The organism is Pseudobacteroides cellulosolvens ATCC 35603 = DSM 2933 (genome assembly GCF_001262605.1).
In the GTDB taxonomy this organism is placed as follows: Bacteria; Bacillota; Clostridia; order Acetivibrionales; family DSM-2933; genus Pseudobacteroides; species Pseudobacteroides cellulosolvens.
Window position 1 is genome coordinate 1,326,299 of the sequence record NZ_LGTC01000001.1, and the last position, 81,202, is coordinate 1,407,500.

The window sequence follows — 81,202 nt, forward strand, 5'->3', positions numbered from 1 at the left end:
GAAATGGATTGGGTGCTTAAAATGCAGTATCCCGACAACAGCGGCAAAGTAAGCCATAAGCTTACTACAAAGGCTTTTGGCGGCTTTATACCACCAGAACAGGAAAACACAGAAAGATTCTTTACACCTTGGGGCAGTGCAGCAACAGCTGATTTTGTAGCTATGGCAGCTCAGACATCAAGGATATTCAAACCTTATGATTCAGCTTATGCAGAAAAATGCCTGCAGGCCGCTAAAAAAAGTTATGATTTCCTGAAGGCAAATCCATCAAATGTTGCTGCTGATTTAAACGGATATTCAACAGGCGGATACGGCACAACAGATGACGATGACAGGCTGTGGGCGGCTGTTGAAATGTGGGATACAACAGGTGACAGCACATACCTTACAGATTTTGAAAACAGGGCAAAAAATCAAACCAAAAAGGTTGATTTTGACTTTGACTGGAGTAATATTAAGAACCTTGCAATGTATAAATACCTGTTGTCAGAAAGAACCGGAAAAGACCAGGCTTTATACAATACTATAAAAAATGCACTTATAACACAGGCAAACACTGCAGTGTCAACCAGAAATTCACATGGTTACGGCAGACCCCTCGGAACAGAATACTACTGGGGATGCAACGGTTCTGTTGCAAGACAGACAATGCTCCTTCAGGTTGCAAACATATTATCACCTAACAAAGACTATGTGAATACTGCATTAGATGCTATAGGACACTTGTTTGGAAGAAATCAGTATGGCCGTTCCTATGTGACAGGAATGGGTGTAAATCCTCCAATGAACCCACATGACAGAAGGTCAGGCGGAGACAATATCAAGGATCCTTGGCCAGGTTGCCTTGTCGGCGGAAGACATGTTGACAGACAATGGACTGATGATCAGGAAGATTATTACACAAATGAAATTGCGATAAACTGGAGTACAGCTCTGATTTATGCACTTGCAGGTTTTACAAAATAATAACTCATGTTATTGAAAAAGGCTGTTGGATATTTTCCAGCAGCCTTTTTAAGTGTTTAAGTTAATCAATATATATGTCGGAAAACTCAATTGCTACTGATTGAGTTATTCTGTTATTGGTTTGATTTTGTATAACAGGTATACTTTCTGTTTTATTAATAGTTTTTGCATGAAGCGATAATGTAAATGTACTTCCCTGATTAATTTCACTCTCTACGGATACATTCCCCCCCATTGCACTTATTAGGGATTTTACAAGAGATAACCCAATACCAGTACCTTCAGCCTGCCTCGTTAATGAACTGTCAACCTGACCAAAACGCTCAAATATTATGTCCCTTTTATTCTCCGGTATGCCAACCCCCTCATCCTTTACTATTACAAATACTTTATTATCCTTACAAGTTACAAAGACATAAATCGATTTGCCTTTTGGTGTAAATTTTATAGCGTTTGATAATAGATTTAGTAGTATTCTTTCGTACTTTTCATCATCTATTGCAATTTCTTTAAACTCTATATCGGAACTAAATTGAAGATTTATTTCTTTTTGATTTGCAAAAACCTTAACTGATTGAGTAATGGCTTCAGTTAAAAATACAATATCTATGTTTTTATTATAAATTTTTATGTGTCCTGCGTTATATTTTGTTATATCAAGGAGATTATTCACAAGTCTAATCTGCCTTAATGAGTTTAATCGGATTCTTTGAATATGTTTTTTTATATTATCCGACATTTCTTTGCTGTAAAGTTCGTTTATAGCCTGAACTGCAGCATGAATAACACTAAGGGGCGTTTTAAATTCGTGTGTTATGGTTGTTAGAAATTCGTCTTTCATTTCTATCACATTTCGAAGAATTTCATTCTTTTCACGTTCAGCCTTTAGAAGCTTGGAGTTTTGACTCTTTAATGTATCTTCATATTCAATAATTTGAGTAATATCATGGTGTGATACCACTGCTGAAATTAAATTATTCTCACCATCAAAAACAGGAACTGCATTAACCTCTATAATAACATTCCTATCAGGATACTTAATTGTGAGTCTTTCATTACTTATTCTTTCACCTCTGATAACTCGTCTTGTCGGTAAGTTTTCTACCGGTATAGGATTATTATCCATGTCAAAACAATTTAAACCAGTATGAACATTTTCAATTTTAGTATTTGTATTAATATGGGGATAACGTTTTCGAGCTTCTGCATTTGCTAATATAACACTGCCAGCCTTGTCAAAAATAACAATGGCATCATTCATGTTTTCTATTGTTGCTTCAACAAGTTCTTTTTGCTTTATAATTTCTAGTTCCTTATTGACCAAATCGGTAATGTTGCGGCAGCATAATATGGACATTACAAAATTCCCGTTTTTATCAAAAATTGGCGTAGCATAGGAATCTATATAAATTTCTAAATCTGATATTTTTGTAATATATTTGAAATTGCTGATTTTTTCTCCCTTGGATACACGCTTATGCGGCATTTCATCTAAAGGTATCGGGTTATGATCCATATCCAAATACTGAATTACACCAAAGTTATATTCAAGATTTCCCTTTTCAATAGGCATGAAAAGGAACTTTTTTGCTATATAATCAGCTACAGGATTAGTGGCAATAATGTTACCGTCTTTATCTGAAACTATTAAAGAATCAGGAATTGTTTCAAAAACAGTCTCTAATTGATCCTTTTTTTCCTTTATTTCCTGTTCATGTTTATATTTTTCAGTTATATCACGAAAACAAAATATTGCTGATATTATTTGTCCATCGGCATTATAAATAGGGCTTCCATTAAAGTTGAAGTAAAAAGTATACTCAGGCCTTTCAACTCTAACCACAACATTTTGAATTTCTTCACCGCTTAATATTTTTGAGCTGGGTATGCCATCTTTTGTAATTTCTATTCCAGTTTGATCATAGTATATATAATCCAATACTAAATTACCATGGGCATCTATAATCCCTATTTGATTAGCTATTTTTACTGCATGATCGTTGTAATATTCGTAAGTACCATCTTTATTAACTATAAATAAAGCATCATTCATATTTTCAGTGATTAACCTTAACTGTTCTTCTTTATGCTTTAACAATTTATTTTGCTCTTCAATATGTATTCTGTTTAAAACCCTATCTGTCATATTAATAGAGTTGATGATAATATATTTGACTTTTCCATCCTCCTTCATTGGTACTGCGGAAAAATCCCAATAGGTATTACCTCTTTCACTATTAAAATGTGCAAATTCTTTGATATATAAAGCCTCACCGGAATTCATCATATCTTTCCAAATTTGTTCCATAGGACTACCGGTAAAGTCCTTGAGAAAATCACCAACACTTTTTCCGATACAACCTTCCTTATTATTGTATGGTTCTTTGATAAATTCGAAAAATGTTTTATTGGCTCTTAGTAGAGTCAAATCATCAGCAGAATAAATAGCAACTCCTGATTTATGCAGATATTCAATGTAGGAGAATTTTTCTTCAATTCGAGAATGTGGTTTTTCAATGAAAGTGATTAATTCTTTATTATTTTTCGTTGCTTTAGCTATTTCTACCTCTCTCGGATCGATACTCTTTGTAAATATAAAAAGACTCTTAGGAGTATTATTTATTGAATCAACATCTATATTCGCCTTTAAAAGATTTTTGAAAACTTGTTCAATATTCTTATTTATTATCTCCATACTGCAATATCCAGATAACTGAAGAAACGAATCACTTACATCTATAGCCTCATTCCCACATATCATAATGTAAGGTATTTCATTTAAATTATCTGTATCAAAACTACCGCTCACATTTAAGCCCCCAATACATAAAAATTAGCAAATATATAATTTTAAAGCAATATTGTGGTAATAAGTAGTATTTTACTTTAATTTAGATAAAAAATCCATAATTTTATGACAATTAAAAAAAGGAGCCTTAAATTAAGCCCCTTTCAATTGAATCATTTGATCTGATATCCTCATATATTTTTGTATCAAAATTAATTTATTATTTTGTTACCAAGATATAACTTCACCCTCTAACGACCAGGTCTGAATGTCTGTAATTTTCACCTTTACCAGCTTTCCAACCAGCTCTTTACTACCTTTAAAGTTAACAATTTTATTTGTACGTGTTCTTCCGGTGTAGTTCCAGATGCTGTTTTTACTTAAACCTTCAACAAGTATTTCTTCTGTTGTTCCTAAAAGTGTGTCATTTATTTCCTTGCTGATTTTGTTCTGTACACCTAAAAGTCTTTCAAATCGCGATTTTTTAACTTTCTCACTTACCTGATCTTCACTTTTTGCCGCAGGAGTCCCTGTTCTTCTTGAATAAAGAAAAGTATATGCAAAATCGAAGCGTACTTTTCTTAAAACATCCAGAGTTTCCTCAAAATCCTCTTCCGTTTCACCGGGATAACCTACTATAATATCTGTGGTCAGTGATATACCGGGTATTTTTTCTTTTATCCTGCCAATTAAATTCAAATAATCTTCCTTGGTGTATTTTCTGTTCATTTCACTAAGAATCCTGGTACTACCTGCCTGAATGGGAAGATGGAGATGCTCACACACCTTTTTAGAATCCCTCATTGCAAGGATAATATCCTCTGTGAGATCTTTCGGATGGGAAGTCATGAACCTTATACGCTCTATCCCCTCTACCTTGTTTATCTCACTAAGAAGCTCTGCAAAGCTTACATTACCGGCAAAATCCTTCCCGTAAGAATTCACATTCTGTCCTAATAGTGTTACTTCCATAAAATTATTTTGTCCAAGTTCTGCTATTTCATCCACAATATCTTCAATACTCCTGCTGCGTTCCCTTCCTCGTACATATGGAACAATACAGTATGAGCAGAAGTTATTGCAGCCATACATAACAGTTACCCAAGCCTTTATTGAATCTTTACGTTCAATTGGCAATCCCTCGACAATTGAACCTGCCGATTCATCTACATCTATCACTGCCGACCTTGTATTCACGGCCTTATTTAAAAGCTCTGGAAACCTATATAGATTATGGGTCCCAAATACTATATCAACATGACGGTATTTTTTCTTTATATGCTCAACTACATGGCCCTGCTGCATCATACATCCGCATATGGCAATTATCTTTTCCTGATTGTCCATTTTTTGCTTTTTAAGTGCACCTAAATGTCCATAAACCTTTTCTTCTGCATTCTCTCTAACACAACATGTATTAAAGATAATAACATCACTTTCTTCACTGTTTTTTCCTTCACCGTAGCCCATTTCCGAAAGCATACCCCAAAGCCTTTCAGAGTCGTTTTCATTCATTTGGCAACCAAAAGATTGTAAAAATGCCAGCTTTTTTCTTCCTGTTTGCATTTCACATTGAGCATTGGCCTCTTTAATTGAATTCATATATTGGTATTGCTTGGCTATTTCCTCTTCAGAAACATGTATTTCCTTTTTGTTTTCAGGGCCTTTATTCATTTTATTCCTCCATACTATGAACAAAATCTCTTATACAAGATTGTAGTCTTATTAAATTATTATCACCATATTATAGATGTTTTGCAATAACAAAAATGTAAAATGATTATTGAAAACATATAGCACAAAAATAGCAGGTTAAAACACCTACTATTTATTGTAATATTTAAAGTGATAAATCCTTTTTATATATAGTCACTTATTATATAATTCAATTTTTTAAATAATTATACTGTTTGCTAAATTAACACATTACTGTGAAGAGCCATATTCTTATAAACACCAAGCATCGCTGCACCGATTATTACAGCAGCACTTCCGGTTTGTGCAAGAGTAATCCCTGTCTGGCGAACTTGTTGGCAATATACCTTACTGTTTACCATCTCCTTTAAGGGTTTTAGGAAGTACTCCCCTTCTTTTGCAATCTGCCCGGCTATTACAATGACTTCAGGCTGCAGAATATTAACAATATTCACTAAACCTTCGGAAAGATAGAATAAGTATTTGTTTATAACTTCCTTGGCAGTGATGTCACCTTTTCTGGCAGCTTCAAATATTATGTTTTCAGTTAACTTGCCGTAATCATTCTCTACCAGCTTATTAATAAGGGACTCCGGACATTTTGCTGCCGCTTCAGAAGCTTGATTCATAAGTGCAGTTGCAGATGCATACGATTCCCAGCAACCATTTCTTCCGCAGGTACATTTTAACCCATCAAAACTAACTACCATGTGCCCCAGCTCGGCACCTGCATAGTTAAACCCGCTGTATACCTTATTGCTTATTATTATTCCCCCACCTATTCCTGTTCCAATTCTAACAGTAACTGAAAAGTCTATATCCTCAGCAGCCCCAGCAACACTTTCCGCCAGTGCAGCACAATTGGCATCGTTCTCTATATAGACAGGAAGATTTATATATTTTTCCAATTCAGCCCTTATAGGTGTATTATGGAAATTTAAAGTGTAGTTTCGCACAATAATTCCGTTTTTTGCATCTGGTGTACCGGGGCAGCCAACACCAATGTATTTAACACTTCTTATATCTATATCTTCTTTATCCAAAACTTCAGTAATTAACTTTGCAATATCTTCTACAATTTCTGTATACGGTCTTTCCTTTAATGTAGGAACTGATTCTTTTCTTATCAGTTTGCCGTATTTATCTACAACGCCTACTAAAATATTTTTTACCCCAAGTTCAACACCAACAAAATATTTCATTTTACAATCCTCCTATTAGGCATGATTAAAATATAACTTAGTGTTTTAATCATTCCTTTACATAAAACCTAATACTAAACGATTTATATATTATTGTTTTCTATATATTATTGTTTTCTATATATTATTTTTTTCTTATGATATAATACTAGTTTTCTATTAATATTACAACTACTAAATAAGTCATTACTTATGCTATTATATGGTAATTGTACATTACATATCCATCAAAATGGATTTAATATCTATGTTAACCTATATATTTGCATAAATCAACATATAATTTTAGAATATTTCAAAATAACTTAACATTTTATATTTTTATATCATCAATATCACTAAAATATTATTTTCTACAATATTAATTTTATATCTTTTCATGACGCTGCAATTATTGTAAAATGATAATTATAGGTCAAAAATATTATAAGGCTTAAATTATATATAGATATAAATTATAACGGGGGTATAAACATGAACAGGATTTTAAGATCTTCCTGCATTATTGCATTATCAACATTATTTTTAACTTCATGTAGCGGCAACAACAATGGTAATTCTCCAACACCTACTAAAAGCTCAACTCAAATAACAATGCCGCAATTATCTCCAACTCCATCGTCCAGTACTTCTCCAGACACTTCTCCAAGTGCATCTGCTGCTGCATCTCCAACATCATCTGCACCAAGAAGTGCAACACCTGGAAGTATAAATAAATTTACCGATCTATTTACAATCGAACATATTCTGGACATTAGAAAGGCGTCGGACAAAACTTTCTATAACACATCACAGTTACTTTTATACAGTATTGCCGATCTTTTATCAAAAGCTGACATCATTGATAATAATAATCCTCAAGACAGAGCAATTGCATCTAAATTTGATAAAAAGAAATATGACTATGTACTTCAATTTGATGGTGCAAAAGCCTTATATTTATCCGTGAAGGATGGTATTGTTTATTTTGACGGGGAAAATGAACTTTATAAGCTCTGGGCCGACAGCACAAATCTTTGGGAGAATATAACTTTCGATAGTACTAAAAAACTTGCCAACATTAAGGAAAAAGGCCTTGAAATCCAGCAGAAAAACTTCGACAGCGATATAAACGGTGACGGCAAAAAGGAAAAGGTAAGTCTGATATACAAAGGCGGTAAGGGTTTTGAATTTAAGGGTGACATTATATTAAGGGTGGAAAACAGTGATATGACTGTTTTAAGCCAAACCCAATGGCAGGTAAATCCAAAACGTACAATCAGCCAAACTCCAACTGTATACTTTATGCCTCAAAAAGGCAGCAATAATAAAATCATTATTGTGACACTAACCTGGCTCGCCGGTTCAACAGAAGCATCAGGAGACGTTTTTGCTTATTCATACAGCAATGGAAAGCTTTCCGACCTTGATTTGAAGGCACCGGAAACAATATTCAAATACAATAGCGGAAATACTATCAATATAGAGTTTCCACAAATAAAATCAAGCCAAACAGTAAAATTTGATAAGACTGGGTATGAGAGATTAATAGAAAAAGGCAAAACTTTAAAAGATTTTTTCAGTGATCCAAATTCCTTTATGAATAATCCGCTTTACTTTAAACTTGAAGATTTTGACGGTGATGGAACAAAAGAGCTGTGCAGTATGTCAACCCTTATGTTCGAGTCTTTAGGCAGAATGAGCATGGGTCTCCAATATACCTATTATAAAGGTGCTGATAACAAGCTTTCGCCTGTAAAAGTAATTGTTGCACCGCCTTATATAGACGATGACAAGGATGTTCGTATCGAAAGGTATGTTATGGGTCTTATGTTTGACTATGTCCATCTTACATTAGTTAACGATGAAATTAAGGATTCATGGTATAAGCCATCCAATGCATTTAAGAAGAACGAAATTGCTGCATGTATCAACAAAATGATAAGTGAAGGTAAGCTCTATAAAAAGGGCAATATTGTTTACGTAAAGACTAACTAATTTATTAAATATAAAGTGTCTAGAACTAATGAGAGTATAGCTATCACCAGAGCCAAAACAAAATTTAAAACTCAATCAATACTTAAAGCTTATATTAATATAAAAACCACAAAAAAGCCAATCTGTAAAATTGGCTTTTTTACTGACTTTAAATCTATTACCACAAATATTAAAAAATATATTGCAAATAATAAACTTGATTCTATATGCTTTAATAATATTGCAGCAAAAACTTATATATACAGATAGGAGATATGAATAACGAAATTAAATTAGATGCAATTATTGGGATCAATTTACTAACTGGTATTAAGGAGAGGGAATTATGAAGGTATTGGTAACCGGTGCATCAGGCAATGTAGGGAGTTATGTGGCAAAGGAATTGATGATAATGGGAGAGCATGTAGCCGCAGCAGGTACAGATATTCAGAAGCTCAAGAAGCTGTTTGGTGATGAAGTAGAAACGGTATACTTTGACTTTACAGATACGTCTACTTTTGATAAGGCTCTCCAAAATGTAGATAGAGTATTTCTTATGAGACCTCCACATCTTGGAAAACCAGAAGATTTATACCCTTTCGTTGATGCAATGAAAGTCCATAATATCAAACTCGTTTCATTTTTATCATTGATGGGAGTTGAGAACAACACAATACCTCCTCATCATAAAATTGAGAAATACATAGAAAAGGTTGGTATTCCTTATGCCCATGTTCGCCCAGGATTCTTTATGCAGAATTTATCTGGGATTCATTCTGTTGAAATCCGAGAAAAAAATCAAATATTTATTCCAGCAGGCAAAAGCAAAACCAGCTTTATTGATGCTGCTGATATTGGGCTTGCAACAGCAGTTTTACTTCACAATCCTCAAAATTTCAAAAACACTGCACACACGATAACAGGTCCAGAGGCATTAGACTATTATCAAGTAGCAGAAATTTTAAGTAAAGTAACTGGGAGAGAAATTATATATGCCAAACCAGGTTTTTTTAAATATAGAAGTTATTACATTAATATAAGAGGACTTGACAAGACATATGTCAACGTCACAGTGGCTCTTTACTTTATGACAAGAATGGGGACAGCAAAAGAGGTTACAAATGTTTTTTACAAGTTGACTGGCAAAAAGCCCGCACCTTAGAAGATTTTGCAAAGGATAATTTGAAATGCTTTGTTTAGTCCTCGAGACCATAGAAGGGAATCATTATCCTATATCACCACTTTAATAATATATATTTGATACTGATATAATTATTTCACCAAAATCAACCATGGTACTAAATATTGCTGCTTTGTTGAATTTTTTTAAATCCCACACTTTCAAGTCCTCCTCAAATATTGTTTTGCTTTGTAAAAGCATTTCTCGTTTAACACCTTTTAAAAGCGGATATGATGGTGTATACCACCTGTCATTGTCAAAAAAGGCAATATTAGCAGCTGAAGTATCTGTTAACCTATCGTCATCTTTCACTATCAAAATGTCATCACAATTTTCACGCAGTGTAAAAAGGCTATTGATATCTTTTCTGTTTTCATACTTATAACTATAGTCTATACTGGCATAAACCAGCTTTAAGAACTTAACCGGTCTGATAGCATAAGGAACAAACTCTATATTGTGTATATCCTGGCTATAGACTATTCTGCATTTAAATAGGCCTGATTTATCAAATCTGTGTATTTTAAGATAGTCCATTAAATCAATATGTTCTTTTATCTTAAATAGTGCTTCTCTTGTATTATTAAATCTTTTATTATGTAAATCCAAATTATAAAACTTACCGTCTTTTAACTTTATTGTTTCAACCAACCGGAACATAAATCTTGTTATTCAACTCCCTGTATTCAGATTCCACATCGCTATATATGGTAATGCCTCCACCGCTTTTGTAGTAATATTCTCCATCCATATTTTCAATAAACCTTATCATAACACCGCTATCCAGCCTATATCCGTCAAAGTATCCGCAAATCCCGCAATAATAACCTCTGTCATACTTTTCAGCATGTTTAATTATCTCTACCGTCTTTTTCTTTGGGGCACCTGTTATTGAACCGGCCGGAAGCAATTTCACTATAATATCTCCAAGCCTTTCATTATAATCCTCACTAAGCTTACCAACAATTTTAGAGCTAACCTGCAATAGGTTTCTTTGGTTGGAAATAATTCTATCGATATAGCGATATTTCTCAACATAAACATTACTTGCAACCATATTAAGGTCATTTCTAATCAAATCTACAATTGTTGCATGTTCGGCAGCCTCTTTTTCATTAGCTAATATTATTTCTTCTGCGTTTTTTATTGAAGCATCAATGGTCCCCTTCATTGGATAGGAAGAAATTAATCCTTTATCTATACGAACAAAAATTTCAGGCGAAAAAACAACAAATTCATCTTGGTACCATAATTTATATTTTGCAACACTGCAATAGAATATTTCCTTCAATGAAGCACCTAGCTCTACCCTTATTGGAAAAGTAAGATTTGCCAAATAAGAATTTCCAGAATATTGATTTTGATGTATGTATTTAAAAGCCTCTTCATATTTATTAAAATCCAGGGTATAAGATTTTATACAGATGCTTTTATTAAATGTATTATCCTTGTAATTACAATTTGTATAGCCATTAAAGTTGTATAACATTTGAGAACTATCTATGTCACTTACTTTTTCAATAAATGGCTTTGATAAGTTGAAATCAACCAAAAATACAAATGGGATATTATTTTTTCCAAAGTAATTGGCTTTTAATATCCAGTTTTCCATCCCACTACATTTCATGCTTTTATCCTTTCAAAGCAATTAAAACTTTACATAATTATCTGTAATTTCGTTAAAATGTTCAGCAATTTTACAATTTCAATCATATTGAAACATCTTTTTACAATAAAAATCTTTTGGGTTTCTCAGGCATAAATAAAGGCTACAGGAATTTAATCCAGCAGCCAGTTAAAGCATGATTGAAATAACTGATTATATTTATATTATATCATTGGGATAAATTTAACAACTAAAATTGAGGAAGATTATCCAGATTATCTTTTTCCGTTCCGTTTGGATTTGACCTGATATATTCCCTGCCGCTCTTCGAAACGCCAACATTAACTCCCTCAATTAAATTGTCTTTTGCCATCATAATTGCTTCATTTATTGAATAAACATTTCCGTTTTCCATCATTACATCAGTTATGTCGCCTGAATGGTCTTTTTTAACTTTAACAATTTTTGTCTGGTCACTCATAATATGATACCTCTTACTTTCTGTTTTTATTAAAAGTCATTAATCTATTAACACTTTAATTGTACAACTATGATAACCATTACTCTTAAATTTATTCCTTTATTAACTTGATTTAAATACACTCTTTTCAAATACTTTCAAATATATAAATGACATAGTTATGCAACCAAAAATGCATCCGTTTATAAATGTTACAACAGCTATACCTCTATTTGTAAAACTTAAATCAATAAATGAAAATAGCATACCAATAAGTACAAAAGTCACACCTGCCAAGAAAATTGCTAAAAGATAAACAAACTTGCTAATTGTCGATATACTGCTAACTCTTGCCTCTTTATCTCTCAAATGGATCATATAAATGATAATTGCGATACCAAATATAACTGTACTTCCATGCTGTAGAATTTTATAAACGGGGAGCGAATAGCCGAATATATGTATATTAGAAGATAGTACAGGTAACATCTCAACAAACCGGCCTGATTCATGGGTGAATGCATCCAAAAACACATGGGATATCATACCTATAAGTGAGGAATAGATGAAGATCAGTACTGCTTTAAATGAATTAATTTTCCATTCCTTTTGAGCCATGTAATAAAACCACCTGTCAAAAGGTGACGGCATGCTCAATATAAGCGGCTTCTTAATAAATTTGTGAAATAGAATCGCTGTCAAAAAACATATAGGCAGGTTTAACAGCAAAAATCCCAGAACACTATGTCCAATTACGGCACTTGGTTTAAATTTTAAAAAATATTCAAAATCCGGTGCCATACTCCCTAGCACTAAACCCGTTAGGTTAAAATACTTTTTCCATTTTCCCTTTAATGGTATGAAAACTGCCGGATGTACAAAAGTAAACGGCATGTAGCCCCTCCTGTCATTTTTATATGTATTGCTCTTTACTTCTTCATATATACATATAATATAGCAAATCCCTTGAAATGAAAAGAGTTCATCAGTAATTGCATGTCTATATATAATAGTGTAGAATAAAAATGTAAAATTAGTAATAATTAAAAGTGATAATAATAACTAGAATTATTCTAGTTGGAGGATTACATAATGCGTAATAATTTTATAAAAAAAACAATTTTCTATTTCACCATCATAGGAGTTTTATGTATATTTGGTGCTTTTGCAAGTATTTTAGTAATTATAAGATCAAGCTGGAAAAACTTACACCTGGAGAATATGAATTTTTATTAAAAACCAGTGGTGATTACCGTCCTCAAATATTTCTAAGGAGATTTAAATTCACTATTCCAGATACTTCAATCAATTCGCCTGAGAGTGACAATATTAAAATTGACCTCGATGTATATAAAAGAGGAAAGGAATATGATGATATAAAAAGAGAAATTGTGGACAATAGTGATAAAACCGTCATATGTGTCCCATTGGTATTTAAGGATAACGAAGTTTATAATAAGCAGGATCAGGAATTAAGCATATTCGTCTATGATGAAGAAGGCAATGAGGTATCAAAAATCACCGATTTTGAATCTACTGAATTTACCAATATTCCAAGTTCCGATGAAAAACTGAAGCAAAATACTTACAAATATTTAAGGATGAACTATGCAAGTTTAGTACTTCCCTTAAATAAGCTTTATCATATAAAAGCTGTATATAAGGCTAACGGAAAAGAATACATAAAGGATGTTAAATACCACAATATTGATGTTTTAAGCCTCAAAGAGGAAATAGGTACAAATACAGAGTATATTTGCGTGTTAAATAAAACCTATTCCGTTAAAAAATATACATATGACATTAAAGTAAATATCAATAAAAACGATTCATGTGATACATACGAATTGTACAGACAACCTTTTAATGGAAGCCCTGTTAATCGAGACCCTTTTGATGAAAAAAGTCCGCTAATTATGAAATCTCCTGACTTTATATATGGTATAAACGAGTTCATATCCGATCTGAATAGAGGAGAGAATTGTTATTATGTAGTTTTAGGCAAAAAAGGTGATAAATATGTATCCAGATCAAAAGTATTTCAAGTAGATAAAAAAATAAAAATTCTAAGAGATCATTCTTATATAAATACTGATACTGATCCTGTTATTGTCAATGATAGAGTCTTAATACCCATCAGGGTAGTTACAGAGTCTTTAGGCGGTGTTGTAAATTGGAATAATAAAACAAAGACTGTAAGCATTCAGATAAAAAGCAATGATGGAAGCAAAGCTTTGAATAAGATCGAGTTTAAAATCGGAAGTAAAGTTTCTAAAGTAAATGGGGTACAAAAGTCTATGGATGTCTCCCCTGCTATTATAAATAATCGTACATATATTCCTTTAAGGTTTTTAACAGAAAATATAAAATTACACATTAATTGGGACGAATATACTAAAACGGTTGAGCTCTTCTAGAGTCTCAACCGTTTTAATACTAATCTTATGATTATTTTATAAAAGTTATTTGCAAGAAAAAATTTACACACTACTTCTTATAGACCCTTATATTATAATAAAGATTTTTTAAATGTTTCAAACTCTCTTTGAATTTGCGTAGAATATTTTATAGCTTCCTTGAGATCTCCTCTCCTTGCAAACAGCTCTATCCTAAAAGCTGTACTTTTGAGGTCATCAGCATCTATCCTATTAAATAGATTTTTTAATTTATTTGCATGATTTTCGATAGCTGATAAGTCATTACTAATAATTACATCCTCGAATTCTTCAATCTTCTTTTCTATTTGTTCTAACAAAACATCATTGCAAGCTGCAGCCGGCTCATTATTTTTTGTTTTTATCAACTTTCCATCATCTGAAATTCTTACTTCAATTTCCGTTTCAATATTCTTATCTCTCTGGTCCATAACTTTATCTATAGTAACATACATCTCTTCCATTACTATTGGCTTGGATATATATTCATCCATACCTAATGCCAAAAATTTTTCTCGATCTCCATGTAGTGCATAAGCTGTCAGTGCAATAATAGGTATATTTCGTTGGTTTCCCGCTTCAATTTCCAATTGTCTTATGTGCTTTGTTGCTTCAACGCCATCCATCTCAGGCATTTGTATATCCATCAGTATTAAATCATATCGGCTTTCCTTATAAGCTTTCAGAGCCTCCAACCCATTGCAGGCAATATCTACTGTATAGCCTTTTTCATTTAACATATTGGACAATACGAACCTATTGACCTCATCATCTTCAACTATTAATATATTAAGTTTTTTTGCACATCTTTTTTCATCACTGCTTATTATTGGCTTTTCATATGGTTTACTGCCTACTCTAAATGGTAATGTAAAATAGAATGTACTGCCCTTTCCAGCTTCACTTTCTACCCATATTTTCCCTGACATCATTTCTACAAGCTGCCTGGATATTACAAGTCCTAACCCGGTTCCGCCATATCTGCGTGTATATGAACTGTCTACCTGACTGAAACTCTTAAATAATCGTTCCATACCTTCAGGTGAAATACCTATCCCTGTATCGGTGACAGAGAATTGCAGTTCAATATAATCATCTGAAATTGATTTTTTCCTAACTTCTATGGAAACATCCCCATTATCGGTGAATTTTATTGCATTGCTTATTAAATTATTGAGTACCTGTTGAAGTCTGTTAGGGTCCCCAACCAGGTATGGCGGAATATTGGAAGAAAAGGCATATAACAGCTCAAGACCTTTTTCATTTGCTCTGACTGAATGAGCTTTTGTTATTTCATCAAGTAAGTTTTTAATATCGAAATCAATCTTTTCAATTGTAAGTTTACCCGCTTCCATCTTTGAAAAATCAAGTATATCATTTATGATCCGTAAAAGTGACATTGCACATCCCTTTGCAGTGATTAGATTTTCTTTCTGGCTTTTATTAAGCTCTGTAAGCATCGTTAATTCCAACATTCCCATAATTCCATTTATGGGTGTACGTATTTCATGGCTCATGTTTGCTAAAAATTCACTTTTTGTCTTATTGGCAGTCTCGGCAATTTCCCTTTCATACTCAGCTTCTTCTTTTGCTTTCTTTAATTGTAATTTTGCACGTTTCTCATCGGTAATATCAGTGATAATACATGCGAAATAACCATTTTCAGGACTGTAAGTTGCCACTGTGAGCCATTTGCTGCATAGGTTAGAAAAGTATTCCGTCTCAATTCTTCCCTTTTGTGTCAAAGCAATTTCACCCCAACAGGCTATCCGATCCAAGTAGAAACGCATAAATTCAGGGAAAATTTCTGAAAGTCTCTTTCCAACCAATTCTTCTTTACTCTTTCCCATGATTGCTTCGTAAGCTTTATTGACTTCAATAAACTCAAAATCATCTGCCTTTCCATTGGGTTGAAATATTGGTTTACAATATATAAAACCGCTGTCCATATTCATAAATAGCGAATGGTATCTTTTTTCACTTTCAATAATAAGAGATTCTGCCTTTTTCCTCTCTGTAATATCCCGTGCAACAGACAATAAAACCTTTTCTCCATCAAGTTCAAAGGAGTGAATACTAACCTCTACAGGTATCTCCACGCCGTCTTTTGAGACATGCATACTTTCAACAGTTATATGGGATTGGTTCTGTATAACTTTTAAGTAATCCTGTGCCAAATTTTGATAATTCTGTGCAATTATATCTAATGCATTCATGCATAAAAGCTCTTCTCTCGTATATCCTAAACTCTTACATGCCGCGTCATTTACCTCAATAAAGCGGATGTTTTTATCCGAATCACCATTGAATGCTTGCAGAAAAACTGTGTCTGCAGCACTATTAAACAGATGCTTGTATTTTTCCTCACTTTTGCGTAATGCTTCTTCTACTTTCTTACGTTCTGAAATATTTCTTATGATGCTTACAACTATCTTTTTTTCGTCGATATCCATCCCTTGGGAACTTACCTCAACAGGGAATATACTTCCATCCTTGCAGCGATGTTCTGTTTCAAATGATATTCCACGGGTACTTGCTTCTTCAAATTGACTTTCAAAGAATTCAGAGTTTACTCTAAGATCACTTATATTCATGGAACACAGTTCATCTAATGTATATCCGTAGCTTTTAATTGCAGCTTGATTAGCATTTATTATATTCCCGTTCTTATCAATAAACAGTATTATTTCACCAGATATTTTAGATAGTAGTTCGTATAGATTTCTACCCATCTCAGCAATTTTTCTGTCTTGAATATCAATACCCATTCCGATATATCCTTCAAATTCATTATTATGATTATAGAATGGTCGATTATAAGAATGTGCCCATCTATATTCCCCACTGCTGGAAATATATCTAAATTCCATATCAAAGACTTTATTTTCAGCAAAAGCAGCTTTTTGAATTTTCAAATTACGTTCTCTATCATCAGGATGTATGAAGTTCAACCATCCATACCCTCTTCCCTCTTCCGGCCTACCCAATATCTTTGTCCATTTGTTGTCTATATATGTTATATTGCCTTCTTTATCTGTTTTCCATAATATAATTGGGAAATCCTCAAATATTCGAAAATAGAACTTACTCATATCTGCCAGAGTTTCCTCATATTCTTTCCTTTCTGTAATATCTTGAATAACGCCAATATAGCCCTGGTAGTTTCCATCAAGGTCATAAAACGGCTTTCCTGTATCCATAACCCACCGATATATACCATCATGCCTTTTTAGCCTATACTCAATTTGATATGGAATTCTATTCTCAACGCAAATATCATAATTTTCCTTACAACGTTCTACATCATCATGGTGTATATGCCTTTCCAACCTACCTTTAAGAGCCTCTTTATATGGTTCTCCCGTAAATTGGCACCATGCCTTGTTGACATATTCACATTCCTTATTTGCTTCATCCCTCCACAACAAGGCAGGAAACCCATCAAGAATGCTATTAAGATAGTCATTGGATTTAAGCAGCTTTTCCTCATTCTTTTTTTGTTCGGTGATATCTTCAACAACAAGCAATATACAAGCCTCTTCATCTATTTCAATAGGCACAAAGTCAAGTTTAAACCAAAAAATTTCTCCCGTTGTATTCACTATGAATTTATGGTTTAATGCAATAATAGATTCTCCTGATTCAAATACCTTTTCCGAATTAATTCTCACTGCACAGCTAGAACATTCCGGTCCATTTCCACAGCCATATTCCAGGCTATTTGGACAACCAACGCCGTCCCCGAACGTTTTACCTTCCACACCGCTTTCTTTTCCAAGTCTTTTAAGATATGCTTTATTTATCTGTTTAATGGTAAGTTGTTTATCAAGAATAACCTTACCAACAGGTGTGGATTCAAAAATTGTTTTGAAGTTGTTCCTCTCCACACGAAGTTTTTCTTCCATGCGTTTGATCTGAGTAATTTCACGAAAAACAACTATCACTCCAACAGTTCCATCATCACTAATAATGGGAGAGCAACTTGCAGAAACATAATTTAAATTTCCATTAACTGTACGAATAGCTGACTGATTTTGAAGCCCGATTGTAGCACCTTTTTTTAAAACCGTATCTATAGGACTTTCCATGGGTTCGTTTGTAGCAGCATTTATAAGGCGAAATACTTCACAGAATCCCATTCCGCAAGCTTCATGATATACCCACCCTGTCAACTTTTCAGCAGAGGGGTTCATATAAGTAATTTTCCCATGAAGATCTGTAGTTATGACGCCGTCTCCTATAGAAAAAAGTGCATCTGCCATTTGAGAGCAATTTGTATTTTGAGGTTTAAATTCCATAATGATCACCGATCTATTCCTTTCTATATACTGACGGCATAACATATTTGAATTTTGTAGTCTCTCTTTTAAGGGATTCGGAATGTCCGATAAAGAGGTAACCTCCATATTCCATTTGGTCATAGAACTTATTTATAAGTCTGGTTTTGGTATCATTATCAAAATATATCATTACATTCCTGCAAAAAATGGTATGGAACTTCTTCCTAAATGGAAATACTTCATCCATTAGATTAAATTTTCTATATATAACTTCATTCTTGATCTTATCGACCATGATAGATTTTTCACTGTCAAGTTTTTTAAAATAGTTAAGCTTCCAATGGGTAGGCAACGGAGAAATCCGTTCATTGTCATATACTCCCTTTTTAGCTATATTTAATACTTTTTCAGATATATCGGTGGCTAATACTTTAGTATCCCACAGCACCTTATCCGTACCGAAAAATTCATCCATTATCATAGCTAGTGTATAGGATTCTTCACCGGAAGAACTTGCTGCACACCATATTCTAAGATCCTTATCCCGAACTGTATTGCAAAGATAAGGAAGGACTTTGTCCCTAAAATAATAAAAATGGTCAGGCTCTCTCATAAAAAAAGTATGGTTGGTTGTAATCTTATCTAAAAGTGTGACTACTGCCTCTCCTGCCTTATTATCAACTATATATTTGTAGTATTGAGTGAAATTATGAAAGCCTGCTTGCTGGAGGACGTTTTGCAGTCTTCCGTTTACAAGAGCCATTTTCTCTTCTTTCAGGTTAATGCCATAATTAGATTTAATATAATTAGATAATTGTTTGAATTCTTGTTCTGTAATTGAAACCATACACTCTACACCCTGCCTTTATAGTAGTATAGGTAAGGTCTGGAGGTATTAATTTCCTCCAGACCCTGTATATTTGTTGCCTAATACTTTCCAAACTCTTTATCGCTCAGTGCGATTTTCTTTGTATTTCCAGGTATTTGGGAATTGGAATCTGGAGTTTGATTTATTTTCTTTGTGCCATTCATTTGCTCAAGTATATTTAAGACATTTGGACTTATTTCCTGCATCCCATTGTAGGAATGGACACCTCTATTATATGACCTTCTCAGTTTAAACCTTGAAACTTGTTCTTTTAATAGTTCTGCCTGACTTGAGAGTTCTTCACTGGCTGCTGCACTTTCTTCGGAAGTTGCAGAGTTGGTTTGTATTACTGAAGATACCTGCATAATACCTTGGTTGACTTGTGCAATAGCGGAAGCCTGTTCATTAGATGCAATGGCAATACTTCCCACAAGATTTGCAACCTTTGCCACATCCTCAACAATCTTATTTAGAGCTTCTGCTGTCTGATTTGCAATCTTAGTACCATCTTCAACTTTTTTAATTGATCCTTCAATCATATCAGTTGTCTCTTTTGCTGCATCAGCAGATCTTGCTGCAAGGTTTCTTACTTCCTCCGCTACAACTGCAAACCCTTTACCGTGCTGCCCTGCTCTTGCTGCTTCTACTGCAGCATTTAACGCAAGAATATTTGTCTGGAATGCAATTTCATCTATAACTTTGATAATTTTAGATATATTGCTTGAAGAGATATTTATTTCATCCATGGATTTTAACATATCCTTCATTTGACCATTTCCATGAACCGCATTGCTCTTTGCAGTCTCTGCAAGGGAATTGGCTTGATTTGCACTGTCTGCATTTTGCCTTGTTTGTGATGAGATTTCTTCAAGAGAAGCAGTTAACTCTTCAACAGAACTAGCCTGCTCAGTAGCACCTTGCGAAAGGGCCATACTGGAATCAGATACTTGTTTTGAACCTGAAGCAACCTGTTCAGCAGCAATGCTTATATTTGACATAACATCATTTAAGTTATCGGACATTTTCTTAAATGCAGTGGCAAGTGTTCCTATCTCATCCTTTGTATTTTCTTCAATCTCAACCTCAAGATTTCCATCAGCAATTCTCTCAGCAGCAAATACAAGCTTCTTTACAGGATTACTAATTATTCGGGAAATAAAAATACCTAATGCAAATGCCATTATCATAGCTACGACAATAACCGCTACCATCATCATAACTGTAGAATCAGTAGTTTTTCCATATTCGTTGGACCTTTCAAGTCCTCCTGATTTCTTCAACTCAAAAAGTTCGTCAACATACTTATTTGCTTCAAGTGCAGGAGCTGTACCTTCTCCATAGAAGAGAGCAATAGCTTGATCATTTTGGTTGTTAAGCGACATACTAATGGCTTTATCACGTACATCTTTATATTTTTTCATACTTTCCATTAAGGAATTGTATGCCTTTTTTCCCTCCTCAGTCTGAAGACTCTTATGAAACACGGCAAGTGAATCTTCCATATTCTTGTCTAAATCTTTAAGTTTATTTGCATATGTTTCTTTATCTTCCGTTTCTTTACTTAAAAAAACATCACGGGCAACTGCACGGGTATTTTGAAAATCTATGCTTGCCTGCCCTATATCACCGATTGCTATCCCAAAATTGGTATAAAGATCGGTATAGTTTTTATCTACTCCCTTAATGTTAATAATACCTATTACACCAACAACACCTGCTAATATAGCGATAAGAATAAAAGCAGCTATCAATTTCACGCTGATTTTTAAATTATAGAACCATTTCATTTTCCATTCCTCCCTAATTATTGGATATTGTTAAAGACTTTTGCGTTATCGTTACTAAGCAGCTTATTACTGTCGATTGGGATTCTACTGTTTCATTCATATCTTAATAAGTCCACCAATATCAAGGATTAAGCTGATGCTGCCGTCTCCAAGTAGTGTGCACCCGGCAAGGCCTTGTATCTTTCGGGTATTTTTTATGTAATTGGGAAGTGTCTTTACAACTACCTGCTGTTGCCCTAATAGTGCATCAGCAAATATGCAAATAGTTCTTTCATCCTGTTCAACCATAATAATGATTCCTTCAGTGAGATTTGTTATATCGGTTTTAATGTCATATTGTTGGTGCAAACGTAAGATTGGATAGCACTTTCCGCGAACCATGATCAATTCATTTCCATCAGGTTCTTTAATAAGATCAGATTCTTTAGGTCTAAAGGATTCTTTAATCGTTGTTATGGGAATGGTGTAACATGAACTTCCTACTTTAACATTCATACCGTCAATAATAGCTAACGTTAGCGGAAGTTTAAGGGTAATAGTTGAACCTATACCTTCTGTACTATCAATTAAGACTGTTCCACCTACCAATTCGATATTTCTTTTAACAACATCCATCCCAACCCCCCTGCCGCTGAACTCCGTTATTGTGTCCTTTGTTGAGAAACCTGGAAGTAATATAAGACTGTAAATCTCCCTATCTGTCATTTCCTGTTCAGATTTTATTAAAAGATCATTTTCTCTGGCACGCTTAAGAATCTTTTCTTTGTTTAGTCCTTTTCCATCATCCTTTATTATAATAAGAACATCACTTCCTGCATTCTTCGCTTCCAGTATAATCTTCCCTGTTTTAGGCTTTCCTCCTGCCTCTCTGTCTTTGGGATCTTCAATACCATGATCTACAGCATTGCGTACAAGATGCATGAGAGGGTCTGAAATATGCTCGATAATGTTTTTATCGACCTCTGTCTCCTCTCCGATTAGCTCCAAGTGTACTTCCTTTCCCAGCTTTTTGCTCATATCCCTTACAATACGGTTCATTTTCTGAAAGGTCATAGAAAGAGGTACCATTCTAACAGACATTATAATGTCCTGTAATTCCAATGTGATTTTATGGAGGTGATGGGAAGCTTTTCGAAAGTTTTTGAAATTGAAACCCTTGAGATCGGGATTTTGCGTAACCATAGCCTCTGCAATTACCATCTCACCGATGAGGTCCATAAGCTTGTCCAGCTTTGTAACATTTACGCTTATAATACTCTGATTTATAGATGTACCTACATCCTTTTCCTGAGGTTCCTTACTGGCTTGAGCCTGAGTTTGAGGTACTTTTATTGGACTTACCTCAACAACGATTTGACTTTTACTACCGAATTGTTCAAATTTCTCATCATTTTCTAATTGAATAAGTTCCAAGTCTTTTAGAAATATAGTTTGTTTTAAAGACTCATTTATTTCATCATATGACTTGCTGGTTTTTATAAAAATCTTAAAACCTTTTTCTCTTATAATTTCAATGCTTTCGTCACTATCAATAATGTTTTCTGGAATATAATATATCTCTTTAACTAATTCCTTGAGATTGTGTATTACAGAAAATGCCCTGATATTCTCCATTTCACAACCATTTTCAAAATATATTGTGGCTTCAAAGAAATTATTGTCTTGAATGGCTTGTGAATTATCCTTTTTAATATAATATCGCGGCTGATTAGTTGAAACAGGTTTATTAATCTCAACTTCTGAAGGATTTTCTTCTTTTAACCGAACAAGAAACCCCTTGATATTTGCTATAAGAATTGATGAGTCTCCGTCAACATTGCATTTATCTTTAATCTTCTGAAGCTCAGCCTTAATAAAATCTACACTTTCCAATACAAAATCTGAGAGAATTGAGCAATCAATATTCTGTGGTTTTAGTTCTCGAAGGAAATAAAAAAGATCTTCAATAGAGTGTGCTAAGTTTGAAATGTTGTCAAAAAGCATCATAGCCGAAGAACCTTTTATTGTATGCATGATTCGGAATATCTCATTGATTGCTTCCTGGGTGTAAAAGCTTGCCTTTTCATTATCTAAAATCAACATCTCAAGCTGCTCAATGTTTTGTGTAGTCTCAAATATGTACATATCAAGCATAGGTTCATTGGAATATTGACCCGACAATCCAACACCTTCTTTCATATATCAGCATATTAAGTATTTATAAGTCCTAACTTTTGCATAACCTCAATGAACTTTTCCGTATCGATAGGCTTTGCAGCATATGCCTCACAACCTATCTCAAAGGATTGCTTCACTAAGGATGTTTCTTGAAGTGCTGTAGTCATTACTACCTTGACACGCTTATCAGGCGTTAAACCTTTAGAAGTCTCATAATCCCGAATAGCTTTGAGCACCTTTACCCCATCCACCTTTGGCATCATTATATCCAGACAGATAAAGTCATATGGCGAATTGTCATTAACCGCCAACAAGTAAGCGTCCAAAGCCTCTAAGCCATCAACTGTTATATCGACTGTACCATATTGTGAAAGAAATTTTGATAAGAACTGCCTGCTTGCAAAATCATCCTCAACCACTAAGATCTTCATGATTTTTCCCTCCAACCTTATTTATATTAGTTCGTTGGACTTAAACCTTAAAGGCTTCTAATACCATTTCTAGTGTAGAAAGAATCTGTTTTCTTAAAGAAAAATTGTATCCCTGCATACGCCAATTTAAACAGCTTTCTCTTTGTAAGCCCATAATTACAGTTGCTAGATTTTGGCTATTTATATCAGGATTGATTTGTCCATTTTTTTGAGCTTGTGAGATCATCTCCGTTATAAAATTAATTCGAGTGAAAAAAATACTTTGAATCTTTTCCGAAAGATATGGATCACATCTTACAATATCATAAGATTGTGTTATTGCTGTAATAGCTGGATAATTTTCATAATAAGCAGCATATGTGTCAATAAAGTTTGTTATTGCCTTAATAGGATCGATTTTTTTTACTTGGATAGAAAGTATAATGTCAGAATCATATTGTGAGAAATGTTCTAGTACAGCAAGAAGTAAACCACCCTTTGATTTGAAATGTCTAAAGATAGCAGGCTCAGAAATACCTACTCTTTTGGCAACTTCCCTGGTAGAAAGTCCTTGTAGTCCAAATTCGTCAATTACATCAACAGTTGCCAGTATAATACTCAATTTTCTGTCCAGTAACTGATTATCCATTTGTTACCACCAACGTTAATTATCATTAACTAACACATTTTAATTGTATATAAAAATTTTCATTGTGTCAAACGCCGTATTATTATGTCGAAGCATGTCGTTTGCAATTAATACGTTGTTTAATTAATTTTTCTCCATATTCCTTGGTTTTATGTTTGTAATCAGTTTATTAATTTTGAAAAGGAGTATAAAAAGGTTGTTAATGCCTTTTTATACTCCTCATCGATTATTAATTCAGTATAACAATAGTTAAAAGTAATTAATCTTTGATACTACCTTGTAACGCCGGTAAAAGCAGGATAATTACTTGTAGTCATATTAAAGTGCTTTGCAAGTATAATTACATCGCTCATGTTTATAGAGTTGTCTTTATTGAGATCACAAGAAGCTATATATTTTGAATCTGTAGAAACAGCGTTGAATCCTTTTGCCAGTGCTATGACATCCGACATGTTTATCGATCCATCCTGAACCCCGTTTACTGCAATATCTCCAGCCCATATTTCCAAAGGAGAATTAATGCTTCCTATTTTGTCTCCAGCATTTATACCGTTAATTACTCTGGTAAGATAACCGTCCTTTGATACTTTTAATGGTTCTGCCACAATGGTCAGTGGAACATCATTTAATGTAAATGCACCATTTTGATCGGTAACAGCCGACAATGAACCAAACTCAACTTTAAATCCAGCCTTAACTGGTGATGAAGTAGTAGTTGAATCAAAATCAGGCCTAACATATCCTGATATAGTTTTCCCATTTGGCGTTGGCGTGGGAGTTGGTGTTGGCGTACCGACCGATTGGCCATACACCAGCACTTCCCAGATAGAATATCCCCATTCGGAGTTTACTTTCTGACTGCATTCCACCTTTACATAACGGGCACTATATGTCTTATCAAGCTTTATTTCGTCTAGTCCACCCTTACCGTTATATTGCTGGTATGCTGTTGTCCAGCTTGAACCATCGGCAGAGGTAAGTATTTTATATTGCGTAGCATATGCATCTTCCCAATATATAACAACTCTGTTTATATCACTAACTGATCCTAAATCAACCTTTATGTATTCAGTATCATACTTACCTGATACCGAAGCCCATCTTGTATCACCATTGCCATCAACAGCATTTTTAGCAGTAAATTCACTATCTTGATTGGTTGAAGACTCAATAGTCTTATTTAATGCCATGTTTCCAGCTGGGTAAGGTGTTGGTGTAGGCGGCGGCGGAACATCTTCCTGCATGAATTTAGGTCTTACCGCAATATTTTTTATACTGTGGGGGTTTGTAATACAAACCTCCTTTCCCCAACCCTGAAGGGTTGCAAATGTACTATCGGTTGTCATGTCAAGAAAAGTCTGAGGATTATTGCCGGGTCCCCATTCCCAGGGTAGATACCCTACCTCGTTTAAGTGGCACTGCTCTAATATTGTTTTATATGGAATTGCTCCCTGTGCAGTCTCATCCCATTGATGCCCGAACTCTCCTACAACTAAAGGCAGATTCATATCAACAGATTGCTTTATTTCGTCCTTTACTTTTTGATCGCTGTATCCCCATGATAAAGGCCACCACATATGTACTGAAAATAGAAGATTTTGATCCGGGTCATTTTCTATAAGATACGGGCCGTTTGCCTGCAGCGAATCAATTCCCTGTCCATAGCTTGGAGCATCGATCATAAGGGGAACATGTATTCCTGCGGTTCTCATCCTGCTTACCGCCAGTTTATAGCCTGCCCTGTAATCAGCATCTGAAACAGTTTGTCCACATTCGTTTGCTATGTTTACTATTAAATATTCCTGATGTTTTTTAAGCACCTCTAATATATCAGGTCTTACCCAATAATCAACAACTGTCTGAAGCTTGGACCACTCCCCGGTTGCATCATGGCATTCAATAATAGGAATCATGTGGTTAAGACGGCAGTTATAAATTGCTTTATCCAGTTTTTCAGGTGTGCCGCTTATGCCCCACACAATTCTAACACTATTCGCACCAGTTTTGGCAATTTCCTCATAAGACGGAACTCCATCGACATCCATCCATATGATCATCTTATTTACACCGTACAATATCGTTTTCTCTCCATTTTTGTCATAAAGGAAACGACCTTTGACCTTAAATCCCGGATACTGTTCATCTGCAGCAAATGAACTCGGGAAGCTGTAAAAAACAGCTGTCATCAAGAGTGTAATGATTAAGATTAATGAAACTTTTTTCATACAATTCCTCCTTGTAAAAAATGTTAATGAATGTAAAATTATTAATAATAGAGAACTTAATTATCCCCTTATTATAATAATTCGTATGTTTTTTTAAATTTATGTGGGTTAGTTTAACGTTTAGCTTGATTATATAATATTTTTGATATGTTGGTAAATATTTTTCTTTCTTCTGTAACCACACATAAAATAAAATAATAGAATATAATAGTTATTTTTCTTTTATGGAGCACTATGATGATTATCAATAAACTACGTTGTGTCAAAAGTTCATTACAAACAATACTAGTGACAAATGACAGATATAGCGATAAATCAGCCACTCTTGAAACCTTTGAGAAAACAGGAGACGTTTGGGAGAGGGTTTTTCCGCCAATGAATGCTGTGCTTGGAAAGAACGGTTTTACTTGCAACAAGATAGAAGGTGATGGAAAATCTCCAATAGGAGTTTATAAATTGCAAACATGTTTTGGAAAATACCCTAATCCCAGCACCTTACTTCCATATAGACAAACAACTGAGAATGATACTTGGGTTGATGATGTTGATTCCCTCTACTACAACACCTGGCAGGTTAATCCCGCTTACGGAAGGTGGAGTTCAGGAGAAGTATTAAGACCTGAAGACGGAGTTTACTATGATTATTCAATTGTTATAAACTATAACACAGCAGACAGGATTCCAGGTAGAGGGAGTGCTATATTCCTGCATATATGGGAAGGCCCTGATGTGCCAACCTTTGGATGTATAGCAGTTGAATATGACAACTTGCTGAAAATTATTCGTTGGTTAAATCCCTCCAGTAACCCAATAATAATTCAAGGTCCTATGAATGAAGTGTTAAGATGGTGATTCAGGCTTTAAATTTGATTTACTGCTAAGATAATTACCGTTTGTTGTAAACCTATAATTCTTATGATACAATCATTGTAAAGTCTGTATCACAACATTAAAGATCTGTTGTTTATACTTGATCCTTATGCCAAAGGAAGTGAATCATGTTATCTGCATTGCAATCATATTTGCCTGAAGCATTAAAATGCATGGCTTTAACTGTTATTATTGAATTATTATTAGCTTTAGCTTTTAAAATACGAAGTTTCAAGCTTATTGTGATAGTAAATATTTCTACTCAGATACTTTTACATATTGTATTACTTACAACTTTTTACACAACACTATACAGATATTCTGATATAATCTTCAAATGTACCGAAGTAGCAATACTTTTTATTGAGTTCTTAATATATTCGTTATTTATAAAAGATAGAAAAAAACTTTTTATATTTCTTTATACATTCACTGCAAACCTGACAACATTTTTGATTGGCTTGTTTATATAGATACCGAACTGTAAAGTTATATATCAGTTCGCCTGGAATAGCCCTTTTTCAGCGATTCTGCTCTCTTTATATAACTAATTTTACAGTTCGGTATCTATAATCTAAATGCACAAAAAATGCCTAAAAATCATCTTTCACAAGTTTTTCTATAGTGTTTACATCGTGCAAATCCAATGATCTTAGTGCCGGCCCTTCTATTACACCGCCTTCATAGGAAAACCTTGAGCCGTGGCATGGGCAATCCCAGGACTTTTCAGCAGGATTCCAGCTTAATTCGCAACCCATATGTGTACACGTTGTATCTACTACATGTAATGTGCCTTGTTCATCTCTATAAGCTCCGGCTTTTTGACCGTTTGCTTCAATTATCTTTCCTTCACCAGGTCTAATGATAATCAGAGTTATGTGTAGAGGCCATCCAGAATGATTGGGGCGGCTTTTTAAAATCTTTCTGTTCATCTATATTCATAATATTTCTCCTATAAAGCATCATAAAAAGAATACATATATATTATGCATATATAGAGTTTTTTATCCGTCCTCATCTCCTTTTAAAAGCACCCAACACATAGAATATCAACAACACAGCCTTAGGAGCTTAATTATCAAACTCTACTTGTATAATGGAAGTTCAACATTTATAGTAAGCTCATTCCCATTTAAGTTGGCACTTACCTTCCCTTCCATTTGCTCACACAGGAGCTTTATTATATGCAGGCCAAGGCCTGTACTTTTACTCCTTGCCTTATCCCCCGTATAGAAACGCTCAAAAATGCGTGCTGCATCAATGACAGCCGCATTCTTAACGGGATTTTTGAATGATATGACTGCATTTTCAGAAGCAGTAATAGCAACGTAGACATCACCAGCAGAATAAGCCACACAATTACGTATCAGATTTCGAACTATACGCACCGTCATACCTTGGTCCGCCATTGCAAATACCGTTGGTGCCTCATGAAGCTTTACTTCTATACAGTGCTCCTCAAAAGAAGATACTGACTCAGCAAGGCACTCTGTAACAAGATTTGTAATATTAATAGGTTCAGTATTAGCTTTGGGGTCTGCATTTATAAGATATGAGTACTCAAAAAATTGTTCAATTAAGTTCCCTAACTCCTCCGTATGCTTCCTGGCAACTTGTAGCTTTTTCTTCTGTTCTTTAGTCAGTTCACTGGTTTGAAGAAGCTGTTGATAGCCTTTGACGGCAGTAAGAGGGGTACGCAAATCATGTGATATATTTGCAATTAGCTCCTTAAACCGCTTTTCCTCACGAACGCTTTCAAGACGGAGGGTTTCCTCCGCCTTTAAGCACTTGTTGATATTTGAAGTTAATTTATTTAGCTCACCATTAATAAGTTGCAGACTTACAGGCTGTTTTGTATCCAATGTAAGCCTTTTTAAAAGCTGCCTGTTAATGTTTCGTATTTGCCTTTGGAGTATGACAATATATAAGACAAGCAGAAAGACTGCAGCAATTAGAATACCAGTTGTCCCTCCCACCTTTTCACAACCTTCCGTTATTTAATTTCGGATTTTCTAAACACACTCCATGTAACAGTCAACATTGCAATTATAAATACCATACTAACTAAGATTGCTTTAATGATATCTTCAGTTGCTGTATTAGTTGTCAAAAGGGTATAATCTCCTAAATATGGAGTACATGAAAAAATAATTTTTAACATCTCTATTCTTGCCAGCTGCGGGCAAAAAATTGTTAGGCCATAATAAACGGCAACCACAACAACCGACTTCTTAAATAAAAAGGCCATCGGAACACACAAGCTTAATTGTGCAATGTATACGATGAATAGGGTCAGCATAACAGTAAGTAATTTAAAAGCTTCCTGCATATTAAAGGATATACCGGACTCCTGAGTTACTATATTCAAAAATCCCAGTCCGATAGAGCCAATGCTAAACTTTAAACCTGTGTTTAGAGCAATAAATGTTATGATAGCATATGGAAGTAAAATGAATACTATGGCACAAAAAGCTGCAATAGCTTTGCTTACAACAATGGAAATCCTGCTGCATCCACTTGCTACAGCATCATGAATTATTTTATTATCAAAATCACCACAGATAGTAATACTTATGATAACAGCACCAAGAATACTTATAATGTTAATATCCGAGAACATGAAACCGATTCCGCTCATTCCAGGATCAATCTTCCCTTGAGAAATAAGATATGCTATTACTGCCATTGCTACAGCACATGATAATGTAATTCCAAATAAAACTTTTACAATAGATGATTTGAACATCTTATATAAATCAGCATAGATTAAATTATACATTGCGGTCACCTCCAATAACGGAAATAAAGTAGTTTTCGAGGGTATCTCCCTGAATACAGTAGTTTGTTATCACAATACCATTATCAAAGATAGTCCTTGCTACCAATTCCTTGTCATCTAAATAATCGTATAGTTTAACCGTTTTATCCGGCATAACCTTATAGTTGCTTGTACCTAGCTGCATTTCCAAAACACTTACCAACTTCTCCGGCTGATCACATCCTATTAGAATATGATGTTTGCAGTTTTCTTCAAGCTCTGTTTGGTTGATGGTTTTTTTAATTATTCCATGATGGATAATTATATAATTGGTAGCAACTTGATAAAGCTCCGGCAGATTGTGGCTGGATATAAGAATTGTCATATTTCTTTCTTCGCAAAGCTTATTTAACAAATTCCTTATCTCCACTACACCTAAAGGATCAAGACCATTGATAGGTTCGTCCAGAATAAGCAGTTCGGGATCTCCAAGTAAAGCTATGGCTATGCCTAATCGCTGTTTCATACCTAAAGAAAAGTTCTTGGCTTTCTTTTTTCCTGTATCTTTAAGTCCTACCAGCTCCAGCAGTTCGTTTTCTATCGATGTCCTTGGAATCCCCCTTATTACTCTGTGATATGTAAGGTTTTCCAGTGCAGTCATGTAGGGAATCAAGCTGGGGTACTCAATCATACATCCCAACCTTTTTCTTTCAGCCTGCAAGTCCCTTTCACCACATTTACCAAAAAGTTCAATGTCTCCCTTTGTGGGGAAAACAAGTCCTGCAGCAATACGCATAAATGTAGATTTTCCTGCACCGTTTTGTCCAATTAAGCCATATATTTTACCAGCCTCAAGACTTACCGACACATCCTGTAAAACATTTGTACTATTATAGGTTTTTGTCAGGTTACTGGTTTTCAAAACATAATCTTTCATTTTCTCACCTGCCCTTTCTTTATGAAAAGTGTAAAAGTTAATGACTTTTCATATAATTAAGTATAAAACCTAAAGGTTTAGAAAAGGTTAAGCTGCAAAATAAAATGTAAAGATTTCGATAAGATTATTCTTTATAAAGTCTATAACCAAGCCCCCATACTGTTTCTATATACTCATTGTCCGGGTTGGCTATTTTTAGTTTACTTCTTAAATTGCTCATGTGGGTCTTTACAGCATTGTCATCACCTAGATATGCATCCTGCCATATGATTTCATAAAGATTAGCTTTGGTAAATACCTTGTTTCTATTTTTGATGAGCTGTTCAATGATCAGATATTCTTTAGCTGTCAATTCAAGCTCTATGTTATTGACAGTTATGTGTTTTGAATTAATGTCAACTACCATATCCTTATATTTATACACCTTTTCCTCCAGCTTTTTAAAACGCCTAAGGCATGTCTGTACCCTTGCAACTGCTTCTCCCAAATCAAATGGTTTTGTTATATAATCATCAGCACCCATTTTCAAAAGCTCTATTTTTGTGCCTGTAATATCCTTAGCAGAAATAATTATAACAGGAACATCGGAAAATTTACGCACTTCTTTTAATATTTCATCCCCGCTTTTATAGGGCAGCATAATATCAAGGAGAATCAGATCATATTCCCCTTCACTTATTTCTTTAAGGCCATCTATGCCTGTATATACTGAACAAACCTGATATCCCTCTTCATTCAACACCTCTGCAAGCATTTTATTTACATCTTTGTTATCTTCAACGATCAGTATTTTATACATTATTATTCATCACTCACCAATCATCCGAAACATTTCAAATTTGCCCATAAATCCTTTATATATGGCCAATACTATAATTAATTATACTATATCATAATTCTGTATCATACAATAATAACCTTTTAGATTTCACATTTTTACCCTTTTCTTAACTACCCTAATTGTACTGAAAACGTGAAGTTATTCTTTCTTCGGTTTGTTTTTAGTGTTGAGCTTTTTCCTTACTAATGCAACGACCAGAAGCACTGCAGGCAAAATAAACCCGAAAGTAATGGCAGCAGAAGACCTTACCACCATGTCCCAGTTGACCTGATAAGGAACATCCTTATACACAATTCCTGAATAAACAGCCACTCTAGCTCTAGCTACTGCTTCCAAACCATATAGAAGAGCAATTGCCAAGACAGCTATAAATAAAATATTTATATGATACTTTGTAATTTCGGTCATATACACTGTTGTAAAAAAATCACCAAAATACCATATAACATCGGTACCTGCCAATAATTCTACCATAATTAAGCTAATAGACACAAAGCCTCCCAGCCATTTGCCAAGCAGCTGCTGCGCAAACTCTAAGAATCTCAACGCCTGTCATCACCGGGTTATCTCCGTCAGAAATAATCTTGTTGACAAGTTCAAAAATTTTAGTGGTTTTTGTTGGCGACCATACTTTCTCAGAAGTTTCAAGAGCATTGTATACTTCCATTTGCGATACTGTTTCTGTTTCCAAAGGCGTTATGACTTTCAAAATATTATGTGCTGTTGTTCCTTTTGCTATAAGAAAATAAAAGTCAGTACGGTATTCGTGTTCGCGGACAAAAAAGTCCAACATGTCTTTAATACCTTCTTTTGCGATTTCTTCACCAAAAATAACAGTTCTCACGTGCGAATGGTACATTTTTCTAGGAGAATGTTCTGTAATCTTCCTTATTATCTGAAACAAGTCTTTTCCGCTTTCTGTGTATAACACAATAGACGCCTCATTGGGAGCCTTTGCTGAAATTGCTTTTGGATTCATTACTTGATAAGTAACTAAATAGCCTTCTTCCGACTTATCAATTCCTACGGAAACGGCTATTCCAATATCAGTTAATTCTTCCGATAAACATCCGCCTAGAAACATGTTTGCCAGTATAATAAGTACTAATAATAACTTTTTCATTATATATCACCTGAATTCCGGATTTTCTTTTTCTTTTTTCGTTACTATATTATCCGCATCCACCCTTGGCGTGTTTAACCCACTGATTACTTTCGGCCTCGTTTTATTAAGCCACAAAGGATACCTGATAATGGTGTCTTTTGTGGCGTATTTTGCTTTTGGTTCAATGGGTGTCATATAGGGAATCCCGATTGATTTCAATTTGCACAAATGAAGAATTAATGCAATAAGTCCCATAAAAACACCATACAATCCAAATATCCCTGCTAACACCATTAGAACAAAACTTATTATCCTTGCAGCGTTAGCCAATGAGTAATTTGGTATTGCAAAGCTTGAAATAGCAGTTATTGACACTACTATTACCATAAACGCAGACACGATACCAGCCTCAACAGCAGCCTGACCTAAAACAAGAGCACCAACAATTGAAATAGCAGGGCCGATAACCCTTGGCATTCTTATTCCCGCCTCTCTTAGGATTTCAAATACACCTTCCATCAATATTGCTTCAATAAAGGCGGGGAACGGAATACCTTCACGCTGTGCTGCAATACTTATCAGCAATGGAGTTGGAATCATCTCCTGGTGAAATGTAATTAATGAAATATATGCTGCCGGAACAAAAAGCGTAAGAAAAGCAGCAACAGAATCGGGCTTTTCTGAGTTTAATAATTCCGGGAATAATTACTAAAATTTATTCTCATGCATATATACTATATGTTTTGCAATAATCATTTTACATTTTTAATTATTGCAAAAAATCCACTTCTTTCTCAAGGCTTATTTAGCCCTTGGAAAAGAGTGGATTTTTTCACCGTTACTAAGCAGTATATTACAATGCAGGATAACTTGTTGGAGTAGCACTAAAATGTCTTACCAATACTATAATGTCTGCCATGTTAACAACATTATCGTTATTCAAATCATTATCTGCTTTATATTTAGTATCACCCATAACTGCACTAAATCCCTGTGCTATTTGAATGACATCTGTCATATTTATTACATCGTCCTGAACGCCGCCTATTTTAATATCTCCAGCCCACATCATTATAGGAGAGCTTGAAGTAGATGATCCTAGAACAACGTTTTTATTAACTATAACATTCTTAATCTCCCTGTAGAGATAATTAGGCTTGCTTATTTTTATTGTATAGCCTGACGGGTTTAATGGTAAAGGAACATTATTTATTTCAAAGTACCCTGCTTGGTTTGTTGTAGCAGATAAATTTGCACCTACTACTTCTACTTTAAAGCCGGATAACAGATTCCCGCCTGGGGAGTTAGTAAAATCAGGTGCTACGTATCCTGAGATTTTATAACCGTTTGATGTTGGTGTCGGCGTAGGTGTTGGTGTAGAGCTTGGCTTTGTAGATACTACAGGTGTCGGAGAAATAGTAATTGGTGCCAAATAGGTACTTACAGCACTATGACGTCTGGAAATAAGATTTTTAAGGTCGGTAACCCCTTGATTAAATTGAGTTGCACCATTAGTCAGAAAACTATATGGGCTCTTTTCTCCTTCCGTTCCTACTACATATGGACGAATTAGTTCCTGCAGCTTGCTTATTTTCGAATTAATTGTGGATTGATTAAAACAAGTACTCATTGCATTTTTCATTTCATAATGATAAATGTTTTTGTAAACAGGATCATCTATTAGGAAACGGATTAATGGCCAGCTATTTCCAATTTCACTTAGTGAAAGAGTAGCTGGTATTGTATTACCAGGCATACCTGGAAAACCACCAAAACCGCCTCCCATGCCACCCATGCCCATCATAGTAAAAGGGTCATCTGAGAGCGATAAATTAAAATCCCATGGGACATATACCATACGCCCATTATCCCCTAAATCCTGGTACAAATAATGATTCTTAGTTACCCATCCGTATGTATCGAAGTTTGTAATTGCCGTATTGATTGCAAGCCATTTGAGGAAAAGATTAACATTAAATACTTTTTCCAGGTTTGCCCTCCATGTAGCAGCGTTTGACCGCGGAGCATTAAGTGCAGTAACAAGTGCCTGAAGGTCGGTCCAGTCATCTGCATCTTCATTGGTTTTCTTCTCGTAGCCTTCCTTTTTAAATACTGTCAAATCAGCTCCGTTTGAAGTTGTACCCATGCCAAAACTCGTTGGTGCTGACAGACCTTTGTACATATTTCCGTCACCATTTGTAAATTGGGTATCCAGCATCTTATTCGCAGGATCCTCAAATCCTGTATATAATCCCCAATACACAGGTCCGCTTCCTGAATCTATATACACCCTGTAAAACGCACCACAGGCTGCAGGGACTCCTGCTGAACGAAAAATATCACTGGTAAGCTTGTCTCTCATAAACGTAGGGTCATACCAACAATTGCTGAGTTTAAGATCCTTGAATCCATAAAATCTTTGATTGTCAATCTCAGGATATTGATCTTCAAATTTATCAAACTTTAAGTGTAAAGGAAGTTTATGCTTTTGACTTTGCAATGGAGTATATAATGTACTTGATCCTTTATACCTTACACCTACATTAGTCCATGTAAGGCCATTGAATTTTACTGTGGACGGTACATATATGGGATCTTCAGTACTCATCATATTAAGCGACTTTACATTAGTTTCCATTTTATTATAGTTTTCCGAACTAATAACAATATCAATTCTGTTGACCTTGTCCTCAGGGAAAATCAATGAATAGTTTGGATCTGCTTTTTTACCATGGCTTTCTTCAGTCCAACCTTGTGGCCTGGTTACATCAGCTGCATTGATCCCTATAGGGTTAATATTTACCAGCGAAAACACCAGACAGGTTGAAGCTGCCAGCATTTTTAAAAATTTTTTCATACCCTATTCCTCCAATTAATATCATATTAATATATATATACTATACAACTCCATACAGGATTTTCAGGCAACAATATGACGAGAATTATAGTACAATGTAAAATCATGTCGAATCCCGTATATTCCTTTTTAAATAATTCCACCCCTCCGCTTAGATTTTCATAAAACTTTATTATATAACGCTCCCTAAAAATAAAATAAAAATAAAAAAAATACCTCCTCTCTTAAATTTTATCATTTATATCCTCTATCTGACAATGTACAAAGCATAGTGACATATTTTGTCCTTTTATATCATGTTTTAAATTGATATATAATTTAAGTTGTATAAAATCTTTTAATATAATATTGTAACATTCATGACTTTCAAACGTTTATTAAGTAAAGGCGGGTGATGCTTAGTGGATGCCTTGACATCACTTTACAGTGAACTTGCGGAGCCGTTAACCAGATATGCAATGACCTTTATAAGAGATATATCACTAGTTGAAGATATAGTATCTGAAACATTTTTGAGGGCTACAAAGCATTGCATAGCCAATAACGAACTTCCAGCCAGGCTTGGTTTTATAAAGTAACAAGAAATATTGCACTTGATATTATTAGAAAGAACTCAAATATTGATTATGGTGAAGTACCAGAGACAGTAGACGATTCATGTGATGTAAATCCGGAGATTTCAGTACTTAATGCAGAGCGTATGGATATACTTACAAACAGTTTATCCAAGCTACCGGAGCCATATAAATCCGTATTGATGCTAAAAGAGTATGGCAATCTTACATATGCGGAAATTGCAAGCATTATTGGTGTAAGCCTCGATAATGTAAAAGTGCTTTTGTTTCGAGGAAGGCAAAAGTTAAAAAATCTATACAGGAGGGATTATTATAATGAAATGTAATGAAGTACTTAAATTGCTTCCTGAGTATCTCGCAGGAACTCTTGATGCAAGTGTTAAAATGCAGGTTGATAATCATATAAAAAACTGTGATGCTTGCAGCAAAGAGATGAAATTATTAAATGAAGATATAAAATTTGATTTCAAGCAGAATAGTATCATAGATCAAAGCAGGATATTGAAAAAAACCAGATTCAAATTTAACATGGCCATATTTCGAATAGTTTTGATAATACTAGGTGTTTTATTTTTAGTACTTATTACTCCGTTTATTGCATGGCAAATACGTGCTGGAATAGGCCGTGAAGATCAAATGAGAGCATTTATGGATATTATACAGTTTACTCAACCTAATAAAGTAAACATGTGGGGAAATAGTGCACTAGAATCACTTTCCTTTTCTGAATCTCTTAAAATCGGAGCACGGCCTGTTATTGGCCGAAATTATGGCGAGCAAAAGGAATATGTCGGAAAAATGTCCACAATAACCGGTAAAGTCACTGTTCCTGCATATATTGGTGCTGACTTTATCCATCCTAATCTCTTTATGGATACGAAGTTTGACAGAAGCAAAGATGTAAAAGTACAGTCTGGAATATTAAGTAAAAATTTAGACAATTCAGTAGCTACAGTAGATTATTCACTTAAGAAAATAATAAGCGTGCCTGAAGTGGAAAATTTAATTGGAAATTACGATGTGGAAGTAAGCTGGATGGCTGTTGAGGCTGGCATTGAAAATTTAAAGCCTAAAAATATTTCTTTTGAAAATCAGCAGGTGCTTCAATGGGGTATTCCAGGCAAATTATCCAATCCCGGCCGCTTCCACTTTGCGGAATTTAAAAAGGGAAATGTAATAGAATACGAAAAATTAGTACTGGAAGAACTAAAGTGGCTAAATGAAAATAAGAATATTTTAAAACCTGATCCATCCTTGTTAAAGGACAATGGAATTGATAGCTCTGTAGCTGAAAAGGCTTCTCATATTTTGAAGAATGGAATTAAAGTTTATGGACTCCGCATTACCGGACCATCTAGTGAGCTTGTAAAACTAACCTCAAATTTGGATCCACGCTTTATGACTGTAGTTGATATGGATTTCTGGAACTGGTAAGTTCAATAGTCATAATTAGCAAAAATGTGGTCTACCTAGTCCTTGGCAATAAAGATTTTTAACGTTGTTTACATGTAAACAACGTTAAAAATTATACCTAAGGAATATCCTTGTATTTCAAGCATCATTTATCCTCATTTGTGCATGTTTTGAATTCCTATTTCTGCCGGCACCATAAACCCTAAATGATTCAAGTCTTTATATTTTACATTAACTATTTTTCAAAGTAAACTTCCATATGCAATTATATTCTGTGGCAGTAATATCCGGATGGCAGCTTAACACCTCTGTTTCAAAGTGCTCATCTATAGTTTTGGCAAAAAGGCTGTATTCGACCATACCAACTGACTTGCAAGGAAAATCAAGCAAGCCTTTTTTTCTTCTTGCATGTTGAACCCTGCACGTTTTAACTCGATATAACAGCACATTACCGCCTTCAACCACAAATTCATCTTCATTAAGTGAAGCGTAAAGTCTGAAAGAAAGAGCCTTTTTCAGACCATCTATGCCCGAATTGCTTCCAAGCTGTAAAAAGTCTATTAGCCGCCTTGCTTCAATCACCGTGAATCTTCTCCATGCCTCCCTGTCCATATCAATAGCCATATCCATACCATACTTATCTTCTATGGATTGGAACCAAAGTCCGTCGTGGGCAAGCCAGTTTTTTGCATATATTTTATTGAGTTCCACCAATTCATCCTTTGATAAGTCCTCCATCTTTTCTGCCTTTATCATGAACCGACCTCCATTTCTTTCAATATCTCATCCATTTTTTTCTTTAAATCTTTACGAAAGCTAACCGACTGCGAACAATTTTGTCCAACATCCTACAAGCCTCAATCATAATGGCACACTCTATAGGCTTTTTCTGCATTTCACAAACTGTTTCGTCAGGCTTTAATATCCCTCTATTTGAGTAGTAGGAATTTGCATGGCAACCTCTTGAGCAATAAAGCTTTGCCCAGCAATCGAGACATTCTTCCTTATTGAATATGTTAGCTACGCCAAACCTATCTTTTATTTTGATATTTTCTATGCCTGAGAAGTTATTCTTTTATAGAGGCATGGACCTTCATATAAATTTATATTGAAGTGATAAAATCTGAATGACTTTCCTTCTTTTATTCTTGTAATATAATCACTTGCAAGCTTTTCATATTCTGACAGAATAGCAGGGAGGTTTTCTATATATATGAAATTCCTCCCCCTTGCCAACAACAGGTTCTATAGATATTTCGCTAAAACCAAGGTCTGTAAAATGAAATAACTGCTATATTAATTCCATTTTCAGAAAGCCCTCTACATTAATATGTCATTACCTACCATAAATCAGTCATGCCCGCCGCAGCTGTCACTATGCTGGTGTTCATGACATACACTGCCTGTGGATTTTAGATTTCCCGAAAGAAAACTATTTAATGTGTCTTCTGCTGTTCCTTTTGCTCCTGTAACCACCTGTATACCCTTTTCGTTGAAAATCTCAATGGCACCTCCACCCATTCCACCTGATATAATCACATTAACACCCATTTCATTCAGGTAATTCGGCAAGAATCCTGGTTTGTGACCGGGATTTTGAAAAAATTCGCTTTCTGTGACCTTACCACCCTGCACTGTAAACACGTTAAACCCTTCACAGTGTCCAAAATGTTGTGCCACCATTCTTCCTTCACTAGCAACTGCAATTTTCATAATTTTAAAACTCCTTTCAGTTTTTATTCAGCAGAATTGACGATACACTTTCCCATATTTGTATAACCGCATCTTTAGCAGGGCTGCATGAAATTAGAGTTATCGGCTTTCCAGCATTGACTGCTTCTATTACTCTGGGATCAAAAGGTATCCTGCCTGCCACCGGAATCCCCCTAAGTGTGCAGTACTCTTCAATTTTCTGCGTATTTTCCAAGTTTACATCAAACTTATTAATGCATACAACACAAGCTGCATCGAATTTACCTGCTGTTTCAATAATTCTCTCCATATCATGCATACCTGATAATGTCGGTTCAGTTACTACTAGAACCATATCAACCCCTGTCATCGATGCAATTACAGGACATCCGATACCCGGAGATCCATCTATTATGACAATCTCCTGACCATTCATGGAATTATACAGGTTCTTCCTAACCTGTGTGACTAATTTCCCAGAAGCACCATTTCCCATTTTTAGCTCTGCAGTTGAGAAAACATCGCCTTCGATCTTATACACCATTGTCTGGCCTGATATATTGTTTTCAAGCCGTATTGCTTTCTTTCCATATTCATCTGTCGAGGAACAGAAAGCTTCACAGACGCCGCATCCTTCACACTCAAAAGCATTTAATTTTCCATCTTTTATAGCCCCAAACTGGCACAATTCCTCACACTTTCCGCAGTTTGTACAGTATTTATCATATTTCACAGCCTTCTGATATCCATAAAAGTCTGCTATTTCAGATTCTGATCCTGATGCATATATAAGTTGCAGATTAGGTGCATCCACATCACAGTCGGAATATGCCTTATTGCTGGCAAGAGCAATGAAAGATGCTGCAACAGTTGTTTTTCCTGTACCGCCTTTACCGCTCAATATGACCAGTTGCTTCATAGCACACCTCCTGCTCAATTGTATCAAGTATTTCCTTGAAAATACCCCAGTATCTTTCATTCTCTTTGGCTGCAACAAACCCTTTTGAATTAATTAGTGCAAGTTCTGAATCATAAGGAATGGAAGCAATTATCCTGATATCATTGTCATCGCAATATTTTTCAATCAAACTTCTATCACCAATGTCTTTATTAACAACAAGTGCATGGGGTTTACCAAATAACTTGACCAGTTTATAAATCATATCAAAGTTATGTATTCCAAACACTGTTGGTTCAGCAACCATTAAGCAAAAATCCGCATCTTTAATGCTTTCCATTACACTACATGCACTCCCTGGAGGACAATCCAGTACTACAGTTCTGTCTTTTTGTACACTGGAAATAAGTTTCCTTATAATCGGTACTCCTGTGGCTTCACCTGTATTTAAAACTCCCGTAATAACTTCGACCTCTCCTGACACGCCGCGTTCAATATGCCCAATTTGCTTGCTGGATTCCGAAAGTGCTTTTTGCGGGCATAACATGACACATCCCTTGCAGGCATGACACAACTCTTGAAAAACGAGCAGCTTATTTTTTATATAGGCCAAAGCATTAAATTTGCACAGCTCCACACATTTTCGACATCCTGTGCATTTCTGGGCATCAACAGCAGGAATCATGGTATTGACCTTTTCCATCAGCTTTATCTGCGGTTTCAAAAACAATCTGCCATTAGGTTCTTCTACATCACAATCGATATATACGGATTTACCTTTTGCATAAACAAGGTTTACCGATACAAATGTTTTGCCCGTACCTCCCTTTCCACTTAAAACAGCTATCTGCATGGTTTAACCTCCATGCTGGTGGTATCCCGCATGTATCTCTGCTAATTCCAAAAGCTCTCCCGCCTTATACTTTTGAACTATTTCCGAGACTGTACCGGGAACTGCCTTCATTATTTTAATATCTGCCGCTTTTAGGACATCAGCTGCATTCTGACCACAATGAAAAGTTACCACTGCGTCTGCACCACTATCCACAACAGCTTGAGCAGCTTTAATTCCTGCTCCGCCCTGGCTGCTGACCGCCTGATTGTCGATTACTTTATATTCAAGTGTTTCTGAGTCGGCAACTACAAAGTAATAAGTACGCCCGAAAGACTGGCATACACTGCTCTCTATTGTATTTCCCTCTGATGGAACTGCAATTTTCATTTTTGATCACTCCATTTCTTTTTTATTGGACACTTATCCATTGTTGCTTTTTCAATATTCTCTACTGCACAATCCAGATAAGAATGGTTTAACTTTTCAATATCTCCATTATCGCAAAGCTCAGCAATTGATGGATCAATAGGCATCTTTCCGAGTACGGGCACTCCCAGCTTGGAAGCGACTTCTTCTATCTTACTTTTTCCGAATAACTGAATTTCTTTACCGCAGTCAGGGCACTTAAGCCAGCTCATGTTTTCAACAATACCCAATACAGGTATATTCATAGATTTAGCCATATTATAAGCTTTCCTCACTATCAGAGAAACCAAATCCTGGGGCGATGTAACAATAACTATACCGCTAAGGGGTATGGATTGAAATACAGTTAACGGAACATCTCCAGTTCCGGGAGGCATATCTAGAAATAAGTAATCAATATCCCCCCATATAACATCAGTCCAGAATTGTTTTACCGTACCTGAAATAATAGGCCCTCTCCAGATAACAGGCGAATCGTCCTTTTCAAGTAATAAGTTTATTGACATTACATTTATATTGTTATGTGTTCTCTGAGGGTAGATTCCAAGCTCACTTCCTTCGGCTTTTTTAGTGACACCGAACATTTTAGGTATGGAGGGTCCGGTGATATCTGCATCAAGAATACCAACTTTGTAGCCCTTTCTTCTCATTAGAACCGCCAAAGTTGATGTCACCAGTGATTTGCCGACACCGCCCTTTCCGCTAACTACTCCAATTACTTTTTTGATACGGTTAAGCTCATGTGACTTTTCAAGAAAATCCTGGGGGTTAACATTACAGCTTCCGGTAGAACATCCTTCACTTTTGCACTCTGTGCTTGTGCAATCGCAACTACACTCACTCATATCTCCATCTCCTATTTGATTATTTTGAATTTAATTCAATAAATTTATTGAAGTTTTAATTAAAATTTTTACTTACATCCCGTACATCCTGTGCACTTTTTAATCATATCGCAAGTACTGCACATTTCCGCCTTATCACTTGCCACAAGACAATAGGTTCCTTCAATCTTCCAGCAAGGCTTTGATTCATTCACCGGAGTTGGGCTGTTCTGTTCAGCCCCGCCCTTACAGTTTCGTTTATACCAACATGAATACATGGAAGTTAGCTGCTTTACCCCGGCAATATTCAATCCTTTTTTATCAATAAGATATTTTATAAATTTAAGCCTTTTCACATCATTGTTGGAATATCTTCTTTGGTACTTATCCCTATCAGGACGTAGGAGATCATTCCGCTCCCAAACTCTTAGCGTTTCCGGATGTTCTCCAATCAATTCCGCTACTGTCCCTATGGTATATATACCTTTATCTTCATCAAACATGAATTTCACCATCCAGATTATCTTGAGTTCAAAACATTTAACACTATGTCTAAGTATATTTTGAATAAATATTTTTGTCAATTTTGAGGTTTTCTAAATCCTCTGTCTTTCAAGATAATCCCAAATAGCTTTCTCAAAGGTTAATATTACACATCCATTCCAAATATTATATATATTTCTTTTTAATGATTTCCAATAATTTTATTGAAGTTTACAAAAACATCAGCATTGTTTCTACACCTCAATATTATTATGTGCATATGCACACAATAATATTACATCTATTTCTTATGTATGTCAACAAGGTTATTTTTTATTTAACAACTGGTAAGAATTCCAGTACAATGCATTAAGCCATAAAACGTCTGCCTTAACAATTACAAACTACCAGCCAGGCACCTTCCTGTGTAAGACCTGTCATTTAGCATAATATCCTGCGGGGTTCCCTGAGCAATAATTATGCCTCCCTCATCTCCCCCATCAGGTCCGAAATCAATAACGTGATCTGCCATAGCTATGATATCCAGGTTGTGTTCAATAATGATCATTGTATTTCCCATGGCTACAAGCTCATCAAGAACCTTTGAAAGCTTAAAAATATCATCAGGATGAAGTCCTGTTGTCGGTTCATCAAGAAGGTAGAGTGTGTTTCCGCAGTAGCTGCATCCAAGCTCTTTAGCAAGCTTAATTCGTTGAGCCTCTCCGCCAGAAAGGGTTGCAGAAGATTGTCCAAGCTTTAGATAAGACAGTCCCACCTTCTTTAAAAATTCAAGTTTTTCAAATATGTTTTTTTGCTCCTCGAATACTCCAAGAGCTCTTTCCACTGATAAATCAAGTATGTCTGAAATACTGTGTCCTTTATATGTTGCAGATAAAACATTTTTTCCAAAACGTTTACCCCGGCATACTGGACATATAACCTCGGCATCAGGCATGAAGTGCATTGGTATTGTCATAACTCCCATCCCCTCGCATTTTTCACATCTGCCTCCTGGAACATTAAAGGAAAAATGCCTTGGAGTAAGCTTTTGCTTTTTTGCTTCAGGTAATTGGGCAAAAAGATTGCGAATTTCGGTATATATATCGGTATAGGTGGCAACATTTGACCTGGAAGACCGGCCTATTTCATTCTGATCAAATGTAATTACCCTGGCAAAATGATTAAAGCCTTCCACCTTGGCATTTTCAGGTGCTTTCTTATTATTAAAGTAACTTTCTGCATGAAAGGCTATCACATCAAAAACCAGTGATGATTTTCCCGAACCAGAAACACCTGTTACAGCAGTCAATTTTCCAATAGGAAAATTCACACTGATATTCTTAAGGTTGTTTTCTACTGCGTTATGGACATAAAGAAATCCAGATAAATTCTTTCTTCTTCCTTTAGAACGATAAGCACAAAGACTTCCGGCTAAATATTTTCCTGTAAGTGATGTTGGGGTATTCATTACCTCGTCAACTGTGCCGCAAGCAACCACCTGGCCGCCGTATTCACCTGCTCCCGGACCGATATCAATTATATAATCGGCATTTTTCATAACATCAAGATCGTGTTCAATAACAAGCACAGTATTTCCAATGTCACGCAAATGACACAGAACTTTTAACAATTTTGAAGTATCCTTTGAATGAAGTCCTGTAGTAGGTTCATCCAATACATATAAGACTCCTGTTAATCCTGACCCTAATAACGAGGCTAAACGAAGCCTTTGTGCTTCACCGCCTGAAAGACTTACAGCACTTCTTTCAAGGCTCAGGTATCCGACTCCAACATCTAAAAACCTATTAAGCCTTTCTTTTAAAGCTTCAATTACAGGTGCAACAATTTGTAACTCTTCAAATGTAAATTCCTTTTGTATTTTGCACACGAAATCCAACACATTTATAAGAGATTCTTTGCTCAAATTAATAATATTAATTCCGCAAACCGTAACCTCAGCACTCTCACGTTTAAGTCTATTCCCCTTGCATTTAGGGCAAATATCCTCATGAAAAAACTTTTTTAGCTGCTCCTGTGCTTTGGGAGAATTGGAGCTTTCGGAATACCTGCGTTTGAGATTGGTTAGAAGTCCTTCATAACGTCCTAGAGGCACGGTTTTAGGAGGCTTCATTTCCGGAAAAAGCATTTTTATTTCATCGCTGAGTGCACCATTAAGTAAAAATGTTATAGCCACCTCATCCCATTCCTTAATGGGTTTGTTAAGATCCGCCTGAAAGCCATAGTGTTTACCGGCATTTGCAACGCTTTCACCATTTCTCTGCGTCAAAAAATCGTCCCATAAATGTATAGCTCCCTCATTTATAGATAAATCCATACTCATGATTTCTTTAAGGTTGGGAACTCTGGTAAGACCAATACCGTTACATTCTTCACAAGCCCCCTGAGGTTTATTAAAGGAAAAATGGCTCATTGTAAGAACCGGAATTGTTTTTCCGCAATGGGGACAGGGCATTCCTTCCTCAAAGTCGGATAGATCTGAATCATCTTCTGCCCCATTATAAATACTATCATTTAAAAAGTTGGGCATTACAGTGTTTCCACAATGCTTGCATCTTCTTAACCCTAGCTTTGAATATAGAATCCTGAGATAAGTAAAAATTTCAGTAACTGTACCTACAGTTGAGCGTGGATTCCTGTTTGAATTGCTTTGATTAACGCTAATTGCAGGTGATAAGCCTGTTATGGAATCTACCTTTGGCTTTACAAATTCATCTGTAACCATCCCGAGAGACTCTAAATACTGCCTTTGGCACTCTGTCTGAAGGGTTTCAAAAGCTATTGTGGATTTTCCTGAACCAGATACCCCTGTAAGCACCACCAGCTTATTTTTGGGAATGCTAAGTGAAATGTTTTTTAAGTTGTTTTCCTTGGCACCTTTAATCATAATTGCATCCTGCATTATAACACACTCCTTTATAAAAGTATTGAATTATCAGTAGTCAGAATCGAAAGTAATATTTCAATTATTCCTTAATATACAACACAAATAAAGTCTGGTGTTAAAGTGGAGGGTTTATTTGAATTTTCTTTTCATTTTTCCAAGCTGCTTAAGCATTAATAATGCTGTATTTTTTGAATTTAAAATTGAGGTTATGAGCCTGTCACAGCTCGTTATAATCTCCTCTGATTCATAAGGTGTATCTATAATTTTTTTAATGTTTTCAGTTCTATTTTCTGAAACTGCCTTGAGCATTCTAAGAATGGACATAAGGGAATAGTTTGCACAACGCAATGCCTTGATAATTTTTAGAAACCTTATCTCTTTATCTGTATAAATCCTATAACCGTTTTCCTTTCTTTCAACAGTTACAAGCCCGTTTAATTCCCAATTCCTCAAAGTATCAATTGTTACATCCAGATATTGGGCTGTCTCTTTTCTGGTTAAATTAAGTGTACTTTTTTCATTCTTAACGTTTGAAATTAAGTCTTTTGAAATATCAATTGCCTCTTCAGCATTATGCTGCTCCTTTTCGAGGTTACTTAAAAATTCTTGAGTCTTATTAATAGCATTTTCATAATCCCCTGCAGAAGAAGTCTTTATAATATCAATTGCCTGTTTTCTAAGTCCGTTTTGCAGCAGTTCACACTTAAGTGCCATTCTGGCAAGCCTGATTTGTTCTAAATGGATATCGTTAAATACCCGATATCCATTCTCCTTCCTTTCTGCCTTGGGAATGAAATTTATGTCTTCATATAATCTTACAGTGTTTGGATGTACACCTGCTAATTTTGCAATTTCTGATGTCTTATAGTATTTCATATCAAAAAACAGCATCCTTTTCCTATAGAATAATCATTCATTAGATATTAACAAGTATTTAATCGGGTCAATAGCCCTTAATCACATTTTAAATGTTATATATCCTTTTATCAATATTTCAACCAAACCAATTAGAATGACATTTTTTCACATAAATCACCATTTTTAATGTTTTACTTGATTTCCATTTGTAAAGCAATTATAATTTTATAGTTATGATAATTTTTAATTGGGGGTTAGTACTATGAAAAATAAGTTATTACTAGGACTTTTATGCACTTTTATGATAAGCTTATTAATTACATCAAATGTTTTTGCTGAGGAAGATCTTGGTGTTAATTGGATTGAAGGTCCAACAAATGTTTCAGTCGGTGATATGGCAAAACTGAACCTGGATAAAGATTTTTTATATGCCGATAAAGCGGATACTGTAAAACTAATGAAATACTTTGACAACGCTATCACAGGATCAGAAATAGGCAGTGTATTTTCCAGAGATGAAAGCCAAACATGGTATATACTTTTTGAGTATAAGGACGTAGGTCACATTAAAGATGATGACAAGGATGATATTGATGCTGACGATCTTTTGGAGAGCTACAAGGAAGGAACTAAGGCACAGAATAAAATAAACGCAAAATCCGGCATACCTCCTTTAAATGTTTTAGGCTGGCGTGAAGAGCCAAAGTATGATGAAGGCCTTCACAGCCTTGTTTGGAGTACTCTTTTAGAATCTAAAGGAAGTAAAATTATTAATTATGAAGCAAGGATATTAAGCCGTACAGGTTATGTTTCAGCCATTCTTGTTTGCTCGGAATCAGATTATGATAGTGTTAAACCAAACATGAAAAAAGTAGTCGATGCATTTAGTTTTGTTGAAGGTAAAAGATATTCAGATTATGACCCATCAAAAGACAAGACATCTGAATGGGGTCTGGCCGCACTTGTTGCAGGTGGTGTTGTTGCATCTAAAACAGGAATCCTTGCAGTAATATTATTAATATTCAAAAAGGGCTTTATATTGATAATCGCAGGAATAGTTGCACTTTTTACAAAGCTATTTAGAAGAGGTAAAAAGCAAACAAACAGCACTTCCTATGAAACTTCTTATGAAAATCCTCACGAAACACAAAATTTTACATCAAGCTCAGGCCAACTTGGCGGAACATACGGTATACAGGACAACACCAATAATTTCAACAATAACAACTTCAATAACAACTATAACAATGACTTTAACAATGATTACAATAATAACAATAGTAGCGATAACAATCAGAGTAATAATAATTCAGGTAGTTCTATTAATCTTAGCAAAATTAATTTAGACAAGGATAATAAAGATTAAACTGTTGATATATAAATGCTAGAAAAAAACCCATTGAAAATATTCAGCGGGTTTTTTTCTAATTCAGTGTATATTAAAACTCCTCATTTTTCTTGAATATCCGGTTTGACAGATTTTCCAACCCTTCATATATTACCGGTACAACAACCAGTGTTAGAAAAGTTGATGTTGTAAGTCCACCAATTACAATTACAGCAAGAGATTGGGACATGGTTGAACCCTTGGAAAAACCAAGTGCCAATGGAATGAGTGCTGCAATGGTCGCAATGGCTGTCATAAGTATCGGTCTCATTCGCACCCTTCCGGCTTCCAGTAGTGCCTCCCTTACAGGCATATCCTCATTACGTTTTTGTTTTACCCTGTCAATAAGAACTATGGCATTTGTTACAACAATTCCGATAAGCATCAGACCACCAATCATCGAAGGCATATCCAAAGGAAGTCCTGTTATAAATAGTGCAACCAGTCCTCCAATTGCAGCAAGCGGCAGGGAGAAAAGTATGGCAAATGGTGCTCTTGCAGTTCCCAAAGCAACCATCATGACTAAAAATACCAAAAATACTGCTACTACCATGGCAAGACCCATTTGTACAAAGGTATCGTCCATCATTTCTGTTATACCGCCCATTTTTATTTCTACACCTTCCGGCAGCTTAAGTTCCTTTATTTTTTGTTGAACACTTTTAGAGACTGCACCTGTATCCTTTTGGGCTATTTTCCCTGTTATTTTTGCGTATTCCTTACCGTTTAAACTGAATATACCTACAGGTCCGGGAACTTCCTTAACCTCTGCAATATCGCTTATTTTTACAGTTCCTCCGGTTTGTGCAGTAAGTTCAATTGCTTTTATATCATCAATTTTACTTACAGTATCCAATTTGACGCCCATAAGAACATCCATGCTTTTATTGTCAACAACCATTGTGGTAACCTTACTGTTGTTTAGAAATCCACTGACAGTCATTCCAACCTGAGCCGCCGAAAGTCCCTTTTCACTGGCCTTTTTCTGGTCAACACTTATGGATATTTCGGGTTTTGATTCAGTCAAGTTGTTAGTTACTCTCTCCAATCCCTTGATAGATGAAATTTCCTTGGTAAGAAGTTCTGCCGCTTCCTTTATTTTATCGGCACTAACTCCTATAACATGAACTTCGATATTATTAATGCTGCCCATACCACCACCGGACGAACTTGATTGTTCTATAGTAAATTGACCTTTACCTGTGCTGTCTGATATCTTGCCTTTTAATTCCTTAATCACTTTATCAACATTTGAGTCTTTATCAAGCTGAGCCATAATACTTCCTGAACCTTGATTCGACATAGCAGACATAAAACTTGTTGTTGATGATCCGATTGTTGTCTGGTATTTTTCTATATCTTTAATTCCTGCTAAAATCTTCTCAATCTCAAGAGCCTTATCATTAACTATTTTTACATCTGTCCCTGCCGGATAGTCCATTTTTATACTTACATACTGGTCTTTTTGTTCCTGAATAAAGCTAGTTCCTATAAACGGTAACAGACATAAACTTCCAGCAAATAACACAAAAGCGACCAGCAGAGTTATTGCTTTATGTTCAAGGGACCAATTAAGAAGACCTGCATATCCTTTCATAAGTTTGCCTTCATGGAAATCAGAGTGCTTTATTCTTTTAGATTTTAATAACATCAATTTGGACATTACCGGTATTACAGTAATTGCCACGAGCAGTGAAGAACCCATTGCTACAGCAAGAGTAAGTGCAAATGGCTTGAACATAACACCTGCTATGCCGCCGACAAAAGCTACAGGCAGAAAAACCGATACAGTGGTCAAAGTAGAAGATGTAATTGCAGATGCAACCTCTTTTGTCGCATGCTTTATCAAATCTACGCTGCGGATTTCATCACTTTGCAGCCGTCGGTATATGTTTTCAATAACCACTATAGAGTCATCCACAATTCTTCCTATTGCTACCGATAACCCACCAAGTGTGAGAATATTAAGGGTAACATTAAATTGCTTTAATGCTATAAGTGTTATCAATACCGATAATGGTATTGATATACAGGCAATTATTGTTGTCCTGAAATTTCTTAGAAACAAGAGGATTACCAGGAAGGCAAAAATTGCACCTGTTACCCCTTCACGAAGCATACCGCTGATTGATTCATTTACATAATCAGCCTGGTCGAGAATTATTGAAACATTAGTACCTCCCGGCAGCATGTCTTTTAGCGTATCCAACTTATCTTTTACGGCATCTGATACATCTACTGTATTTGATTCCTGAGTTTTAACCACTTGGAGTATAACACTTGGATTACCATTTGTCCTGCTGTAGGTTGTAGTTTTGTCAGTATCCACATTTACTTCAGCAATATCGCTTAATGATATCTGTTGAAGGGTCATATTGATCCCGGTTTGTTTTGTAGCTCCCGAATCAGCCATGCCAGCACTTTGAGCTTTATCTCCTGTATTGGCATTTACTGTTGCACCTGACTGCTGTGACATCTTTGATTGAATATCCTTAAGCTGCTTTTTCATTTGCTCAATAGCTGCCTCAGTTACCTTAACTACTGGTGTCATTTGCTGTATAGTTGCTGTAGCAATTTGCTTTTGAGCAGCTGTTGCATTTGGATTGGCCATTACTTGCTTTGCCTCATTAAGGGCAAACTGAGAAGCAACAAGTTTTGATTGTGTTTCCTGTATTGCAGACAGTAACTGAATCTGTCCGTTAAAAGCCTGATTCATTCCGGCCATACCTTGCCCTATCTGTCCTACGGCCTTTCCAAGCTCGGCAATTCCCTGCCCCATTTGGGTAAAAGTAGAGCTCATAATTGCTTGTGTATTTGGTATAACAGGCAATTTTATGTTTTTAAGTTCATCTAAGGAATTGAATTTCCCAGTAATCCTTATGGGTTCTACAGTGTCATTCAAACTGAGAGAACCTGCCGGGAACGACACATTGTTTGCCTGCAGTAATTGGGATACGGTTTGTGACGTCAGGTTGTATTGTTTTAATTTATCAGGCAACAGCTTTATGTATACGGCTTTTTGAGATTCACTGGCCAATTGAACCTGACCAACGCCTTCAATTCCTGTAAGACTCGGAAGAATGTCATCATGAACCTTTTGTTCCAGGTCCTCATGGCTTAACTTATCATTTGATACGCTTACACTTAGGACGGGCATTGAGTTCATATCAATTCGCATTATTTTTGGAGCAGCAACATTATCCGGAAGTTTAACATCCTTAATTGCAGATTCAACCTTCCTCTGCATATCATCCATATTTGCAGAATAGTCAAACTGAGCGACAATAGAAGAAAAATTTTCAGAGGATGTGGAATCAAGGCTTTTAATCCCATTAACGCTTGATACCATATTTTCCAGAGGCTTGGTTATTTTTTCCTGAACATCTCCGGGTGAAGCACCTGGATAAACTGTAATAACACACACTACAGGGATGCTTATGTCAGGCATGGTTTCTTTCTTCAGAGTAACCGATGAATATATCCCTCCGAATACAATAAGTAAACAAAGCACTAAAATAGCAGATACGTTTTTTAATGAAAATCGTGTAAAAATACCCATTTTAAATCTCCTTATTATTTTTATTATCCTTTTTTATATCCTGTAAATTATCGAAGTAGTTGAAAACTAACGATAATATATCGACAAATTCATTACTTTTCTTAAAGCCAAGATATTCTACAAGTCCTTCGAATATATTAAAGAATACCTTGATTACCTTATCAATGGTACTTGACCCCTTCTCTGTCAATTCTATTTCAATTACTCGTCTATCTGTTTTACTTATGTTGCGTATAAGATACCCTTTTTTCTCCAAACTTGTAATTAAAGGCGTTATTGTCGGCGGAGTTACTCCTGCAATTTTACTGATATCCGATACCTTAACAAGGGAATTGTTATTGTCCATAATCTTTTTAATGGTTAATAATGTAAATATTTCACTGCGGTTTAACTCGCAAACAGGACTTGGATTCCAATTTAATTTACTAAATTGGTCAAATGAAGCAAAAAGCTTTATAACAGTCTCATTTACTCGTTCATCCATTTACAATTTCTCCTTACATAAAAATTTGGTATACTAATAGTTTTTAATAATAACTATTAGTATACCAAATATTTATTCCTGCTTCAACTTTTTTATTTTGTGATAACTGAAAAGTCACATTCAAAAAGGCTGCTGACATCATTAAATGGCAGCAGCCTGAAGATATTTGTAAATTAAGCTTTCAATAATATTATAGGCATCAATAATCCATCGATGTAGCATTAAAACGTTTGGCTATGATAATAACGTCCAGCATATTAATGTTCTTATCTTTGTTAAAATCCACATCGGCTTTGTAATTGCCATCCCCTGAAACACTTCCAAAAATCTTTGCAAGTTGTATAACATCCGACATATTAATAGAGCCATCTGAATTCGAGTCTCCTGCCCACAAGATTAGTGGTGCTTCCTTGGGGAATATAACCGTTTCCTTTGATGCGGTGACATTTTTAACTTCTCTTGAAAGATATCCAGGCTTACTTACCTTTAATGCATATGCAGTTTCACTTGAAGGAAGTGACATTTCAAAATACCCTTTTTCATCTGTCATTGCATATATTTGCTGCCCCACAACTTCCACCTTGAACTGAGCTTTAAAATCTGATGCTATAGAATCCACCTCAGGATTTATATAGCCGGATACTTTATATTCCTGGCCAGCTGCCGCCTTAAATACTGCTTTTATTTTCATGTCCCCTGTTGGTGTAATTGTTATTGTGTCAGATACTTCTTCCACTCCTTCCCAGTGGTCAAAGACATACCCTTTTTGGGGAACAGCTTTTATTTTTACAGGTACTCCTTTAAAGTAGGCACCAGTCCATGATTGGGGCATTGTTACTCCAGGAGTTGTATTATTTATATCTACTGAATTTACCCTGACAAACCCTTTTTCAATATCTGTATCAAGTTTAATTGAGGCAGTTCCGGTGACACCATTAGTGCCAAATTTGTTAATCATATGGTTTATTACATAACCTGAACGCTCATTTGCAAAGTTTTTCATGACTCCTACATTGCCATCCCAATCTTCTATAGCTTGCCAACGGTTGTTATGTTCAGTCATGGAAGATGCTAAGTCAGCCTTCATCTTATCGATTGTCTGGTTAACAAATGATGAATTAAAACAGGTATTCATATAATCTGCCATTCGGTTTATAAATTCATTCCTGAATTCTGGATTTTGTAACAAAGTTCCAAAAAGAAAAACTGCCCACTCATTCTTTTGCGTTGAAGTAACCATTGAGGAATGTGCCAAGGTATCATGATTTAAACCGTTTGCACCTGCCATGCCTCCGCAAAAACCGAAATCCAAATCCTTTATAATCCATCTCCATCTACCGTCCTGTCCATAAGGTGCTTCAGGATGATAAAGGCCATCTTCCGTTTTATATTTCCACATAGTTACATTATTTTGAGGCCAGTCTGAGTTTGAAAAATAAATGTTGGCAACCTGGTAATCAATATAATTATCTACATCCATTTTTGTTTTTATATACTCATATGCATCCTTGCTGCTAATGTCTTGGGATTTTAAATAATTTGTTATGTCATTTGTATAAGCCGCTGCATCCTCTTCTGTCCCTTCATTCACAGTTAGCTTGTTTGAACTACCAAAAGTATATGGAACCTCAAGAAGTGCAACCCTGTCTTTGTCCAGTTTATAATGGGATGCAAAGTAGAATTTATCATAACGTTCACGTATATTATGTATACCCCAGTACTCACCGTCTATAAATACCACTGAAGGCCTGTATGCCTGGGTGTCTAATTTTAGATGGGAAACAAGGCTTTGCATCATAGCATCCCTGAACATGCTTCCCGACCAGTCGCTTCCGGAATTTCTCAATATAAGGCGTTTAAAATTGTCAATGCCTTCTCCATTTACTTCATCAGTAAGCCCAGGAAATATGTTATAGCTTATTTTGTCTTTTCCATCATACTCATTATCCGCATATAACCTGAGACTTTTTTGAGCAAACCCTTTTGATCCCCCACCATGAAGCCTCATATCGCAGTACTTTGAAAATCCGGGCGTTCCATCCTTTTCAAAAAACTCCATATGAACAGGCCTTTCCCAATCATCACCTACACGATTACTATTTACATAAATTCCCCTCATACTGTCAAATAAGTTTACCTTATCAGTAACAAGTGAAATAACAGGAAGGTCATATCTTGTCTTCATATTTGGATCAACAAAAAAAGACCCAGTCACTATCCTGCTTTTTTTACCATCTGCACTTACAGCAATCGCTTTAACTATAGAACATTTAAATACCTCTCCAACAGGAGGATTCCAAAAATAATCACCCGTTTTAATCATAGATAATACATTGGGTTCTCCTGCTCTGCTTTTTATACTAATCTTATCCAAATATTGAAATGTCCCTGATTTGCCAGGTACCGGATCAGACCCATTCGTTGTATAATATACTGTGACATCCTTCTGATTGACAGAAAGCATTAAATCAAATGCATCAGTATAAAACCCGGCTTTATGAGAGAATACCGGTTCATCTACAGCTACCAACCCATTAACATTAGCTGCATTAGGTGTAGACTTTGAGAAAGTGAAAAATTCCGTTCCCCCATCCGTATTTCTCCCATATGACTCATCATCTGCCAAACTTCCATAGGATACAGAATCCAATACAGCTCCATCCGGTGTTTTTAAAACTATTTTTTCACCTGAAGAACTCAGCTTAAAATTAACATGCAGTTGGCCGTCCTTTGCCACTTTATTTTTATCCGAAGCCCAAACCATCAGGTAACTCTTAGGTGGAATAAGAGCTTTTGGAAAAGTCCACGTCGCACCATCATCGGAAAGTGTATACCCTGTTAAGTCAACCGCATTATTGGAAGTATTATAAAGCTCAATCCAATCGGAGTAAGACCCGCCCACTGCACCATTTTTTGTGTCTTCAACATCTCCATCGCGAATAGTCATTGTGTTTGCTGCCATTATTTCATTGATACATAGGCTACTTCCCTCAGGATAAGCAGCTTCAACTTGCTGTAATGGCAGACTTACTGATGTTATCAGCATAGTAGATAAAATAAAGCATCCAAGCTTCTTCATAGAAACCCCCCTTAAAAAATTAAAATATTTACCCTTCAAATTTCAATTTTATACAAAATCTAATTGAAGGTAGTTATGAAAATACATTCTGTATACTATTTATTATATATTAACTGATATTAATATCCAACAATATTAATTATTATAATGAAAAGTAAATTTTTTCTTTCATGATTATATACTTATAGTTTTATTTTTATATAGGGACTTTTAGTTTTATGGTAAAATTATAGATAAAGCTATACGAAAAGTAATTATTTCAAGGGAGACAATACAATTTGGAAATAAAGGAATTAAGAATTGGCAATATTACAATACCAAATAATGTACTTATGGCACCTCTTGCTGGATATACCTGCTATCCTTTCAGGATTCTGTGTCAGGAGCTTGGTGCAGGGCTCTGCTTTACTGAGATGGTTAGCTGCAATGGCCTTAAATATAAGGACAAGGCAACTCAGAAGCTGCTTTTTACAACTCCTGATGAAAAGATCAAGGCTGCCCAATTATTAGGGTCTGATCCTAGGATAATGGAAAAAATGGCAAGAAGTGATTATTTAATCCCATTTGATATAATAGATATTAATATGGGCTGTCCTGTACCCAATGTGTTTAAAAGCGGTGAGGGCAGCAGTCTCATGGGTGATCTTAAAAGGGCATCCTCTATCATTAAAGGCTGTAAGAGAAGCGGAAAAGCAGTTACTGTTAAGTGCCGTACAGGATTAAAAGAAGATTCAATGATTGCAGCAGAGTTCGCAAAAATGTGCGAGGATTCGGGAGCTGATATGATCTCTATCCACGGTAGAAGCCGAAATATGATGTATGAAGGTGTCCCCTATTATGACCAGATAGAGCAGGCAAAATCAGTGGCCAAAATACCTGTAATTGCTAATGGCGGCATCTTTTCAAAGGAAGATGCGGATAAAATGATGAATCTCACAGGTGCAGACGGCGTCATGCTTGCCAGGTATGGGTTTGAAAACCCTTTTATATTCAGTGAGCTGACCAATAAAGAGATCAAAAAGGACAAATATACTGTTATTTCTGAGCAGATAGAATTGGCCTCTCGCTGTTATGACGAAACATATACAATTTACTATATAAGAAAGCTTGCTTCCTACTGCATGAAGAAGTTAAAAGGAACCAAGCAGTATAAAGCCGAGCTATATAAATGCGGAAATATAGAAGAGCTAAAAAGCATTGTTGAGAAAATTTTTAATGTCTTAGTAGATTAAAAGTGATAGATAAAGATTCACGCTTTTAATACAGAAAAGGAATTTTGATTTAAAGAAAGAGAGATTCGTTGATGACAGAAGGATTTATAATAAAAGATGGGATTTTAGTGTCATATACATTGAGGGAGACTGTAGTTGAGGTTCCTGAAGGAGTCAGCATAATAGGTGAAGATGCCTTCAAGGGATGTACATCCATAGAAGAGGTTATGTTGCCTGAAACTGTAACTAGCATTATGAGCCGAGCTTTTAAGGGTTGCAGGAATTTAAGAGAAATAAATTTTCCTTCAAAATTAAACAATATAGGTGAACATGCATTCCATCGCTGCCATTCTTTGCAGCGAGTCGAATTACCTGATTCGGTTAAAAGCTTGAGCCATAGTGTGTTCTTGTACTGTGACAGCCTTCAATACGCTTCTATCCCGGGAGTAATACACCTTAGCTGGCAGGTGTTTTTGAATGATGTAAATTTGAAGACACTGGTAATTTCCAAGGACCTTGATATATCCTGCATTTGTGACATCTTTACGGGCTGCGGCAATATATCAGAAATAAGATTTACTGATGGTAATGTTTATAATATTGAAAGTTTGGTTGAGGTCCTTTCTGATAGCTATGATGCACATCCTATAGTTAAAGCAATTGTCATAGATATATTCAGGATGATGGAAATTCGTGAAGGTAAACTGTTAAAATTCCTTACAAACCTGAAATATCTTGAAGTTCCCGATAGGATTACGGCTATTGGAAAAAGCTGCTTTTTTGATAAAAAAGGGTTGATATCGGTAAAGCTTCCCCCTTCCCTGACCGAAATCGGGAGCAGAGCTTTTAGAAACTGTATCAATCTTGAAAGAATAGAATTTGCCAATGATAATGTAAATATAAGCACAGATGCCTTTAAAAATTGCACAACGCTAAAATATATCACATTATCTGACGGTACAATGTATGAACTTAAGGGTATGCCTGATATGTCTGATGAGAGCGTTCCTAATGTAGTACGCACAATACATTCCCAGATCCTTAGCAACTTTTTTATAAGCGGAACTACTTTAATACAGTACAGAGGCTTTGAAGAAAGAGTTGTTGTGCCTGATGGGATAACTGTAATTGGAGAAAAAGCATTTGCCGGAAATCAAGTGGTTGGAAGAATAGTGCTGCCTGATTCCACAAGAGAAATCCAAGAAGGTGCTTTCTCCGACTGTATCGTAATGCAGACGATTCATATAAATGAAGGTCTTAAATACCTTGGAGCATCAGCATTTGAAAACTGTGTAAAGCTTATACGTGTTGAGCTTCCACACTCCCTTACAAAAGTGGAAAAGTCAGCTTTTAACAGGTGCAGAAAACTAAGCGAAGTAAATTTCGGAAGCGGTATAGAAGAAATTGGTGATCTGGCTTTCTATTTGTGTACATCTCTAAAGGATGTTCATCTGCCGGAAAATATTAAAATTATCGGAGACATGGCTTTTTATAAATGTTTAGCATTAAAGGAAATTACTTTGCCAAAATCTTTAACAAGGCTTGGCAATAATGTATTTACAGCATCAGGGCTAAAAACCGCAACAATTAGCTATGACCTGGAGGAATGCGGCACAGATATTTTCTCCCAGTGCAGCAAATTAACAAGGCTTAACTTTGATGAAGGAGTAAAGTCAATTGGTGATAAATTTGCATTCAGATGTAACTCCCTCAAATATGTGAACCTACCCTCTACAATTAAATACATAGGCAAAAATGCCTTCCATGATAGTATTTATTTAAAAGAAATTGTAGAAAAAGGGATTGCAGGAGGTATATTAGCGGATAACAGCATATTTTTAGACGGCAGCAAACTTTTCGGTGATGTTTTAATTCCTGATGGAATAACTACAATTGCAGGCGGTGCGTTCTATGGCAATAATAATATTACCTCTGTTAGCTTTCCTGACTCGCTAAAAACAATAGGTTCAAGGGCTTTTTGTGGATGTACTTGCCTTAAAAGCGTCACACTTCCTCATGGTGTTAAAGTAGTGGAAGAAGGCGTTTTTGCATATTGTACTTCATTGGAAAATGTTATATCCGAAGGGGAAATCAAACATATATCTGACAATGCCTTTTATGGCTGCATTAGCCTGGTTAAAGTCCCTTCGTCATATGATGTACACATTGGCAAGGATGCCTTTAGCGGCTGCGAAAGTCTTATAGATATTGATATAAAATGTTTAAGCATCAAAGAATTTGCCTTTAAAAATACGGCTTTTTTAGATAGATTAAGTAATGCTTCTCCCCTTGTAATAATATCTGATATAGTTGTTGACGGTACACGCTGCAAGGGTGAGGTTATTATTCCTGAAGGTGTTGTAAGCATTTCACCCTATGCCTTCTCCGCAAATGAAGATATAACTGATGTGATACTTCCAAATAGCCTTGTGGAAATTGGTGAAGATTCGTTCGGCGGATGCAGAAACTTAAGTGAGATCACCCTTCCCCACTCTTTAAAGCGTATCGGTAAAAAAGCATTTGAAAAGTGTGTTTCACTTACAAGTGTTTCGGGATATGCACAAGATATTGGTGAAGGTGCCTTTTCATATTGTACAGGCTTAAAGTATGTAAATCTGGAAGGTACTAAATTCTTTGACAAAGAAGCTTTTTGCGGCTGTAATCTACTTAAAACCTGTAAGTGCAATGAACAAACATTTATAGGTGATAGTTGTTTTAACGGATGTGAAAGTTTAGTTGAATTTGATTTTACCAATATTGAATGGATAGGTGTAAGTGCTTTTAGTTACTGCAATTCACTTAAATATATAAAACTCAATGCAGACACTTATGTTGCAGCTCATGCATTTTCTGACTGCGGCAGCGTAAAAGAAATATCCTTATCACATGATGGGCTTAAATTTCGAAGTTATGCTTTCTCAGGATGTACTGCCCTTAAGGTTGTAGAAATTGGTGACACAAAATATGCTGCAAATAAATATTCTGTTATTAGCGAGAGAAATATACCAAATATTGTTAGGTACATATATTTAAGTGCCGTCAGTTGTTTTGACATAGATGAAAACCTTTCCCTTCAAGGATACTTAAATAAAGGTAGTATTTTGCATATTCCCGAAGGTGTTGAAAGAATTGAACCTGAGGTTTTCAAGGATGCCATGAACCTTTCAGAAATATACATACCTGAGAGTGTTAAATATATCGGTGAACGAGCTTTTCACAGCACAATGTGGCTTAATAAACAAAGAGACAAATCTCCGATGGTAATTGTAAATAACATACTTATAGATGCGGTAAGGTGCCAGGGGGACGTTGTAATTCCAGATGATGTGAGGATAGTTTCAGGCTGGGCATTTGCTAATTGTTATGCTCTCACATCAGTTACCTATTCCTCACCTACAACGCTGACAGAAGAATATGCATTTAGAAACTGCATCAATCTTAAAAAGGTTATCTCATCAGACGGTAAAGAGTATAAGCTTACAGGAATACGAGATAGAAATGATGAAACCCTTCCTCAAACTGTAAAACAGATTTTTATGGACTGTTTAAACTGCTTTAAAACAGACGAAAATAACATTCTAATTGAATGTACAGGAAATATTCCAAGCCTTATCTTAGCTGAGGGAATAACCGGGATTGGCGATGAGGTGTTTAAAGACAGCAATTTACTGACACATATAACCCTGTCAAAGGATACTGCAACAATCGGCAAAAGTGCTTTTGAACTGTGCAAATGGCTTGGATCTGTACAAAACGCAAATTATGTAAAGAGGATAGAAAAGTTAGCTTTTTCAGGATGCTATTTATTAGAAAGCATAGAGCTTTCCGACATGCTGGAGTATATAGGAATAAGAGCCTTTGAGCACTGTACATCACTAAAAAGCATTGTAATTCCGGAAGGTATCACAGAAATACCTGAAAGGGCATTTTTCAGGTGCAAAATCCTTGAAAAGGTTGTACTCCCCTCTACCCTTAAAAAAATTGGAAAAGAAGCCTTTGCTTTTTGTTATGAGTTAAGTGCAATAAATTTTCCAGAAGGACTTGAAACGGTTGATGAATGTGCTTTTGCCTGGTGTGAAAAACTCTCTGGCATCAATATTCCGAAAGGTACTGTAAATGCTGACTCCATAGGTTCTGGTGGCGAACTATGAGATATAGAGATTTAGGCGTTACAGGACTTAAAGTATCGGAAATATCCTTCGGGACTATCCCCATACTAAGTGGAAATGTCCCTGTACTTCCCGATTATTTCAGCCCCGATGAGGAAACTGCAATAACTGTAATGGAGCATGCTTATAACCTTGGCTGTACCCTCTTTGATACTGCAATTGTTCCTGAATATGGTGACGCAGAGATAAAGCTTGGTAAATTCGCATCCCATATCGGCAGGGAAAGGATTATCATATCGGATAAAGCAAGGTTTTTCTATGGAAATGAGATGTACAATGCAGTTTATGAGTCATGCAGAAATCTTGGCACTTATGCGGATATATATTTTGTGCATCAGGTAGATGAAGGAAATGAAGATTTGACATTTGGTAAATATGGTGCTGTTGATGCATTAAATGATCTTAAGGCGGAAGGTAAAATTAAATTTGCAGGAATTGCCTCCCACTACTATGACATACTTTTAAGGGGTGCAAAAGATAAACGTGTTGATGTACTTCAGGGCAGCGGGAATATTCTTGAAAGGGGTATGCTTGACCGGATAGGAAATGAACCGCTATTTAAGGAAAAAGGACTTATGATAAACAAAGTCTATGCAGCAGGAATACTGCCTTCCTTCTTCCCTATCGATACCCTTTTATCTGCTGTACTTTCATATCCTGTCTCAACTGCTTTAATTGGTATTGGTACTATCGATCAAGTAGAAAAGGCAATGCTTAATGAACCTCATAGCTTTGATATACCAACTTTTTCACAGGTTATGTCGGTGCTGGAAAAAAGTTTTATGCCTATTCCCTGCCACAGATGTCAACGGTGCAGATGCAAATTCGGTACAGAAATACACATAATTTTCAGGCAGTATAATTACTATTTCCTAGGTAAGGACTACTGGGCCTTAAGAAAGCTGGATATGGGCATAAGTGAAAGTGCCATGCATTGTAAAAAATGCACTGACATGTCATGCATGAAACAATGTCCCCAAGGGATTAATATCCCCCACACTGTTCAGATGATAAAGCAGCTCGTAGATATCCATATAAGAAATTCACTTATATGAATGTTAAAATATGTTTTGGTTTTAAGAATACAAAATCCTCATAATATTTTAGTAACATTAAAAAGCTGTCATTGGGTATTAGTATAGATTATGACTAAACGAAGTGAATATTATTTATTTATTAACTTTTACGATATAATTATTATTGTCCCATTCAACACTTGCACCCAAGCTTTCTGAAATAAACCTGACAGGAACAAGAGTTCTCCCGTTTATGACTTTCGCAGGAACTTCCAAAACTTTATGGTTTAAATTTACAAAAGCATCCAAACTGTCAACCTTTAGCTCTACTTTTGTATCACCAAGGATTCCAGTAACAGTTCTTGTATTTCCATTCCATAAAACATTTGCTCCAAGCCCTTCAAAAATTGCCCTTAACGGAACCAAAACCCTATCTTTCTCAATTACTGGATATATATCTGTTTTGATTTCCCTACCGTTTATTAATAGCTTTATTTGCCTGTTTACACATTCAGTTGGACTTGAATTGAGATTTGAAACACAAGTATAAAACTCACCTTCAACTATTTGGGTACCAATAGCGACGTATTGATTCCCATCATATGCTAAAGCATATGCAGTAAAATTTTTATCTATTTCTTCAGGTTTATCCCATTTTATACCATCATTTGACTTTGAGAGAGAACAATGATAACTGTGGCCATCCTCATAAGATAGAGAAATAAATTGACTACCGTTCCATATTGTAACTGGGTGTATTATTTCATTATTGAGCGTTTGTTTATTCCATGATATCCCATCCAGGGAAGTTAAAATATAAGGCTTTTCAGGTACAAATGCTATAAAGTTATTACAGTACAAGATTTGTGAAATGAATTGATTATCCATTTCAATATATTTTTTGTTCCAATTTATGCAGTCATTTGATGTTAAAATAACAGACTTACCTCCGATTGCAACGGTATGGTTCCCATCGTAAGCAACACTACACAATACGTCATTGCTTTCAAGAACTTTATCCCACTCTTTTCCATCATACGATGTATACACAACACCCAAGATGTTCTCGAGACTTTCATATTTATGTGCAATAGCCAAAAAACGGTCTCCAATCCATGCTACTTTATTAAAACTTATTTTTAGATCCTCCACTTCATCAACTTCATTCCAGTTTTCGCCGTCTTCTGACTCAGTAATAAAAAATTCACTTCCAACTGCAATATACTTTTTACCGTTATAGGCTATGCTGTTTATTGATGGCGTATAGCTGGAACCGAATTTTACCCTTGGACCGATACAGTCAGCAGGTTTAAATGTCCAGTTTATACCATCATAAGATTCGGCAAATAGTCCATCTTTATAGCCTTTTACAAATCCGAGAAATTTCTTTCCATCCCATATCAAATCAGTAATTGGTGTAAAGTCCCCTGGTGCTTCTAAAAATACAATATCCTTTTGACCTTCATTTGTCATAGTTGTAATTGACCCATTAGTGCCAACAATTGCAATTTTGTCTTTGATTTTTATTATATCAAAGTAGGTTCTATCTGGTCCATGGTCATAAAGAGGAGTAAGAACCTCACCATAATATTCCTTTACATACCAAGTGATTCCATCATCTGATTCAACAACATCAGACAAGGTGATTCCTATATATTTTTTATCATTTTTCAATATTGAAAAAATTCCAAAGCCTATACTGTCTTTTATACTGGATTTTACCCAGTTAACTCCGTCAATTGATTTCATTATTAATCCATGAGGACGTTTTGCTATTTCTTCAACATAAGATTCTCCGTTTGGATAAATTCTATGAATCTCTGTATCGGTAAAATGAGCACAAGGGAGCAAAAATGAATCTCCATCCCAAAAAATACCGTTCAACCTCATGTCTTTCATTTCACTTTTAACCCACGATTTCCCATCAGGGGATGATAATATAAAGCCGTTTGTTGCACTTAAGGATATAGAGAATATAGAATCTTTTTCATTAGATTTAAGCCCTGAATTATTTGTTTTATTTCCTGTGACAATAAGTGTTTTACCGTTCCAAGCAATACCATTTAAATTTGCATTGGTACCACTGCTTACTTTTTGCCATATATCAGCATCCTTGGATTCCAGAATTGTCCCATTATCCCCTACTATAAAAAACATTGTGCCATTCCAGATAACTTTATTAAGATTTTCTGTAAAGTTGGTATGTACATTTTCCCATACAATACCATCTTTTGATCTTAGGATAGTTCCCTTAATACCTACTGCGATAAACTGATTATTACCCCACGATATACAATTAAGTTGGTTTTTTGTACCTGAGTTTTGGATAGTCCAGTTAATATTGTCATATGATAACCTAATACATCCGTTTGATTCTACTATAACGCTAACATTTTCGTTATAGGCTATTCCTGTAATGATATTATGGCCGACATATGGATTTTTTATAAAATTTGTTTTCTGGCCTGCATATATGCTATTCGAATTAAATAGGGTAAAAATTATACATATAAATAATGAAACAACAATCAATTTTTTATTCATAGAACACCTCAAATATAATGTTTTCAAACTATAAAAAAATAATTTATATCAAAGATATAAATATATTAGACTACGTTCTTTTATATAAACTATTCCATTATGTAAAGCCTTCCTGACGGATTGCTTTCAGTTCAATTATACCAATTTTATTTGCAATAAATAATACTTTTATATGAATTTTGAAAATATATTTTTAGTATTCTTTTTTGCAAAAGACCATACCACAAAAGTTGCCCTACTTAAAGAAAGATACAAAATGCTGAAATGTAATATTGAAGCAATCAGGGTTATTTAGTAAGCTCCCAATAGCATTATCAAGGTAACAATAAATGGAAAACCACAAAAATTAGACATTTCTCCAAAAATTCTGAACAATAGAACCATGATTCCTTTAAGAAGCATATTTGAAGCATGCGGGATAGTAGTAAAATGGGATGATAAGAAAAAAACTGTTTCAGATGTAAAAGGACGCAATAAATTGGTTCTAAAAGCTGATTCTAAAATAGCTTTAGTTAATAACAAAGAAAAAACCCTTTATGCATCTCCTATTATAATAAACAACCGCATGTATATTCCATTAAGGTTTGTCAGTGAATCATTCGGTTTTAAGGTGAAATGGTCAGGTGATACAAATACTGTAGAGATTAATACAAATTAGTGTTAACGGTTAATTCTATTTAATGAGTTATTCAAATTATTAAGAGCACTTTCAATTTTTTTATATAAAGTTTTTTCAATTTCAATTATAGTTCCATCAGTTCTTTGTATTGTATTGCATCCATCCTCTGCGATAATAAATTCTTTTTGTATAACTTGATTTTTGTAAATTGTAACTTTATTTCCAAATGGACAGCTTGTACCTGTTTTAATTACTTTCGGGGAATTCTCTACTATTTGAATAAGTTCCTCAGCTAATTTGCTATCTTTAATATGGATTTCTCCTTTAGAATTCTTTATGTGAATATTAACTCCTTCTTCCACAACTACTGGAGTATTTTTACTTTTGTTCACACTGCTAGATTGTTGAATAAAATTGTTTGTGCTTTTGCCCAATGTTTTTTCTTTTCCACAACTACAGAATGAGAAAAAAAAATGTACAAGCAAAAATCAAGTATAAATATTTTTTTATACAAATTTTCATAAATAGCACCCAGTTCCCCACACATTTACTTTTATGGTAATCGTAACATTTTGTATAATATATGTCAATTTGCAGTATTTGATGTGCTACTTTTTTATCCGCTATTCCATAATATACATGCTCTAATCCTGTTTATTTCTTTATGTAAACACTGTATTATGTAAACTAACAAGTGTTTAGCATTTCTTATTTAAAGTGAGTGAGATTATGAGTATGAAATTAGATTATGTAAAAAATTACAAATTAGGTTCTCTATTTAAAAGAAAATTCTATATTCCCGTTATAACTAAATTTTACTTAAGCCATTTATTTTCAATTATTTGGCTAGTAATTTCCATTATTGTTTCTAATGATTGGATATCGGACTTATCTAAATTAGTTTCTATGCCGGTTTCAATAGCAATAGTGGGAGGAATTGCACTTATACCTGGATATATAAATTCATTTTTAGTTTTAAGCCTGTTATTGGACAAACAGCCAAAGTTAAAGGATGATACCCCCAATAAGGATGTTACTATTCTTATTGCTGCAAGAAATGAGGAAACAAGAATTGAGGAAACATTAAGATATATTTCCAATCAAGACTATACAGGAAAAATTAAAGTTGTAATTATTGATAATGCTTCTAGCGACAATACTTCTATTAATGCAGCAAAAGCGGGAGAAAAATTAAACTTGGATTTAAAAGTAATAGAAGAGGCCTCACCTGGAAAATTTAATGCTCTAAATACTGGGCTTTACAATGTAACTACCGACTTAATAATTACAGTTGATGCAGATACGTTATTACACAAATCTGCTGTGAGGCACTTGATTTCAAGGATTGAGAGCAGTCCCCTTGAGGTATGCGCAGTTGCCGGCTCAGTCCTTGTTCGCAACAGTAGACATAATTTTTTAACAAGAATACAGGAATGGGATTATTTTTTGGGCATTGCATCCATAAAGAGGCTGCAAGGGCTCTACCAGGGAACTTTAGTGGTTCAGGGAGCTTATAGTGCTTACAAGACTGATGCTGTTAAAAAAGTTGGCGGATGGCCTGATGCAATAGGTGAAGATATAGTTTTAACATGGAATTTTTTAAAAAACGGCTGGAAAACATATTTTGAGCCGCTTGCTGTAGCATTTACAGATGTACCTACTACATTAAAATCCCTCTCAAGACAGCGTTCAAGATGGGCACGGGGTATGATAGAAGCCCTAAATAATATAAAACCCTGGCATCAGCCATCAAATTATACCAAGTATCTTACAGGTGTAAATCTAATTATGCCTTACATGGATATTGCCTATACTTTATTTTGGTTGCCCGGTTTAGTCCTTGCGTTTTTAGGTATCTTTTGGATAGTTGGCCCAATGACCCTGTTGGTTTTACCTATGACACTAATAAGCTATACAATTTTATTTCTACATCAGAGGGATGTTTTTGGAAAATTAAATTTAAAGATACGAAAAAACCGTACTGGCTTTATTTTTTTTGTCCTATGCTATCAGATGATTATGACTCCAATTTCAGTATTGGGATATATCCAGGAGTTATTTAAGCTTAAAAGATTATGGAAGTAAGCATGCTAGGGGCATTTCAGCTTTTTGAAATGCCCCCTTGACCAGTTAATTGCTTATTAATACCTTAATCGTTAACTTAAATTCAATTGCAAGGCAAAGAAAATTATAGTAAAATTGTTTATATAGAATCGATTATAGAATTATTTATAGAATTTATATACAAATACTTAAAGTTGTATCCATATTTTTTATTATATTATATTATTTCAAAGGAGGAGTTATCATGAATAAGAAACCTGTCTTAAAGGTTTTCTTAGTGTGGGTATTGGCAGCATTGATACCCATAACGTCACTTACTGGTGCATCATTTTCTGCAACAACTGAAGGAGTAAAGTATGAATTTGAGAAAGGTACGCATAATGGTGCTCAAATTTATACCGACTATGTGGGAACAACAGACGATGGCCAGGCAATAGACCTTACTGGTGCATCTTGCAGCTTTATTGGCCAAAAGGGTACAAGCACTTCTGTAGATGTTGATATTAGTGAAGCAGGGCTTTATGAATTAATTGTCCGCTATGCCCAGCCATATGACAAAAACAAAAAAGTACAATATCTCAATGTAAACGGTTCCAATCAGGGAGAGATAAGCTTTGGCTATACTCTTACCTGGAAGGAAATTTCCGCAGGTATAGTAAAGCTAAATAAAGGTAAAAACAACATACAATTCGAAAGCTACTGGGGATATACCTATTTTGATTATCTTATAGTTAAACCTGCAGATGAAAATATTAGAAATCTTAAAGTTCCCAAAACATTGGTAAATCCCAATGCTACAAAAGAAGCAAAATCACTTATGAGCTATCTTGTAGACACATACGGAAAGCATATTCTTTCAGGCCAGCAAGAGCTTTGCGGTTCTCATAACTACGAAGGTTCCGAGGCCGAATTCACTTACATAAAAGAAAAAACAGGAAAAATGCCTGCAGTTAGAGGTTTTGACTTTATGAATTTCAGAGGAAACGGTTTACTCTGGGATGACCTATGTGCTGAGCGAGTTATTGACTGGTACAATAATAAGAACGGCATACCTACAGTTTGCTGGCATTGGTTCTCACCTGGAAATATCGGTAAAAAAGCAGATAACAGCTTTTACACCGAAAGCACCACCTTCAGCATATCAAAGGCTTTGACTGCTGGAACAGCAGAAAACAAGGCACTTCTTAATGATATTGATTTTATGGCTGGAAAGCTAAAACAGGTTCAGGATGCAGGAGTTCCAATTCTTTTCAGACCTCTTCATGAAGCAGAAGGTGCTTGGTTCTGGTGGGGTGCCGAAGGACCTGAAAACTGTGTTAAGCTGTACAGACTTCTTTATGAAAAGTTTACAAAGGAATATGGGATCAATAACCTTATTTGGGTTTGGACCTCCTATACTTACAACACTTCTCCAAAATGGTATCCAGGTGATGATGTAGTTGATATAGTAGGTTATGATAAGTACAACGCCAAGGATGGAAAACCGAACGGAAGTGCAATATCCTCTACTTTCTATAACCTGGTACAGCTTACAGGCGGAAACAAGTTGGTCACAATGAGTGAAAATGATACAATTCCAAGGGTTGAAAACCTTAAAAATGAAATGGCCGGCTGGCTCTATTTCTGCCCTTGGTACGGATGGCATCTGACAGGAGAACAGAACAACCCTGTTGAGTGGCTTGCTGAAATGTATAAGAGTGAATATTGTATAACCTTGGATGAACTACCTAACCTTAAAACATACCCTGTTTCAGGCTATACTTCATCTCCATCTACTAAACCAACGCCAACTCCTACTTCGACAATAAAGCCGACAGGATCTTATTATGATATATGGGGATATATTTCAACGGATTTTAATGCCTCTTCCACATCTTCCATCAAAGCAGATTTTGTTGTACAAATAGGAGAACTTAAAGCCAAAACCGATGCTGACGGATATTTTAAAATACAAGATATTCCAGCATCAATCAAGCATACAATAAAAATAAGCAAACCCGGTTATTTGACTCTTGAAAAGAGTATTAATGTAACAAATAACAAAGGAATTTCTTCAGCTGATTCACCTCTTACTTTATGGGCTGGAGACTTAAATAATGATGGAACTGGAGACGGTGTTATAAACATGTCCGATATTGTACAGCTTGCCAAGTCTTTTGGTGCTGTAAAGGAAGATGCCAAATTTGTTTCAAGCTGCGACTTGAACATGGATTCTTCAATCAACATGAGTGATGTAATTATAATTGCAAAACACTTTAATTATACTTCTGTAAATTATTCAGAAATAAAATAGTATACTATCTAAATGATTGAAGAAATGCTCACATGTCTTAATTTACCGACATGTGGGCATTTTTTTCAACCAATTTTGGAATTAATATGTTTATCTTTAATAACTCTCTTCAGATACAAAATCGAAACAAAATGTAATAATAAATCAGCTTATGTAAACAATAAAACATATAGATTATATTTAAATAAAATGGGTATTAATCAATCATAGGATTTATCAAGTGTTTTATTTTGAAAAATAATTATCATACAATGATTAGATTAAAAGGAGTTTCTATGAAAGAAAATAGCACTAAAATTGAAATGGAAAAAACAGAAACAGGCTGGAACTTTGACAACAGTTATGTCAATTTACCTGAATTGTTTTTTACCAGCCTCCACCCCACCCCTGTACGTTCACCGAAGCTAGTTTTTCTTAATGGTCCACTGGCTGAGTCCCTTGGGTTGAATGTCCGGTCATTACAAAGTGAAGATGGAGTAGCTATGCTTGCCGGCAACAGGATTTCTGAAGGTGCTTTTCCTCTTGCCCAAGCCTATGCAGGGCATCAATTCGGGCATTTCACAATGCTAGGGGATGGACGGGCTCATTTGATTGGAGAACAAATTACACCAGCAGGTAAACGATTTGATATCCAGCTTAAGGGTTCTGGTAGAACGCCGTATTCAAGGGGCGGCGACGGCAGGGCAGCACTTGGGCCTATGCTTCGTGAATATATCATCAGTGAAGCAATGCATGCCCTCGGTATTCCTACTACCCGCAGTCTGGCTGTAGTCACAACAGGTGAAACAGTAATCCGTGAAACTGCCTTGCCTGGTGCCATTCTAACTCGCGTAGCTTCCAGCCATTTGCGTGTGGGAACCTTTCAATATGTTTCAAGATGGGGTACTGTTGAAGAACTCCGGACTTTGGCAGACTATACGATAAACCGCCATTTCTCAGGCATTAAGAACAGTGAGAATCGGTATCTTTCACTGCTTAATGAAGTAATCAAGAGACAGGCTGATTTGATTTCAAAATGGCAGATGGTTGGATTTATACATGGAGTGATGAATACCGATAACATGACAATTAGTGGGGAGACTATTGACTATGGCCCTTGTGCCTTTATGGATAATTATGATCCGTCAACTGTATTCAGTTCCATTGACACATATGGTCGCTATGCTTACGGTAATCAGCCTGACATAGGTGGCTGGAATCTTGCACGATTTGCTGAAACCCTATTGCCGCTTTTGGACGTAAATCAGGATAAAGCTTTAAAACTGGCTCAGGATGCAATATCAGACTTTGTTGAACTATATCACAGTAACTGGCTTAATGGAATGAGAGTGAAACTGGGAATATCTAATGAAGAACCTCAGGATCAATCCCTTATTGAAGAACTCCTAGGACTTATGCACAAATACAATGCAGACTATACCAATACTTTCGCTGCATTAACTTATGATATGCTTAAGGGAACGGCCTTGTTTGAATCCCAGGAATTTAATCAGTGGCACAAAAAGTGGCAGGAACGACTAACAAAGCAGCCGGAGTCCAAAGACGATTCAAAGCAGCTTATGAAAAACAACAATCCTACAGTGATACCTCGCAATCACCGGGTTGAGGAAGCACTTGAAGCCGCTGTTGAGCATGAGGACTACAGTGTGATGGAAAGACTTTTAAAAGTCCTTTCGGAACCATATTCCCAATCTCTCCAGCAAAATGACCACTATACTAATCCTCCTGCACCGTCAACCTGCCCTTACCGAACATTTTGCGGTACTTAATATGTAACATTAGATATAAATTTTACAAAAAGGGGCTGTTGCAATTACGATTTATAATCGTAGTACAACGCCCCATTTCTATAATGATAGTGAAATATTTTAACCAAAATATTATATTCTTTTTCTTTCTTTTGAAAAAAGAGTATAGCAAATAAAGCTTACTGATTTATGCTCTTTATTATAAACATTTTTATCTAAGCTGTTTTTAATGGATGTAAATAAGTAGAACATCGTTCTGACTGAATTTTGTTGTGCAGTTTGTTTACATTATGAGCTAAGCCAAGAAGAATACATTCTGCCAAGATATTCTTTTTCCCTTTACACAAAAAACGTCTGAATCCCATATCTTGTTTTATTTCTCCAAAAGCACCTTCAGACTGAATACTTCGGTTCATTCTGAGCTCTTTTCCCTCATCACTAAGGATTCTGGTTATCGCTGCCTCACGTTTTTGCTGAAATAGTTTTGAAACTTCAAGATGCTTGGTTCGTTCTTCCAATGGCTTTTTGCTGTTTCCCTTAATGCATTTTGATTTAATAGGGCATTGAGTGCAATCTTCACATGTATAACAGGTTTTCTCACTTCTATAGCCAGTCTTGCTTTTGCTGAATTTAATCCCTGTGGCTACAAGCTTTTTACCGCTGCTACATATATAAAAGTCGTTTTCTTTGTCATAGCTCATATTTTCCTTCCTACTGATATCAGTTTTATATTTCCGTGTCTTACTAATTTCATAATTGGAAGGTTTGATAAAAGCAAGCTGACCGTTCTCATCGAGATAGACGTAGTTTTCCTCACTTTCATAGCCTGAGTCTGCAACTATATTTCTGTAAGTATACTTCAAACGACTCTTTATGCTGTCTAAAAATGGTATTAGCGTGGTTGTATCTGTAGGCTGTGGTCCAGCACTAATCCATACTATATATTCAGCATCTACCCCAAACTGAATGTTGTAGCCGGGTTTTAGTTGCCCATTCTTCATAGCATCTTCTTTCATCCTCATGAAGGTTGCATCAGGGTCTGTCTTTGAATAGCTATTTCTATCCCCCATAAGATGCAGATGCTTATTATATTTCTTGAGCCTTGATATGTATTCATCCAGCTGTTCAAATATTTTTTGGAGAGGAGATTTTCTTTTTCCTATACCAGAGACAAATTGAATATCTTCATCGTTTTTTATTTTGCAAAGTTTACGTCTGAGCTTTTTCAAATGGTGCATCTTGATTTCTTCACCATATAAAATCTTAAATCCAAAATTCTCTTCTGTTTGTTTTAAAAAAGTTGGGAGCTTATCCATCAGTTTTTTCTGATTCTTAGTGACAGAACCTTTCCAGACAAAAGTATATTTATTTGATGCAGCTTCAAGCTTTGTCCCATCAATAAATAGATTTTTCATTGAAATTTCTTTGTTTTCAGCAAGCATCTGCGTAAACTGTGCCAAAAGATTTTCTGAAACAGGTGCAAAATGAATACTTCTGAATCTTGCAATTGTTGTATAATCCGGAGCAGGCGAGCCTTCAAGAAGGTACATATAATTAATGTCCCGCTTGCAGGCTCTTTCGATTTTCCTTGTAGAATAATTACTATTCATATAAGCATATAGCATGATCTTCAGCATCTGTGTTGGGGTTGCTTGTTTTTTCCTTAAACGGGAATAAGTCTTATATAATTCTGATAAATTCATCTCCTCTACAATTTGACCCAGCAACCTTACAGAATCATCATTCGGAATCATACATTCAACATTTAACGGCAATTTTAATTGATAGAAACCACCGTGCGTAGTATAATCTTTATGTGTTAAATTTTTTACTAGCATAAAAATATTTTACACCTTTTGCCGGACTTTGAATAGTCTGGCAATTGTTTTTTGCAAGTAAAAAGGGCTCCTACACTAATTTCTTAGTGCAACAGCCCCTTTTTAATTTTCTAGGAAATTATGGTATATGGTAAATAATCATTACTATTCTGGTTAAAATGTTTTGCCATAATAGTAATATCAAGCATATTTGTTATATTATCTCCATTTATGTCACAATTATATTTAAAATTTTCATCAGTAGCTGCTGTATTAAATACTTTAGCAAGTTCAACAATATCCAACATGTTAATCATATCATCTTGATTAACGTCACCACCCCATAAGGTAATTGGTAAATCTAATTTTCCAATGGACACATCTTCTAATCCATCTATTTTTATATCCCTGTGTAAATATCCAGCCTTACTGATTCTTAAGGTAGCATTCTTTATGCTTTCAGGAATATTTACAACTTCAAATAAACCGTTAGTATCGGTAATGGTATTTATTTTTGACCCAACAACTTCAACCTTGAATCCCTCTTTTAATTGGGAATTTTGTGACTCATTATTAAAATCAGGAGAAACATAACCTTTTATATCATATGTAGGTTTAATACTTGGTATAATATATTCATTTGTAGCTCCAAAGAAGCATAATATTGTACCGTCATTTTTTACTGCGACAATACGGTTTGTACCATAAGAAATACATTTTACATCACAAGATAGATTTTTATCAAGATCACTGGGATACCCCCATACAACAAGGGTTCCGTCTTCTTTTAATGCTATGGTTTGTCTGTTCCCTGCATCAATAGCTTTTACATTTGTTAATCCACTTGGAACATTACATTGACCATAGAAATTGAACCCCCAAACTACAACGGTGCCATCTTCCTTTAGGGCCACAGAATGATTTACCCCTGCACCAACAGCTTTAACATTTTTTAGACCACTTGGAACATCGCACTGTCCAAAATTATTATCTCCCCAAGTAATGACGGTTCCATCCTCTTTAAGTGCTACTACATGGTAGGCTCCAGCAGCAACTGCTTTGACCTTTGTCAATCCTTTTGGAATATCACACTGACCATTCGAATTACTTCCCCATGCTACAACAGTGCCATCTTCTTTTAATGCAAGGTTATGATTCATATCAGCTGAAATCCATATAACTTTAGTTAACCCCTTGGGAACATCACACTGTCCTTCATCATTTGCACCCCAAGCTACAACAGTGCCATCTTCCTTTAGTGCTACTGAATGATTTGCACCGACAGCAACGGCTTTAACATCTTTTAATTTTTCCGGAACATTACACTGTCCATAATAATTATTGCCCCATGCAATAACAGTACCATCTTCTTTTAATGCCAATATGAGCTTCTTATTATCATTAAAGTTGCCCCCAGCAACTATAGATTTAAAACTTAAATCTGTTGGGATGATTGATTCTCCAAAATTACTAGATCCCCAGACAATAATACTACCATCTTCTTTTAATGCAACATTATGACATGACAATGAACTTATACTTATAATATCTGATAATCCCTTTGGAACATTACATTCTCCTTCATTATTTCCTCCCCAAGCAGCAACAGTACCATCTTCTTTAAGTGCCACTGAATGCATATATCCCACAGCAACAGCTTTTACATTTGCCAAGCTTTTAGGGATATCACACTGTTCGTAAGTATTATCTCCCCAAGCAACAACAGTATCGTCTTCTTTTATAGCTAGGGAATGAGAGAATCCAGCAGCAATAGCCTTCACGTTTGTAAGCCCTTCGGGGATATTAAGCTGTCCAAAGCTGTTATTCCCCCATGCGACAACAGTACCATCTTCTTTAAGTGCTAAAATATGATTATATCCAGCCGAGATGGCTTTAACATTGTTTAATCCTGATGGAATACTCCAATCATCATTAAGATGCCATCCCCAGGTAGCAACAGTTCCATCTTCCTTTACAACTATTGTTTGCCCGGCACCGGCAGCAATCAGCTTTACATTAGTTAAACCTTCAGGTATGTTGCATTGTCCATAATCATTTCGTCCCCAAGCAATAACAGTCCCATCCTCTTTTAATGCAACAGCATGTTGTGAATCAGCAGCAATAGCCTTTACATTCTTAAGCCCCTCCTGAACATTGCACTGTCCGTATTCATTATTCCCCCAAGCAATAACAGTCCCATTTTCTTTTAATGCTAATGTATAACCACAACCGGCAGCAATAGCCTTAAACTTGATTTGGTCAGTATCCTGTCCGTCCATATGTTGAGAAAAACTTTTAAAAGGAATTTGAACAGCCATCGATATAATTAAGATAATAAATAAAATTTTGTTTTTCATCTCAGACTCCCAAAATTATTTTTATCCTTATTATACATTATTTTATCTAATTGTAAATGATAATTTACAATCATTATAATACATCTCGAAAACACTCAGTATATATCCATATATGTCACTTTATAAATATTTATTCAATTATTGGTAATGATGATTTATAATATTTAGTGGAAAGCAAAAATTATCGCTTTTAATTCTACTTTTAAGGAGGAATCACATGTTTAATTGTGAAAAGTACAATGTAACAAGTAAAAAACACAGAAGTTTTAAAAAGATGGGACTAAAAGTAGTATCACTGGCATTATCTGCTTCAATTGTTCTTTCGCAGGGGCTCCTTACCTTTGCAGAGGATGGTGTAAAAAAACACACTACTGGCGAAGAAAATTTAGTATGTGCCACTGGTGACAAGGAGTTAACGCCTGAAAGTAAGAAATGGATGGAAGAAAATATGATCAAAACTAACGGCAAATCCATCCGGCTGAATGAATTAGGGCTTAAACGTGTAAATGAGCATAGAAAATCAAAGAAGCAAAAACAGCTCGACAGAAAAGTAATAAAACAAATAGGAGATGAAGTTGCTGCGGAAATGCCTGACTCTGAAAGCACCTCCATCCCCACATCTCTCCGCTCAAATAATATAACAGTTGATCAGGAAGCAAATGAGATAACATTGCCAAACAGCGTTGACAATAGTGAGCTACAATATTTTCCTCCAATAAGAACACAAGGAGATATAGGTTCTTGTACAGCATTTTCATCTACATATTATCAAATGACACATATGGCAGCACTTGAAATGGGTTGGAATGTAAAAGACAACAATGATAATTCCAACAAGTTTTCCCCAAAGTGGTCATTCAATTTGGTTAACGGTTCAACAGATGGCGGATCAGAAATTGTGGATATATGCAAATTGCTTCAAAGACATGGTGCAGCATTCTGGAGCGATTTCCCATACATACCTAGCAAAAGCAATCCGTTAAATTACCGTGCATGGCCTACAGATGCTTCTACATGGGAAAAAGCTATAAATTACAGGCTTGATAAAATGGGGTATATTTCTCTGCTAGATGGTACCAACACTCCTATTACAAGCCCAGACTCAGCAATACTTAAGCCAGTCAAGGAGTTACTTAATAACGGTTATGTGTTAAATTACTCAACCCTTTTTAACTCTTGGAAATATACAACAATAAAGGACGGACCTTTTAATGGTGAAAGAGCAGCTTATTTAATGGATGGATATGAAGGCGGACATGCTATGACCCTTGTAGGCTATAATGATGATATTTGGATTGATGTTGATAATGACGGAGAACGTGATATCCCTCAAGAAATAGGGGCATTTAAAATAGCTAACTCACATGGTACTTCTTATGCTAACAACGGCTATTGCTGGGTTGCATATGATGCTTTAAACAAAATATCCTCCTTAGATCCAACAGGGACTAATACTGCAATAAATCCTGCTAAAAGAGGCGGCATATTTAAAGACAGGCTTGTTTGGTTTACAGTTAGAAAGAATTATACACCTAAGCTAGTTGCTGAGTTTACAGCCAATCACCCACATAGGAATGAATTGGCAGTAACTCTCGGATATTCTTCTGAAAGTGACTCAAGTTCCCCAATAAAATGGAGTCCATATAGCTTTTTTAAAGCTGGACCATATGCTTTTGATGGTACAGAAACTGCTTGCGATGCCTCTTTTGCTTTAGACTTTACAGACTTATACACGGGAACTGATAATAAAAACGGTAAATGGTATCTTAAATTGTCAGATACATCTGCATCAGCAAACGGGTTCAGTGGTGTATTAAAGGATTTTAAACTTATAGATAAACAGAAAGATCAGGTTATTTCTTTTACAGGGCAATATCCTCCTCCATTTGATAGAAGTTCTGTTGAGGTTGGAATTAGTCATTCAAAAGACATATTTAGAATGAGTGGATGGAATATTCTAAAAAATCTGCCTGCTAAAAGATTCGGTGCGGGAGTAATAGGTTTAAATGAATTGGTTTATGTTATTGGAGGAACTTCATATGTTAGTAACGGATATACTACATCTAAGGTTTACTCAGATGAAGTACTTGTCTATGATACATTAAGTAATACCTGGTATAACAGAACAAAACTTCCTGTACCTTTAGCTGAAGCTCAAGTTGTTACATTAAATGGTAAAATATATGCTATAGATTTGACCAGCGGCTGGTCTGCACCTAATACATTATATGAATACAATCCAGGTACAAGGTTATGGACTCAGAATTATGAAAATCTTCCTGTAAAGAAAAAGTCCTTTATGGTTTCTTTGAATAATAAAATCTACTTTATAGGTGGTTACAACCAGTATAGTGATATGATTGAATATGATCCTGTTACAAAGCAAATAAACTCTAAAGCAAATATCCCAGTACCTGTTAAGGATTTTGCGGCAATTGCAGCAAATGGTAAAATATACATATTGGGTGGGGATACTGCTGACGGCACACAGAAACGCATTCAAAATGTACAGGAGTTTAATCCTGTAGCAAACGTATGGAATCAGAAAGCCAACATGCCGAAAGGTAAAAACCTTTTTAAAGCTGCAACTTTAAACAATAAGATTTATACCTTTTCAAGCGACTCAGCCTATTCAAGTACAAACTTGAGTGATAATGGCTATCCAGATACAATTGAGGAATTTGATCCTGTTTCTAACAGCTGGGTTACAAAAGGCAATATGTTTTACAGACTCCAGAACTACAGTCTCGGAACACATAATGATAGGATATATTTTGCAGGAGGGGAAGAACCGGGTAGTCTTACAGACTTAAATGTCTTTGCATCTTATAATCCTGCACCAATCGTAAATGAAGTACCAGGCTTAGCTGAAGCTGAATCATTTGATTCAGCAAGTGATGTTTGTATTATTGAAAACTGTAATGAAGGCGGTAAGTATTTGGATTCAATGCTTGACGGTGACAGTATGGATTATTATTTTGATGTAAAAGAATCAGGCGTTTACTCGGTAAGCTTCAGGGTGTCATCCTCATTCACAGGAAATAAGCTGAGTATAATGGATGGAGCCAACACTCTGTGTACAGTCAACGTGCCTAATACAGGCGGCCGTCAAAATTGGACTACTGTCAGTACAAATATAACTTTAGGCAAAGGTCCTCAGGTTTTAAGAGTATTAAATTCAGGTAATGGAGCATGCTTCAATTGGATGAGTTTCCAATTGTCATCAAAGGTTATTACAGTCCCCGGAAAGATTGAAGCAGAGGCACTATCCAGTGCAAATCAATATTATCCCGAAAACTGCAGCGAAGGCGGTCAAAAATTATCCTGGATTTTGTCTGGAGATTGGATGGATTATAACGTTTATGTTCAGGAATCAGGAATACATACTGTAGCATTTAGGGTGGCAAGAGCTTATAGTTCTGCAGGCGGTCTGCAGTTGCAGAGGGATGGTGCAGTATTATGCTCTCTTGATATTCCTTCTACAGGTGGAGATGAGATATTCACAACGGTTTATGCTAATGTATACCTAAAAGCTGGCTTTCAGACATTAAGAGTTCTCAGCACCGGACATGATTGGAACTTTAACTGGATGGAAATAACAAAGTAACAATATTTCAAGGGGTTACTCATCAGTTGAGTAGCCTCTTTTTTTTAACTTATTTAATACCTCTTGAAATCGTACAGGAAACTATTAGTTAAACAAAAAGAATATAAGATAACGTGAGTTCGAAAAAACATGCACCATAATTATCCAAGTCGATATCGTATAAAATATCATAAAGCTTTAGGTAAAATAACCTAGAGCTTATCTTATGCTATAAACAGACTTAAAGTGTAGCAATTAAGCCTTTTCTACTAATATTTAAACTTGGCTTTTTAGGCAAAAAGCTATAAGCTACCCTTATCACCAAACAATTTCCCAAATAAGTCTTTTGTAAGAATATCTATTACTTTTTCCTCTCTATCATCTACATCACCAGTAGTTAAAAAGAATGATAGAATTTATATAACCTTATAATACCTGACAAAAAGACTAAAAATTTTAAATAATAACAAAAAAGAACCTAAAAGGTTCTTTTTTGTTAGCTCCTCAAGTAGGACTCGAACCTACGACCCTGCGGTTAACAGCCGCATGCTCTACCAACTGAGCTATTGAGGAATATAAATCTGGCGACTACCTATTTTACCAAGACGCAACCGTCTAAGTATCGTCGGCACTAAGAAGCTTAACTGCCGTGTTCGGGATGGGAACGGGTGTGACCTTCTCGTAATCATCACCAGAAAATTTAATTGATAAGGCTAGCCTATCAATTTTTGACTATTTAATTATCAAGGATGATTTCTAATGTACCCTCAAAACTATATAATGAAGTAATATTGACAAGAAATTGATCATAACTACTTTAAAAGACCTACTTTATATAAATACCTGTTTTAATTGGTCAAGCCCTCGACCTATTAGTATCAGTCAGCTTAATGCATTACTGCACTTACACTCCTGACCTATCAACCATGTAGTCTACATGGGGTCTTACCCTTACGGTGGGATATCTCATCTTAGGGTGGGTTTCACGCTTAGATGCCTTCAGCGTTTATCCCTGCCGAACTTGGCTACCCAGCTGTGCCACTGGTGTGACAACTGGTGCACTAGAGGTTCGTCCATCCCGGTCCTCTCGTACTAAGGACAGATCCCTTCAAATATCCTGCGCCCGCGACAGATAGGGACCGAACTGTCTCACGACGTTCTGAACCCAGCTCGCGTACCGCTTTAATTGGCGAACAGCCAAACCCTTGGAACCTACTACAGCTCCAGGATGCGATGAGCCGACATCGAGGTGCCAAACCTCCCCGTCGATGTGGACTCTTGGGGGAGATAAGCCTGTTATCCCCAGGGTAGCTTTTATCCGTTGAGCGATGGCAATTCCACTTTCATACCACCGGATCACTAAGCCCTACTTTCGTACCTGCTCGACTTGTTTGTCTCGCAGTCAGGCTACCTTATGCCTTTGCACTCGATGCACGATTTCCAACCGTGCTGAGGTAACCTTTGGACGCCTCCGTTACCTTTTGGGAGGCGACCGCCCAGTCAAACTGCCCACCTGACATTGTCCCAAGTCCGGATTACGGACTCTGGTTAGAGTTCCAGTACTCTTAGAGTGGTATCCCAACATTGGCTCCATAATGGCTAGCGCCACTACTTCCAAGCCTCCCACCTATCCTGTACAAAGAATACCGAAACCCAGTATCAGGCTACAGTAAAGCTCCATGGGGTCTTTCCGTCTAGTCGCGGGTAACTTGCATCTTCACAAGTACTACAATTTCGCCGGGTACGTTGTTGAGACAGTGCCCAAGTCATTACGCCATTCGTGCGGGTCAGAACTTACCTGACAAGGAATTTCGCTACCTTAGGACCGTTATAGTTACGGCCGCCGTTTACTGGGGCTTAAGTTCACTGCTTCGCCTTGCGACTTACAGATTCCCGTAACCTTCCAGCACCGGGCAGGCGTCAGCCCCTATACTTCATCTTTCGATTTAGCAGAGACCTGTGTTTTTGATAAACAGTTGCTTGGGCCTATTCTCTGCGACCTCATTGCTGAGGCACCCCTTATTGCGAACTTACGGGGTCAATTTGCCGAGTTCCTTAACAACGCTTCTCCCGATCGTCTTAGGATTCTCTCCTCACCTACCTGTGTCGGTTTGCGGTACGGGTACCATCATCCTCGATAGTGGCTTTTCTCGTCAGCGTGGAATCTGTCACTTCGGTACTCTAATTTCCCTCCTCATAAGATATTCGAACCGTCTGGCGGATTTGCCTACCAAACTGTCTACCTTCTTTGAACGAGCTCTTCCAGTCACTCGCTTGACTTATCCTCCTGCGTCCCCACTTCTCTAATAGCGGCTAACGGTAGTACAG

At 35.7% G+C, this 81,202-nt stretch carries 56 protein-coding genes, 1 tRNA gene, 2 rRNA genes and 3 pseudogenes (2 of these 62 cut by a window edge); 18 read left to right on the forward strand and 44 right to left on the reverse strand.

The genetic code is table 11. The features are described from left to right. On the forward strand, positions 1 to 966 hold the final stretch of the coding sequence (locus Bccel_RS05605; RefSeq protein ID WP_152965937.1) for a glycoside hydrolase family 9 protein. The gene continues 1,245 nt to the left of window position 1, outside the view; the window shows 966 of its 2,211 coding nt (coding positions 1,246-2,211); its start codon lies off the left edge, out of view; its stop codon occupies positions 964 to 966. A gap of 61 nt (positions 967 to 1,027) precedes the next feature. Here the strand turns inward: Bccel_RS05605 and Bccel_RS05610 are convergent, their stop codons facing one another. From Bccel_RS05610 to Bccel_RS05620, 3 genes are all read right to left on the reverse strand, one after another. Beyond that, complete coding sequence (locus tag Bccel_RS05610) at positions 1,028 to 3,775, reverse strand: sensor histidine kinase (RefSeq protein ID WP_050753160.1); 2,748 nt, start codon at positions 3,773 to 3,775, stop codon at positions 1,028 to 1,030. A gap of 207 nt (positions 3,776 to 3,982) precedes the next feature. Next, a complete protein-coding gene (gene miaB, locus Bccel_RS05615) occupies positions 3,983 to 5,428 on the reverse strand; it encodes a tRNA (N6-isopentenyl adenosine(37)-C2)-methylthiotransferase MiaB (protein WP_036944191.1) in 1,446 nt (481 codons plus the stop codon). A 239-nt stretch (positions 5,429 to 5,667) separates the two neighbouring features. Further along, a complete protein-coding gene (locus Bccel_RS05620) occupies positions 5,668 to 6,651 on the reverse strand; it encodes an ROK family protein (RefSeq protein WP_036944192.1) in 984 nt (327 codons plus the stop codon). A 474-nt stretch (positions 6,652 to 7,125) separates the two neighbouring features. On the opposite strand from Bccel_RS05620, the gene Bccel_RS05625 reads away from it, so the two are divergent. Together Bccel_RS05625 and Bccel_RS05635 are read left to right on the forward strand one after the other, a co-directional pair. Continuing rightward, positions 7,126 to 8,628 carry a hypothetical protein gene (locus tag Bccel_RS05625; protein WP_036944193.1) on the forward strand — a complete coding sequence of 501 codons (1,503 nt, stop codon included), beginning with the start codon at positions 7,126 to 7,128 and terminating at the stop codon, positions 8,626 to 8,628. 325 nt (positions 8,629 to 8,953) lie between these two features. Beyond that, a complete protein-coding gene (locus Bccel_RS05635; RefSeq protein ID WP_242856993.1) occupies positions 8,954 to 9,769 on the forward strand; it encodes an SDR family oxidoreductase in 816 nt (271 codons plus the stop codon). 81 nt (positions 9,770 to 9,850) lie between these two features. Here Bccel_RS05635 and Bccel_RS05640 read toward each other — a convergent pair whose 3' ends face one another. The 4 genes from Bccel_RS05640 to Bccel_RS05655 all read right to left on the reverse strand — a co-directional run bounded on the left by Bccel_RS05640 (position 9,851) and on the right by Bccel_RS05655 (position 12,747). Continuing rightward, positions 9,851 to 10,438, reverse strand: a complete 588-nt coding sequence (locus tag Bccel_RS05640; protein ID WP_160317697.1) for an aminotransferase class IV — start codon at positions 10,436 to 10,438, stop codon at positions 9,851 to 9,853. Then, entirely contained in the window at positions 10,431 to 11,414 is a 984-nt protein-coding gene (locus Bccel_RS05645; RefSeq protein WP_036944200.1) for an aminodeoxychorismate synthase component I, read from the reverse strand. The genes Bccel_RS05640 and Bccel_RS05645 overlap by 8 nt, the downstream gene beginning before the upstream one ends. Before the next feature lie 229 nt (positions 11,415 to 11,643). Next, entirely contained in the window at positions 11,644 to 11,874 is a 231-nt protein-coding gene (locus Bccel_RS05650) for a DUF3892 domain-containing protein (protein ID WP_036944201.1), read from the reverse strand. Positions 11,875 to 11,976: 102 nt separating this feature from the next. Next, positions 11,977 to 12,747 (reverse strand): DUF4184 family protein, encoded by a 771-nt coding sequence (locus Bccel_RS05655; protein WP_036944202.1) that lies wholly within the window; start codon positions 12,745 to 12,747, stop codon positions 11,977 to 11,979. A 254-nt stretch (positions 12,748 to 13,001) separates the two neighbouring features. On the opposite strand from Bccel_RS05655, the gene Bccel_RS05660 reads away from it, so the two are divergent. Beyond that, positions 13,002 to 14,270, forward strand: a complete 1,269-nt coding sequence (locus Bccel_RS05660; protein ID WP_036944204.1) for a stalk domain-containing protein — start codon at positions 13,002 to 13,004, stop codon at positions 14,268 to 14,270. A gap of 92 nt (positions 14,271 to 14,362) precedes the next feature. Here Bccel_RS05660 and Bccel_RS05665 read toward each other — a convergent pair whose 3' ends face one another. From Bccel_RS05665 to Bccel_RS05695, 7 genes are all read right to left on the reverse strand, one after another. Next, positions 14,363 to 18,586, reverse strand: coding sequence for a PAS domain S-box protein (locus Bccel_RS05665; protein WP_050753162.1), 4,224 nt, complete (start codon positions 18,584 to 18,586; stop codon positions 14,363 to 14,365). Positions 18,587 to 18,599: 13 nt separating this feature from the next. Further along, positions 18,600 to 19,415 (reverse strand): CheR family methyltransferase, encoded by an 816-nt coding sequence (locus Bccel_RS05670; protein ID WP_036944205.1) that lies wholly within the window; start codon positions 19,413 to 19,415, stop codon positions 18,600 to 18,602. 80 nt (positions 19,416 to 19,495) lie between these two features. Then, positions 19,496 to 21,223 carry a methyl-accepting chemotaxis protein gene (locus Bccel_RS05675; RefSeq protein WP_036944206.1) on the reverse strand — a complete coding sequence of 576 codons (1,728 nt, stop codon included), beginning with the start codon at positions 21,221 to 21,223 and terminating at the stop codon, positions 19,496 to 19,498. Between the two features lie 96 nt (positions 21,224 to 21,319). Beyond that, positions 21,320 to 23,383 carry a chemotaxis protein CheA gene (locus tag Bccel_RS05680; RefSeq protein WP_036944208.1) on the reverse strand — a complete coding sequence of 688 codons (2,064 nt, stop codon included), beginning with the start codon at positions 23,381 to 23,383 and terminating at the stop codon, positions 21,320 to 21,322. Positions 23,384 to 23,412: 29 nt separating this feature from the next. Continuing rightward, the gene (locus Bccel_RS05685; protein ID WP_036944210.1) at positions 23,413 to 23,811 is read right to left on the reverse strand and encodes a response regulator; all 399 of its coding nucleotides are present in this window, start codon (positions 23,809 to 23,811) and stop codon (positions 23,413 to 23,415) included. Positions 23,812 to 23,851: 40 nt separating this feature from the next. Beyond that, a complete protein-coding gene (locus Bccel_RS05690) occupies positions 23,852 to 24,439 on the reverse strand; it encodes a TetR/AcrR family transcriptional regulator (RefSeq protein WP_036944211.1) in 588 nt (195 codons plus the stop codon). Positions 24,440 to 24,711: 272 nt separating this feature from the next. After that, positions 24,712 to 26,664: a discoidin domain-containing protein gene (locus Bccel_RS05695; protein WP_050753163.1), complete on the reverse strand. Its 1,953-nt coding sequence runs from the start codon at positions 26,662 to 26,664 to the stop codon at positions 24,712 to 24,714. A 234-nt stretch (positions 26,665 to 26,898) separates the two neighbouring features. Between Bccel_RS05695 and Bccel_RS05700 the strand changes: the two genes are divergently transcribed. Both Bccel_RS05700 and Bccel_RS05705 read left to right on the forward strand, forming a co-directional pair. Next, positions 26,899 to 27,516, forward strand: coding sequence for a L,D-transpeptidase family protein (locus Bccel_RS05700; protein WP_152965938.1), 618 nt, complete (start codon positions 26,899 to 26,901; stop codon positions 27,514 to 27,516). A 146-nt stretch (positions 27,517 to 27,662) separates the two neighbouring features. Then, positions 27,663 to 28,007, forward strand: coding sequence for a hypothetical protein (locus Bccel_RS05705; protein ID WP_036944213.1), 345 nt, complete (start codon positions 27,663 to 27,665; stop codon positions 28,005 to 28,007). A 120-nt stretch (positions 28,008 to 28,127) separates the two neighbouring features. Here the strand turns inward: Bccel_RS05705 and Bccel_RS05710 are convergent. The 9 genes and pseudogenes from Bccel_RS05710 to Bccel_RS05750 all read right to left on the reverse strand — a co-directional run. Continuing rightward, a pseudogene (locus Bccel_RS05710) lies at positions 28,128 to 28,388 on the reverse strand (Rieske (2Fe-2S) protein); the annotation flags it as partial. A 231-nt stretch (positions 28,389 to 28,619) separates the two neighbouring features. Continuing rightward, a complete protein-coding gene (locus Bccel_RS05715) occupies positions 28,620 to 29,510 on the reverse strand; it encodes a sensor histidine kinase (RefSeq protein WP_152965939.1) in 891 nt (296 codons plus the stop codon). Between the two features lie 17 nt (positions 29,511 to 29,527). Then, positions 29,528 to 30,313, reverse strand: a complete 786-nt coding sequence (locus Bccel_RS05720; RefSeq protein WP_036944216.1) for an ABC transporter permease — start codon at positions 30,311 to 30,313, stop codon at positions 29,528 to 29,530. Continuing rightward, positions 30,306 to 31,229, reverse strand: a complete 924-nt coding sequence (locus Bccel_RS05725) for an ABC transporter ATP-binding protein (protein ID WP_036944217.1) — start codon at positions 31,227 to 31,229, stop codon at positions 30,306 to 30,308. The genes Bccel_RS05720 and Bccel_RS05725 overlap by 8 nt, the downstream gene beginning before the upstream one ends. Positions 31,230 to 31,353: 124 nt before the next feature. Continuing rightward, entirely contained in the window at positions 31,354 to 32,028 is a 675-nt protein-coding gene (locus tag Bccel_RS05730) for a response regulator transcription factor (protein ID WP_036944219.1), read from the reverse strand. A 180-nt stretch (positions 32,029 to 32,208) separates the two neighbouring features. Further along, complete coding sequence (locus Bccel_RS05735; RefSeq protein WP_036944221.1) at positions 32,209 to 32,562, reverse strand: hypothetical protein; 354 nt, start codon at positions 32,560 to 32,562, stop codon at positions 32,209 to 32,211. Next, positions 32,552 to 33,193: a Ger(x)C family spore germination protein gene (locus tag Bccel_RS05740; protein WP_242853158.1), complete on the reverse strand. Its 642-nt coding sequence runs from the start codon at positions 33,191 to 33,193 to the stop codon at positions 32,552 to 32,554. Before Bccel_RS05740 ends, Bccel_RS05735 begins: the two co-directional genes overlap by 11 nt. Before the next feature lie 6 nt (positions 33,194 to 33,199). Continuing rightward, positions 33,200 to 33,829 (reverse strand): annotated as a pseudogene (locus tag Bccel_RS05745) (spore germination protein); the annotation flags it as partial. 199 nt (positions 33,830 to 34,028) lie between these two features. Continuing rightward, a complete protein-coding gene (locus Bccel_RS05750) occupies positions 34,029 to 36,032 on the reverse strand; it encodes a CotH kinase family protein (protein ID WP_050753166.1) in 2,004 nt (667 codons plus the stop codon). A gap of 401 nt (positions 36,033 to 36,433) precedes the next feature. Here Bccel_RS05750 and Bccel_RS29580 point away from each other — a divergent pair, with 401 nt between their 5' ends. The 3 genes from Bccel_RS29580 to Bccel_RS05760 are packed head-to-tail and all read left to right on the forward strand — an operon-like array spanning position 36,434 to position 38,041. Beyond that, positions 36,434 to 36,610, forward strand: a complete 177-nt coding sequence (locus Bccel_RS29580; RefSeq protein WP_152965941.1) for a sigma-70 family RNA polymerase sigma factor — start codon at positions 36,434 to 36,436, stop codon at positions 36,608 to 36,610. A 23-nt stretch (positions 36,611 to 36,633) separates the two neighbouring features. Continuing rightward, complete coding sequence (locus tag Bccel_RS28730; protein WP_242857066.1) at positions 36,634 to 36,933, forward strand: RNA polymerase sigma factor; 300 nt, start codon at positions 36,634 to 36,636, stop codon at positions 36,931 to 36,933. Further along, positions 36,923 to 38,041 carry an anti sigma factor C-terminal domain-containing protein gene (locus tag Bccel_RS05760; RefSeq protein ID WP_036944223.1) on the forward strand — a complete coding sequence of 373 codons (1,119 nt, stop codon included), beginning with the start codon at positions 36,923 to 36,925 and terminating at the stop codon, positions 38,039 to 38,041. The genes Bccel_RS28730 and Bccel_RS05760 overlap by 11 nt, the downstream gene beginning before the upstream one ends. A 210-nt stretch (positions 38,042 to 38,251) precedes the next feature. On the opposite strand, the gene Bccel_RS05765 is transcribed toward Bccel_RS05760, so the two are convergent. The 10 genes from Bccel_RS05765 to Bccel_RS05810 all read right to left on the reverse strand — a co-directional run bounded on the left by Bccel_RS05765 (position 38,252) and on the right by Bccel_RS05810 (position 46,959). Then, entirely contained in the window at positions 38,252 to 38,776 is a 525-nt protein-coding gene (locus Bccel_RS05765) for a DUF6125 family protein (RefSeq protein ID WP_036944225.1), read from the reverse strand. Positions 38,777 to 38,819: 43 nt separating this feature from the next. Then, positions 38,820 to 39,077, reverse strand: a complete 258-nt coding sequence (locus Bccel_RS32500; protein WP_201782000.1) for an SPASM domain-containing protein — start codon at positions 39,075 to 39,077, stop codon at positions 38,820 to 38,822. Between the two features lie 293 nt (positions 39,078 to 39,370). Then, a complete protein-coding gene (locus Bccel_RS05775) occupies positions 39,371 to 39,736 on the reverse strand; it encodes a NifB/NifX family molybdenum-iron cluster-binding protein (RefSeq protein ID WP_036944226.1) in 366 nt (121 codons plus the stop codon). A 13-nt stretch (positions 39,737 to 39,749) separates the two neighbouring features. Then, the gene (locus Bccel_RS05780) at positions 39,750 to 40,631 is read right to left on the reverse strand and encodes a nucleotide-binding protein (RefSeq protein ID WP_036944227.1); all 882 of its coding nucleotides are present in this window, start codon (positions 40,629 to 40,631) and stop codon (positions 39,750 to 39,752) included. Beyond that, the gene (locus Bccel_RS05785) at positions 40,603 to 41,463 is read right to left on the reverse strand and encodes a 4Fe-4S binding protein (RefSeq protein ID WP_036944229.1); all 861 of its coding nucleotides are present in this window, start codon (positions 41,461 to 41,463) and stop codon (positions 40,603 to 40,605) included. The genes Bccel_RS05780 and Bccel_RS05785 overlap by 29 nt, the downstream gene beginning before the upstream one ends. Before the next feature lie 3 nt (positions 41,464 to 41,466). Then, positions 41,467 to 41,832 carry a NifB/NifX family molybdenum-iron cluster-binding protein gene (locus tag Bccel_RS05790; RefSeq protein ID WP_036944230.1) on the reverse strand — a complete coding sequence of 122 codons (366 nt, stop codon included), beginning with the start codon at positions 41,830 to 41,832 and terminating at the stop codon, positions 41,467 to 41,469. Continuing rightward, positions 41,829 to 42,716 carry an Mrp/NBP35 family ATP-binding protein gene (locus tag Bccel_RS05795; RefSeq protein ID WP_036944231.1) on the reverse strand — a complete coding sequence of 296 codons (888 nt, stop codon included), beginning with the start codon at positions 42,714 to 42,716 and terminating at the stop codon, positions 41,829 to 41,831. The genes Bccel_RS05790 and Bccel_RS05795 overlap by 4 nt, the downstream gene beginning before the upstream one ends. Before the next feature lie 68 nt (positions 42,717 to 42,784). Then, the gene (locus tag Bccel_RS05800) at positions 42,785 to 43,198 is read right to left on the reverse strand and encodes a MerR family transcriptional regulator (protein WP_036944233.1); all 414 of its coding nucleotides are present in this window, start codon (positions 43,196 to 43,198) and stop codon (positions 42,785 to 42,787) included. Positions 43,199 to 43,575: 377 nt separating this feature from the next. Beyond that, positions 43,576 to 46,098, reverse strand: coding sequence for an excinuclease ABC subunit UvrA (gene uvrA, locus Bccel_RS05805; protein ID WP_036944234.1), 2,523 nt, complete (start codon positions 46,096 to 46,098; stop codon positions 43,576 to 43,578). Positions 46,099 to 46,212: 114 nt separating this feature from the next. After that, positions 46,213 to 46,959, reverse strand: coding sequence for a MerR family DNA-binding transcriptional regulator (locus tag Bccel_RS05810; RefSeq protein WP_036944236.1), 747 nt, complete (start codon positions 46,957 to 46,959; stop codon positions 46,213 to 46,215). Between the two features lie 244 nt (positions 46,960 to 47,203). On the opposite strand from Bccel_RS05810, the gene Bccel_RS05815 reads away from it, so the two are divergent. Further along, the gene (locus Bccel_RS05815; protein WP_050753169.1) at positions 47,204 to 48,307 is read left to right on the forward strand and encodes a DUF2167 domain-containing protein; all 1,104 of its coding nucleotides are present in this window, start codon (positions 47,204 to 47,206) and stop codon (positions 48,305 to 48,307) included. Positions 48,308 to 48,380: 73 nt separating this feature from the next. On the opposite strand, the gene Bccel_RS05820 is transcribed toward Bccel_RS05815, so the two are convergent. The 3 genes from Bccel_RS05820 to Bccel_RS05830 all read right to left on the reverse strand — a co-directional run bounded on the left by Bccel_RS05820 (position 48,381) and on the right by Bccel_RS05830 (position 55,450). Further along, the gene (locus tag Bccel_RS05820) at positions 48,381 to 51,887 is read right to left on the reverse strand and encodes an efflux RND transporter permease subunit (RefSeq protein WP_050753170.1); all 3,507 of its coding nucleotides are present in this window, start codon (positions 51,885 to 51,887) and stop codon (positions 48,381 to 48,383) included. 1 nt (position 51,888) lies between these two features. Next, positions 51,889 to 52,371 carry a MarR family winged helix-turn-helix transcriptional regulator gene (locus Bccel_RS05825; protein ID WP_050753171.1) on the reverse strand — a complete coding sequence of 161 codons (483 nt, stop codon included), beginning with the start codon at positions 52,369 to 52,371 and terminating at the stop codon, positions 51,889 to 51,891. A 199-nt stretch (positions 52,372 to 52,570) separates the two neighbouring features. Beyond that, complete coding sequence (locus Bccel_RS05830) at positions 52,571 to 55,450, reverse strand: CotH kinase family protein (RefSeq protein ID WP_050753172.1); 2,880 nt, start codon at positions 55,448 to 55,450, stop codon at positions 52,571 to 52,573. Between the two features lie 278 nt (positions 55,451 to 55,728). Here Bccel_RS05830 and Bccel_RS05835 point away from each other — a divergent pair, with 278 nt between their 5' ends. The 3 genes from Bccel_RS05835 (at position 55,729) to Bccel_RS05845 (ending at position 61,885) form a co-directional block, all read left to right on the forward strand. Continuing rightward, positions 55,729 to 56,682: a tRNA dihydrouridine synthase gene (locus Bccel_RS05835; RefSeq protein WP_036944237.1), complete on the forward strand. Its 954-nt coding sequence runs from the start codon at positions 55,729 to 55,731 to the stop codon at positions 56,680 to 56,682. A 71-nt stretch (positions 56,683 to 56,753) separates the two neighbouring features. Continuing rightward, the gene (locus Bccel_RS05840; RefSeq protein WP_036944238.1) at positions 56,754 to 60,812 is read left to right on the forward strand and encodes a leucine-rich repeat domain-containing protein; all 4,059 of its coding nucleotides are present in this window, start codon (positions 56,754 to 56,756) and stop codon (positions 60,810 to 60,812) included. Then, positions 60,809 to 61,885 carry an aldo/keto reductase gene (locus Bccel_RS05845; protein WP_036944240.1) on the forward strand — a complete coding sequence of 359 codons (1,077 nt, stop codon included), beginning with the start codon at positions 60,809 to 60,811 and terminating at the stop codon, positions 61,883 to 61,885. Before Bccel_RS05840 ends, Bccel_RS05845 begins: the two co-directional genes overlap by 4 nt. A gap of 114 nt (positions 61,886 to 61,999) precedes the next feature. On the opposite strand, the gene Bccel_RS31290 is transcribed toward Bccel_RS05845, so the two are convergent. Further along, the gene (locus Bccel_RS31290) at positions 62,000 to 64,390 is read right to left on the reverse strand and encodes a stalk domain-containing protein (protein ID WP_242853159.1); all 2,391 of its coding nucleotides are present in this window, start codon (positions 64,388 to 64,390) and stop codon (positions 62,000 to 62,002) included. A gap of 325 nt (positions 64,391 to 64,715) precedes the next feature. Between Bccel_RS31290 and Bccel_RS05855 the strand changes: the two genes are divergently transcribed. After that, positions 64,716 to 65,048, forward strand: a complete 333-nt coding sequence (locus Bccel_RS05855; protein ID WP_276326160.1) for a copper amine oxidase N-terminal domain-containing protein — start codon at positions 64,716 to 64,718, stop codon at positions 65,046 to 65,048. A 2-nt stretch (positions 65,049 to 65,050) separates the two neighbouring features. Here the strand turns inward: Bccel_RS05855 and Bccel_RS05860 are convergent, their stop codons facing one another. Continuing rightward, positions 65,051 to 65,401: a hypothetical protein gene (locus Bccel_RS05860; RefSeq protein ID WP_152965942.1), complete on the reverse strand. Its 351-nt coding sequence runs from the start codon at positions 65,399 to 65,401 to the stop codon at positions 65,051 to 65,053. Between the two features lie 337 nt (positions 65,402 to 65,738). Here Bccel_RS05860 and Bccel_RS05865 point away from each other — a divergent pair, with 337 nt between their 5' ends. From Bccel_RS05865 to Bccel_RS05875, 3 genes are all read left to right on the forward strand, one after another. Beyond that, positions 65,739 to 67,094, forward strand: a complete 1,356-nt coding sequence (locus tag Bccel_RS05865) for a glycosyltransferase family 2 protein (RefSeq protein ID WP_036944244.1) — start codon at positions 65,739 to 65,741, stop codon at positions 67,092 to 67,094. A 223-nt stretch (positions 67,095 to 67,317) separates the two neighbouring features. Further along, positions 67,318 to 69,366: a glycosyl hydrolase gene (locus Bccel_RS05870; RefSeq protein ID WP_242853161.1), complete on the forward strand. Its 2,049-nt coding sequence runs from the start codon at positions 67,318 to 67,320 to the stop codon at positions 69,364 to 69,366. Between the two features lie 275 nt (positions 69,367 to 69,641). Further along, a complete protein-coding gene (locus tag Bccel_RS05875) occupies positions 69,642 to 71,135 on the forward strand; it encodes a protein adenylyltransferase SelO (RefSeq protein WP_322787008.1) in 1,494 nt (497 codons plus the stop codon). A 194-nt stretch (positions 71,136 to 71,329) separates the two neighbouring features. Here the strand turns inward: Bccel_RS05875 and Bccel_RS05880 are convergent, their stop codons facing one another. Together Bccel_RS05880 and Bccel_RS05885 are read right to left on the reverse strand one after the other, a co-directional pair. Next, positions 71,330 to 72,952 carry an IS1182 family transposase gene (locus tag Bccel_RS05880; protein WP_050753035.1) on the reverse strand — a complete coding sequence of 541 codons (1,623 nt, stop codon included), beginning with the start codon at positions 72,950 to 72,952 and terminating at the stop codon, positions 71,330 to 71,332. Positions 72,953 to 73,062: 110 nt separating this feature from the next. Next, on the reverse strand, positions 73,063 to 75,288 hold the full coding sequence (locus Bccel_RS05885; RefSeq protein ID WP_036945773.1) for a dockerin type I domain-containing protein: 2,226 nt from the start codon (positions 75,286 to 75,288) through the stop codon (positions 73,063 to 73,065). A 217-nt stretch (positions 75,289 to 75,505) separates the two neighbouring features. Here Bccel_RS05885 and Bccel_RS05890 point away from each other — a divergent pair, with 217 nt between their 5' ends. Then, entirely contained in the window at positions 75,506 to 78,895 is a 3,390-nt protein-coding gene (locus Bccel_RS05890; protein WP_036945771.1) for a carbohydrate-binding protein, read from the forward strand. A gap of 290 nt (positions 78,896 to 79,185) precedes the next feature. Here Bccel_RS05890 and Bccel_RS32505 read toward each other — a convergent pair. The 4 genes and pseudogenes from Bccel_RS32505 to Bccel_RS05905 form a co-directional block, all read right to left on the reverse strand. Further along, a pseudogene (locus Bccel_RS32505) lies at positions 79,186 to 79,290 on the reverse strand (IS982 family transposase); the annotation flags it as partial. Between the two features lie 84 nt (positions 79,291 to 79,374). Beyond that, a tRNA-Asn gene (locus Bccel_RS05895) sits at positions 79,375 to 79,447 on the reverse strand. Positions 79,448 to 79,453: 6 nt separating this feature from the next. Then, positions 79,454 to 79,570: ribosomal RNA gene (rrf, locus tag Bccel_RS05900) — 5S ribosomal RNA — on the reverse strand. Positions 79,571 to 79,726: 156 nt separating this feature from the next. Continuing rightward, positions 79,727 to 81,202 (reverse strand): 23S ribosomal RNA (locus Bccel_RS05905) (it continues 1,573 nt past the right edge of the window).

Coding starts and splice junctions, on each gene's coding strand:
- miaB (WP_036944191.1), bottom strand. CDS start 5,428: ATGAATAAAGGCCCTGAAAACAAAAAGGAAATACATGTTTCTGAAGAG.
- Bccel_RS05620 (WP_036944192.1), bottom strand. CDS start 6,651: ATGAAATATTTTGTTGGTGTTGAACTTGGGGTAAAAAATATTTTAGTA.
- Bccel_RS05625 (WP_036944193.1), top strand. CDS start 7,126: ATGAACAGGATTTTAAGATCTTCCTGCATTATTGCATTATCAACATTA.
- Bccel_RS05635 (WP_242856993.1), top strand. CDS start 8,954: ATGAAGGTATTGGTAACCGGTGCATCAGGCAATGTAGGGAGTTATGTG.
- Bccel_RS05645 (WP_036944200.1), bottom strand. CDS start 11,414: ATGAAATGTAGTGGGATGGAAAACTGGATATTAAAAGCCAATTACTTT.
- Bccel_RS05650 (WP_036944201.1), bottom strand. CDS start 11,874: ATGAGTGACCAGACAAAAATTGTTAAAGTTAAAAAAGACCATTCAGGC.
- Bccel_RS05655 (WP_036944202.1), bottom strand. CDS start 12,747: ATGCCGTTTACTTTTGTACATCCGGCAGTTTTCATACCATTAAAGGGA.
- Bccel_RS05660 (WP_036944204.1), top strand. CDS start 13,002: ATGTATATTTGGTGCTTTTGCAAGTATTTTAGTAATTATAAGATCAAG.
- Bccel_RS05665 (WP_050753162.1), bottom strand. CDS start 18,586: ATGGAATTTAAACCTCAAAATACAAATTGCTCTCAAATGGCAGATGCA.
- Bccel_RS05670 (WP_036944205.1), bottom strand. CDS start 19,415: ATGGTTTCAATTACAGAACAAGAATTCAAACAATTATCTAATTATATT.
- Bccel_RS05675 (WP_036944206.1), bottom strand. CDS start 21,223: ATGAAATGGTTCTATAATTTAAAAATCAGCGTGAAATTGATAGCTGCT.
- Bccel_RS05685 (WP_036944210.1), bottom strand. CDS start 23,811: ATGAAGATCTTAGTGGTTGAGGATGATTTTGCAAGCAGGCAGTTCTTA.
- Bccel_RS05690 (WP_036944211.1), bottom strand. CDS start 24,439: ATGGATAATCAGTTACTGGACAGAAAATTGAGTATTATACTGGCAACT.
- Bccel_RS05695 (WP_050753163.1), bottom strand. CDS start 26,664: ATGAAAAAAGTTTCATTAATCTTAATCATTACACTCTTGATGACAGCT.
- Bccel_RS05700 (WP_152965938.1), top strand. CDS start 26,899: ATGATGATTATCAATAAACTACGTTGTGTCAAAAGTTCATTACAAACA.
- Bccel_RS05705 (WP_036944213.1), top strand. CDS start 27,663: ATGTTATCTGCATTGCAATCATATTTGCCTGAAGCATTAAAATGCATG.
- Bccel_RS05720 (WP_036944216.1), bottom strand. CDS start 30,313: ATGTATAATTTAATCTATGCTGATTTATATAAGATGTTCAAATCATCT.
- Bccel_RS05725 (WP_036944217.1), bottom strand. CDS start 31,229: ATGAAAGATTATGTTTTGAAAACCAGTAACCTGACAAAAACCTATAAT.
- Bccel_RS05730 (WP_036944219.1), bottom strand. CDS start 32,028: ATGTATAAAATACTGATCGTTGAAGATAACAAAGATGTAAATAAAATG.
- Bccel_RS05740 (WP_242853158.1), bottom strand. CDS start 33,193: ATGAAAAAGTTATTATTAGTACTTATTATACTGGCAAACATGTTTCTA.
- Bccel_RS05750 (WP_050753166.1), bottom strand. CDS start 36,032: ATGAAAAAATTTTTAAAAATGCTGGCAGCTTCAACCTGTCTGGTGTTT.
- Bccel_RS05760 (WP_036944223.1), top strand. CDS start 36,923: ATGAAATGTAATGAAGTACTTAAATTGCTTCCTGAGTATCTCGCAGGA.
- Bccel_RS05765 (WP_036944225.1), bottom strand. CDS start 38,776: ATGATAAAGGCAGAAAAGATGGAGGACTTATCAAAGGATGAATTGGTG.
- Bccel_RS05780 (WP_036944227.1), bottom strand. CDS start 40,631: ATGAAGCAACTGGTCATATTGAGCGGTAAAGGCGGTACAGGAAAAACA.
- Bccel_RS05785 (WP_036944229.1), bottom strand. CDS start 41,463: ATGCAGATAGCTGTTTTAAGTGGAAAGGGAGGTACGGGCAAAACATTT.
- Bccel_RS05790 (WP_036944230.1), bottom strand. CDS start 41,832: ATGAAAATTGCAGTTCCATCAGAGGGAAATACAATAGAGAGCAGTGTA.
- Bccel_RS05795 (WP_036944231.1), bottom strand. CDS start 42,716: ATGAGTGAGTGTAGTTGCGATTGCACAAGCACAGAGTGCAAAAGTGAA.
- Bccel_RS05800 (WP_036944233.1), bottom strand. CDS start 43,198: ATGTTTGATGAAGATAAAGGTATATATACCATAGGGACAGTAGCGGAA.
- uvrA (WP_036944234.1), bottom strand. CDS start 46,098: ATGCAGGATGCAATTATGATTAAAGGTGCCAAGGAAAACAACTTAAAA.
- Bccel_RS05810 (WP_036944236.1), bottom strand. CDS start 46,959: ATGAAATACTATAAGACATCAGAAATTGCAAAATTAGCAGGTGTACAT.
- Bccel_RS05815 (WP_050753169.1), top strand. CDS start 47,204: ATGAAAAATAAGTTATTACTAGGACTTTTATGCACTTTTATGATAAGC.
- Bccel_RS05820 (WP_050753170.1), bottom strand. CDS start 51,887: ATGGGTATTTTTACACGATTTTCATTAAAAAACGTATCTGCTATTTTA.
- Bccel_RS05825 (WP_050753171.1), bottom strand. CDS start 52,371: ATGGATGAACGAGTAAATGAGACTGTTATAAAGCTTTTTGCTTCATTT.
- Bccel_RS05830 (WP_050753172.1), bottom strand. CDS start 55,450: ATGAAGAAGCTTGGATGCTTTATTTTATCTACTATGCTGATAACATCA.
- Bccel_RS05840 (WP_036944238.1), top strand. CDS start 56,754: ATGACAGAAGGATTTATAATAAAAGATGGGATTTTAGTGTCATATACA.
- Bccel_RS05845 (WP_036944240.1), top strand. CDS start 60,809: ATGAGATATAGAGATTTAGGCGTTACAGGACTTAAAGTATCGGAAATA.
- Bccel_RS31290 (WP_242853159.1), bottom strand. CDS start 64,390: ATGAATAAAAAATTGATTGTTGTTTCATTATTTATATGTATAATTTTT.
- Bccel_RS05865 (WP_036944244.1), top strand. CDS start 65,739: ATGAGTATGAAATTAGATTATGTAAAAAATTACAAATTAGGTTCTCTA.
- Bccel_RS05870 (WP_242853161.1), top strand. CDS start 67,318: ATGAATAAGAAACCTGTCTTAAAGGTTTTCTTAGTGTGGGTATTGGCA.
- Bccel_RS05875 (WP_322787008.1), top strand. CDS start 69,642: ATGAAAGAAAATAGCACTAAAATTGAAATGGAAAAAACAGAAACAGGC.
- Bccel_RS05880 (WP_050753035.1), bottom strand. CDS start 72,952: ATGCTAGTAAAAAATTTAACACATAAAGATTATACTACGCACGGTGGT.
- Bccel_RS05885 (WP_036945773.1), bottom strand. CDS start 75,288: ATGAAAAACAAAATTTTATTTATTATCTTAATTATATCGATGGCTGTT.
- Bccel_RS05890 (WP_036945771.1), top strand. CDS start 75,506: ATGTTTAATTGTGAAAAGTACAATGTAACAAGTAAAAAACACAGAAGT.